Origin of the sequence: Ralstonia sp. GX3-BWBA (assembly GCF_003290055.1) — a bacterium.
GTDB lineage: Bacteria > Pseudomonadota > Gammaproteobacteria > Burkholderiales > Burkholderiaceae > Ralstonia > Ralstonia holmesii.
Genome location: NZ_QMKS01000006.1, coordinates 114,906 through 228,477, shown reverse-complemented (window position 1 = coordinate 228,477; position 113,572 = coordinate 114,906). Strand labels below are relative to the sequence as shown.

The window sequence follows — 113,572 nt, the reverse complement described above, 5'->3', positions numbered from 1 at the left end:
CGGCTGAAGTCGAGCTGCTGATCGGCAATCCCGCCAAGGCCCGCGAAGAACTGGGCTGGGAGCCCAAGACGACGCTTGAGCAACTGTGCCAGATGATGGTCGAGGCAGACGTCCGGCGCAATCAGGCAGGCTTCTCGTTCTAAGACATGGCAAAGGTCCTGATTACCGGCGTTCGCGGCTTCACCGGGCAGCACTTGCTCAAGGAGTTGCTGAATGCCGGTCACGAAGTCTGCGGCCTAGCACACACATCGGCGCCCGAGGCGTCGGTGCGTGTGCATGTGTGCGACCTGCTTGACCGCACGGCACTGACGGAGGTGCTCGCCCGAGAGCAGCCCGAGGCGGTGGTGCACCTCGCCGCCATTGCGTTTGTTGCCCATGGCGACGCCCGGGCAATCTACGAGACCAATGTGGTGGGCACCCGCAATCTGCTGGATGCCATCCATACGTCGGGCTGTCGGCCAAAATCCGTACTGCTGGCCAGCAGCGCCAACATCTACGGCAATGCAGACCGCGAGGTGATTGACGAGTCCACTCCCGCTGCGCCTGCCAATGACTACGCGGTCAGCAAGCTGGCCATGGAGTACATGGCCAGGCTGTGGGAAGACAAGCTGCCAATCACCATCGTGAGGCCGTTCAACTACACAGGTGTCGGACAGTCGCCCAACTTCCTGCTGCCGAAGATCGTCTCCCACTTCCGTGAGCGCAAGCCTGTCCTAGAACTGGGGAATCTGCACGTCGTCCGCGATTTCTCCGATGTGCGCAGCGTTGTGGCCGCCTATGGGCGCTTGCTCGACGAGCGATTCGCGGGCCAGACCTTCAATGTCTGTTCGGGTACTGGCTATGCATTGAAGGATGTGCTGGCCATGATGAGCGATCTCGCCGGATACCAGCCGGAGATCAAGGTGAACATGGCCTTTGTACGCGCCAACGAAGTGCACACGCTGATCGGTAGCAACGCCAAGTTGCGTGAGGCCATTGGCGCGCAGCCCACCATTGCGTTGCGCGACACACTGCAGTGGATGCTGGAAGCCGAAGAATGAAGCTGATCCTTGCGGTGGATGCGATCGTGCCACCATTGACGGGCATCGGTCGCTACACGTGGGAACTGGCCAGGCACTACACCCTGCCGCAAATCGGACTGGACCAGGCGCGCTTCTTCTTTGCCGGCCGCTGGGTGAAGGATCCTGCCTCGCTGCTACAGCCTGCCACAGCGCAGCCGCGTCGGCGCAAAGGCTTGCTGCCCCGCATGCCTGCCAGTTGGCGCCGCTGGAACATGCGGCGCCAAATGCGAAGCCATGTATTTCATTCGCCAAACTATTTCCTTCCCGATGCGGTGGATGGCGGCATCGTCACGGTGCACGACCTGTCCGTATTCAAGTACCCCGAGACCCATCCGGCGGAGCGCTTGCGGCATTTCGAGCAAGGCTTTGCTTCCACGCTGAAGCGGGCTGCACATCTGATCACCGATTCCGAGGCGGTTCGTGCAGAGGTGGTGGAATACTTTGGCTGGCCGCGTGACAAGGTCACCGCAATCAGGCTTGGGGTGCCGACCGAATTCGGGCCGCGTCCGCACGCAGAACTGCGTGCGGCGCTAGAGCAGTATGGCTTGGCGCCGGGAGCCTATGCGCTTTGCGTCTCAACACTGGAGCCGCGCAAGCGCGTCGACCGCCTGCTCACTGCCTACGGCACCCTGCCCTCGGCATTGCGCGAGAGCTGTCCGCTTGTGCTGGCAGGCAGCAAGGGCTGGCTGAGCGACGGTTTGCAGGAGCAGATTGCGCGCGGCCAGAGCGAGGGATGGCTGCACTACCTGGGCTTCGTGCCTGAGCCCGTCCTTCCCTTGCTGTACGCTGGTGCGCGGGCCTTCCTGTACCCTTCGGTGTATGAAGGCTTCGGCCTTCCCGTATTGGAAGCCCTTGCCAGTGGCGTACCGACGCTGACGTCCGATTGCTCGTCGCTGCCGGAGGTCGCCGACGGCGCCGCTTGGTTGGTGCAGCCGGATGATCACGCCGCGCTGTGTGAAGGGATCGCCAAGGTCTTGTCCGACGAAGCATGGCGCGCGCAGGCCGTGGAACGCGGACTGCAAGTGGCCCAGCAGCACAGTTGGGCCCGCTGTGCGGCGAGTACGCTGGAGGTGTGCCAGCAGTTCGCGTGATGGGTGGCGCGATGATGTACCGTGCGGGCGAGGTGTTATCGAACCGCCAGTGAAGTCCGTCTTATCTCATGCTCTTCGCCGAGCTCCTGCGTTTGCAGGGTCACACTGAGCCACTCAGCCAACGGAGCCGACTTTATATGATCAGTGATTTAGTTTCAGAAGATATCAGGGTTTCGATAGGTAAAGGCACCTATGCGTCCTCTCCGCCAATTATCCGCCCACATCATGCGAATAATCGAATAGTCATTGGCAACTATTGCTGCCTCGCGCACGACGTGACTATTTTTGCCGGCGGCAACCATCCCATGGGCTATCTGACAATGCATCCTCTGAAGCTCTATTTGGGTAAGGGATCATTTGAGGACTGGTCCGCCGATTGTGGCGATGACGCTGAAACAACGACAATTGGGAACGATGTATGGATCGGTCATGGTGCAACAATTTTGTCCGGAGTTAAGATTGGAGATGGCGCAGTCATCGGGGCCCGTACTGTTGTCGCGAGTGATGTGCCGCCTTACGCCATTGTTGCAGGTAACCCGGCAAAATTAATCAGAAAGCGCTTTAGCGAGCCGCAGATTGAACAACTATTGAAACTCGGCTGGTGGAATTGGCCACGAGAACACATTGAAGAAGCTGCAGAATATCTGTGTTCTGGCGATCTTGATGCACTCTTGGCCTTTGCAGGGGAAAAGCGAGGAGTATCAAGTCCTTGTTCATCCGTACACCAGCCTGCAACCTGACATTCATGTGCACGTTGGCGGCGCAAACCTGACCAACGACGGCGAGCTTATGCAGTGATGCAACGCATGTCGCTGCAGCCGAGAGAGATGCCGCTTTGTCCAAAGCCGAGACCATGCGAGCTTAACTCGCTTACCAGGGCAAGGTGGCCAGCAATTTTTTGAGCTGCATGGCACTTTCGGACCACGTGAGCCACGGCATGGACCGGCTATCGGGTGCACTACCCGCCTGTAGCTGATCGAGCCAGCGCGCGAGCACAGGAGCAAGTTCAGCACCTGTGCCGGCGGCAAAATAGCTGGCATGGGCGCCAGCTATTTCCCGAAATACTTCAATATCGCGCACAAGTAGCGGTATGCCATGTTGTGCAGCTTCCACCAGAGGCAGCCCAAAGCCCTCGGCCTCGGACGCCATCACCAGACCATTTGAACGGCAATAGAGGTGGCTCAACTCAGCATCGCCTGCCCGCTCTAGCCAAATCAGGCGTTTACCGGCCTCGGGGTGCTGCCGCAAGCGGGCAGCCATCGCCTCCATATGCCAGCCCGGCTTGCCAACAATGACCAGCTTCACATTCCCACCCTGCTCCCACAGGATGTCCAGCGCGTCCAGCACTTGCGCATGGCCTTTGCGCGGTTCGATCGTCCCCACCATCAAGATGACGGGGCCCGAGCCCTCTTCAAACTGCGCGTACCTGGGGTTTTTTCCCTGGTTGGACGGCGACTGGCTGGCGGCCAAATCGGCCCCTAGGTGAAACCACCGCGTTGGCAAAGTGGCCGGCGGCAAGCAGTATTGCCGGTGCAGCCAATCATCCGCCTGCTTTGCCACTAATGCCGAGATGCAAAACAATGCATCAGCATGCACAGCCAGCGTCGCCAGCCAGCGCGGGAAGGCCTTACGTGCAATCGGCGTAAACCAGTCAGGATGCAGTACCGGCAACAGGTCATACACCACGACGACCAGCTTGACGCCCTGCTGGCGCCAGCGCAGCAGTTCACTCTGCCGCCGGGGCAAAATGCGACTGGTCAGATCCAGCCCAAGGAACACGTCGCCTGCAGCGACCTGAACCACCTCACTATCTGAGGAGTCGGAGCGTGGTTGTCCGCTCAGCTTGACAAGATAGTTGTCGGCATAACGATAGCCCTGCTTGCGGGTAGCCTGCACCGGGCGCACTACAAACCCATCGGGAGGCGATTGGAGTACGCACAGCAGCAGTGCCCGCACTACACGCTGTATACCACTGCCTGCGTCATTGCGGGCGATGATGGATACATCCACCAGCAGTTGCCGTGGTCTACCGTCCGATGCTGGCGCTGCCTTGCTGGCGGTGCGAGACTGGACGGCAACCCGGGCGGCGTTCACCCACCGATGTGGCCACCATTGAGCCAATCGCAGCAACAGGTAGGTTTCAAGAAGGCTGCGACGGCGAATCATGGAGTCCTGTCTTACCGAAGAGAGAAAAAACACCAACTTAGCCGTAATGCCATTCACTTAAGCGGGTGATACCCCCTCTTCCAATCTCCTCTCCCGCTTGTGGGAGACAGTTGGGGAGGGAATAAAACAGCCAGAGTTTGTCTTAAGCGAATGGCGTGACCAGGCTAGCCAGCACTTTCCTGGTAAAAAGTATACGCGTCGTCGATCTGGTCGAAAGTATGCAGCTTACCTTGGAGCAGAACGGCTGCGCGATCACAGTGCTCGCGGATGTAGTTGGGATCGTGGCTGACGATGATCAGTGCGCGATCGCGGCGATGCTCGAACAGCTCCTGATGACACTTGGCGTGGAAGCGGCTGTCGCCCACCGCTACGATTTCATCGATCAGGAAACAATCGAACTCGATTGCCATCGAGATAGCGAAGGCCAAGCGAGCGCGCATACCCGCAGAATAACTTTTGACGGGCTCGCGCAGGTAGTAACCGAGTTCGGAGAACTCCTGGACAAAAGGCTCAGCCGCCTTAGCGTCTGCGCCATATACGCGGCAAATAAAGCGCAGATTGTCCATTCCTGTCAGGCTGCCCTGGAACGCGCCACCAAAGGCAAGCGGCCAAGAGACACTCATCTCGCGCACGACCTTGCCGGAGGTCGGCAATTCCGCGCCACTGATCATCCTGATCATGGTGGACTTGCCCGCTCCATTGCGGCCAAGGATACCGATCTTCTCGCCACGGGCCACGCTTAAGTTGATGCTATGTAACACGCGGCGGCGGCCCTGACGGGTGTGATAATCCTTGCAGACGTTTTGAAGCCGGATCATTCTGGTTCAACCCGCTTACTGGCATCACGGGTCAACAAGAGCCCAAGGAACAAGAGGACCAGATCCGCGATCACCATGAACTCAACGTCGTAGTGGGGTTTCACAAGTGATCCGAAGTAGCCGGCGCGGAGCATCTCGACGCCATGGACCATCGGCAGCAGCATGATCAACTTCTGAGCACCGGCCGGCAGCCATTCAACCATAAACAGTGCTCCCGACAACGGGAACAGAAGGTAAGCAATAGTGTGCCAAAGCCGATCGATTGCCTCGCTACGTTCGCTAAGCGCACCTATGATCAGACCCAAGCCACAGCCGAAGAAAGCGAGAAAGATCCAGCCGCCAAGCACCAGCGATAGATTCTGTGGCGCCTCCATCAGACCTACGATCACGAAGAAGGTCGTCAGAACCACCGCAGAAATCGTCGCACCTGAAATCTCAAGCAGCAGACGGGCAAAGAACAGATCGATCACCCGTACATTGCGGTGGTAGAGAAGGCTAAGATTGGGCGTGATTGCCAATGCACAGCGGTTTGCGCAGTTTCGCCAGAGCAACACTGACGAGTAGCCCGTTACCGCGAAAGCAGTGATTGGAAGATTCGAGCCATGGGTCGCCTTCGTCAACGTCCACAGCGTAGTCACACCAAGCGTGAACATCATCGGCTCGAAGAACACCCATAGGAAGCCAATATTGTGGCGACCATAACGGGTAATGATCTCCCGCATCAACAATGCGCCAACGACGCGCAACTGAATTTGCAGAGACCTCAAGAAAGGTGTTTCGTGATGGACTGCGCTCATCTCAGTCGTGATGCTCGCGCACACCTGTAACCAGCAGGCTCAGAACGCCCCACGCAATCATGCCGAGAGCGAATACCTCAAAAATCCGCTTCAACCGCCTTGGCTCGACGGCCACATCCGGCTGATTCGGCTGCACCAAACGCTCCAGGTACAGCTGCTTACGTTGCGCTTCAGCCCGAGCATTCTCCAGCGCCGCCATCGCCGATGCCAACTGTTTGTCGGCAAACTGCGAGTCGAGCTGAAGTCGGGTGTAGTTGGCGGCCTTGTCCGACAGCGACCCCTTGCCACCCGTCACACCGCCCGTTGCTTCCTGGATTTGTTTTTCTACTGCGGCAATATTGGTCTTCAGCACCGGAATCTGCGGATTCTGTGGCGCAATGGCTTGTAGCTGGGACAGCTGCGTCTGCGCACTGAACAGTTGCGCCTGCAGCGTAGTTACCTGCTGCAATTGCAAGGCCGACTGCCTGTCGGGGTCGAACACGGTGTTCGATTTACGATAGGTCGCCAGCGCTGCCGCCGCATCCTTGGCTTTGGCCGCAGCCGCGTCGACCTCGCCGCGCGCGAACTGCACCATGTCTTTCGCCGCGCGCTCGTTCATGCGGTTGATCAAGTGCTCACTCAGTTCCAGCAGAGACTCATTGATCTTGATCGCATCCTGCGAGGTGAACGAGCGCACCTGCAGCGTGGTGATCGCGGAGGTGGAGTCGAACTCCACCGTGACCACGCGCTTGTTGTAGTACTTCCAGAGCGCTTCAAAACTATCGTCGAACTGCCGCAGGAACCGGCTCAGGATGTCGCCGTGGTTGCCGTAGGCGTCGAGGATATAGTTGTTTCGGTTCAGCTCGCCCAGGGCATCGCGCGATTCGATGTAATCGATCACCGGATAGGTGTCATCCTGCGCCCGCGAGAAGCCGGTGCCCTGCAAGAGCGCACTCAGGCTGCCGCTCTGGCTCTGCCGCTGCGGGCTGCGCACCACAAAGCGCGACTCAGAAACGTAGATATCGGACGCAACAACGCCAAAGTAGAGCGTCGCGAGCGCGGTTGGCACAACAACAGTGCCGAGAAAGAGCCGGTTAACGCGTTTCAAACGCTGCCAAAGCCCACTTCTGCTTCTGGTCGCCTCAGCGGCCGTGTCTTCTCTCAGTACCGTATCCAACGTATTTTCCAATGCAGTGCATCCCGACGCAGTGCGCCAGGCCGGTACCCTGAAGCTGAGCACGCGCTCAACGCCGGGCGATCCATCAATAAACGCAGACTTATCTGCGCGTTACCACCTCAATATGACGGCCGCATGACGTGCTCGCAATTCCTCAATTGAGGGGAGTTGATTATAGCCAGGGCCTCATGACGGCGCTATTGCGCGCCGCCGCCAAACGCATCAGATTAACAACGCCTCCAAGGCATCCCCTTACGAGACATTGCCGCCTAGGGTATCCTCCTGCCCTGCTCGGACTGTCACCGAAGCGAGCTTTGCCTCGCCCTGCAGATCTGACTGCCTCACCCCTCTTCCCTGATACTTAGGCTGCTGCACGCCCCAACAGATGCGCCGATCGTTTCTCGCCCTGCAAGGCACGGCATCGCCTTTCTTCCGCCAACTGCTGTCCGCTCTGAGCGCACGCGGACACCATGTGCAGCGGGTGAACTTCTGCGGGGGCGATCTCGCCTATACCGGCATCGAGAGAGGGTGCAATTACACGGGTGAACTAAATGCCCTTTCTGGCTGGTATTCCGACCTACTCAAATCAGGTAGCTTTACCGACCTCCTACTCTTTGGGGATTGCAGGAAAATCCATCAGCCTGTATATCCGAGTGCCGAGCGAAATAATATTCGCGTGAACGTATTCGAAGAAGGTTATGTCCGGCCTCATTGGCTTACCATGGAAGTGCACGGCGTGAATGGTCGCTCGCGGTTGCCGCGCGACCCGGCGTGGTATCGCGAGCACCGCGCAGTAACGCCGCGTCACGCTCCTGGCCAAAACACCGGCTACAACCTCTACGAACGCGCTTACCACGACATCCGCTACCGCATGGCAAATGCCTTGTACGCCAGCCGTTTTCCGCACTACCAAAGCCATCGCCCCCATAACGGCTACCGCGAATACGCGGGGCTGGCCCGGCGCCTGCTTCAGGAGCGCCAGTATCGGGTTGAAGCGGAACGGCTGACGGAGCGCCTGCTCGCAAAGAAGCTGCCCTACTACTTGTTTCCGCTGCAACTGAATTCGGACTCCCAGATCCAGACCCACTCGCCGTTCGATGGCATCCGGCAGGCGATTGACCATGTGCTTGCCTCGTTCGCCGCGCATGCGCCTGCTGATGCGCTTCTGGTCATCAAGAATCATCCGCTTGACACAGGGCTGATCGAGTATCGCCACTACGCCAATAAAGCCGCAAAGTCGCTCGGCATGGCAGACCGCCTTGAGTTCATCGATGCCGGCCACCTGCCGACCTTGCTCGATCACGCGCGTGGCGTGGTGGTGGTCAACAGCACGGTCGGGCTGTCTGCCCTGCACCACCGCCGACCGCTCAAGGCATTGGGAACGGCGATCTACGACATGGAAGGCATGACCTGGCAGGGCACCCTGGATACGTTCTGGCGAGAAGCGGAAGAACCGGACATGGCCTTGTACCAGGTGTTCCTTGACTACCTAGTGCACCACACGCAAATCAACGGCGACTTTTACACACGCACCGGCATCGCCATGGCCACGGCCGGCGCGGTGAAGCGGTTGGAGGCTGTGGCCCATGACTGACCGCCGCCCCCATTGCATTGTCATCACCGGAGCCAGCGCAGGCATTGGCCAGGCGCTGGCTCGCGCATACGCGGCACCCGGCGTCACGCTCGGGCTGGTTGCGCGCGATGCAGTGCGGTTGGAAGCCTGCGCCGAGCAGTGCCGGCAGGCCGGCGCCACCGTGATCACTGCGCAATTGGACGTCCGTGACGCTGGGGCAGTGGCCGCATGGCTGACGGCATTCGACGATGCGCACCCGATCGACCTGCTGATCGCAAACGCTGGCGTAGCAAATACATTGTCTTCAGCTAGCGACTGGGAAGACCTTGCGCGCACACGCGAGGTCTTCGACACCAACTTCTATGGGGCGTTTCATACGCTGCTGCCTGTGCTTGCGCGCCTGCGTGCACGCAAGCGTGGCCATGTGGCGGTGATCAGCTCGCTGGCGGCCATTCGCGGCATGGCCATCTCGCCGGCTTATTGCGCGAGCAAGTCGGCAATCAAGGCTTATGGAGAATCGGTGCGACCGTTGCTGGCCGCAGACGGGGTGCTCCTGTCATTGGTCTTTCCCGGCTTCGTCAAGACGGCGATGAGCGACGTCTTCCCCGGCGATAAGCCTTTCCTGTGGTCAGCTGACAAGGCGGCTCGCCACATCCGCGCCAAGCTGGATGCGGGGCGAGCGGAGATTGCATTTCCGGCGCTGCTGGCGCTGGGTATGCGCCTGCTGCCACTGCTGCCTCCACGGCTGGGGGACCGCATCCTGGACCGGCTGTCCTACCTGCCCCGGGCAGAGCGTTAACGCAGCATGCCAGGCGCAGCCATTTTCCTGCTTGCCCTGGCGATGTCGTTCCTGCCGGACGCCATCGCCTTGCCGCGTTCCGCGCCGCCGTGGCGGCGCAACGCTGCGGCGCTTGCCACGCATGGTTTTTCGGTGGCGACGGTGTTCCTGCTGACGCTGGCGGTATCGGCACGCCCGGTGTTCGCGGGGTTCGTGGCCGTGTCGCTGACGGGATTGCTGGCCGTGGTCAGCAACGCCAAGTATGCGTCGCTGCGCGAACCACTGGTGTTCTCGGACTTAAGCCTGTTCAGCCAGTTGTTCCGGCATCCGCGCATGTACCTGCCGTTCCTCAGCTTTGCCAACGTGCTGGCGCTTGGCTTTGGTGTGGCGGTCTTCGTAGGGATGCTGGTGCTGAGCATGCCGCTGCAGGGCGCCTCGCGGGGGCTGCTGCTGGCCGGCGCGGCGGCTAGCTTCCTTTTGCACGCATGGGCCGTGCGAGAGCTTCGGCTGACAATGCAGCCCGATGCCGACCAGCGCCAGCATGGCTTCTACGCGGTGTTCGTGGCCTACTTGCTGAACGGCCTGCGCCCCACCACTGCGGCAGCGCTGCGCACAGCGATGAGCCATGGGCCGTTCTCACGCACGGCGGAACCAACGGTACGGCCGGACGTCATCGTCATCCAGAGCGAATCGTTTTTCGACGCGCGCCGGCTCGGTCTCGCCGTGCGCGCCGATCTGCTGCCGAACTTTGACGCAGCCTGCGCCGAAGCGGTGCAGTGCGGCCAACTGGAAGTGCCGGCCTGGGGCGCCAACACGATGCGCACGGAATTTGCCGTGCTCTCGGGGCTGGATTCTGGCGCGCAAGGCTACGCCAGGTTCTACCCATATGCTTATATACGCCAGCCGTGTACTTCGTTGGCGGGGTGGTTCCGGCGCGCGGACTACCGCACGGTGGCTATGCATCCGTACCACGGAGACTTCTTCGGCAGGCACCGCGTTCTGCCGCTAATGCATTTCGATCGCTTTCTCGATATCCGCCATTTCAACAAGGCGCAGCGCGCGGGTCCCTACGTGGCCGACCTTGCGGTGGCCGATGCCATTCAGGTCGAACTTGAGGCCGCCGGCGATTCGCCGGCGTTCGTCTTCGCGATGACCATCGAGAACCATGGGCCGCTGCACCTGGAACACGTGGCGCCCGGGGAGGCCGCTTCCTATCATGCGTTTGGCGAAGGCAAGCCTTGGAACGACCTGACCGCCTACCTGCGCCACCTCGCAAATGCGGACGCCATGATCGGGCAGTTGACGCGCTATCTGGCTACCCGCAAGCGTCCCGCGATCCTCTGCTTCTATGGCGACCACGTGCCGGCACTCCCGGCGGTTTATCGCCAGACCGACCATCTACCCATCCATAGCGACTATCTGTTGTGGCGCAGTGATGCCGCCTCGGCGCCACCAAGCCAGCAGAAGCGCATGCGGGTACATGCCGAATCGTTGGGCCAACTGCTGATCGATTGCATCAGCGCCCCGCTACCGGCATCGCAGGATGCCGGGGCATCAAGAACAAACGCGGCGAGCACTGAAAGCCAACAGCAGCAACAACAGTAGTCTCTGCCACCTTGGTGTGCCCAGAGATAGCAACGTGAAGCCGCAAGCAGCGCAGAAATCGAGCAGGTTAAGAAGATGAAAGATGCAATAGCTATTGTCGGAATGTCGTGTCGGTTTCCGGGCGGTGTTCACAGCCCGGAGGATTATTGGAAGCTCCTGGTTGCTGAAACCGATGCCGTGACCGAAGTGCCGGCGGACCGCTTCAGTACCGAGTTTTATCAACACCCCTCCAAGCGTGAGCCTGGCAAGAGCTATACTTTTGCGGCCGGCGTCATCGACAACGTCGCGGGCTTTGATGCCGATTTCTTTGGTATCTCGCCGCGCGAAGCGCAGCAGATGGATCCTCAGCAGCGCCTGCTCCTCGAACTGGCCTGGGAAGCCTTCGAACATGCAGGGCACCACCCCCAACAGATGGCCGGCCAGGACTGCGCAGTGTTCGTCGGGGTGGCGGCGCAGGACTATGGCGACCGGGGCGTCGACGACCTCAGCGTGGTGGACGCCTACTCCGCCACCGGCAATACGCTGAGCATCGCCTCCAACCGCATCTCGTATCTGTTCGACCTGCGCGGGCCGAGCATGTCGATCGACACCGCATGCTCGTCGTCGCTGGTGGCACTGCACCAGGCATGCAACGCGATCAGAGCCGGAGAGGTGGAAACGGCGTTGGCAGGCGGCGTCAATCTGCTGCTGCACCCGTTCCCCTTTGTCAGCTTCGCCAAAGCCTCGATGCTGTCGCCCACCGGCCGCTGCCGCGCTTTCGATGCTTCTGGCGACGGTTATGTGCGTGCCGAAGGCGGCGCGCTGGTGCTGCTCAAGTCGCTGTCCAAGGCGCTGGCCGACGGTGACACCATCCATGCCGTGATCGCGTCGTCGGGGGTCAACTCCGATGGCCACTCGCAAGGCGGCATCAATGTGCCGGCGTCGGCCACGCAAGCGGCGCTGCTGGAAAACGTGTACGCCCGCGCCGGGGTCGATCCGCGCGAAGTGGACTATCTGGAGGCGCACGGCACCGGCACCGCAGTCGGAGACCCGATCGAGACGCGCGCGCTGATCGACGTGATTGGCAAGCTGCGCAGCCCCGATGCGCCGTTGCTGATCGGCTCGGCCAAGACCAATGTCGGGCATCTGGAAACGGCGTCCGGCATGGCTGGTCTGATCAAGGCAATCCTGTGCCTGAAACATCGCGCGGTGCCAGCGTCGATCCACTTCCGCACGCCGAACCCCAATATCGACTTCACGGGTGGCAACCTGCGTGTGGTCGATCGCTACACACCGTTGGCGGCCAAGGACAAGCGCCTGCTTGTCGGCGTAAATTCGTTTGGTTTTGGCGGCACCAATGCGCACGTTCTGCTGCGCGAAGCCGCGCCGCCTTCCAAAGCAGCAAAAGCCGGCAAGGCGACCAGCGTTGCGCAAAACCGCCCCGCCCCGTTGATGCTCAGCGCGCGTTCGCAAGAAGCGCTGCAGGCGCTGGCCGCCGCCTATCGGGACCAACTCGGCGCAGGCACGTCCTGGCAGGCGCTGGCAGGCGCGACGGCTCATCGCCGACAGCCCTTACGCTACCGCGCCGTCATCGACCCATCTAACGCTGCAGACGTTGCCGCAGATGGCATCGCGGCGCTGGCTGCGCTGGCGCAAGGCGACACCTGCCCCGCTGTGGTGACGGGCGAGGCCGTCGCCAACGACGGCAAGCTGGCGCTGGTGTTCTCCGGCAATGGCTCTCAGTGGGCCGGCATGGGGCAGCGCCTGCTGCAGGAGGACAGTGTCTTCTGCGCAACCGTAAAGCAGATCGATGCCTTCTGGTGCGCCGACGGCAGCGCATCGCTGCTCGATGTGATGCGTGCAGGCGCCACCGCGGAGTGGCTGCAGCGCACGGAAAACGCGCAGCCACTGCTGTTTGCCATACAGGCGGGCATCGTGCAATCGCTGCTCGAGCAGGGCCTGCGCTTTGACGCATGCTATGGCCATAGCGTGGGCGAAGTCGCGGCGGCGTATGCCGCGGGCGCCTTGTCGATGGAGCAGGCCGTGCGCGTCATCAAGGTTCGCAGCCGCGCCCAGGCGCTCACCGCTGGCAAAGGCAAGATGGCCGCTGCAGGCGTGGGGGAAGGGGCCGCGCGCGAACTGATCGCCGCGTTGGGCCTTGACGACGTGTTGGAAGTCGCCGGCATCAACAGCCCCGGCGCCGTCACGCTGGCCGGCCCCCTCACGGCACTGGAAGCCGTGCAGGCGCATTTGGCGCAGGCAAATCAGTTCTTCCAGATGCTCGATCTAGACTACGCCTTCCACAGTCGGCAAATGGATGCCATCCATGATGTTGTGGTGGAAGGTCTGCGAGGCCTGCAACCGCGGGCAACGCACAGCACTTTTGTCTCAACGGTGACCGGCACGCCGCTGTCGGGCGCCGAACTGGACGCCAGCTATTGGTGGCGCAATATCCGCGAGCCTGTCCAGTTCGAGCCGGCCACGCGCCAGCTGATCGATGGCGGCATGCGGCTGTTCCTGGAAATCGGGCCCCACTCGATCCTGCGCGCCTACGTATCGCAATCGTTGGAGGCGGCTCGCGCGAACGGCAGCGCCCTACCAACGCTCAAGCGCAACCACGACCAGAGCAGCCATCTGCGCCACGCGTTCTGCACGGCGCTCGCACACGGCGCGCGGCTGGATCGCAATACCGTCTACCCCGACGCACACCGCGACGTCGTGCTGCCGACCTATCCGTGGCAGCGCACGCCCTACTGGGCACCCATCACCGCAGAAGGCTACGACCTGGTCCACCGCCACCGCCAGCACCCGCTGCTTGGCTACCGGCTGAAGGACTGCGCGGCAGCCTGGGAAAACCAGATCGACCCAGTCAAGCTCCCCATGCTCGCCAGCCACGTGGTGGACGGGGCTGTCACCTTTCCTGGGGCGGGTTACGCGGAGATGGCGCTGGCTGCGGCGCGCAGCTACTTCGGTACCGTGACTTGCGCGGTGGAGAATCTGGAGATTCGCACCCCGGTGGTATTCCAACCGCAGCAGGGCCGACTGTTCCGCTTTACGCTCGATCCGCGCACTGCGGGTTTCGTGATCGAAACGCGCCCACGCGTGAGCGACGATCCCTGGACCATCAATGTGGCCGGTCGCTTGCTGATCGGCGGCCCGTCGCAGACCGCGCCGGCCATCGAGCCGCAAAGCATGGCTGCGCTCGAAGAGCAGGCCCCCATTGCCGGCAGCACGCTGTACCAGGCGGCACTCGCGATCGGCTTGGAGTTTGGCGAGGCCTTCCGCTGGGTGCAAACGGTCCGCATCGACGGTGACGTTGCACTCGCTGAGCTTGCAGCGCCCGCCTCGCAGCAGGCTCATCTGGATCGCTACACGATGCATCCTGGCGCGCTCGACAGCGGCCTGCATCCGCTGCTGGCCCTGATGGCCGCCGGCAAGCCCAGTGCTGAGCAGGCCGCCTACGTACCGGTGCAGTTTGGCCGCATGGATTACTTTGGCGGCGTGCCGGCCCGCGTGGTGGCGCGGATCGAACGCCGCAGTCCGCATTCGTTGGTCGCCAATTTCCAATACCTGGATGCCGGCGGCAATACAGTGCTGAAGCTCTCCGCATGCCGCTTCCGCCGCGTAGATCTGATCCGCCGTCGCCACGGCAAACCTGGGCGCTATGTCTTTGCGCTGGAAGCCAAGCCGGCAACCGAAGCGATCGCTGCGGCTGCGACGCCTTCGCCGGCCAGCCTGTTGGCCACGGCAGCCACCATGGTCGCCGGCACCGAAGACGCCGCGCATCGCGACAGGCACCTCACCGAAGTCATGCCGCTGATCGACGTGCTGGCTGCGGCCTACGCGTTGCGTGCCGTCGAAGCGCTGCACGTCCGCGCCAAGGCCGAGCTGCCGGCCTGCGCGAATCCAGCACTGCTCGCACGGCTAGTCGACATGTTGCTGGAAGACGGCATCCTCGTGCGCCGCGACGGCGTGCTGGCACTGGGCGACGAAACGCTGCCGCCTATCGAAGAACTCTGGCGGAGCCTGCTATCCCTGTCGCCCAGCCATGTTGCCGAGCTGACGCTGCTGGCACATTGCGGCGCCTCGCTGCCGGCCATTCTGAACGGCGAGCTGGAAGCGGGCGCCGTGCTGCCCCCGGCGCGCAACAGCCTGCTGGACCATCTGTTCGAGGCCTCTCCGACGTGGTCGCATGTCAACGCAATGGCCAGTGCTAGCCTGGATGCGTGCATCGAGAGATGGACCCAGCGCCGCCCGATGCGGGTTCTGGAAATCGTCCCGCCGGAAGCCAATCTATTCGAGCCGATCGGCGCGCACCTGCAGGGCCGCTGCGAGTACACCATCGCCGGCAGCGCGGAGCAGCTCGGCGCCTTTGATACCGGCCGTCATCCGCTAATCCGCACGGCGACGCTACAACTGAGCGATCAGCCCGAGTTGACCGTCGAGCCGGGACGCAGCCACACGTTCGATGTGGTGGTGGTCAATAACCTGCTGCGCACATCTGGCAAGCCGAATCGATTGCTGGCGGCCGTGCGCACGTGGATGACGCCTGGGGCACTGCTGGTGCTTAGCGAGGCCCAGGCAAGCCGCTTCTCCGACATTGTGTTCGGTTTGTCGCCAGAATGGTGGTCCGCAGGTCGTGGGGATTTGCTCCCCGCCGAGTCCATCGAAGCCATGCTGCTTGCCGAGGGCTTCCAGTCACCAGCCCGCCACGTCGAGGCTGATCTCCAGATTGAAGGCGCACCGGCGCTGCTGCTGGCGCGCCGCCAGCTTGGACGTCAAGCTGATTCACGCGATATCGGCGAGATCGTCACAGAAGGAATTGACGGCAACGCCGAGCAATTGGGGGCGAACTGGCTGGTGGTCTGTCCTGGCACACCGGCCGAACTCGCCACCACGCTGGCTGCCGCGCTCGAAGAGGCCCTTGCTGGCGCAAGCCTGGCGAGCCGCAGCCCGCGCGTTGCGTTGGTGGAGTCCCCCGAAGCGGCGCTGGCGCATGCCGCACTGGACGAAGCGGGAGCACCGTGCCAGATCGTCTTCCTTGCTGCAGACGCGCCAAGGCTTGACGATAGCGCCGACGCGGGCACGCTGATGCAGGCGCAAGAGCCGACTTCAGTCGCGCTTGCACGTTTAGTGCGCGGCTTGAACGGCAAGCGCGCCAGCGCGCAACTGTCGATCGTCACCTGCGGCGGCGCGCCGCTGGCTGCGCCCGGCACGCCAGCAACGGCGCTGCAGCCGTCGCAGGCCACCCTGTGGGGTCTGGGCCGCGTGCTGATGAACGAGCACGCCGAACTGCATTGCAGGCTCATCGATATCGATCCACGCGAGACGCAGCCAGTACCGGCGCTCAGCCGTGAGCTGCTATGTGCCGATGCGGAAGATGAAGTCGTGCTCGGCCTCGAAGAACGCTACGTGCCGCGCATGCTGACCGCCGAAGTGAGCGAGCTGCGCGAACAGGCCACACGGGCCGCCGCAGGTGCATCGGCCATACCCGCTGTGCTCGGCTTTGAATCGCCGGGCTCACTGAGTCACCTGCAGTGGTTCCCGCTGCCCGAGTTCGAGCTGGAACCCGACGAAGTCGAAGTGGAGCCGATGGCCGCGGGCCTGAATTTCCGTGACGTGATGTACGCGATGGGCCTGTTGTCTGACGAAGCCGTCGAGAACGGTTTTGCCGGTCCGACCATCGGCATGGAGTTCTCCGGCCGCGTCACGCGTGTGGGCAGTGCGGTCGCAAATTTCGCCAGCGGCGATCTGGTGCTCGGTTTTGCCCCCGCGTGTTATGCGAGCCGGTTGCGTACCCGCGCGACGGCGCTGGCACACAAACCCGCGCGGCTGAGCTTTGAGGAAGCCGCCACGATCCCGACCACGTTCTTCACCGCCTATTACGGGCTAAACGAACTGGCGCGCATTCGCAAGGGCGAGCGCGTACTGGTGCATGGCGCGGCCGGCGGTGTCGGCATCGCTGCAATCCAGTTGGCACGCCACCTCGGTGCCGAAGTATTCGCCACCGCAAGTAGCAATGAAAAGCGCGAGTTTGTACGCCTGCTCGGCGCAAGCCGCGTGTTCGACTCACGCAGCCTGGCATTCGCCGACGAGATCCGGCGCGCGACCGGAGGCGAAGGTGTCGATGTCGTGCTCAACTCGCTCGCCGGCGAGGCGATGGTGCGCAGCATCGACGTGCTACGTCCGTTCGGTCGCTTCCTCGAGCTCGGCAAGCGCGATTTCTACGAGAACAGCCGTATCGGCCTGCGCCCGTTCCGCAACAACATCAGCTATTTCGGCATCGACGCCGACCAGTTGATGGATGCGTCGCCGCAGCTCACCGCATCCCTGTTCGCCCAGGTGATGGCGCTGCTCGATCAGGGCGTGCTCGATCCGCTGCCCTACCGCGCGTTCCCTGCCGCACGCATCGAGGAAGCCTTCCGCTACATGCAGCAGGCCCGCCAGATCGGCAAGATCGTGGTCACCTTCGCCGGCGGGGTGCCCGCACCGCAGGCCGCCAGCGCATCGCATCTCGCGCTGGATCCGTCGGCCGCCTATCTGGTTGCGGGCGGCACCGGCGGTCTGGGCTTCGCCACGGCACGCTGGCTGGTCGAGCGCGGCGCACGTCATCTGGTGCTGGCCAGCCGGCGCGGCACGCTCGCGCCCGAACTGGCCGAGGAAGCGGCGCACTGGCGCGACACGCTCCAGGTAGATACGGCGGTCGTGTCGTGCGACCTCAATAATGGCGCGGCGGTGCGCGCGCTGGTCGACGGACTGGGCCGCAGCGGCACGCCGCTGAAGGGGCTCGTGCATTCGGCAATGACCATTGCCGACGGCCTGATCGCCAACCTGGACGACGCCAAGATGCGCGACGTACTGGCGCCCAAGGTTGCCGGTGCCTGGAACCTGCATCAGGCCACGCGCGAACTCGCCCTGGACTTTTTCGTGGTGTATTCGTCGGCCACCACCTTCCTGGGCAACCCCGGGCAGTCCAACTACGTGGCCGCCAACGCCTTCCTTGAGGCGCTGATTCACCAGCGCCGCGCGCAAGGCCTGCCGGGCACCTACATGGCTTGGGGCCCACTCGAGGACGTGGGCTTCCTCGCCCGCAATGCCCAAACACTGGAGGCGTTGCAGGCCCGCATTGGCGGCCGCGCAATCACCTCTGCACAGGCGATGACCGCGCTCGAACAGGTGCTGCAGTGCGGCCATGCCGGCGAAGCGCTACTGTGGCTCGACTGGAAGTCCATCTCGCGCGTCATGCCAGCCGCACGCTCGCTGCGCTATCTCGACATGCGGGGCGGCATCGGACAGGAAACGCAGCGCGCCGATGGCGCCAGCATGCAAGCCGAGATCCGCGCGCTTGACTCCGCCGAAGCCGTGCAACTGGTGATCGAGACACTGCAGGCACAGATCGCTCGGATCCTCCACCTATCTGCCGCCAAGGTCGATCCTGATCGCTCAGTGACCGATCTGGGCATGGACTCGCTGATGGGCATGGAGCTCGGCATGGCAATTGAGGAGTGCTTCGAGGTCAAGCTGCCGGTGATGATGTTGGCCGAAGGTGCGACCGTGCGCTCGCTCGCGCAGAAGATAGCTGAATCGGTGCGCGCCGGCGCAACCGACGGCCAGGAAGCAGGCGCTGCAAGTGATGTCGAGCAGCAATTGGCCTCACTGTCGGCCATCCATGGCTCGGAAATCAGCAGCGACGAACTGCAACGCATGGCACGCGAAATGACCGCCAACCGAGCAGTCGCAGATGTCCTCACTGAGACGACCTCGTGATGACCGCGCCGGGCTGGGCAAGCAATCAGGGAACACTGGCGCGCGAGCTGCGGCTGTACGGCCGCGGGCTGCACACCGGCAAGCGCGTCAATGTCCGCGTGCATCCTGAGCGCGTCGGGCACGGCATCGTGTTCCGGCGCATGCGCGGCGGCCAGCAGCTTGCATTACTGCCCGCCTCTGCGGCGCTGCGCCTGGGGCAGCCGTTGTGCACGGCACTCCAGAATGCCGATGGCTGGCGCGTGCGCACCGTCGAACACCTGCTGGCAGCTTTGCTGGCATGCCAGATCGACCACGCCACCGTCGAGATCGATGCCGAAGAGGTGCCGATCCTGGATGGCAGCGCACAGCCCTGGCTGCAGGCGATCGAGGCCTGTGGACGCCTCCCGCTGGATGCACCCAAGCGCTTCCTGCGGATTCTCAAGACGGTTGCTGTGGAAGATGGCGGCATGCATCGCACGATCATCGAACCGGCCGACCACTATGCGATGTCCGTAACCAACGACCTCAAGGGGTTCGGCGAGATGAACTGGCAGGGCATCATCGACCCCGTTTCGTTCGCTTCCGACATCGCGCCATCGCGCTCATATGGCCGCCTGCGCTGGGCGGTGCCAGCCATCTTGTTTGGCTATCTGCGGGGCCAACCGATTCTGCGCGGCGCGAGGCCGTCATGCACCGCTACCATTGTCGGCTCCGGCGTGATCGGCGGCATGCGCCTGCCGATGGAGTTCGTGCGGCACCGCGTGCTTGATCTAATCGGCGACCTAGCTCTGCTGGGCGCGCCGCTGTTAGGCAAGGTCACAGCCTTGCGCCCCAGCCACGAAATGAATTACCGGCTTTGTGCCGCCCTGCTCGCCCGGCCCGATGCCTGGGAATGGGCATACCCCACACACTGACGAAGGAATCCGCAGTATGAGACTGGGCGACCAGTTGCGACAGCAGCTTGCTGCTAAGGCCCTGAAGCGGCAGCTTGATCGGGTCACGAAAGAAATGGAGACGGGAGCCGAACGGGCGGCAGTTGCGGCCCATACCGGTGAAGCGTCGGCAGCACAGCCGGTCAATCCGGCGGACTATGCGGCACTGTGCCGCTTCGACACGCTGCCTGCGTACCAGCAGGTCTCGATCATCCGCGAGGTAAGCGAGCGTTTGGGCATTGCGTCGCCGTTCTTCCGCGTCCACGAAGGCGTGGCCGGGGCCACCACGCAGATCAACGGCCAGTCCTATATCAACTTCGCCAACTACAATTATCTCGGCCTATCCGGGGATGCTGAGGTATCGGCCAGCGCCAAAGCCGCAGTCGACCAGTATGGCACCTCGGCGTCGGCAAGCCGCATGGTGGCCGGCGAGCGGCCGGTCCAGCGCGAGCTAGAGCGCGCGCTGGCAAGCGTCTACGAGGTCGACGACTGCGTCGCCTTCGTCAGCGGGCATGCCACCAACGTCACCGTGATCGGATGCCTGTTTGGCCCCGGCGACCTGATCGTGCATGACGCGTTGACGCACAACAGCATCGTGCAGGGGGCGCAGCTCAGCGGCGCCAAGCGGCTGAACTTCCCGCATAACGACTGGGCAGCGCTTGACGCCCTGCTCACGCGCGTGCGGCGCGACTACCGCCGTGTGCTGATCGCCGTGGAAGGCATCTACAGCATGGATGGAGACTTCCCCGAGCTGGAACGCTTCATCGACATCAAGCGCCGCCACGGTGCCTTCCTCATGGTCGACGAAGCGCACTCGTTCGGCGTGCTCGGTGCGACAGGCAAAGGCATCCGGGAGCATTTCGGGCTGGCCGGCCGCGACGTCGATATCTGGATGGGGACTTTCAGCAAGACGCTGGCGGGCTGCGGCGGGTACATCGCCGGCGAGCAGGCGCTGATCGACATCCTGCGCCACCTGGCACCCGGTTTCCTGTACAGCGTTGGATTGTCACCGGTGCTGGCCGCCACCTCGCTTACCGCTCTTCGGCGCATGCTGGATGAGCCGCAACGAGTCGCCAAGCTGCGCGAGCGCGGACGTCAGTTCCTGGACGCCGCACGTGAAGCGGGCCTCAACACGGGGCTGAGCGCCGGATACTCGGTCGTGCCAGTGATTATCGGCAGTTCGCTCAAGGCCGCGCAATGGGCCAATGCACTGTTCGAGAAAGGCATCAACACGCAGCCGATCTTTTATCCCGCGGTGGAGGAGAAAGCCGCGCGGCTGCGCTTCTTTATCTGCTCCACCCACACGCCGGAACAGATCGCTTATACGATAGCGTCCGTTGCGCAGCTGGCACGGCGTTAGCACTATGGACACGATGCTGCAGATGGATCAGTCATCGGGCTCGGCACTCACGTTCCGTCGCGCTGCGGCTAGCGATGCCGCTGCGCTGGCGCCGTTGGTGCTCGCCTCCGGCCGCCAGGAATTTGACTGGCTGCTGGGCGTGCCACCGGCCGCATGCGAGGCTTTCCTGCGCCGTGCCATCGCCACCCCAAGCGGGCGTTTCTCGTGGAAGCGCCATTTGGTCGCCACGATCGGCGGTCAGCCAATCGCTGCCCTTGCGATCCAGGACGGTCGGCACAACTGGCTGGATGATCTCTACGCAGTCCGCGACTTCCTGCAGCATTTTGGCCTGCGCCGCACGCCCAGCATCATCCGCCGCGGGCTGATTCTCGAAAGCGAGATTCCCGCTCCCACGCGGCGACAAACGCTGGTGGCCCACTGCGCCACGCGCCCCGATCTGCGCGGCCGGGGAATTTTCAGGGCCCTCTTCTCACACGCAATCAAGCAGCAACTGCTTCCTTCCACGGTCGGGCAGACGCTTGTGCTCGATGTGCTGGACACGAACCACCGTGCAGCGGCGCTTTACCGGGAACTCGGATTCGAACCAATGGAACGTGGCCGCCGCTCGGCTAGCTTGCCAACGCACCTGGCGGCCACTCGGATGCGGTATTGCGCTTGCAGCTGACTGGGCGAGTGTCGGCCCAGTAGGTGCAGACCCACCACGCGCTATTACCAGCAGACGGCTAGCATGCGGGCCGGGACTGATTGGACATCACGACCAACACAGTCCGCGACGGCCTATGGACCACTCTGTCAAGTTCCAACCCGGAAGTGCTCCGGGCTCTGGCCAGCATTGACCGCACGCTGCAGCCAATCCGGCATATCGCCCTCTCCATCCCACGTTTGACCCTCAGCACTACGATATCGTGCTTTCGATGAAGCGCGACGAAGCGGCGGAAAACACCCTGCGGCAGTGAGATCGGCATACGCCAGGCCATATCGTGCGATCTGCATGCGAACCCACGCGATAGCCTCAGCCCGTCGCCGCAACATCGCCGCAGGGCTGGACTCGATCATGGACAGATCAACACGATTCGGCATGTAGCGAAGTTTCTAGGAAAAGAAAGATGAGTATTCGGCTTTCGGCGTGGCAAGGTTTCCCGGTATCGCGTCATCAGCGATGAACGCGCTTCAACAGTGCTCCACCACTATCCCAATGGACATCCACATCGCGAAGCAGATGGCCGCTGAGAATGTAGTCATCGGATGCTGCGGCTATGGCTTCCAGCTTGACCAACTCACCAACCGGCAATGTATCTAGATTGAATGACAGAAAAGGTTCCGTTGGCGAAAGGTCAACTTGGCGCGATAGAGCCCAGCCACAAGCGGCTTCAATGATTGCACGGCAATGTTTTCCTGGCTACGAAACTCAACGCGAACCCTTGCTTTCTGGCCCATGTGGCGAAGCTCGACGGCATCCTGCCAACCCGTTTCGTAATCCGACTCAACAACTGCGATTCCGCTTGTGCCCAAAACTACGGCGCCAGCCCATCAACAAAATCGATGACCTTGACTCGCTGCGCCTTGGTCATACGATGAAACTTCACCAGTAGGTCAGCCTCGTCATCTTTGGTGGAGTAAAAATAGGCCGGCGGCACACTCAACGCGGCCGCAATCCGAACCACAGTACCAAAATCCGGGACATGCTTGCCCCGTTCATATTGGTTCATCCGCGCACTTGCGGACATCTCATCGATTCCAGCCAGCACACCGAGTCGCTCCTGCGATAAGCCAGCTAGCGTACGCGCCTCCTTGAGACGCTTTGCTACTACGTCCATGCTTAGCCTTCTCCCCAAAGGCTAAGATGTTCTTAGTGATCAAATTTGCGTACACTAAGACTTCCTTAGCTATCGAAGAGCGCGAAGCCACACGAAATCTGGTCTCCAAATCTACATACTCCCCGCCGCAAAGCCATCTACGACCACGGACGCTAGGCGGCGGTCTAAAGACTTCATTCACTCGAAAGAAATCGATTTGCATCGGATGAAGTCGGTCGCACGGAGATTGGTGCTGCCTTTGCGCACCCTCGACTCATATTCACTGACTCTGGCCAGGGAAGGAATGCTGTGCGCGAATTGCGTGTGGTTGGCCCGGCACGTCGAACGACCGTCTCACAGCCAATGGCCTTGACTTTCCGAAAGCGTCAGTACGGTAAGCAGAGTGATCCCGAAACGGTCACGGACCTCACAGCTAACAGGAATACCTCATGCAAAAAAACCTCTCGCTGCTCGCGATCGCCATTGCTTCCGTTCTCGCCTTGTCCGCCTGCGGCGGCGGTGATGGTGCTCCGCCGTCGACTGCCAGTAGTTCATCTGGCGGCGGATCGACGACGGCGTCACAGCCCGTGGCTGGCACGCTGGCCACGCCGCAATATGCCGCCGGTAGCTCTCAGATCGCAGCCTTCACCCTCTTGAATCAGTATCGGACACAGTGCGGCTTCCCGGCTCTGCAGGAGAACACGGTGCTGGATCAGGCGGCACAAGCGCACGCCGCATATATGAGTGCGAACGGCGTGATCTCAGATAGCGAAACATCGGGGAAGCCCGGATTCACCGGCGTGACCTATCAAGACCGTGCCGTTGCGGCCGGATTCCAGAACGTCTATGTGGGTGGTGCAAGCGGTGGCTACTACACGACTGCCACGCTGAGCGACACCCAGTATGGTCGGCAGCACGTGATCGACTGGCTGGCCGGTGTGTACCACATTGCGGTTGGCGTCTGGCCATCGAGCATTGTGGGGATTGGCGTATCGAAGACCACGTATGCCGGCTATCCCGATGTCCGTGCATCGATAAGCATCGACGCACCGAAATCAATGTCAGGCAACCTGCCGCTGACGTTCCCGTGTCAGAGCACCACGGGCGTTGCCTATCTGTCGAACGGCGAGATACCCGCGCCGCCCAACACGTCTGGGCCTTGGGGCACGCCGGTCGCGGTTGCCGGTAACCCGAGTGACACCGTTGTGCTTCAATCCGGCACGATGACGGACAACGCAGGGCACGCGATTGGCCTCCAGCTGCTTTCCTCGGCCAACGATCCGAACAAGCTGCTCCCAGCGTTCGTGGCCGTCGCCTACCCGGCTTCACCGCTGCAACCGAGCACACAGTATTCGGTGAGCCTCACCGGCACGATCAATGGCACGCCGTTCTCGCGCAGCTTCACGTTCACGACCGGCAACGTCGTCGGCTAAGCCAGTGCCGGTGCTGATGCGCCGGCACATTTTCCTCCTACTCGACTGATCCATCGAGGGATGCGCCCAGACCCGGGACTCCACCTCGCACCTGCTGTCCCCAGGTCTGGAACGATGCTTCCCCCTCACGCACTCGGTGGAACTCGATTTGCCTTGGATGAAGTCGCCCTCAGACTGGTCCTGTGACAAGACGCTCCAGCGCGAAAAGCAACGCGCCCCGCGCTGACAACGAAAACGCTGACTCCGAGGTCAACATGCGTTACCTAATTCTCTTCGCCGTGCAAGCCACGCGCGTTATCCTGGTGCTGTACTGGTTCTCGCTAATGCGAGCGAGTGTCCACGCAGGGTCGCTGCATATGCCAGCACCGGAGAGCGGTGCTCTTCTCGGCTACACCCTCATGGCTGCTGGCCTGATATGGCTACCGAGGCTCCGCAGTTGGAAGCATGCGCTGGCGGCGTTTGTGGTGCTGACCATCGGGGCTCTGCGCGTCGTGCTCGCCGGAAGCGATTTCAGGTCGCTTGGGCTAGCGATCTTGACCGCAGCGTTCTTCGGCCTGTGGCATCTGTACCATCAGCGCAGCCGTGACGCCTCGAATAGGTCCGCAGAATCCGGTACGCCCCGTGTTACCCCTCCTGCCCCACAACCGTCCGTCGCAAAAGCTAGCGTAGCCGACGCACCTTCGCAGCCGCCCACGCAACAGCAGCCCGCCGCGCCAGCATACGACTTCAACGAAAACATTCGCTACCCGCAGTACACATTTGCGAATGTCGTCGGGATGGCCGAAACTAAGAAGCGGCTGGAGGTGGCCGCACGGGAGATTCTCAAAGGACAAGGCAAGCCGCGCAACGGCATGATCCTGTTCGGCGATCCAGGCAATGGCAAGTCGATGTTTGCCGAGGCGCTCGCTGGCGAGCTTCAGGTGCCCTTCTTCTCGATCGCCTATGGTGACATGGCTTCCAAGTGGGTCAACGAAACACCACAGAAAGTGAAGGCTGCATTCCAGGCGGCGCGGAAGCGCGGGGCTGGCGTGTTTTTCATCGACGAGATCGACTCGTTCCTCAAGGCGCGTGATGGCAATGCGCACCATATGGATCAGGATCTCACGAACGTGCTCCTGACCGAGATCGTTGCGCTGCGAGGCTCCCAGGTCATCCTGGTCGCGGCCACAAACATGCTGGACCAGTTGGACGGAGCTGGGATCCGCGAAGGTCGCTTCGACTACAAGATCGAGATTCCTGCACCCGACTTGCAAGCTCGTCAGGCGATTCTGCGCCGCTCCATAGGAGATGAACTCGGCTTCGACTTGGTCGACAGCGAAGCCGTCAAGAAGCTGGCGGAACGGTGGGAAGGATTCAGCGCGAGCCGACTGTCTTCACTGGGTCCGCAACTGTATGAAATGTGGCGTGATGGTCAGTTCGCCAGCAAGGTTACGTTCGACGTGGGCATGCGAGCAATGCGTCTGCTGCAGGGGCGCCGCGGCAAACTGCCGGAGAACGTCAAGTCGATCGACGAGATCCTGATGCCCGAGGCGTCCCGCAACGCGCTGCGCGACCTGGCGTTCAAGATGGAGAACGTCGACAACCTAGAGAGAATCGGCGGTCGCCTGCCGCCGGGGGTCATCTTCATCGGGCCGCCGGGCACCGGCAAGACCCAGGCGGCGATGGCGCTAGCCAAAACGAGCGGCTGGGCGTTCCTTAAGATCACCGGTGCGGAAATCATCGCGAAGCCACAGGCTTGGGACGCCCTCTACCGCGAGGCTTGCGACATCCGTCCCGTGATCGTCTTCCTGGATGAGGCCGACGGCATCTTGTGCGACCGGCAATACTCAAACTACGGCATGGTTACGGAGAAGATCCTGACAACCATGGATGGTGCTGGCGGTCGGGTCAGGGACGTGCTTTTTGTTGCGGCAACGAATCACTATGATCGTATCGATTCTGCGGCCGTACGCGGAGGACGTTTCGAAGACAAGATCGTGTTCGATGTTCCCGGTGCACGAGACATGGCCGAGTACGTGGAAGCCGCTGTGGTCAGGTGGTCGGACACCTGGCAAATTCCCGAAGAAGTCAGGATGCTGTTGATCGACAAGGTGACGGGGCGCTCGATCGCCGATGCGGATGCGGTCATCCAGAAAACCATCGACGCCGCAGCAATGCGCCGCATGCGGGACGGGTCAACTGCACTGCGTCGGGACGACGTGGAACAAGGTGCACGCTCGGTGTTGGTGGATTAAACAAAACGGCAACTGGACCTGGAGGCGATCTCGCCATTCGAATGCGGGGGCCGCCGTGATCGACCTGGTCAGCCCCAGAATCCGTGACGGGACAGCGAGCGTCGTTTCTGTGCATAGCGCCGCTCGCTTCGCTCGACAAGACGAAAAGCGAGCGCGGAGAGGCCTAGCATCAGCGTCGCGGCAAGTGTCAGCGTGCGGTCCGACCATCCACCGAACCACTGGTCAAGAAAAGACGCCAGCCGGACATCTCGCCAGAACATGGCGAGAACCACTACGAGCGCGGCAACTGCAAGAAGCAAGGTGCCAAGCGCGCGAACCAGCCGGAAACACAGCATGGGGAGATCTTCGCCGTCGTCGCCATTCATCATGTCCAATCCTCCTGAAAGACGGTCTCACTGTATTGATTAGCCTACCCGACCGGCGCTGCTACGCAACTGCGGCTGTTGGACTACAGTGAAGTCAATCAGGTCGCAACAAAACCAAATATTCAATCGAATCATGAAGACATTTACCGCACCCAACGGCCGTGAGGTGTCCGAGACCGTCACCAACTCTGGTGTCACGGGCGTGATGGACACAACCATTCCGGGGGCGGCGCTCAAAGGCTGGCGTCAACAACTGCTGCGTCGAATGGCCAGCGACGCCGATGCGCAACACACTGAGGAAGTCGTCGAAATCGATCGGCTTCGCAAAACCTAACCCTTCTGCAGCGCGAGCGCGCTACAAGCTTCCTAACGTCGGCGTGCGCGCCTTGTGCGCGTCATCACCCCATCGCCGCAAACGCGTCCAGCCCTCCCGCGAGTCGACCTCTCATAGGGTGCGGTTGCATCGCCCGAACTCGACGTTACCCTGCAAAGGAGCCTGTGACATAGCGGCATCTGCTGCCGCAGCCAGCAGGCGCGATCATGTTAATGAACTCGATATTGGGTGACAGAAATGAAACGCGGCGAGAGCACTACTGACAAACTTTGGCCCATCATTGAGCCGGATGGGGATTGGCACCCTATCGCTTGGGCAATACTGAACACAGCTGCGCTGTTGGCGGTCGCAACACCTTTTCTGATGGCGCTGGCCTGCCTCTCAGGGGGACTCTGGGTGGCAAATGGAATTCAATCCATTCTGCTTGACTGGCTCACTTGGTCCCCGCGGTTCGTGACGACCTCCACTTACGCTGCAAAGTTTTGTATGGTGGTCTTTACGGGTCGCGTGCTTTGGATGATGGTGCCTTCCATTCCCCAGCTTGTCGAGAGCGCCCGTGCCGCAATACGGGACGAGACATAATTCACGCCCGCCCCTGCTCGGCAGCCAAAGCGATGTAGTCAAACGCGACGCGACAGTGGCGTTCCCATTGATCTCGCTGCTGGTTCGTCACGAACCACTACAGAGAACACTCCGTGCACCCCGCTGGCGACCTGCCAATTTGCCGTCTCCAGGGGCTTGCCGGGCCGGATGAACGTAAGCGCCCGGTGAACCCGTCTTGAAGGAAAACGAGAGCGCATCGTGTCCATCTAATTCTTGGTGGACACGTGAGCACTAGGTGCCTTTGTTTCATTTGCAACGCCGCCACTGCCTACGCAGACTCTAGTGCGTTGCATCGCCTTCATTCGCCTCCCCTGAAGTTCCCCAAAGCCAATGGGCCCGATTTCAAATCGCCCGAAAAAAATTTCCGGCTTTGGCCCGCTCCAGCGAATAAGAGACAACGGCCCTGCAATGGCGTGGCAATGCGCCTCCCAGCCATGCGTCCGGCGGCCGCCCAACCTGGAGAAACCCATGCGCCATCACGCCCCTTTGTATAGCGGAACTCAAATCAATCGAACGGATTAAACGGAACCGTTCAGCCGATGTTTGCACTGCCCCCGTCTATTGAGCGGAGGAATTCCCCTCTAACGGAGGGTGCTCACAATCGTTTGATTGCCGTATCAATCACCAGTCTTCGTGCGCAGCACGGAGCCCGATCTCCTATGAAAAAAAATACGAACACCATCCGTTTCACGTGTCTGGCATTCTGCGTGGCTCTCGCCGCTTGTGGCGGGGGCAATGACGGTTCCAGCAACGCCAGCGGCTCTACCAACACCAACCCGACCACGCCGCAAACCTCACAAGGTGTGTTTGTGGATGCGCCCGTTGGCGGCCTCCATTACGTGTCGGGCAACCTGAGCGGCACGACAGATGCCGCCGGTCACTTCAACTACGTGCCCGGCCAACCCGTCACCTTCTCGGTGGGCGGCGTCGCCATTGGCTCGGCCACCGGGCAGGCCGTGGTGACACCACTGGCACTCGTGCCCAACGCCGCCGATGTGACCAATGACACCGTGACCAACATCGGTGCGTTTCTGCAATCGCTCGACTCGGGCGGTAACCCGGGTGGCAGCATCCAGATCTCGGCGGCTTCGGTTGCTGCGCTGGCCAATACCCAGTTGAACTTTGCGCAAACGCCCGCCGCGTTTGCGGCGGACCCGGCCGTCGTCTCGGCCATCCACGCCGCCGCACCGCAGAAGACACTGGTATCGCCGGCCGTGGCGCAAGCGCACATGCAGAGCCAGAACATGTGCCAGTTTGCCGGTCAGTGGCAATTCACCCATGCCGACCGCGCCGACGACACCTTTGTGGTCAACATCAGCGAGGTGAACGGAAGCTTTGGCTCCGGCCTGATCACGCGCAGCGATGGCACCCAAGCGTACCTGAACGGCTCGGTGCTCTACGTACCGGCCATGCAGAAATGGACGTTCACGGCGTCGGCCACGCTGCGGGCCCCGAATGCGACTATCGGCACGGTCGACTTCCTCACTGGCACCTTCACCGGTGCGGACTGGAGTCAGGCAACGGGCACCTACGACGAAAGCAACCCCACCTCGCCATTCGGCCACCCCTGGACGGCCACGCGCCTGAGCCCGGCTCCGGCGTGCGCCGCTGCGGCCACCACGCCCATCGTCCCGCAAGGCGCGGTCGGCTACTCGGACTATCACTACAACGCGCAGAGTATGGCGCCCGCCATCGCCACCATCATCGACAACGGCGTGGGCGCGGCAGGCACGCTGAACCTCGGCTCGCTGACCATCACCGTTACCCCGCAGCCGGATGGCGGCTTCCTGTGGGGCAACCCGGTCCGGTACGGCATGAACTTCTCCAGCCTGGCCAGCGATCCGAACCTGCCTGCTGCCTCGATGGTCTGCATGGCGGCCAGTGTGGGCGACGGCACCGACGGGCTCAAGTCGACCGACGTGCTGATCGCGCAGACCGCCACCAAGGTGGCCTCAGCCACCGATCTTGCGGGCGTCACCTTCTCGCAATACTGGGAAGACTGCCGCCGTGACGGCGTGTCTGCCGCAACGCCTGCGCTGGTGCATTCGAGCATTGCGGTGGATGCATCGGGCAACGCCACCATCACCATTGCGGGCCAACCGACGATCACGCTGACAGCCGACAAGCTGACGACGCTGCTATCCGGCGTACCTGCTGCCGTTATCGGCTTGCCGGGCAACGCTTGGTTCCAGGCTTATCGCTTTGTCTCGGGAGGCCGCACGCGGTTTGCGATGGTCGAGCACGGCGTCTTTACCGGCAATCCCAACCGCGGTTATGTCGGAGCCTGGCTGCAATAGATCCGCGCTCGCCAGGGCGGCATTGCGCCGCCATGGTACAGCCTCCGCTTCACATAAAGCCAACCCATTTCTACCACCCCAAAAATCGAGGAAATGACATGCGTGCTCTGATGAAAATGATGTGGGTTCTGACCGGACTTTGGGCTGCCTTTCTCGGCTTCATTGGTTTGATCACGCTGTTTGTAGCCAAAAACCCTGGGATCGGATTGCTTGTCCTGATCGTTGCGGCTGTACCGGTCTTGCTGGTGTGGCGCTGGAGCAAGCGCCACCAAGCATCGGCAGAGAAGCAACTGCGCGAGATGATCGGATTAGCCGAAGGTTCGGGTTACCTGTTTGCTTCGGGCGTGGAATCGGCATGCGGCATTGCACTCAACCCGGCAACGCGCAAGATCGCTCTGATCGAAGCAGGCGCGCGCAAAGCGTATAGCTTCGACGACATCCGCGAGTGGCAGACGATTCACGAGACGGCCGGCGTGGTCGTCGGCGGTGGGTTGCAAGGCGCTATTGCCAATATCGGCGAATCCAGTGGGGCCGCTGCGCGCAGCGGCATGTTCATCACCGTGCGCGACATCGACCGTCCGAAATGGCGCATCGTCATGCCGCAAAAGGAACATGCACGCTGGATGGAAATCATGCGCCAGGTCGTGAACGAGCAATAAGCAACGATGCTCACCATTGCAGCATCGCCTGGCTTCTAGGGAACGCTGATCGCCAAGCGAGGCAAGAGATATCGTTTCTTGAATCGCTTGGCAAGAATCGACTGACCAATATGAAAACCGAGAAATACGTCGAAGTCGGCAAGTGGGTCACAGACCATATCGGCCCGATCAATGCGGTCATCACGATCTCCACGGCGACGCTCCTCCCGGTGCTGGATTTCCTGCGGCCCTACTTTCCCTACATCAGCTATGTGGCTGTTGGGGTGGTGATGCTGTTCCTCGTGCTGTTGGTCATGAAACTGTTGGGGCTTCCGAGGGGCGCGCAGTTGCATTCCAGCCTGCTGGTCTGCTCAGGGGTGTGCGCGACCGCGTTCAGTGTGGGGGCCATTGCCAGCGCCAGGCATGCAGACGCGGGCGGCCTGATCGCCTCGGCTTCCCCGCTTGCCGCACAAATCCAGCGCTTGCTGGTGGATACGCACCAGATCTCCGAAGGCGTCGACCAGCTCAACAGGAAACTGGATACGGTCAAGAAGGAAACCAGCACCAACCCGCGCAAGGAACTGGCGAACCGCGGGGTGATGTGGACCGACGCCGATTTTCTGCATGCCATCGACCACAATGATGCGGAGACCGTGGGCCTGTTCATGGACGGCGGGATGCCATGGGACACCGGACGCGCGCAGCGCGCGCTGCGAGACAACAAAAGCCGGGTTGTGGAGGTCTTGCTTCAACATCCGGAGCTGCTGGAACGCCGCGCGGGAGATTGCGCGCAAGTCATGAGCTCAGTCGTGCGAATCGAACCTCGCCAACCGGATGCGCCAACGGGCAGCCGTGATGACAAGGCGCATGTCCTGTCGGATATCGAGAAGCGCTTTCTGAAAAGCGTCTGCAGCACGCCGGAAGATGTCGCCCATGCGCAAAAGGAATATGAGAAGACTCGGAAGGAAGTCCAAGAGTCCCAGGACATGGTTGACAGGAGCCGGGCAGAGGCGGCTCCGGATAAGTGCGTCGGCCGGTTGATGGCCAATGATGCGCTTGCCCTCCGCTCGAACATCTATGCGATCAAGTACAACCCGATCCTTGTGGGCCATGTGGCTGAAGGCATACCAGGGCTCAACGAGGCATTTCGCTTGATCTATGAGGGGATGGAAGCCAAGCGCCAGGTGCCCACGGCGCGGCTTGCGCCCATTGTCGAGAAATACTGCCGGGATCAGGCGGCCTCGTATGAACCCAACATCGCCGTGATGAATTGGTTGCCTGCTGGCTGGAAGCAAGTCCTCGATACCGTAAGCGCGAAAGGCTGAGGCCGGCGACCAACGGTGACTCACATTCACATCGATCAATGCTTAGCGTCAATGCCCGCGCAGCCCCTGCTTCGACAGCTTACGAAGCTGCTCACCCGTACTGGCTAATGCAACAACACTCAACGTACACCCGAACAACGTCAGCACAAGTCAGTCTCCCCGAGATGTGCGTCGCATGAATAAAACAACCGCTCCACGCAGCACCACGATGGGTGCCCCTTTTTCCACCGGCGCTCGCCCCTCTGTGCGCCAACTGTTCATGGCGCTTGGCACAGCGGCGTTGCTGGCCGGTTGCGCCGTCAACCCGAACGGCCGCGGCGGCATGCAATTCGGCGTCGACACGGCCGAACTGTTTGGCACGGTGGTGGATACCTTCAAACTGCAAGACGGCTCGGACGGCACGCTGCGCAAGGACAACAGCGGCTATTCGCTCAAGCTGGCGCGCTACATGCGCGTGATCCCGCTGCAGAACGCCCTCACCGCCAAGGTGGCGCGCGTGGACAACATCGGTGAGCGCACCGTGCTGACCATCGAGACGCAGGAGCGCAACTGCCCGTACAAGTACGTGCTGCTGGCCGTGCAGCGCAGCGACGTGCTGCACTGGGAATTCGGTAATTGCAAGGATCGCCCGCGCGCCAACCTCGACTCCAGGAACAACGCGCTGACCTTCGACATGCCCGGCTATGGCCGCCTGGTGCGCTACACCTACGCCGACAACCGCATGCTGCAGTCCGCCGTGCCGGTGCCACCAGGCACGGACCTGAACGCCAAGCCGTTTGCCGATGCGTCGCTGCGCGCGCCGGAGGGTAGCGCCGGCAACGCCTCCGCTGGCGATGGCAACCGTTATGTGCCCGGGCTCCCGCAAACGACCGCCGGCACCAGCGCCCCGACCACCAGCACGCCGACCAGCCCGACCGTCAGTCCTGCCAGTACCAGCACCGTCAGCACCAGCCATCGCAAGCGCGGCGGCCCCAATACCGGCACGGGTGGCGGCACGCCCCCCATCGCACGCGGCCCGGCACCCATGTCCTTCCCCGCCGAGGAAATCAAACCGGTGCGAGTGGATCTGCTCAAATGACAACCCTGTCCGCTTCCCAACCGGTGGCCGCTGGCGCCGCCGGCAGTCCCTCCACGCGATCCGTCCTGCTCAAACAGGGCCTCTTCCTGATCTGCCTGACGCTGGTCTACCTGACCTTCGAGCTGGGGTTCAATGCGCGCCTGCTCGACGTGGTCGGCGGTGATACGACCATCGACGACGTTCACCATATCGAGATTTTCGGGCGCACCCTGTCGGGTATCGCCGCGGCGCTGGTCGTGCTCCAGCTCATGCTGACGCACCGTGCCAAAAAGGGTACCGGCAAGCCGAGTTACAAGGCCATCGCAGTGTGGTTTGGCGTGACCGTGCTGGTGGTCTACTTCACCATCAAGACGCTGGTGGACGGCGTCGTCTACACACGCGATGCGGAGTTCCGGCGCATTGCGGTTAACTCCGTGCTGCTGCAGCGGTCCTTGGTGCAGGGCCGGTTGAAGCTCGACGGGCTGGTGGAAGACGAGGCGCTGTTTGCGCGCCCTGAAGGCAAGGCGTTCCTCGCGCTGTTTCCCTTTCTGGCGGTGTCGGTGGACCGGCTCGACGAGAAGACCCGCACCGTGAAGGAAGCGCTCATCCGCGCAGCCGTGCGCCGTTCCAAGCCGACGCAGGCCTACTACAAGGATTACCAGGATGCGATGAAGGCGCTGAGCGACAAATGGCGCCAGTACGCCCGCATTCCGACCGCATCCGACGAAGGGTTGCGCAACCAGCAGGATCGCGCCTGGAACGACTACCGCAACCAGCTTGCGCGGCGCGGTTGGCAACCCTCCACGGTACCGGCCCGGGCGCGCGGCGCGGTCGTCAAGCACGTGCGGCGCAGCGTGCCGGTGCCCGCCAACTGGGACCCGGCAGACGAAGCCACGTTCCGCGCGGCAGTCGAACAGCGCTACCGCCAGCAGATGTCGGCCAGCGCCCGCAGCGTCAAGGTCGGCAATGAGCACATCCCACCTGGCCTGTCATACGAAGCCTTCGTTGCCCGCCCCGGCGTCCAGCAGGAACTGCGTCAGACGCTCAAGCTGCCGGCGCAGATTCGCGTTGCGACTTCCTATGGTTCGCCCGCCGAATTCACACCGGTGTACGACGCCTTCATCGATGGCCAGGTACGTCAGGAACTGGTCAAGTACGAGGCCTCGGCCAGCGACTTCGCCAGTGGTGGCAAGTATGAGCAAGCCGGGATCGACGCCACGCGCGCCGCAGTCGTGCCGGCCATCGCGCTGTTCTTCTCGCTGCTGGGCGCCATCGGCCACTTCTCCAAGCTGCTCTATCTGTTGGCCAAGACCCTGTTGCTGCTGCGCGCACCGGCCGACGGCCGGCTCACGCGCGGCGCCGCGCTCGTCGCAACCGCCGTGCTGCTGACCACACTGAGCGGCGTTTGGGTGTCGCTGTCCTATACGGACAACGCCGTCACGCGCAGTCCCCTGTTCACGCAGATGCTGCAGTGGGCGCGCGGTGCGAACGGCGCAGAGGGTGCACCAGCAAGCACCGGCCGCAGCGTACTCACTAACATCGCGCACGTGGTAGCGGTGGGGCAAGGCTACGGCTACCCGATCAACGAATCCATCCGCACCCGCGTGCTGCAAGGGCTTTCCTATGGCTATCAACCTGCGGGCTCCTAATCTCGCGCGCGTATGCACGGCACTAGGCGCCGCACTGGCGTGCGCACTGCCCGCCGCACCGGCGCTGGCCGAATGCCTGGGGATGAAGATCCACGCCCACCGGGGTTCGGCCGACTCGCCAGAGAACTCCGCCAGCGCGCTGCGCAGCGCCTACGCCGGCGACTGGGACGGCGTAGAGATCGACATGCAACAACTGGCCGACGGCACCTGGGTGCTGCACCACGACCTGACCACGGGCCGCGCCGTGCTCACCGGCGGCACGTTGCCGGTGGCCAAGTTGACCACAGCCGATTGGCGGCGCGCGCGCATGACGCTGCACGGCCGCGCCACCAACGAAGCGCCGCCCTTCCTGGCCGACGCCGCCGCCATTGCCGCAGCGTATCCGGGCAAGACCTTCAATGCCGAGATCAAGGAAGTGGTCGGCAACTGCCAGCCGGTGCAGGCCCTGGTCGCGCAACTGCACCAAGCCATTCCGCACGGCAACTGGTTCCTGACCTCCGGGTTGCGCACGCCGCTGCGTTGCGCGCGCGGCGCAGACCGCGAGGGCTATCTCGGCCTGATTGTCTTCGACGGGCGCAACGCAGAAGCCGCAGCCTCGAACCGATGGACGCGCCTAGTCGCGCAACACGCACATTCACCCCGTCTGACGCGCGCCTGGATGCAGGACGTGGTCGCCGAGCTGGGCAAGCCGGTGGGCGTTCATGTGGATGCCAAGACCATGGATGCCAACCCCATGCTGCTGGACGATGCCGCCGCCACCGGCCTGTCGGTGTTTGCCTATGCCGTGGATGGCGACACCGCGCTGGCCGGCGCGATCGGCCGCGCACATGCCCGCACGAACCGGCTGCCGAGCGGCGCCATCATCGACGGCCGCGCCGACAGCTTCTGCGCGCAGGTCAGGCAGGTGACACACCTGCACTAGTGCTGGGCAGGTGTGTCGCCGTTGTTCCGCCACACCCGTCCATGGAGCTCCAAAAATTTTCTTCCGGTTTTCTCCCCTCGCAACGAATGAAGGGTATCTGCCGACGCCATGGCGTACCGACCGCGCCACGGCACCCGGCAAGCATTCGCTCACCCAGGAGAACACCATGCGAGACCACGCCACGTACCTGCTCGACTACCTGCGCACCGAAGGCTATCCAGCCGAACTCGATGAAGACGGCGACATCCGCTTCAAGCGTGAAGGCATGAACTACGCATTGTGCTTCGACAACGATGACCCTGACTTCGCCAAACTGATCCTGCCCAACGTCTGGAGCATCGACTCCGAACTGGAGATGCAACAGGCACTGGCAGCGCTCGACGAAGTCAATCGCCGCATGAAGCTGGTCAAAGCGCATACACAGGCGGGCTCGGTGTGGTTCACCGTCGAGCTCTTGTTCGACGACCAGACCGCGTGGGAGCGCCGCTTGTCTCGCGCCGTGCGGACGATCATGCGTTCGGTCACGATGTTTGCCGATACCATGCAGCACGCACGTACTACTGGAGTGGCCAGTATCACCCTGAACTGAACAAGATTCATGCACCTCCACGTAGAGCCGGTTGCGCCTGCCCGACACGGACCGTCCTCGGACTGGGCTTGGAAGAACACCACGCGGGAACCTTGGGAATGATTCGCGACGATTTCGAAAACCAAGAGCTTGCACACTTGCTGCGCAAGTTCGGCGACTCCGGTGCCAATGGCCGTGCCGTAGAACGTGCGCAGCGGGAGTTCTATAACCGCATCTACAAGACTATCGACCTGTGCGCCCTCCAGACGGCAAAGTTCAACCAGGAAATCGCCATGGTCGCAGTCCAGGAAACGTGGCTGCAGATCCTGAACACCGCGCACAAGTACGACCCGAAGCGCGCCTCGGTCAAGACCTGGGTGCAAGGCATCACACGCTACTGCACGCTCACCGAACTGCGCAAGCACTACAAGGAAGTGCGCGTTCGCGATGCCCTGCGCAACGGCGGCACCACCGTCGATATCAGCGACGCCTCGGCCGATGAAGACCGCCCTAGCGACGTGCTCGGCAGCCTGGTGTGCCCGATGCTACCGCTTGATGAAGTGGCCGATGCCGTGTACCAGCAGCAAGTCGTTGCAGCGGCCCAGGCATGCCTGGAAACACTGCCGGCCGGCAACGACCCGAACTACCGGCTGGCGATGGAATTGGCGGTCGACACAGCCCTCACCTACGACGGCATGATGGCGGTGCTGCAGGCCCACATGCCCGAGGACAAGCTGCTCAACACCGAACGGGTGCGCAGTTGGGTGCGCGAAGCGGCCAAACGCATGCGCACGTGCCTGGGCCGCAAGCTTGGCATGGGAAAGGAGACCACCAAATGAACAGCGAAGACCTGGCGCGCTTTGAAGCGCAATCGTTCCTGTTCGCTTGCGGCAAGCTCGACGCCGCAGAGCAGGCCTGGATGACCAACATGATTGCCTCGCATCCGGAATTGGCCGAAACCGCCAATGCGGATCGCATGCTCGTCGAGCACACCCGTTCCGCCGTGCACGCCCGCGCCGCCGCACACACCGAACCGCTTGTACCGTTTGATGCGCTACCCAAGCTGCCGTCCACCAAGAACCGGCAGCGCGCACTCGCACAGCCCTGGTGGCAACGCATGATGGGCTGGTGGCAGCGGCCTGCCGCTGGTGCCTGGGCGTTCGCGTCCATCGTGGCACTCGCATTGCTGGCCGGCGTGCAAACCATGCGCCTAGAGCAGTTGCACACCGACGCCAATACGCCGGTCTTCCGTGGCACGGAAGGCAGCTCGGCGACCGCTTCCCCGCTCATCCAGGCCGTGTTTGCCGATGGCGTGACGTTGGGTGAACTACGCAAGACGCTGGCAGCGCTCAAGCTCGAGATCGTTCGAGGCCCCAATGACCAAGGCATGATTTGGATCTCGGTGCGCGAGGGTGATGCCCAGCAGGCAGTCGACAGACTCAAGGCAACAGGCATCGTGCTCGACGCGCACATCACCAGACCCCGGCCATGAACGGGCCGCACACACGCTCAAGCAGCGGTATGCGGCTTGCCGTCACGGCCATTGCGACCTGGCTGCTGTGTTCCGGCGCCGCGCCGGCGACTGCCGGCACACCGGCGCCGGTTGCATCCGCATCTACGCAAGCCGAATCCATCGACTATCGCGGCGCGCCCAAGTTTGCAGTGGTGATCGGCAACACACGCTACCCCGGCCGGTACGCATTGCACAACGCCGAGAACGACGCGCGCCTGATTGCCGCCCGCCTCAAGCAGGCCGGCTACGCCACCGAACTGCTCGTCAATGCCGATCGCGACACGCTTTATCAGGCGCTCGGCCGATTGGCAGAGCGCATGAAGGCCGGCGGCGCCGCTGCGTTCTACTACGCCGGCCATGGCATGCAGATCCGGGGGCGCAACTATCTGATTCCGGTCGGTGCGCCCCTGGAGCGTCCCGATGCGTTGTCGCAAACGGCCATGCCCGTTGACTACCTGATCACGCGCCTGAAAGACAGCGGCGCGCATCTGTCACTTGTGATGCTCGACGCCTGCCGGAACGACCCCGATGAGGGCAGCTTCAGCGGTACCTATCGCGGTGGTGGTGCGCCTGCCGGCTTCGTAGCGCAGAAGCCCGCCAACGGCATGCTGGTGGCTTACGCCACGCAACCCGGCGAGCGTGCGCTGGACGGGCGTGGCGCCAATGGCCCGTTCGCGCAGGCGTTGTCGAACTGGCTCACACGCCCCGGCATGCCAATCGAAGACGTCATGAAGCACGTCATGACCGACGTACGCGCCAACACGCGCGACGAGCAACGGCCGTGGATCGCCACCTCGCTGGTCGGCGACTTTGCACTCGTGCCGGCCCCCAACACACAGGCCCGTCTCATGCTCGCGCGCCCGGGACGCAACGTGGACGGCACGCCCGCGCGCGGCGCCGTGCCTGCATCCGGCGAAGCGGCACCCCTCAGCACAGCCGATGGCAAACCCCTGCTGCAGTGGTTCCAGACCGCCGGCCAGGACGAGCAGATGATGCTGACCCAGCAGATCGAGCGCGAGGCCAAAAGCGTCAATCGCGACGACCTGCCGCGCCTGGAGCGCCAGGCGCGCGGCGGCAATGTGGTAGCGGCCTCGGTACTGGGCACGGCCTACCGCAATGGCTTTGGCGCCGGTACACAGATCACACGCAGTAACACCATTGCAATGCGCTGGTTTCGACAGGCTGCCGCACAAGACATGCCCTATGCACTGAATGAACTCGGCGAAATGTTCTACCTCGGGCACGGCACCACGCGTGATGTGGCAAAAGCGCGCCGCTACTACGAGGCCGCTGCTGCGCAAGGGTACATGCCCGCTCGGCTCAACCTCTTCCAGATGCAGGCGGAAACCGGGCAAGTCACGCCGCAATCGCTGATGAACATGTTCAGCGCCGCCACCCGCAAGGCCCAGTAACAGCCCCCCGCCTTTTTCTGCGTCTCACACCTCGGCCCGGCACACGCCGCTGCCGAGCGTGTTCCCGTGTGCGCCCGCTCGGCTGCCTGCCTCAAAAATGTCTTCCGGTTTCGCGTCGTCGCTGCGAATAGAGGGCATCCACAGCGCGACTGCGCGATGCGCAACGCCCGTGGAAACACCACTTCACGGCAACCTCCAACAGGAAGAACACACCATGCAGCAACGCGGAAAGATCTTGCGCGATACGCGCACCGGCCCTGGCCTGGTCATCGTCGACGGCCGCCAATATCCGTTCACGCTGGAAGGCATCTGGCGCTCGAGTGAAGCGCCTGCCGTGAACATGACGGTCGATGCGCACTTTGACGAAGCCGGCGCGCTCACCGGGCTCTTGGCGGTGCCCGACGCCCAACTCGCACGCGAGAAAACCGACGAAGCCATGGCTGCGGTCAAGGCCCGCAGCGGCCAGCTGGCAGCGCGGGTGGGCACGGGCACGCTGGTGGGAACTGGCCTCCTGGCAGTGGCCTGGCTTGCGCTGAACACGGTCTCGGTGCAACTGACGCCGGGCATGAAGATGGGCATGAGCCTATGGAAACTGCTGGGCGTGCTCAATGCTTCCGGCGATGCCATGGCGGCGCTCAGCGGCAAGGGCGGCAGCGCCGGCATGTACGGCGTGCTGGCCGTCGTGGCGTTGGCGGGTCCCGCTGCTTCGTACTTCGTGCGGGATGCGCGCGCGCAGCTGGCCAATTGCCTGCCGCTGCTGTTCCTGCTTGGCATTGCCTTGGCCTTCTACTCGGGCATCAGCAGCAGCCTGTCGCAAGCGCAGGGCGCAGCCATGGCGTTTGGAGGCAACGGTGCGGCCGACGTCGTCGGTGCCATGACGCGCGAAGTCATGCGTGCGATCTCGATTGGCGCGGGCGGCTATCTCGGCGGCGCAGTGAGCCTGTATTTCGCGGCCACCGGCGTACTGAAGTTCCTCGCCAAGCGTGCCTGAACCCGACCTGGCGTTTCGTTTAACCCTGCTACCGACCCCCGGAACCCACCATGCTGACGATCCTCACCACCCGCCACATTGCCCGCGCCTGCGCGCTGCTGATTGCGCTGTCCGGCACCCTGAACCTGGCCGCCTGCAGCGACAAGGCGGCCGATGCCACAAAGGCACAGGCCACCGCCCTGACCACGCCCAATCTGGCGCAGGCCACCTCGCCGCAGGCCGTGCGCAACGCACAGACCGCCGCCGCGCGCGATGCGCTGCCCAAGGCCGACAAGGCCACGCCCGACAGCAGCTACATCACGCTCGACAGCGGCAACCAGCTCATGTACGCGTACCTGGCACTCACGGGCATACCGCCTGACTATGCGCAAGTCGCCAGCAGTGTCTCCAAGGACTATGCCCGTGCGACCGACGAGTTCCGCAAGCACGACCTGCTGGCTGCACTCACGCCCAAGATCGATGCCGAAATTTCTGCTGCAAAGTTGCGCCGCTATTTCAAGATGACGATCGCCAACCCCATCGGGAAATACAGCTTTGAACAGAAAGCCTTCCCGCTGGACAACTCACTGTGGGAGGCCGGCGCCTTCCGCTACTTCCTCGACAACGGCGAGTACAAGCTCGGCTTCAGCAACGGCGATGCATTCCGCTACCTGAACGTCGACAGCGAAGCTACCGCGCGTTCGATCGAGGCCCAGCGCGCCCGCTACGATGCGGTCAAGCTCACGGTGTATGGCTACTACCAGAACGCCGACACCGCTCAGAAGATCGTCACCGCGCAGATCGTCAAAGTGGCCCTGATCGACAAGCAAGGCAACGTGCTGGCCGCGCAGTAACGCGGCGCCCTTGGGGGAGCCGGACCCTCTACCGCGATCAGCAGCGGATGGTACGGCTCCCCTTCTCCCGCCAGGCAATCGCAGCGCCTCTGCTCATGACGACCGCAGCTTCGCCGCTAAATACCCTCTGGAAAACGCCACTGCGGTTCTTTCAAGACACTATCCCCGAGCCCTTCAAGAACGACAGCAATACGGACATCGACCACGTCTTCATTGTGCTGGTGTATCCGCACATCCTGATTTGGGACGGCCCCGGCCAATTGACAGTCGACTGCCGGCAGGATGGTTTTTCTGCGGAGCCTGACCGCTATCCGCTACTGGCGTTGCTAAAACCCAATGGCTCGCGGCTGGTGTCATGGCTCGCTTGAAGTTGTCTGCTGTGAACGCTGTGTCACGAATAGGCCCTCGCCAGTTTGGCCTTGCTCCATATGCCTTAGCGCGCAAACTCGCAAGTCCGTGGCGACTCTTATGCGCAAATTCAGGCGGGACACGGACGACGCAGTATCGCGGTCGCTCGAGTATGCGCCCCCGGGGCGTCCGTTCGCCTGCCGATGAGCCATCAGCACGAAGATGCTTGCTACGGTGGGCACTGAGGTATGCAAGCGCTGAGCGACGGCGCCTTCGGGATCAGCTCACCGGACCGAGCCCCTCTGGCCTCACAACTCAAGAAGCGCTAGCGAGAAAGCAGATTGACCGCCATCAGACACGACGAATCGCCCACCTGGCGGGACAGCGATGAAACGGGGGCCGCTCTATTCTTCGCCATTTGTAGGAGATCTGTCGGATCGCAAGACGCGTAATGTCAACCTAGACGCCGACTTCTCGGAGAATTGTGGGAGTTACGTCGTCCAACTCATTCCTAGACCAACAAAGGAGGTTCGTGAACGAACATTCTCAGGATGCCCACTTGTTGATTGGATCGGCACGCAATTGACCACTGGTATGCAAACGGCGGTCGAACTCGACGGGGTCCATATCACGCCGACTTCAAAATGGTGACGTTGTCCGCCACTCGGCCCGTAAGTAGATCGAGGCGGTCGCCGAGTTTGCGCCAGGCTTCGATCTGCTCCTCCTTTTTGACGGCCCGCTGGTAGATTCGCCTCATTCGATTTTCGTCGAGGTGGTTGAGGCATTTTTCGATCACGTCGGGACGCACCCCTAGTTCGCCCATGAGCGTAGCGCCAGTACGCCGCAAGTCGTGAGGCGTCCAAGGGCCACTGAGCAGCACCAGTGCTGTTGTGCGTTGGGTGCCGTTGGTCTTTGACTTACCGCGCTGCCGGTCGTGGAGTTGCTTCGTAATGGACTTTGGGGTGACCGCGCCTTCTGTTCGGCTCGACGGGAAGAGTCGCAAAGCATCATTCGACAGCGCGATCAGCGCTTGCATGTGCAGCTTCGCGAAATCACTCAGGTAGACGGTGTGGGGTTTTCCATTTTTTGTGTCACGGAGTTCCCAGGTGCCCGCAACTAAGTCGATGTCGGCCTTGACTGCCTCAACAAGCTCGCCGATTCGGCAGCAGGTTGAAAGCATGACCCATACCGCATGTTCGGTCGAGGCGAGCAGATTGGCTGCTGCGAGTCGCCCGGGCAGCATTCGGATTTCCGGCTCCGACAGCACGCGGTCGCGCTCGGTTTCCTTGCCGCCAACATCGCGTTTCTTGATTCCGTACGTTGGGTCTGTCGACACGATATCGCGCACGAGCGCAAAGCTAAACATTTGTCGTATCTCGGCGAGCAGGCGATTGGCCAGCCGATTGGCACCGCGTGCCTTGACGTTGTCGAGGATGTCCATCACATCCCGGCGCTTGATTTCTTCTGCGTAGCGCCCGCCAATCGCTGGCATCACGTCTTTTTCGATGCCTCGCCGTGTTTCTGCTCCTCCGTCTTTGCGACTTGAGAGGTCAAGCGTGTACCAACGTTCAAATAGATCGCGAACCGTTACACGGCCAGCAAGGACCGCCTGTGTTTCCTGCTCGGCCTGCCGAGTGCGCTCCGCGGCAGCACGCTCGTCTGAGAGCTGCCGCTGGAAATCGACCCCATTGCGTGCAAGCGCGCGAATTTGGGCGGCACGCTCTCGGGCGGATGCGAGCGAGCACTGGCCCTTGCCAAGCCCATATGGTTCAGGCAATCGGTACTCGCGCTCGCGGCCATCAATCATGTAAAGCACACACCAGATTGCACGTCCTCTGGGGGAGATGTGCAACCGCAATCCTCTGTCTGCAGTCAATTTCCGGGGTTTCGTCCCACTCGCGCGTTGGGTCGAAATTGCGGTTTCAATATCCCGAACAGTCAGCTTGCTCATACCCACTCCCTCCCCCCTTGTCGACGAGTGCTTGAAACACGCCTTACCCGAAATTTACCCGAAAAAAATCCGGCTCAAGCAGAACTGGCAGGAACCTTAGCGAACGTACTCAAGTCAAATTTCCATAAAAATCAACGACTTATATTGAATCACGAACGAACGCGAACGTCGCCGGAACGTAATATACCGTTATGGGGTGCAGGTGGTCGGAGGTTCAAATCCTCTCGCCCCGACCAAAACAAAAGCCCGCGTAACGGATCACGTTACGCGGGCTTTTTCGTTTCTATCTGCGCGCTTCCTGTCTGCAATATCGGCCTATCGCTTGTCGGTACGCAGCACTTCCAACACGGCCGACAGTTCACGCCGCAAGCTCTGAACATCAACCGAACCACTCGCAGCGGTGGAGATCGGCGCCGCAACAACCTCCATCTCCGGCTCGTCGGCCTCGGCCGGCGACGCGGCGGCCACGCCATGCCGCAACTCATCCAACCGGTTCCGCGCGCCATTGATCGTGAAACCCTGCTCGTACAGCAACTCGCGAATACGCCGGATCAGCAGCACTTCATGATGCTGGTAGTAGCGCCGATTGCCGCGTCGCTTGACGGGCTTGAGCTGCGTGAACTCCTGCTCCCAATAGCGCAGCACGTGCGGCTTGACAGCGCACAGGTCGCTCACCTCACCAATGGTGAAGTAGCGTTTGGCAGGAATCGGCGGCAGGTTGACCCGCTCCGTGTGTTTATCGGCGGCCATACAGGGCTGAACTACAGGGCTGGCGAAAGAAACGGATTGAACAGACGGCTGAACGAGATCACGCAGCAGAATTACGCGATGTCGACAGGCAGCGGCTCGACGCGCTCTTCAACGAGCGCCTTGAGCTTCTGACTGGCGTGGAACGTAACGACGCGACGCGCGGTGATGGGGATGATCTCCCCCGTCTTTGGATTTCGGCCCGGACGCTGCGGCTTGTCGCGCAACTGGAAGTTACCGAAGCCGGATAGCTTGACACTGTCGCCCTGTTCGAGCGCCTCGCGAATCACGTCGAAAAACGCCTCGACCATGTCCTTCGACTCACGCTTGTTCAAGCCGACCTGCTCGAACAGCATCTCGGCAAGCTCGGCTTTGGTAAGCGTCGGCACATCCTGACCGCGCGCATCACGTGCGTCGGCCAATGCTGCCGCAGAAGAACCGAGCGAGTCGCCCAAGGATGCCGCCAACGCTGGCGCGTGTTGATCGTTCATAGGATTCGCTTAGCGTATTCGATCCGAATGCGGAGGTTCGTTCGAGCGGTCTCTAGCGCAGTGCGGACGTCTGAGACGTCAGGCGCGCAGGCGCGCGCCGAATGCATCGCCGGCCGCTCGAATCAATTGCTGTGTGGCGGCCTCGACAATGTCGTCCTGAAGGGTGCTGTCAGTATCTTGCAACGTAATTCTGAAGGCAAGGCTTTTCTCCTGCGCCCCAATGGCAGCCGTGGCGGCCTTCGGACGGAATTCATCGAACAGCACAACGCCCTGCAGATAACGCTGCCACGGGGTACCGACAGCTGCTTTCTCAAACGTGTCGACCAGATCCTGCACCGCCACATCCTGGCGCACGACCAGTGCGATGTCGCGCGTCACGGCCGGCACACGCGGCACTTCACGATACTTCGGCAGACCCACCGCGGTGATGGCATCAAGCTCCACCTCCCACACCACCGGCGCAGTCGCCAAATCGTACTTCTGCAGCCAACGCGGATGCAGTTCACCGATCCAGCCGACGGCACGACCATTCAGCACCACGCGAGCCGAGCGACCCGGATGCAGCGCGGGATGCTCAGCGCGCTCGAAACGCGCCTGCAGCGGCCACAGCAGCGACTCAACGTCACCCTTCACATCGAAGAAATCAACCGGACGTGTCTGCACGCCCCACTGCTCTTCCTTGGACGGACCATACGCAATGCCGCCCGCCATCATCGGTTGTGCGTAGCCTGCGATCGACAGACCACCGTCGGCGACACTCGCATCGCGGTGGAACACGCGCCCCACCTCGAACATGCGCACGCGCGAAGCCTTGCGGTTCACGTTGTAGCGGACCTTGTCGAGCAAGCCGCCGATAAGCGTGCTGCGCATCACCGAGTACTGGCTGGCAATCGGGTTCAGCAGCGGAATCGGGTTGGTGTTGCCGGCAAAGTCGGCTTCCCACTCGCTTTCGACAAAAGCGAAGTTGACGACCTCGTGGTAGTCGCGCGCGGCCACGGCATGACGCACGTCGTGCATCGTGCGGCGTGCCTCGTCGGTCGGACGCATCGCGCTCTCGGCCACAGGCGGCTTGGCGGGAATCTGCTCGAAACCGTAGATACGAGCGACTTCTTCGATCAGGTCTTCCTCGATTTCCAGGTCGAAGCGGTACGACGGAGGTTCGACGACAAACACATCGCCGTCCACGCTGAACGTGAGGCCGAGGCGCTTGAACACGTCCGCCACAACGTCGTGCGACAGCGGAATACCGAGCACACGCGCGGCACGTGCAACACGCATGCGCACCGGCTCGCGCTTGGGCAGATTGACGATCTGATCGTCGATCGGGCCAGCCTGGCCGCCGCAGATTTCGAGGATCAGCGCGCTGATGCGTTCGATGTGTTCAACGGTGGTCGCGTAATCAACGCCGCGCTCGAAACGATGGCCTGCATCGGTCGAGAAGTTGTAGCGGCGTGCGCGACCCTGAATGGCGGCCGGCCACCAGAATGCAGCCTCGACGTAGATGTTCTGTGTATCGAGCGTGACGGCCGTCTTGTCGCCGCCCATGATGCCGGCGAGGCTTTCGATGGCCTGCTCGTCCGAGATCACGCCGACCTTCTCGTCGACGGTGATGGTGTCGCCGTTGAGCAGCTTCAGCGCTTCGCCGGCCTTGCCCCAGCGCACAGTCAGGCCGCCGTGAATCTTGTCCAGGTCGAACACGTGCGAGGGACGACCCAGTTCCAGCATCACGTAGTTCGAAATATCGACCAGCGCCGACACGCTGCGCATGCCCGCGCGCTCGATGCGCGAGACCATCCAGGCAGGCGTCTTCGCGTGGGCGTTCACGCCGCGGATGATGCGACCCGAAAAACGACCGCACAGGTCCGGCGCCTCAACCTTGACGGGCAGCTTGTCAGCCAGCGTCACCGCCACGGGTGCCATCGACGGCATGGTGATCGGCGCGCCCGTCAGCGCGGACACTTCACGTGCCACGCCGTGGATCGACAGGCAGTCCGCCTTGTTGGGCGTCAGCTTGATGATGAAGATCTGGTCGTCCAGATCGAGCACCTTGCGGATGTCTTCGCCCACCGGTGTGTCTTCCGGCAAGATCAGCAGGCCGCCATGGTCTTCCGACAGCTTCAGCTCGCGCGCCGAACACAGCATGCCGTAGCTCTCCACACCACGCAGCTTGCCGATCTTGATCTTGAACGGCTTGCCATCTTCGCCAGGTGGCAGCTCGGCGCCGACCATCGCGCACGGCACCTTGATGCCCGCCGACACGTTCGGCGCGCCGCAGACGATCTGCAGCAGTTCGCCCGTACCCGCATCGACCTTACACACGTTGAGGCGATCGGCGTCCGGGTGCTTGTTCACCTCGACCACATGGCCGACAACGATCTGCGAGAACGGCGGCGCAACGGGGTCGACCTCTTCCACCTCGAGGCCAGCCATCGTCAGACGATGGGAGAGCTCATCCGTCGTGATCGACGGATTGACGAAACTGCGAAGCCAGGATTCCGGAAATTGCATGGCGCGACAGGAAAGAAAATTCGATTAACGGGGCGATGAAGTACCAGTGCGAGCGCTCAACGCTTACGCGAACTGGCGCAGGAAACGCACATCGCCCTCGAAGAACAGGCGCAGGTCGTTGATGCCATAGCGCAGCATCGTCAGGCGCTCCAGGCCGGAGCCGAACGCAAAGCCGATGTAGCGCTCAGGGTCCAGGCCCATATTGCGCACCACGGTCGGGTGCACCTGGCCGGAACCGGAAATCTCCAGCCATTTGCCGTTGCCGAACGCCATGTCGATCTCGGCCGACGGCTCGGTGAACGGGAAATACGACGGACGGAAACGCACCTGGATGTCGTCCCGCTCAAAGAAGTTGCGCAGGAAGTCGGCATAGACGCCCTTCAGGTCGGCAAAGCTGATGTTGTCAGCAATCCAGAGGCCTTCGACCTGATGGAACATCGGCGAGTGCGTGGCGTCACTGTCCACGCGGTATGTGCGACCCGGAGCGATGACCTTGATCGGAGGGATGCGATCGAGGTGCTTGTACTTCTCGACGTGCATGCGGGCGTAACGCACCTGCATCGGGCTGGTGTGTGTGCGCAGCAGAAGGAGCTTGTCTTCGCTGTCGCGACCATCAATGTAGAACGTGTCCTGCATCGAGCGCGCCGGATGGTTGTCCGGGTTGTTCAGCGCCGTGAAGTTCATCCAATCCGATTCGATTTCGGGGCCGTCAGCCACATCGAAACCGATCGAACCGAAGATCTTGGCGACGCGCTCCCAGGTGTTCATCACCGGGTGCAGGCTGCCCTCGGCCACGTCGCGACCGGGCAGCGTGACGTCGATCGCCTCGGCGGCTAGGCGGGCGTTCATCAGCGCATCGGCCAGCGCTTGGCGGCGGGCGGTCAGCGCCTCTTCAACACGGCTCTTCGCCTGATTGATGCGCGCGCCTTCGGACTTGCGCGTCTCCGGATCGAGCTTGCCCAAGCCTTTGAGCAAGTCGGTCAGCACGCCGGACTTACCGAGAAAGCGTGCCTTCTCGTTTTCCAGCGAGGCGTTGTCCTCCACAGAGGCAAACGCGTTTTGGGCATCGACGACGACTTGATCCAGATCCAGTGACATGGGAAGACGAGCGAAAAAATTCGGGTGATTCGGGTCCGCGAAATGCGCGGAATAAAAAACGGGGCTCGGTGGGAGCCCCGTCAGGGTGATCAGCCGGCAAACTTACTGGGTAATCCCAGCGGCCTGCCCGGCCAATCCAATTCAGGCGACGTTGGCTTTCACCTGGTTCACGATGGCAGCAAAAGCCACCTTGTCGTGAATGGCCATGTCCGACAGCACCTTGCGGTCCAGCTCGATGGACGCCTTCTTCAGGCCGTTCATGAACTTGCTGTAGGTCAGACCATGCTCGCGTGCGCCAGCGTTGATACGTGCAATCCAGAGAGCGCGGAACACGCGCTTCTTGTTGCGACGATCGCGGTAAGCGTACTGGCCAGCACGCATGACCGCCTGCTTGGCGATGCGATAGACGTTATTGCGGCGGCCGCGGAAACCCTTGGCTGCGCTGATAACCTTCTTATGACGGGCCCGCGCTGTGACCCCACGTTTTACTCGAGGCATGAAATGCTCCTTTCGTAGTTAGTTAGGGTTAGGCGTACGGCATCATTGCGCGAACGGACTTCAGGTTCGTCTCATGGACGCCTTCGGTACCGCGCAGGTGACGCTTGTTCTTGGTGGTCTTCTTGGTCAGGATGTGACGCTTGAAGGCTTGGCCACGTTTGATCGTGCCACCAGGACGGGCAGTAAAGCGCTTCGACGCGCTTTTCTTCGTCTTCATCTTCGGCATGGAACAACTCCGCTTTTGACATGAAGCCAGGTGGACGGCTAGCGCCGACACTTGCAAGACCCGGGCTCACTTGTTGTATCGCGGCAGGCTTTAACACTTGCCGCGTTTTCCGACGTTTCCGTCTGGAACCTGCTCAGCGCAGCCGGAATCGTCCGGCCGCCACTGCATTACTTTTTCTTCTTGGGTGCCAACATCATCACTGCCTGGCGCCCCTCCATCTTCGGCATCTGCTCAACCTGGCCGAATTCCTCCAGGTCAGTCTTGATACGCTCCAGCACGCGCATGCCGATTTCCTGGTGAGCCATTTCGCGGCCGCGGAAACGCAAGGTGACCTTTACCCTGTCACCATCCTCCAGGAAGCGCGTCGCGTTGCGCAGCTTGACGCCGTAGTCGTTGTCGTCGGTGCCAGGGCGGAACTTGACTTCCTTCACCTGGATGACCTTCTGCTTCAACTTGGCGTCGTGGGCCTTCTTCTGTTCCTGATACTTGAACTTGCCATAGTCCATCAGGCGGCAGACGGGCGGCTGCGCGGTCGGAGCGATCTCGACCAGGTCGACGTCTTTCTCTTCTGCCAGACGCAGCGCGTCAAACAGTTTGACGATGCCGAGCGCTTCTCCCTCAACCCCGGTCAGCCGGAGTTCCGGTGCGCTGATCTCGCGGTTGATGCGGTGAGATTTCTCAGTAGCGATGTTGATGTCCTCAAAGAATCAAAAAAACAGGCCGTGTCCAGCTCATGACTTGTTAGCGAGATCGTTCTGCAGTCGCTCAACGAACGCCGACAGCGGCATGGAGCCTAGATCGACGTTGCCACGGGCACGCACGGCCACCTGATTTTCATCCCGCTCCTTGTCGCCAACCACAACCTGGTATGGGACCTTCTGCACGGAATGCTCGCGGATTTTATACCCAATCTTCTCATTCCGCAAATCGACGATCGCCCTAAATCCTTGTTTTTGCAGGGATTGCGCAACGGATTGGGCGTATTCGGCGTGCGAATCGGTGATGCTGAGCACCGCAATCTGCACCGGCGAAAGCCACGTCGGCAGCGCACCGGCGTATTGTTCGATCAAGATACCGATAAAGCGCTCCAGGCTACCAACGATGGCGCGGTGCAGCATGATGGGGCGATGGCGCGCACCATCCTCCCCAACAAACTCTGCGTCCAGGCGCTCCGGCAGGTTCGGGTCCACCTGGATCGTGCCGCATTGCCATTGACGTCCAAGCGCATCTTTAAGCACATATTCGATCTTGGGACCGTAGAACGCGCCTTCGCCCGGCAGGTATTCGAACTCACAGCCGGACGCACGCAAGCCTTCCGCCAACGCGGCTTCGGCGCGATCCCAGCTTTCTTCGGTGCCGATGCGCTTGTCCGGGCGCGTCGATAGCTTGTAGAGAATCTCGGTAAAGCCGAAATCTTTATAGACCTTCTGCAGCAAGGTCGTGAACGCCGTCACCTCGGCCTGGATCATGTCTTCCGTACAGAAGATGTGTCCATCGTCCTGCGTGAAGCCGCGTACGCGCATGATGCCGTGCAGGCCACCCGAAGGCTCGTTGCGGTGGCAGGCACCGAATTCACCGAAGCGAAGCGGGAGGTCGCGGTAGCTCTTGATGCCCTGCTTGTAGATGAGGATGTGGCCCGGGCAGTTCATCGGCTTGAGCGCGTATTCGCGCTTCTCCGATTCCGTGATGAACATGTTCTCGCGGTACTTGTCCCAGTGGCCGGTCTTCTCCCACAGCGACTTGTCGAGAATCTGCGGCCCCTTTACTTCCTGGTAGCCGTTCTCGCGGTACACGCGGCGCATGTACTGCTCGATCTCCTGCCACAGCGTCCAGCCCTTCGGGTGCCAGAACACCGTGCCGGGCGAGTACTCGTCGATATGAAAGAGGTCCAGCTCACGGCCGAGCTTGCGGTGGTCGCGCTTTTCAGCCTCTTCCAGCATGTGCAGGTAGGCTTCCTGGTCTTCCTTCTTGGCCCAGGCCGTGCCATAGATGCGCTGGAGCATCTCGTTGTTGTGGTCCCCACGCCAGTAGGCGCCAGCCACCTTCATCAGCTTGAAGACCTTGAGCTTGCCGGTGGACGGCACGTGCGGGCCGCGGCAGAGGTCAACGAAATTGCCTTCGCGGTACAGGCCGATTTCCTGATCCTCCGGAATGGAGGCAATGATCTCGGCCTTGTACTTTTCGCCCATGCCTTGGAACAGCTTGACGGCTTCGTCACGGCTCAGCACTTCACGCGTAATCTTCTCGTCTTTCTTGGCAAGTTCACCCATCTTCTTTTCGATCGCGACGAGATCTTCGGGCGTGAAGGGGCGCTTGTAGGCGAAGTCGTAGTAGAAGCCGTTCTCGATAACCGGACCGATGGTGACCTGCGCGTCCGGATACAACTCCTTGACTGCGTAAGCCAGCAAATGCGCCATGGAATGACGGATCACGTCGACGCCGTCGGCGTCCTTGTCTGTGATGATGGCGAGCTTCGCATCGCGGTCGATCGTGAAGCTTGTGTCGACCATCTGACCGTCTACGCGACCAGCCAGTGCAGCCTTGGCCAGCCCAGCTCCGATGCTCTGTGCCACTTCGGCCACCGTCACCGGGCCGGGAAACTCACGCCGGGAACCATCCGGCAACGTGATTGCGATCATGCTTGCTCCTGTGGAGTCACCGTCGCGCATTTCAGAGATGCGCAGCGGTCGTTATTCTGTCGTGCGCCGCGCCAAGTAGTCAGCGCGGCAGGTTGTCGAATCGAATGCTTCGAAGCGCTTTCAGCTTGATCGCCACGCGTGACACGAAACTGCGGACGAAAAAAAACGCGGCCAAGGCCGCGTTTTCATTTGCGCTATCCACCGCTTGGGCAGACCGCAAAGGGCGAAAAACGCACCTTGACTACTGTCGCTCCGAAGCGGTTGTAGTTCGCGGTGCCTGAATCATATTTCGCCTTGTGTTCAGTTGTATGGGACAAGCCCGGGAATTGCGAGGATGACGGCTTGGACACCCTACCCGACGCGTCCTGCTAAATGCGTTGGTAGGCTCGATTGGACTCGAACCAACGACCCCCACCATGTCAAGGTGGTGCTCTAACCAGCTGAGCTACGAGCCTGCCGAAGAACGAAACTATACCGTCACTTCCTTCGGGCTGTCAATACCCCCTGCACTTCTTCGATCAACGTCAGCGCGCGCTGCAGTTGTGTCGCCTCTGACACCTCCGCGGTGAACTGCATTTTCGCGACGCCCTTGCTCGACAGCGTGCGCACCCCGGTCACGTTGATCTTTTCGCGCGAAAGAATTTCCGAGATGTCGCGCAACAAGCCCTGTCGGTCCAGTGCCTCGACCTGGATGTCGATCGGGTAGACCGAATCGCTGCGCTGGCCCCACTCCGTCTGGATCACACGGCCCGGGGCGCGGGCGGCCAGCTGCTGAAACGTCGCACAGCTTTGTCGGTGGATCGATACGCCACGCCCACGTGTAACGAAGCCAACGATGGGGTCCGGCGGTGCCGGCTTGCAGCAGCGCGACATCTGCGTGAGGAGTGAGTCGACCCCCACCACCAGCACGCCGCTCTTGGCGCCACGGGCCACGCTGGTAGCGCGGCTCTTCTTGGTGATGGCCACTTCATCGTCAACCGGCGCGGGCGGCGGCGCCCCATCCGAGCGTAAGACAGCCTCGATGCGGCGCAGGCTCAGCTCGTCTTTGGCGACCACGGCATAGAGGTCGTCCGACGTCTTGTAGCCGAGCTTGGCGGCCAGCTCTTCCAGGTTGACTGCGGTCTTGCCCTCGCGCTGCAGCGTCTTGTCGATGAGCGCCCGGCCCTGCGCAAGCGTCTCCTCCAGCTCCATCGCGTTGAACCACGCACGCACTTTCGTGCGGGCACGCGGGCTGACGAGATAGTGCAACTCGGTGTTCAGCCAATCGCGCGACGGCCCGCCCTGCTTAACGGTGACGATCTCGACGGTCTGGCCGTTCTTGAGCGGCGTGTTCAGCGGCACCATCGTGCCGTCGACGCGTGCGCCGCGGCAGCGGTGGCCGAGATCACTGTGCAGGTAGTAGGCGAAGTCGACCGGTGTCGCGCCTTGCGGCAACGCGATCACGCGCGCCTGCGGCGTCAGCACGTAGATGTGGTCATCCAGCTCGGTGTGCTTGAGTTGCTCCCACGGTGAATCCTCGTGCGCGACGGTATGCTCGGCATCATCCTTCCAGGCGAGCAGTTGACGCAGCCAAGCGATTTTCTCGTCGTAGCGCTCGCTGGCGGAGAACTGGCCGGCGTAGCCCTTGTTGCCCGCCTCCTTGTAGCGCCAGTGCGCGGCCACGCCGTACTCGGCAAAGTGGTGCATCTCGCGCGTGCGGATCTGCACCTCCAGCGCACGGCCGTCGTCGCCGATCACCACCGTGTGCAGCGACATGTAGCCGTTGGCCTTCGGGCGCGAGATGTAGTCGTCGAACTCCTTCGGGATCGGCTGCCACATGTGGTGCACGAAACCGAGCACCGTGTAGCAATCCTTGATGTCGTCGACGATGACGCGGAAGGCGCGCACGTCGTACAGATCGGCAAAGTCGAGTTCCTTGCCGCGCATCTTTTTCCAGATGCTGTAGATGTGTTTGGGCCGGCCGCTTACCTCGGCCTGGATGCCGGCGTCGTGCAAGGTCTTTTGCAGTTGCGCGATGGCCTGGCCGATGAACTTCTCGCGCTCGATGCGCTTTTCATCCAGCAGGCGAGCGATGCGCTTGTAGGTATCGGGATCATCAAAGCGGAAGCCGAGATCTTCAAGCTCCCATTTGAGTTGCCAGATGCCCAGGCGGTTAGCCAGCGGCGCGTAGATATCCAGCGTTTCACGCGCCATGCCTTCCGGCGCCGGGCGTTTCGTCTGCGCGAGCCAGCGCAGCGACTGCAGCCGCGACGCCAGCCGGATCAACACCACACGAATGTCCTGCGCGAAAGCCAACAACATCTTGCGCAATGCTTCGACTTGCGCGCGGCGCGCTTCCGCTTCGTTCTTGCGCGTGATGCTGGCATCGGTCGGGCTGACGAGGCCGGCAATCGCGCCAATGCGCAAGAGTTGCCGCACGTCGTGCACGAGCTTGACAACCTCGGCACCGAATGCGGGCTCGAGCGCCTTTTCGTTGTCCATTGCCAGCGTAGGCAACAGAAACAGGGCGGCCGCCTGCAACGACGGCGTATCGACGCGCAACCCTTCAAGGATGGCGATCGTGCCGCGCGCGTGCGACTCCAGCGGCTCGCCGGTCAGCGTGACGCTGTCCGCGGCATTGGCCGCAAGATATTCGATCGCACGTGCGACCTGCTCTGCCGCCGATCCGGGCCCCTCGGCCGGCCGTTCGGTCTTGTTCTCCATGATGCGTCCTGCTTGCGTCTCGCCTGTTGGGCGACGGGCTCAGCTCTTCTGCGCGGCCGTCACGACGATTTCGATGCGGTATTTCGGATTGGCCAGCGCGGCTTCAACGGTGGCGCGCGGCGGCGAGTTCTTTGAATCGGCGGCAACCCACTGGTCCCACACCTTGTTCATCTCGCCAATCTCGCCGATGTCTTTCAGGAAGATCTGGCACATCAGGATGCGCGTCTTATCGCTGCCGTTGGCGGCCAGCACGCGGTCGATGATGGCGAGCACCTCTGCCGTCTGCTCGGCAATGCCGGCGTCCAGTGTGGTCTCTGGCACCTGGCCTGCCACATAGACGACACCGTTGTAGACGGCTGCGTCGGAATAGCGATGTTCGACGTTGTAACGTTTCAGTTCAGTGCTCATCTTGCAAATCGAATGGAGTCAAGCAATCGGTCATTGACCGAGAAAGAACTTGCGGGCGATCGCCACCTGATCCGGCTGGATGAAGGTCGGCGCATGGCCCACGTCGGGAATTTCCACCGTGTTCACATGCTGGCCGCGCTGCATCATGGCTTCAACGGTCTCTCGCGTCAGCAAATCGGAATGCGCGCCGCGCACCACCAGCACCTCGCCGGGAATCGCCTCGAACAGTTTCCACAGCGTGGCTTCGCCGGCGGCGATCATTTCTGGCGTGGTGTTCTTGAATGGCTCCGCCAGGCGCGGATCGTAATGCAGGATCCACTCGCCGCCCTGGGGTTTCAGGATCGCGGCATTCAGTTCACGCCATTGCTCCGGCGTGTGGGGGCCGAATGAAGCGCTGATCGTCTTGAGGTAAGCCAGCCCTTCATCGAAGGTCTTGAAGCGGACATTCAGACCGAGGTAAGCACCGATGCGCGTCAACGACGACTCCGTCACGCGCGGGCCCACATCGTTGAGCAACAACTTGCGAATCGGCGATTTCGGCAGGCCCGCTAAGCCGATGCCGATCAGGCCACCCATCGAGGTACCGAACCAGTCGACCGACTCGGCATTCACGCGGGCGAGCAGCGTGACCATGTCGGACGCGTATTGCGGCAGCACATAGCCCTTCGGATCGGCAAGCCAATCGGAGCGCCCACGGCCGACCACATCGGGGCAGATGACGCGATAGTCATTGCACAGCGCCTGCGCCAGTACGTCGAAATCGCGCCCCGTGCGCGAGAGGCCATGCACGCAAACCAGCACACGCGGATTCTGCGAATCGCCCCACTCGTGATACGCCATCCGGTGCAAGCCGGACGGGCTCAGGCACTGCACGAAGGCAAGGCGCGGCGAAACTGGCATGAACAACTCCTACACGTGAATGACGGAGACAGCGAAGCCTGATTGTACGCGGGCCGGCAAGCATGCGGCGGTGCAGCAGACGCCCACGCCGATCAAAAACAAAAAAGCCTCGCCGCGGCGAGGCTTCTTCTGACGCAGATCGGCTTACTGCGCGACCCAGCCACCATCCATGTTCCACGCCACGCCGCGCACCTGCTCAGCCGCATCGCTGCACAGGAAGACCGCCAGCGCACCGAGCTGATCGGGCGTAACGAACTCGCCCGAAGGCTGCTTTTCCATGAGCAGATCCTTCTTGGCCTCGAGCGCGGACAGGCCATCTTTCTCGGCACGCGCATCGATCTGCTTCTGCACGAGCGGCGTCAGCACCCAGCCCGGACAGATCGCGTTGGACGTGATGCCCGTCTGCGCCGTCTCCAGCGCCACCGATTTGGTGAAGCCGACGATACCGTGCTTGGCCGCCACATACGCCGATTTTTGCGCCGATGCCACCAAGCCATGCGCTGACGCGATATTGATGATGCGGCCCCAGTTCTTGCGTTTCATGCCAGGCACGGCAAGCCGCGTCGTGTGGAAAGCCGAGGTGAGGTTGATGGCGATGATGGCGTCCCAGCGCTCGGTCGGGAAATCTTCGACGTTGGCCACGTACTGGATACCGGCGTTGTTGACGAGGATGTCCACGCCACCAAATTCTGCGTCGGCATAGGCGAACATTGCCTCGATCTCGGCCGGCTTGCTCATGTCGGCGCCGTGGTATCCGATACGGATGGCGTTCTTGCCTGCCGCCGCGATCTGCGCCTTGGGCGCTTCCACATCGCCAAAGCCGTTCATGATGATGTTGGCGCCCTGCGCGGCCAGCGAGCAGGCGATACCTAGACCGATCCCGCTGGTCGAGCCCGTAACGAGGGCGGTTTTTCCTTGCAGCATTGCGGTCTCCGAATTACAGCAGGTTGACGCCAGTCTTGGCCTGGATCTCTTCGCGCGAAACGCCCGGCGCGGTTTCAACCAACTTCAGGCCCTGCTCGGTCACGTCGATCACGCCGAGGTCCGTAATGATGCGATCGACCACACCCACGCCCGTCAGCGGCAGCGTGCACTTGGGCAGCAGCTTCAGGTCTTCGGTGCCGTCCTTTTTCTTGGCGGTATGCTCCATCAGCACGATCACGCGCTTGACGCCGGCCACGAGGTCCATTGCGCCGCCCATGCCCTTGACCATCTTGCCGGGGATCATCCAGTTGGCAAGGTCGCCGGTCTCGCTCACCTGCATCGCCCCGAGAATCGACAGATTGATCTTGCCGCCGCGAATCATCGCAAAGCTCTGATCGCTGCCGAAGATTGCGCTGCCAGGCAGTGTGGTCACGGTCTGCTTGCCCGCGTTGATCAGGTCGGCGTCAACTTCGTCCTCCGTGGGGAACGGGCCGATGCCGAGCATGCCGTTTTCGCTTTGCAGCCAGACTTCCTTGTCGCCGGTGTGGTTGGCAACCAGCGTCGGAATGCCGATGCCGAGGTTGACGTAGAAGCCGTCTTGCAACTCCTGGGCAGCGCGCGCCGCCATTTGGTCTTGTGTCCAGGCCATGTCGGTCTCCTTAGTTGGCTGCTCGGATGGTGCGCTTTTCGATGCGCTTCTCGGGCGTGGCATTGAGCACCATGCGGTGCACGTAGATGCCCGGCAGATGAATGTCGTCCGGTGCCAAGTCGCCCACTTCAACGATCTCTTCGACTTCGACGATGCAGATCTTGCCGGCGGTGGCCGCAGCCGGATTGAAGTTGCGTGCGGTCAGGTTGAAACGCAGGTTGCCGGACTTGTCGGCCACCTGCGCCTTCACCAGCGCCACATCGGGTACCAGCGAGCGCTCCATGACGTACGTCTCACCGTCAAACTCGCGCAGCTCCTTGCCTTCGGCTACCAGCGTGCCGACGCCGGTCTTGGTGAAGAACGCCGGGATGCCGGCGCCGCCGGCGCGCAGTTTTTCGGCCAGCGTGCCTTGCGGCGTGAATTCCAGCTCGAGTTCGCCAGCCAGGTATTGGCGCTCGAACTCCTTGTTCTCGCCCACATAGGACGAAATCATTTTCTTGATCTGACGGGTTTCGAGCAGCAGGCCGAGGCCAAAGCCGTCAACGCCCGCGTTGTTGGAGATGCATGTAAGCCCCTTGACGCCCGAATCGCGCAGCGCGGCAATCAGCGCTTCCGGAATGCCGCACAGGCCGAAGCCGCCCACGGCGATGGTCTGGCCGTCCTTGACGACGCCCGCGAGCGCCTCGCTCGCGCTGGCGAAGATTTTGTTCATGCGTGCTCCTTCCTTGGTGGTCCAACAAATCCGGCAGGGTTTTGACCGATCACACAGTTGGGGTTTGTGCGATGCAGCGCCGGAAAATAGTAACGATACAATCTGGCGAGAATACGCAAGCGTCGCGCGACGCAGCAATACGTACGAATACATATGCCCGCCCTCGACTATCAAACTGCGTTCCAGCTTGCCCCTGTCGGCATGGTGATGTCCCGCGAGCGGGTGATGCTCGACGTCAACGACGAAGCCGCTCGCATCTTCGGCCACGCGCGCACGACGATGATCGGGCAGTCGTTCGAGCTGCTTTATCCGACGCACGACGAATACGAGCGCACCGGCGCGCGCATCATCCCCGTCATGAATGCGCGCGGCAGCTATTCCGACGAACGCATCATGAAGCGCGCCAATGGCGAACTGTTCTGGTGCCACGTCACGGGCCGGGCGCTAGACCGCGCCAAACCGCTGGGCGAAGGCATCTGGACGTTCGAAGACCTGTCTGCACATCGCCCAGTTACCGCAGCGCTCACGCCGCGCGAACGCGACATCGCCGCGCAACTGGTCGAGGGCAAGACCAGCAAGCAGATCGGCAAGCAGTTGGAGATCAGCCCGCGCACGGTGGAAATCTACCGCGCGCGGTTGATGAAGAAGTACGCCGCCAACACCTCGCTCGAACTTGTGCAGCGGCTGATGGGGCACTAAGCCCCCACGCTTTACACCATGCCGTCGTCGGCGTTGATGACGGCACCGTTGATGAAGTCCGACTGATCCGACGCCAGCAGCAGGATCAGCCCATCCAGGTCTTCCGGCTTGCCGACGCGCTTGCGCGGCAGCATCTGCACCAGCTTCTGACCGGGTTCGGTTTCCCAGTGATGATGATTGATTTCGGTATCGATATAGCCCGGGCAGATCGCGTTGGTATTGATGCCGTAACGACCCCACTCCAGCGCCATGGCCTTGGTCATGTGCACCACGGCCGCCTTGCTCATGCAATACACGCCGATCTGCGACAGCACCTTCAAACCCGCCACGGATGCAATGTTGACGATGCGCGACTGCGGCAGCGGCGAGCCGTTCTTCTCAGCGCCCTTGGCCCGCGCAATCATGCGCTTGGCCGTTTCCTGCGCCACAAAGAAGGCGCCGCGCGTGTTGGTGTCGAATACGAAATCGAAGTCGTCCGGCGTAACGTCCACCATGCGCTGCGTGGTCGATACACCCGAATTGTTGACCAGGATGTCGATCGTTCCGGCTTCGGTTTCAGCGTGGGCGATGGCCGATCGGATACTGTCCGGGTCAGTCACGTCCAGCCGGACGACGTGGGCGCTGCCGCCCTTCGATTCGATGTCGGCGCGCAGTTCTTTCAGTCGCTCGACGCGGCGCGAAGCCAGCACGACCTTTGCGCCGGCGGCCGCCAGCGTGTGCGCGAAACGCGCGCCCAGGCCGCTGGACGCGCCCGTGATCAGCGCGACCTTGCCTTCCAGATTGATCGACAAACCCATGATGCGTGTTCCCCGTGTGTTGGTTCGACATGCGCCGGGCTGCTCCAAAGCAACACCGGCATGTGATTTGAGCGCAGCTTAGCAAAAAATCGAACGATCGTTCAGAAATTCCCCTTGCTGCATCCGGGCGTGTCCCGGACAATGCGGAAAATTCTAATGCAGCAATCCGTCATACCAATAAGCAAACGCCCTACAAGCGAAGAGACACTTATGAACCAGCAGCAGCTCCTCGAACAATACGGCCCGCGAGAGTCCATGGAGTATGACGTCGTTGTCGTTGGCGGCGGCCCCGCCGGCTTGGCGACAGCGATTCGCATCAAGCAACTGGCTGCCGAGACGGGCAAGGATGTGTCCGTCGTCGTGCTGGAAAAGGGTTCCGAGCCGGGTGCACACATTCTTTCGGGCGCGGTGATGGACCCGCGTGCCATCAACGAACTTCTCCCTAACTGGAAGGCCGACGGCGCCCCGCTCAACCAGGCGGTCACCGGCGACGACGTGCTCTTCCTGAGCGAGACCGACGCCAAGCGTACGCCCGACTGGCTCGTGCCGCGTAACTTCCACAACCACGGCTGCTACGTGGTTTCGCTGTCGAACGTGGTCAAGTGGATGGCCGCGCAGGCCGAAGCGCTGGGCGTGGAGATCTTCCCCGGTTTTGCTGCCGCAGAAGTGCTTTACGACGACAAAGGTGCGGTGCGCGGCGTGGCCACCGGCAACATGGGCATCGGCAAAGACGGCGAGCCAACAGAGAACTTCCAGCTCGGCATGGAGTTGCTCGGCAAATACACCATCTTCGCGGAAGGCGCGCGTGGCCATCTCGGCCGCCAGCTGCTGGAAAAATTCAAGCTCAACGCCGGCAAGGACCCGCAGACCTTCGCCATCGGCATCAAGGAACTCTGGGAAATCGACCCGGCAAAGGCCAAACCTGGCCTCGTTGTGCACACTGCCGGCTGGCCGATGGAAGACGACACCTTCGGCGGCGGCTTCCTGTATCACCTGGAAGACAACAAGGTCACGCTCGGCTTCGTGATCGGGCTGGACTACAAGAACCCGTGGATGAGCCCATTCGAAGAAATGCAGCGCTGGAAGGCCCACCCGGCCATCCGCGCGCACATCGAGGGCGGCAAGCGCATCGGCTACGGAGCCCGCGCCATCAACAACGGCACGCCGCAAGCACTGCCGAAAACCGTGTTCCCCGGTGGCGCGCTGGTCGGTTGCGACGCCGGTTACCTGAACGCGGCACGCATCAAGGGCAGCCACGCGGCCATCAAGAGCGGCATGATGTGCGGTGAAGCCGTGTTCGAAGCCGTGACGGCCGGCCGTTCTGCTGACGAGCTGTCTGCCTACCCCGCAGCCTTCGAACAGAGCTGGCTGAAGGAAGAACTGGATCAGTCGCGCAACTTCAAGCTGTGGTTCAAGAAGAGCCCGACGCTGGGCAAGATCATGACCGGCATCGAACAGTGGCTGCTGCCCAAGATTGGCGTCAGCAATCCGCCTTGGACGCTGCACGGCACGAAGTCGGACAATCAGTCGCTCAAGCCGGCATCGGAATGCCCGAAGATCGAGTATCCGAAGCCGGACGGCAAGATCACGTTCGATCGCCTGTCGTCGGTGTTCATCTCGAACACGAACCACGAAGAGAACCAACCGGCTCACCTGACGCTGAAAGACCCAACCGTTCCGACGCGCATCAACCTGACGCAGTTTGCCGGCCCCGAGCAGCGCTATTGCCCGGCAGGCGTGTATGAGTTCGTCAAGAACGATGAGGGCACCGAGCGCCTGCAGATCAACGCGCAGAACTGCGTGCACTGCAAGACCTGTGATATCAAAGACCCGACGCAGAACATCGTGTGGGTCACGCCGGAAGGCGGCGGCGGTCCGAACTACGTCGGCATGTAAGTATCGGGCGACCGCCCAACAAAAAAGACGGCTTAAAGCCGTCTTTTTTTTTGCCTGAGCGAATCGATTCAGGAAGCTTTTGCCGCGATGGCCGGCGTCTGCACCGACACATCACCACATTGCGCGCGATGGCGCAGCGCGTGCTCGATCAGCACGAGTGCCAACAGCGCCTCGGCGATTGGCGTAGCACGAATGCCGACGCACGGGTCATGGCGACCGAACGTCTCGACCACAGCCGGATCACCCGCCTTGTCGATCGAACGGCGCGGCGTGCGAATGCTCGAGGTCGGCTTGATCGCCAGCGACACGGAGATGTCCTGCCCTGTCGAAATCCCACCCAGGATTCCGCCGGCGTTGTTGCCGACGAAGCCTTCCGGCGTCAGCTCATCGCCATGCTCGGAGCCGCGCTGGCTGACTGCGTGGAAACCAGCGCCAATCTCAACGCCCTTCACCGCGTTCAGGCCCATCATCGCATGTGCAATATCGGCATCCAGGCGATCGAACAGCGGTTCACCCCAGCCGACCGGCACGCCCGTGGCCACCACCTCAATGCGCGCGCCGACGGAATCGCCGTCCTTGCGCAGTGCATCCATGTAGGTTTCCAGCTCGGGAACGATCTCGGCATTGGGCGCGAAGAACGGGTTGTTCGGCACCTCGTTCCAGTCCATGAACGGGATGTGAATATCGCCCAGCTGCGACATGAAGCCGTGGATTTCGATGCCGAACTTTTCACGCAGCCACTTCTTGGCGACGGCCCCTGCCGCCACCGTCGGCGCCGTCAATCGTGCGGAAGAACGGCCGCCACCGCGCGGGTCCCGGATGCCGTATTTGTGCCAGTACGTGTAATCGGCATGGCCGGGACGGAAGGTCTCGGCGATGTTGCTGTAGTCCTTGCTGCGCTGATCGGTATTGCGGATCAGCAGGCAAATCGGGGTGCCCGTGGTCTTGCCTTCGTACACCCCGGAGAGAATCTCAACAAGGTCTTCTTCCTTGCGCTGCGTCACATGGCGCGAGGTGCCGGGCTTGCGACGGTCCAGATCGGGCTGGATGTCTTCTGCCGACAGCGTCATGCCCGGCGGGCAGCCGTCGATGACAGCGCCAATGGCCGGGCCATGCGACTCGCCGAAGGTGGTGACGGAAAACAGCAGGCCCAAGGTATTGCCAGACATGATCGTGCTCAGGAAGGCGCCGCGACTACCGCGGCGCGAAACATCGGGAAAACGGTATTGTAAGGCCGATCCACCGGCCGCCAGATCAGCTGCCGATACCCAGCAGCTCGACCTCAAAGTTCAGCGTCGAATTGGGCGGAATCGTGCCGGGTACGCCGCGTTCGCCGTAAGCGGTGGCTGCCGGGCACGTCAGCTTGGCTTTGCCGCCCACCTGGATCTTCTGCACGCCTTCGGTCCAGCACGGAATCACGCGATTCAGCGGGAACGAGATCGGCTGGCCGCGCTTGTAAGAGCTGTCGAACTCGGTACCGTTGGTGAGCGTGCCGCGGTAGTGCACCTTGACCGTGTCGCTGGCCTTGGGCGACGGGCCGGTGCCCTTGGTCAGCGTCTGGACGATCACACCGGAGGGCAGCGTCTCGGATGCCGGCGATGCGGCTTGCGCGGTAACGGCAGCCAGGGCAAGCAACGAAGCGCACAGCAGCGGGGAAACGTGTTTCATGGCAGGTAACGGGAGAGTTGGAGGTCAGAAAAAGCATCACGGCCGATTGCAGGCCAACCGGCAGTGTATCGAAGTCCGGACGCAGGCTAGGCGCTAGAGCAGCTCCCCGCGCAGCGCCAGTACGGCGGCCTGCATCGCCTCGGGCGACACGGCATGCGCCGGCACAGGCGTGCCGATACACAGCTCCAGCCTGTTGAGGAGACCGCGACGGAACGGGCGCGACATCGCCGCCCCGCCCTTGCGCGAGAAAAAGCTACCCCAGAGCCCGCGCAGCGCCATCGGCACCACCGGCACAGGTGTGCGCTCGATGATGCGGCGCATGCCTTCCTTGAACGGGTTCATCTCGCCCGTGGCGGTGATCTTGCCTTCGGGGAAGATGCAGACGACCTCGCCTTCCGCCAGTGCAGCCGCAATGGTGTCGTAGGCGCGCGTGAGCATCTCCGGGTCTTCGTGCATCGGCGCAATCGGAATCGCCTTGACCGTTCGGAAGAACCACGACAGCACTGGCACCTTGAAGATGCGGTGGTCCATCACAAAGCGAACGGGCCGACGCACGAACGCGCCCACCACCACGGCATCGACGAAGCTCACGTGGTTGCAGACCAGCAGGCATGGGCCTTCATCGGGAATCTGCTCGGAACCGTCCACCTTCACGCGGTAGACGGTATGGATCAGCAGCCACATCACAAAGCGGATCAGAAATTCCGGCACCAGCGTGTAGATGTAGATCGCCACCACGGCGTTGAGGATGCCGGTCACCAGGAACAACTGGGGGATCGTGAACCCGGCACGCGTGAGCACCATCGCCAGCACGGCTGAGGCGATCATGAACAGCGCGTTGAGGATGTTGTTGGCGGCAATGATGCGCGCGCGGTGCGTCGGTTCGCAGCGGCTCTGGATCAACGCATACAACGGCACGCTGTAGAAGCCGCCGAACATCGCCAGCAGGAACAGATCGGCCAGCACGCGCCAATGGCGGTGGTTCTGCAGGAAGCCGGAAATGCCCGTCAGCACGTCGTGCGCGACCAATGCCTCGGCATGCGAAGCAAAGTACAGATCCACAGCAAACACCGTCATGCCGATCGAGCCAAACGGCACCAAGCCGATTTCCACCCTGCGACCCGAGAGTTTTTCGCACAGCACCGACCCCAACCCGATGCCGACTGAAAACACGGCCAGCAGCAGCGTCACAACGTTCTGATCGCCGCCAAGCACGTTGCGCGCGAAGGCGAAAAACGACGTCAGGAACGTCGCGCCCACGAACCACAGCCACGAAATGCCCATCAGGCTCAGGAACACCGCGCGCTGGTTGCTCGCAAGCTTCAGGTTGCGCCAAGTCTCGGAGATGGGGTTCCAGTTGATGCGCAAGTCCGGCTGCGATGCCGGTGACACCGGCACACCACGCGCCGTCAACCAGCCGGCCACGGCAATGACAATACAGGCGATACCCGTGAACATCGGGCCGATCAGCTCGCCGTTGCGCGTGTAGTTGGCCAGCTCTCCGCCGCCGATGGTGCCGATGAGGATGGCGACGAAGGTGCCCATTTCCACCAGCCCGTTGCCGCCCACCAGTTCCGTCGATTGCAGATGCTGGGGCAGATATGCGTACTTGACCGGCCCGAACAGCGTCGAGTGCACGCCCATCAGGAACGTGCACAGGTACAGCAGCTCAACGTGGCGCAGCGCAAAACCCGCACAACCGATCGCCATGATGGCGATTTCCAACGTCTTGACCAGCCGGATGAGCCGCGCCTTGTCCATGCGATCGGCAATCTGCCCGCTGGTGGCCGACAGCAGCACAAACGGCGCAATGAAGATTGCAGAAATCAGGAACGCCGCCGACGCCGGGTCCGCATTGCCGAACAGCGCAGCGTGGTACGTGACCAACGAGGAAAACGCGACCTTGAAAACGTTGTCGTTCATGGCGCCCAGAAACTGGGTCCAGAAGAACGGTGCAAAGCGACGCTGCTTCAGCAGGGAAAACTGGCTCGATTGGCTCATCGGCTGGAGGCTATTGGTTCAACAAAAAACCCGCTCGCAACAGCGGGCGGGTTTTAGGAATGCGATAAAGAGATCTCGCAGATCAGTCTTCGTTGGCCTTTTCTTCGGGCCAGTCGCGAATGTACGCCTTGAGCATCTTGTTTTCGAAACTTTGGTCTTCCAGCACGGCCTTGGCCACGTCGTAGAAGGAAATCACGCCCATCAATGTGCGGCTGTCGAGCACCGGCAGGTAGCGCACATGGTGCTCCAGCATGATGCGACGCACTTCGTTGACCTCGGTTTCGGGCGTGCAGGTGACGGGATGGTCGTCCATCACCTTGCGGATGGTCGTGCCCTCGCCCACGGAACCGTGGTTCTTGGCAACAACCTTGATGATTTCCCGGAAGGTCAGCATGCCGACCAGCTCGCCGTACTCCATGACCACGAGCGAGCCGATGTCTTTTTCCGCCATCGTCTGCACGGCCACTTGGAGCTTGGTTTCAGGTGCCACGGTGTAGAGCGTGTTGCCCTTCACGTGGAGGATGTCGCTGACTTTCATGTTGCGTCTCCCAGAGTTCGGGGTGCCGGTCTGCCGGGGGAGCGACCGCGCGCGGGTTGTCGTTATGGTTGTGCTTCGATCCTAGCCCAAACCGGAGCGCTTCGACAAGCATGCAGCGCAGAAAAAACCTGTCAAAAACCGCGCCCGCTCGGCGTTTGCCCGGAATGCGCTGCAACAGGCAGCAGTGCTAGCATGCCCCGTCCAAACCCGCTCCCGCTCCCTTTCGGGGTGCTTGAATCCATGTCCAAAGCCCGCTTCGACACGCTGGCCCTGCATGCCGGTGCCGCGCCCGACCCGGCCACCGGCGCGCGCGCCACGCCCATTCACCTGAGCACGTCCTTTGTATTCCGCGACAGCGAACATGCGGCGTCATTGTTCAATATGGAACGCGCGGGGCACGTCTATTCGCGCATCTCCAACCCGACTGTTGCCGTGTTCGAGGAGCGCATGGCCGCGCTGGAAAACGGCGTAGGCGCCATCGCCACGGCTTCCGGCCAGGCGGCGCTGCATCTGGCCATCGTCACGCTGATGGGTGCCGGCTCGCATATCGTCGCGTCTTCGGCGCTGTATGGCGGCTCGCACAATCTGCTGCATTACACGCTGCGCCGCTTTGGCATCGAGACGACCTTCGTCAAGCCGGGCGACATCCACGGCTGGCGCGCTGCGATCCGCCCGAACACGCGGCTGCTGTTTGGCGAGACGCTCGGCAACCCAGGATTGGATGTGCTGGACATCCCAACCATTGCGTCGATTGCGCATGATGCGGGCGTGCCGCTGCTGGTCGATTCGACCTTCACCACGCCGTGGCTGCTGCAGCCGTTCGCGCATGGTGCAGACCTCGTCTACCACTCGGCTACCAAGTTCCTGGGTGGGCATGGCACGACCATCGGCGGCGTGCTGGTCGACGGCGGCACGTTCGACTACGTAGCCGCAGGCAAGCATCCCGAGCTGACCGAGCCCTACGCGGGTTTCCACGACATGGTGTTTGCCGAGGAAAGTACCGTCGCGCCCTTCCTGCTGCGCGCGCGCCGCGAGGGCCTGCGCGACTTCGGTGCCTGCATGAACCCGATGGCCGCGTGGCAACTGCTGCAAGGCATCGAGACACTGCCACTGCGCATGGCGCGGCATGTAGACAACGCCCGCCGGGTCGTCGCCTTCCTGGCGAGCCATCCGATGGTGGCGTCGGTCGCTTACCCTGAGCTGGAATCGCACCCCGATCACGCGCTGGCCAAGCGCCTGCTGCCGCGCGGCAGCGGTGCGGTGTTCAGCTTCGATCTGCGCGGCGACCGGCGTGCCGGCCAGCAGTTCATCGAGTCGCTCGGCCTGTTCTCGCACCTCGCCAACGTGGGCGACGCGCGCTCGCTGGTCATCCATCCTGCATCGACAACGCACTTCCGCATGGATGCCGACGCGCTGGCCGCAGCCGGTATCAGCGAGGGCACGATCCGCCTTTCCATCGGCCTGGAAGACGCCGACGACCTGATCGACGATCTCAAGCGCGGCCTGAAAGCTGCAGAGCGCGCGATGTCCGCCGCGCCGGGCAAAGCCGCTGCCAACGCACCGGGAGCCCGCTGATGGAATGGACCGTACAAAGCGAGCGCGCCTACGCCTACACCGGCGGCAAGCCGTTCAACGCCGAATTGCCGTGCGTCGTGTTCGTGCATGGCGCGCAGAACGATCATTCGGTCTGGGGACTGCAGACGCGCTGGTTTGCGCACCACGGCTTCAGCGTACTGGCGGTCGATCTGCCCGGACACGGCCGCAGCGCCGGCGCCCCGTTGCAGACGGTGGAAGCCATGGCCGATTGGGTGATGGCGCTGGTGCAGGCGGCTGGCGTCATGCAACCGGTCATCGTCGTCGGCCACAGCATGGGCTCGTTGATTGCACTGGAGTGCGCGTCACGGTACGCAAGTCGCGTGCGCCGCATCGCCCTGGTGGCGACGGCTTGGCCGATGAAGGTGTCGGATGCGCTGCTTGATGCGGCACTCAACAACACGGCCAGCGCCATTGACATGGTGAATACGTGGTCGCATTCCAGCCTCGCCAACAAGCCCTCGTCCCCTGGGCCGGGCTTCTGGATGCATGGCGGCAGCCAGCGGCTGATGGAGCGGATTGCGCGCGGTACCGAGGCGCCCGTCTTTCACACGGACTTTGCCGCCTGCAACGCCTATGCACGCGGCGCCGAAGCCATGGCGGCCGTGCAGTGTCCGTCACTCGTCATCGTCGGGGAGAAAGACCAGATGACCCCAGCGAAAGCCGGGCGTCAGGTTGCGGCAGGATTGGCCGGCAGCCGCGTGGTCGGCCTGCCAGGCGGGCACGCGATCATGGGAGAATGCCCCGACGGCACACTCGACACGCTGATCGCCTTTGCGCGTGAACGAGACCCGGTCGCCGCATAAGTCGCAGTCGCCTCCTGGAGACACATCATGGCCACCACCGACACCCAGAGCTTCGGCAGCTTCGCGGAGTTCTATCCGTACTACCTGAGCGAGCATCAAGACCGCACCTGCCGCCGCCTTCACTTTGCCGGTTCGACGGTGGCGCTGGTATGCCTGATCCTGCTTGTTTTCACGGGCAACCTGTGGTGGTTGCTGGGTGCGGCCGTGAGCGGTTACGCGTTTGCGTGGGTCGGGCACTTCGGGTTCGAGAAAAACCGGCCCGCCACGTTTCGCCATCCGTTTTACAGCCTGATGGGCGACTGGGTGATGTATCGCGACATCTGGACGGGCAAGATCCCGTTCTGAAACGTCAGGCGCTGGCGTTGGCAGCGGCGGGCATTGAAGAAGACGGCGTTGGTGCCGTAGCCGCCTGCGCGGCCGCCGCCACGCCGCGTTCGCCAGTCGTGAAAATGCTCTCCAACGTGGCATCGAGCGCAGGATTCTGCAGTTGGCTGACCAGCGCGTGCGTGTCCCCCAGATGGCGTGCCAGTGAGGTGCGCGGCAAGCGCGGCAGACTCAGCACCAGCCTTTCATAGAGCGGTCGCAGCGTGGTCGTGTGCGCATCGCAAAGCAGCGCCCAATGGGTCTCACCGCGATCCTGCTGCAGCTTGCCGATCAAATGCAGTGCCTTCAGCTTGGTCAGCAGGTCAGCTAGGTAATCGGCTTCCAATTGCAGGCGCCGGCCGATATCACGCTCGGCCACCGTACGTGGTGCCTGTTCGCGGGCGCGATACAACAGCAGCAGAACACCCAGCGCATCGAAGAACTCGCTGCCCGGAAACGTGCGCCGTTGCCAGTAGCCCTGGCGGATGATTGGCAGTGTCGACGCGATGGTCGCGCCGAGCAACGTCACCAGCCAGCTCACATAGATCCACGTTAGAAAGATCGGTAGCGTGGCAAACGCGCCGTAGACGGCTGTGTACGTCGGGATATGCGCAACGTAAGCGCCAAAGACACGCTTGGCAATTTCAAACGCCGCCGCGGCAATCAGCCCGGCAATGAAGGCGTCGCGCCGCTCCACATTGGTGTTCGGCACGAACACGTAGAGCATCGCAAACGCAATCGCCGAAAGCAGGATCGGGATCAGGCCCACGATCACACCCAGGCCGAACGGCAGCTTGTGCACATAACCCGCCGAGATCGACACGAGGTACGAACTGACCGACAGACTTGCGCCAATCAGCACCGGCGCGAATGTCATCAGTGCCCAGAACACCAGAACGCGCTGCGCGAGCGGCCGTCGATGGCGCACGCGCCAGATGGCGTTCAACGCATTCTCGATGGTGAGCATGGTCATCACCGACGTCACGACCAAGCCGATCAGGCCCGCTGCTGTCAGCCCTTTGGCGTTGCTTGAAAACTGGTTGAGATACGTCAGGATCGGCCGGCTGATGCTGCCCGGCACGAGATTGCTGAACATGTAGCCCTCGATGTCCGCCCGGAAGCTCTTGAACATCGGAAATGCCGTGAACAGCGCAAAGGCCACCGTCAGAATGGGAACCAGCGACAGCACCGTCGTGAATGTCAGGCTGCTGGCCACTTGCGGCAGGTGGTCTTCACCGGCGCGGCGCAAGGCGTAACGCGCCAGCGCACGCAGCTTGGCGGCATTCCATTGACGAAGCGCACGGGTGGCAAAAAGCATGAAAAATGAGGCTGGAGGCGGGGTTGGGGGGCGCAACTATAATACCGCGACGCTCTCAACGCTTTGTTATGAAAGATATCCTGGTCTTGTACTACAGCCGTCACGGCAGCACGCGCGCATTGGCCGAAGCCATTGCGCAAGGCATTGAAAGCGTCGACGGCGCCCAGGCGCGTGTGCGCACGGTGCCCGCCGTCTCCACCGTCTGCGAAGCCACGCAGCCCGACGTGCCCGACAGCGGGCCGCCCTACGTGGAAGTACGCGACCTCGAGGAATGCGTGGGCCTGGCACTGGGCTCGCCCACGCGCTTTGGCAACATGGCCGCCCCGCTCAAGTACTTCCTGGATGGCACCACACCGCAATGGCTGGCGGGCGCGCTGGCCGGCAAACCGGCATGTGTGTTCACCTCCACGGGCAGCATGCATGGCGGGCAGGAAACCACCCTGCTCTCGATGATGCTGCCGCTGCTGCACCATGGCATGGTCGTGCTCGGTCTGCCGTATCAGCACAGCGAACTGCTTTCCACCGATGCGGGCGGCACGCCATACGGACCGTCACACGTCGCACACCGCGGGGATACCGCACCGCTTACCACCCACGAACGCACGCTCGCCACGGCCATGGGCCGGAGGCTGGCGCAGACTGCTCTGAAGCTCGCCGCATGACTCTCGCCGACAACGCCGTCACCGAATCCCGGGCACTGGCTGCGCTGAGTGCAGGCAGCCTCATCGCATTGATCGTCCTGTGCGCCGCGTGGGAGTTGTGGCTCGCGCCCGTGCGCCCGGGCGGCTCGTGGCTAGCGCTGAAGGCGCTGCTGCTGGCGTGGCCGCTGCCAGGCGTGCTGCGCAAGAACCGCTACACGATGCAATGGGCGTCGATGTTCATCCTGCTGTTCTTTACCGAAGGCATTGTGCGGGCGACATCGGACATTGGACTTTCGCGCTCGCTGGCGTGGGGCGAGGTGGCGCTCAGCGTGGTGTTCTTCACCGCAACCGTCTTCTACCTGCGCCCGTTCAAACGTGCGGCAAAAGCCCGCGCCGGCCACAGCACCTGATACGCCATGACTCACGATGCCTTCCTGCAAGCCTGCGTTGATGCCATCGGCGCAACGCACGTCCTGACCGCGCCGGAAGACCAGGCGCCCTACCTCACCGATTGGCGCAAGCGTTTCTCCGGGCGCGCGCGCGCAGTGCTGCGCCCGGCCAGCCCCGACGAGGCGGCTGCACTCGTGCGCCTGTGCGGCGAGCACGGCGTGCCCATCGTCCCGCAAGGCGGCAACACCGGCCTGTGCGGCGGGGCCACGCCCGACATGGAAGGCAGCGCGGTGGTGATCTCATTGCAGCGCATGCAGCGCGTGCGCGCCGTCGACCCGATCAACAACACCATCACCGTGGATGCCGGCTGCATCCTGGCCAACGTGCAGCAGGCTGCCGCAGATGCAGACCGCCTCTTCCCGCTCAGCTTGGCGGCCGAAGGCAGTTGCACGATCGGTGGCAATCTTGCGACCAACGCGGGCGGCACCGCCGTCCTGCGCTACGGCAACGCGCGCGAGCTGTGCCTGGGCGTCGAAGCGGTCCTACCCAACGGCGAACTGTGGAATGGCCTGCGCGGCCTGCGCAAAGACAACACAGGCTATGACCTGCGCGACCTGCTGATCGGCGCGGAAGGCACGCTGGGCATCATCACAGGGGCGATGCTGAAGCTGTTTCCGCAACCACGTGCCAAGGTGACGGCGCTGGCGGCGCTGCAATCGCCGCGCCAGGCGCTGGAGTTTCTATCGCTGGCGCAAGGCCATGCAGGGACGCTGCTGACGGGCTTCGAGCTGATGTCGGCGTTTTGCCTGGAGCTGGTGCGCAAGCATTACCCGCAGCTGCGCGTGCCGTTTACGCAGGTATATCCGCAATACGTGCTGCTGGAATTGTCCGATATGGAAAGCGAAGCGCACGCGCGCACGCTGTTCGAATCGCTCATGGAAGACGCGCTCGCGCGCGGCGTGATCGACGATGCGGCAGTGGCGGAATCGGTGGCCCAGTCGCGCGACTTCTGGAGCCTGCGCGAACATATTCCGCTGGCGCAGGCCGATGAAGGCAAGAACATCAAGCACGATATTGGCGTGCCCATTTCGCGCATTGCAGACTTCATTGACGTGACCGACCGCGCGCTGGCCGCAGCCTATCCCAGCATCCGCATGGTGACGTTCGGCCACCTGGGCGACGGCAACCTGCACTACAACGTATCGCCGCCGGAAGGCCATGCGCACGACGCGTTCCTGGCCAATCAGGACGGCATCAACCGCATCGTGCACGACAGCGTGCATGCGCACGGCGGCTCGATCTCGGCCGAACACGGCATCGGCCAGCTCAAGCGCGAAGACAACGCGCGCTACAAGAGCCCCGTTGAACTGGCGGCCATGCGCGCGATCAAGCAGGCGCTGGACCCGCGCGGCCTGATGAATCCGGGGAAAGTGCTGTAAGGCGATCCGGCCTTGCTTCAGCCGAACAGCTTCAGCGTGTAGTTCGCCACCGCGAAGAGAACCGTCGCGGCCAGCAGCCACAACAGCATGCGCGGTACGCCGCTGGGCGGCAGACGATGATCATTCACGTTGGAACGATCGCCGATGCGCCCGCTCTGGGCGCTACGGATGTAAGTGCTACGTGACGACCCTGCCGGGCGTCGTGCATGACGTGTGCTCATTGTGGTTTCCTCCCTGCCCCATGGCTAGCGCCTCGCCCCCGGCTCCCTGCAGCCATGGCGAAACACAGCAGCCCCATGGATCGCTCCACGGCTGCCCAAACAAGACTCCCTCTTTTCCCGTCTGGTCCGAACCGAAAAGGCTTCGTCACGCCCGTTTGGCGTGCGTAGGCACGGTGTTCCGCGTCATTGCGCGGAATTTCGAATGAAACGTTATTGTTGTGTGGCACTACCCGACGCCACGGAATGTATCAAAAATCCCCCCAATTGGGGGGTACGTATTTTAGGTATCACCTTTTGGATGATGCGCAGGAACGACGCTTGCGGGCTCGATCAGGGCAAACCCGGAACTCGACCCATGTATGGAGGCAGCCCATGCCCGCTTTGCCCGATCTGACCAAGCGCGCCCACATCACGCCGCCGCAACCGCCCGAACAGCCCCCGCACCCGCCGCCGGAAATGCCGCCGCCCGATGAACCAGCCCATGACCCAGTGCACGACCCCGAACCCCAAACGCCCCCAATCGAACTGCCACCCGGGGACCTACCGCCGGAAATCCCGCCCCAGCACTAGCGCTGCGCAACATCCCATCTGTTAGAATCGCGGCCTCCCAGGCACCCGGAGGCCGCGCGTTTTTGGTATGCCTGGGCAGCCTGCACATCTGCATATCTGCCCATAGCTCAGTTGGATAGAGCATCGGCCTTCTAAGCCGACGGTCGGGGGTTCGAATCCCTCTGGGCAGGCCAACACCCGTACCCATTCACGGGTTAGCACTCGCAAACAATCCCGCATAGAAACCCATGCATGTAACCGCCCTGTAAGCGGATTCAATCAACTTCGCCCCTGCAGCGTGCAGCAACTATTCGAAGGCGGGTTGTGGCGTGCCCTGACCCGATTGAAGCCTGCGAGGCGATGCCTGCGGTGGGCGCTCGTCAACAGTGGCAACGTATCTTGACGAATCCGGGGCCCAATCAAAGCGAAGCCCAGCATCACGGCACTGAAGCTGGCGAGCTAGCTCTGGCGTGACTATCAGGGATTGCGACAGCAACAGCCTTTGTCGCTTGTCGCCAAGCAGGTGCGCAAACACGTCCACTCGATAGCACCCCTCCGCAAACAACGTCGCCCCGATGTCTGGCGACGGCAGGAAATGATGGTTCGCCTCGACGCCCGTTTCCCCGACGAATAGCCCACTACCTCTCACCAACTTTTCTCGCTCGCCGTACACCCAGACATTGAAGTTGTGCTGCGTTGCATTGCGGAAGTTGTACTGTGTTTCGTCCCGAGTGACTGTCACATACAAGCTTTCGACGATGCGCCCCCGCTTCGACGTTGCAAACAACAAAGTTCGCAGAAACACCTTTGGCGTAAATAGTTGGGCACGATGATCCGATGCCGTGATCCCGCGTCGTTGGGGTGGCGCAGACAACAATGCTTGCAGGCGCCTTCGCGTTGCCGCAGAAGCTTGCGGGAACCGGACCGCCATCGTGTCGGAACTGATCTCCTTGTGACGAACACGGAGGATCTCGCGGTTGAGCGCATCCAGGTCGAGCAGCAGGTCACGCAACGACTTTGTCATCTAAAGTTCAGGGGCATATTCCGCGCCCCAACACTGTTAGTCGCCGGCAGTGGTTGGGGCCACTCTGTCAGGAACAGAGGCACGTTGGCAATCAAGCACGATTTCCACACGCCGATTCAACGCCCTGCCCTCCGCAGTCTTGTTGTCGCCAACCTGCTCCTTTGCACCTCGGCCCATGGCTGACAAGCGAGTCTCCGCCACGCCATGCGCCTGCAAATTGCGCCCCACTGCCATAGCGCGGGCAGCCGACAGGGCCAGATTGGTCTCCGTGCGGCCGAGCGCACCGGGCGAATCGTCGGTATGCCCCACGATCGTCACCTTGCCATCGGTGGTGGTGAGTACGCCCGCGAGGCGTTCAAGCTGGCGCGCTAGCATCGGCGTAATGTCGGCGCTGCCAGCAGCAAAACTCATGTCGCTGCTGAAGACGATGTAAATGCGGTCGCCTTCGGTGCTCAAGCCAAACTGGCTGGCCCCGGTTTCCGAGGTCAATGCACGAGCGATGCGGTCTTCTAGGGGTTCCTGCCGCTTGGCGACCTGTGCCTCCTGCGCACTGACTTGGCTTGCCAGCGCCTGGTTGTCGAGATGCTGGCGATAGGTCACCCAGGCAAGGCCAAGAACAAGCGCCGTCACCACCACTGCTATCACGATCAGGCGCCATGGGCGCCGTAGTGGCAACTCTTGAGACGACGGTGCCTCTGGCACAGGTATGCCGACGGTGATCAACACATCCGATGGTTCCACTGCACCATTGCTAGGATTGTTAACGGCAACATGAATGCGCTGGTGCTCTGTCGCCGAATTGGCAATGGTCACGTGTCGACGCTGGGGAGTCGTCGCGGCTAACGGGATGACCTCCACGGGGCTCAATTGGTGCACAAGCTGGATTTTGGGAAGTGGCATGCCCCGCTCGTCCCGCAAGCCACGCCCCATGAGTTGCGCAATCACCTCCAGTGCATTTTCGCTGACGTTGGGTGTCTCCTGCAGCTTGGTGATCCAGGTGCGGCAGCGTTGACCAAAATCCTTCTCACCATAGAGCTGCATCAGCAAGCCGTGCTGAAGCCAGACACCGCGCAAGCCATCCGCGCGCCCACGCACGCGGCTACCCGCCTGATCCAACGCCGCACAGAAACAGTAGTGCACCGCCTCTACAGAATCCGCCTTGAGCGCGGCGGCCTGGGCTGCTTGTTTGAAGGCAGCCAGCCGCGTGCGCACTTCAGATTTGAGAGCATCCAGCCGGGCTGCTGACTCCAGCTCGGGCGACAGTTCGTCCAGCAGCCAGAACAAAGGCTGGGCAAGCCGGAGCAAGTGGTTCTTGGATTGCGGTTGACTAGCCATCAGCCAGACCTCCCGGGACACTGGAAGCCTTGCAGCAGTCCCGTCGTCCATGGATTCGCCAAGCTGCCTGTATTGATGTCGAGCTTGGCCTTGCGTCCATCAAAGTCATACTCGGCCACGAAATGGCTGTTCGACACGGAACTGGCAACTTTGCCCTTGGCAATCACGCGCATCATGGCCCACGGGCCATTCGCGGTAAGCGTGGAAGTCTCTGGCCGCACGCGCGGATTAGCCGTGATCTCCGCACCCTGCCCGCCTCGCGGCCCCGGCCATGTCACCTTGAGCGGACTCACCGGCCCGTGAACGTAGCGCTGGCTCTGGCCGTCGAAGTCCATGTTCAATTCAACTATTTCCGGGTCAAGCTCGACCACCTTTAGGTCTACCCTCCACGTCATCTTCTTTGCACCTGGGTCGCGGAAGAACACCTCACGAATTTCCTTGGCGCGCTGGAATGGAATAAGGCTTGGCCCTGCCACCGGCGGCACATCGGGGGCACTCAGCTTGTAGCGCCACGGCGAGACGGTTGTATCGACGTGGGGTGCCAGTACCTTCTGGAAGAAATCGTCCAGTACACCGCCGGTCGCAAACAGGCGCGCAAAGTCCTCCGTATCCACGTCCTGGGTAGCATTCGGCGTGAAGGGGTACTTGCCGTCGATAGCGCCACGGCAGCTCTCGCCAATCACGGCATTCATCTGGGCGACAAGGATGTCGCCAATCCCCTTATTGACGTCGCGCGTGCCCTGCACCACCAGGTCTGCCAACACCTCCTTGAGCGGAGCGGGCAGTTTGGCGGCTTCCATCTTCAACTGAGCGCCCGCCTCGGCGGGTGGCGGCAGATTACGGGTCTCCAGCGCATTGCTGGCAACCACCAACGATGTGTAGTAGGCGTTGACCATTCCCGCAATCGCGTCCAGTCGCGGTTTGCCGTTCGCGACTTGCGCGTTGGGGACCGCAACGTCGGCTTGGCCGGTCACGACTTCGCGCAGGGCTGCGAAGCGGTTGTCAACCAGCTCGCGCTCCTGTCGCGCTTCGGCGCGAGCTGCGAAGCCGCTGATCTTGTCGGACTTTCCGTCCAAGGCAGCCAGCGCCTTGTCGGCGAGCGATTTGTCTGTTGGTTCGGTCGGCTGGCTCAGTGTCGTCTCGCGAACCACCACGCGCCCCAGACGCGCCAATGGCGAATCGGGAGCAGCGAAGTTGCGCAGCACTTCCAGGTCAAAGGCGAGGTTGTTGCCGGTCAAGGCCCGGATGTCGGACAGAAATTCCGTCCAGCGCTGCGCGTATTCGGTCAGATACAAGCGGCGGATTTCCCGAGTCACCGGGTCGTCGCCAGCCAGCTTGCCTGCTGCGCTCTCAAGCGTTTTTTTTGAGCGCTGGCTCCTGCGCGGCCCATCACCCACGCATCGATTGCCTGCGCCTTGTTGACGAACTCGGGCAAACGGGCGTTGAACAGGTTGTGGTAACCCGCATAGGTGAACAGTCCTGGAATACCTCGCTCCAGCGGCTCGCCGCTAGCACGGGAGAACACCGTACCCACCCGCTCGCACACGGTCTGGAAGTCGTGCAACTCTTGTTCAAGCACGTCTTTCAGACGCGCGGCCTGATCGACGCGCAGTGTGCTCGGCATATCAGCCAGGGCGCGCAGCAAGGGCCGCGCGGCGGACAGCACCGGATTGACTGCCTGCTTGGCTTTCTCGACACGTTGCTCGATCGGCTTGCGCTTGACCTGCCGTGGCTCGTTGGCGGCCTGGGTGGAGGCGGCACGCATCTGCTCCGGATTCGGAGCGGGCGCATTTTGCCCTTGCACCAGGTGATTGAGCGCGTCGGTTGATGATGCTCCAGCCATTAGCGCACTCCCCACAGTTCAAGCCGCAGCTCGGGAAAGCTCCCCGCCACGTGCAGCGCCAGACCGCCGTAGCGCTGCACTTGCGCCCACAACGGGTGGTCTTGCGGCAGTTCGAAGTAGACCTGGCCAGCGTTGAAGGGAATCTGGCGCGGCGGTACGGGCATGGCCTGCAACGGAATACCGGGCAGGTGCGAGCGGATGAGTTCGGCCAACCGCTCGGCGGGGCCCACCTTGGCTTGCGCAGGGAATTGCTGCTGCAGCACGTCGCTGGGCAGTTGTGCGCCCACGGCCAGCACAAAGGTGTTGAAGCGCTCGAACTCTGCCGGGTCCAGCACCGCTAGGCGGATGCCGTGCTGCTGGTCGCGCAACTCGATGCGCTGGGCACCGCGCTCCAACACGACGTTGAGCAGAAAACGCAGGTCGTCCACCACGGGCTTGATGCAGGTGTGGGGCTCGTCATGGCGGTAAGCGGGGTAGTCCGGGTTCGGGCGGCGGGTGGTGGTGCGCACGAAGGTGGACAGCTCGCCGGCAAATGCGGTCAGTTGGACATACAGGGCTTCGGGCGAATCCGCCTTGGCGGCCAGCATGTGCTCCAGCACGGGCTCGAAGCGGTTGAACAGTTGCAGGATGAGGTATTCGGAAATCTCGGCAGCGTCTCCACCCCGCGTGCTGGAGGCCGTGAGGCGCTCGGCCATGGAGGTGGCGCGCAGGCGCAGCAGGCCGTGCACTTCGGCCAGCCACGTTTGCAACAAAGCGCTGGCGGTGTATACGTTGACGGGCGGGATTAGGCCAGCATCCAGTCGGGCGCTTCCGTCGGCACGGATCTCTGTGACCTTGGCCAGCGGCATGCCGAGCCAGGATTCGGTCAGCTCCTTCTCGGGCAGCAGGCGCAAACGCAGGTCCCCCAGTTGCACGAGCTTGGGGCCTTGGCCGATGGAGTTGGCGTCGAGCAAGTCTTCTTCGAAGCTGCGATAGCGTGCCAGCGAGTCTTGGGCATCTTCAAAGCTGGTTTCTTCCGCATTGGGCGTGCGGATGGGCACGGCCAGATAGATGATCTGGTTCAGGTGCTCATGGCGCAGCGCCAGCGGCGCGGGCAGCTTGGCGTGAGCTGGCGCGTCGAACGGTGTGCCGTCCTGATAAATGCCGGCGGCACCGGAGACGACCACTTTGCCCAGGGCCAGCGCTTCCGCGTCGATGGCAAGGTGGTGGAAGCCCCAGAAGAATGGGCTCAGTGCAGCGGCGCGCTTGTGGGCGAAATGCTCCAGGTAGCGCTCTTGCTGCTGGAAGAGTTGCGGGCGCAGGAACAGCCCTTCGCTCCAGACGACTTTGTTGTACCAGCTCATGAAAATCAATCAGGTTTGGATACGGTGATGGCTTGCTCGTCCAGGACGATCTGCAGCTTGACCTTGCGGGCGGGTATTGCGGCGCGGTACCAGGCGGCCTCTGGGGCGGGCGGCAGTTTGTAGACGGTGCGCCAGGTGGCCTTGCCAAGATCTCGATAGCCGACGAGCAGGCCGAGCGCTTGCGTGTCGGGGTTGAGCTTGCGTTCGATGTCGCGGAACTCGCCCGGGCGCAGGATGAATTCGTCGCGCGCAAGCAGGTCCGAGACGAGCATCGTGCGGTCGGTGGATTCGAGTGCGTAGTAGTCGGCGTTCTCAAAGGTGCTGGCGGTCTTGAGTTCGTACAGGCGCACGAGCACGGGGGACGCCCTGCCCTTGTCGTCGGGGTTGAGGGAGTCCTTGGCTTCGATTGCGAGGTCGAGCTTCATTTGCTCGGGCTGGGCGGGGGCGGTGGAACACCCAGAGAGCGCGAGCAAGACACCGAGCGCCAGTATCCACAATCGTTTGCTGCCCAGCGCGGAGAGTTGCTGAACGGGCTTCATGCGCGGGCGGGCTGGCTGCCCATCAGGACACAGCCGCATTCGGTGCCATCACCGGCGCGGGCCATGATCGTGCCGCCGACCTTGGATGTGCCCGACACGCGCACGATGTGGTTGATGCCGTGTGGGCGACCGTCGGGGTACTTAGCGGGGCAGTTGACGAGATCGCCCTGGCGAGCAATGGCGCGGCCACGGATCTTGCTGGTGGGCGAGCCGGTGATGACGACGGCGCCGTGCGTGCCGATTTCGCCTACGGTGATGATTTCTGCGGACATGTTGATTTCTGTACGAAAATTGGCCGATTGCTGGGCGTTACTGCTGCGGTTTGCCAAACCACGGCCAGTACGCCCGGCTCTCGCCCCTCGCGCGGTCCCACTGCGTGGTCGGCGGCGATGGCTTCCAGCCCGGCGGTGGGCCGATCAGCACGGCCCAGCTATCTTTTGCGTCAGCCACGCTGGTGACCACGGCGCTCTTGCCGCTCTGGTTGGCATAGGCTGCAGCAAAGGCAGTGTTGACAGCGAAGCTGGCGGCGCGGGCCGGGCCTTCCATCACCTGGGACACGCTGTAGAAGTTGCCGATCTGGTCCAGGTCGGGCCATTGCTGGTGGACGACGGCGTGCAGCGGCTTCATCAAGGTGGTGACGTTGGCCGTGTGCTTATGCACGTCGTGGTAGACGCGCTCAACGGGGTGGTCTTGCGCGGCCTGCTTCTGAACGGCCTCCATCAAGAGGCTCCACGCCCCGCCGGGGTTGGCCGCCTTGGCGTCGATGCCGCCTTCATGGTGCTGGGGCGTGTAGATGGAGGCCAGCGGCGTGTAGCCCCAGTCGGCGCTGGGATGGCCGAGGATCAGGAGGGCAGTGTTTTCGTTGGTTTGCTCGCCCATCGGGTAGTTGGGCGCATCCATGTTCCACACCCACGCCAGCTTGTTGGGATTCGCCGCCAAGAACTTGAGCGCTTCTTGCAGATCGTAGAAGCCCACGGTTTCATCACCGGCCTTGAGCACCACCTGCGGCAGCTTGCCGTTGGGGTTGAACATCATGCTCCGGGCCTCGGATTCTTGCGCTACCTTGCCATAGATCAAGCGCCGTGCCCCTTTCAAAGTCAGCGTTGACTCGCCAATGATCATTTCATCGGTCGCAGGTGCACCACGTACCGTTTCGCCTCGGTCATTCTTGTGCAAGTTGACAAAGTAATCGCGCATGCGCTCTTCGGCGTGCGCTGCGTCGTATGCTCCATAGCTGGGGGCGGGAATGCCAACGTTCTTTTGGTCGCGCAGCAACTCATCGATCCCACTGTCCTTGATCTCAAAGTCATAGTACGTCGGCGTATTAACCCACTCGCGCGGCATCCCGGCAAACACGATCGCGTCCATAAAGTCTGGGCGAGATGTGCCCGTGCGGATGGAGTAGAAGTAGTTCGGGTCGGCCGGATAGGCGCGGAAGCTTCTTAGTGGGGCAGTGACTAAGTCGTTGAAGGCCCCAACGAATCTGTCACGTTTGACCTGGGGGTAGTCCTCCAGCCGTTTGTTACGATCCATGCCACCGGTCAACTCCCCCACCGCATCCCCCAGCTTAAACTTTGGCGCCTGCAGATCATTCGCATTGGGCTGCGCAAGCCCCTGGGCCCACAGCAGGTTCCATTGGGTGACTTCGTCACCGAATGGGTCTTCAACCGCAATCCGCAAAACGGCGAAGCTGCGTGCACAGCCGAACAAGACTGCAAGGGCCGCGACACCCGCGCCCGCGCCTTCCTGTATTGCAGCCCGCATGATCGCGTCATCTCCGTGTCCACCGTGCAAGGCATGGGCTGGCTGGGGCTGGACAAAGCCGACTTCAACGCCGTTGGCGCCCAAGGCATGCTCTACCAACGCGTGTGGGCCGAAGTCAAACCGGGCATCGCCTACAAAGTGGGCGCCGCCCCTGGCACCGCATACCACTACTGGAACCACACCATCGGCGCCAACCCCGAGACCAACATCTTCTGGGACCCTGACTCCGAACGCGTGAGCGTGCAGTTCCGCAAGATTTGGGGCGACGATCGCAAAAGCTGGGGCGGCAAAGCACTGGGCAGCATCTTTGGTTTCTTTACGGGCACGGGTTCGCTGATCGCCAGCGTGTTTAGCAACATCAGCAAGGTCAACGGCGTGCCCCCCAAAGACTGGGTCGTGCACATCAACGCCCCCGAAGTCCCCAGCAAAGGCATCACCCCACGCGCGCGCCACGTGTCGCACGGCACAGGCGAGCTCAAAGCGGGCGAAACACGCAGCCCCGACGGCCACATCCTCGGCCCCTTCAACGTCCACTACGAATCCGCGCGCGACGCCCTCAACCGCAAGCGCGAGCTCCCCAAAGACAGCGACCCCTACGCCGCCCAACGCCCCACCGGGCACGGTAACGCGCAGAGCGAAGCCGCCATGCGCTACGACCAGAACGCTGGCCTGCGCCAGCGCGCCCGGCGCCACGCCTACGATGAAGAGGGCAAACTCAACAAGGACGCCCCCTTTAACGACCAGGACATCCAGAAGATGGATGCCGCCCGTCACCACGAACTGCGCGGCACCGCCCTGGGTAACTACATCGAATCCCAGCGCATCAAGCAGCTTGAGGAAGGCGACCGCCAGCAGCCGAGCAACCACTCCACCATCCTCACCAACCCCGAGCATGCCGAGCACGTGCTGGCCTATGACGTGAACGTGGGGGTGTGCTTGTTCGATGCGCAGGATATGGCCCAATTCCGGCGCATGGCGGATTGGCGCTGGTGTAAGCCTCGGCCGGAAGATGGCGACGAATACCCGGCGGACCGGGACCCTGCGAAGGACAACGAATACGAGTACTACCACTCCGAACAAGCCGCGCTCGAAGGGACACCACTGGAAGAGGACCCTCGCTTCGTCGAATCCAAAGGCGCCGTCGCCGCCATCCAGATCCCAGGCGAACGCTACGTTCGCCCGCCGATGCCCGAGCCGCCCTTGCACAGTGGAGGCTAAGCCCATGCACCCGAACCGACGTCAACGCACTCCCCTGGGCGCCAGCCTTCTGACCGCCGCCAGCCTGTTACTCACCGCCTGCCAATCTGGAATGTCGATGTCCGCCAACAACACCCGTATGCCCGTGGCGTGGCCGCGCATGTCAGCCGCCACCACGCAAGCCGATGCCAACGCCCCCGCCGCCGTGCTGCTGGGCGTGCAGTGGATCAACCCGCTGATGCGGCGCGGCTACCCCACCCAATGGAACCTGCTGTGGGCGCAGGGCCTGGCCCAGCCCAATGCGGATGACCTGCAAGCGAGCAAGTTCAAGCTCGGGGATGCGGTGGGGATGCTGACCGGGGGATTGTCGCGCGAGAAGCGGCTGGAGGATTACCCGCACGTCAAGCGCGACAGATTCTTGGGGGCATTCAGCGAGCTACTCACCGCCCCGCTGAATACCTTCACCTACTACCCCTCCGTCCAGAGCTATTTCTACTCCATCGCCCCGGGCAGCGACCGGCCCGACTACATGGACACCGTCGTGTTCGCGGGCATGCCGCACCAGTGGATCGGCACCCCCACGTACCTCAAGAGCTATGCGCCTGGCGACTGGGGCAGCCTGGATACGCTGCTCAAAGAGCAAGCGGCCATGGGCCTGCCCGCGCCCAGTTACCTGGCCTACGACGCCGCGCATGCCAAGGAGCGCATGCAGGACTACTGGGTCAAGCTGCACAAGAAGCCCGACACCGGCAAGACCGTGCGCGGCCTGCGTGTTCTTGAGGGCATGATCGTCGGCGAAACTACCCTCACGCTGGATGCCGCCTGGCGGCTGGTCTTCGACAAGGTTGCCTATGCTTCCTACGCCAAAAGCATGGAAGACAATCCCACCGGCAAGCTCCCCCAAGTGGTGCTCAAGGCTGGTGATGAAACCGTGGGCTTCTACGATCTGCAAGAAGCGCTGGCGTTCCTGGCCGAGCACCCCAACAAGCTGGTGTGGGTGTGGAACCTGGATGCCCCCAACTACCCCAGGGGCCAGCAGACCAACGAAAACACCGCCATCCTGATCCTGGGCCACCCCAGCGCCAACTGGGGTTACACGCCGCTGGCGTCCATCTACACACCGCAGCACCATGAAGGTGACATCGACGCCCACGCAGCCAACCCCGGCGGCGCCTGGAGCTCGATGATGCAGGCGCTCCAGGCGCAAGCCCCAGACAACCATCCGGTCGAGCGTCTGTATCACGACGTACACAAGCACAGCGCCAACATCAACACCCTCATGCGCCCCGTGCACGCCGCCGTGCACCAGCAATGGCCGGACCTGGACCAGATCGGCAACTTCTACAGCGTGTCGCAAGTGATGGAAGGCCCGGCGCGCGCGGCCAGCTTTGCGGTCAACGCCGCGTTTGCCGCGGCCTATGCCAACCAGAGCGGCAAGAGCGCCGTCGTCACCAGCGTGGTCGATGCCAAAGATAGCTGGGCCGTACTGATTGGCCCGCCGCCGGGCTGGCAGCCCTCGCCACCGGTCACGCAGTGGGATCGCGCACGGGGCGAGGGGCGGGCCTATTGGCCGTGGTTTGGGGAGCCTGTCGAGAAAAAATAACCCATATGTCTGAACATCGCCCCCCCATCCGCCCCAATGCACAACTGCTGCCGACACTCTTTGACCGGTTGCGGGACGATGCACCACAGCGGCAAACGGAAGCCGCTAACGAATACACGGTCACGCGCACGCAAATGCGCGAGATCCTCCAACGCGATCTGACTTACCTGCTCAACACCACCAATCGCGAAGACGAGATCGATCGGACACGCTACCCAGAGGCGGCAAGTTCCACCATCAACTACGGGGTACCGCCCGTGGCCGGCGGCTATCTGTCGGAACGCAAGTGGACCGACATCGTCAAGATCGTGCGCCGCGCGATTCTGGATTTCGAGCCACGGCTCATTCCTGGCTCCCTGGAGGTCAAGCCATTGCTCAAAGAAGGTGCGCCAACGCGCTACAACGTGCTGCTGTTCGAGATCAGTGGACTGATCCACATGGACCCGTACCCGATGGCATTTACCGCACAGAGCTCGCTTGATCTGGAAACTGGCCACATGAACGTCCGCTCACTTCACACCCACTGAGACCATGGACCCGCAACTGCTGGATTACTACAACCGGGAATTGGTCTACATGCGAGAGCTGGCCGGTGAATTCGCCCGGCGGCACCCGAAGGTGGCCAAGCGCCTTGGCATGCACGGCATCGAGGTGGCGGACCCTTATGTAGAGCGCCTGATCGAGGCGTTCTGTCTGCTGTCGGCGCGCACTCAAATCAAGCTGGATGCGGAATTCCCACGCTTCACGCAACGGTTGCTGGAGGTGGTCTACCCGAACTACGTAGCGCCGACGCCGGCCATTGCGGTAGCGCAGTTCTACCCTAGTCGCACGGAAGGCGATCTGGTGCGCGGGGTTTCGATACAGCGTGGCACAGCTTTGCTGGCAAAGGCACCATCTGGCGAATCCACCGAGTGCGAATTCCGCACCACCCAACCCCTGACGCTGTGGCCAATCGAGATTGCGGAAGCGCGGCTTACCGGCATTCCACCGGACATTCAGGGCATGGAGCGCTATCTGCCGGCGCATGTGAGCGTACAAGGCGCACTGCGCCTGCGGTTGCGGCTCACACACGATGTCAAGTTCAGCCAGTTGGCCTGCCTGGATCGCTTGCCCGTCTACCTGAGTGGCAATGATCAGATTGCCTCGCATTTGTTCGAGCTGCTTCACAGTGCTGGCTGCGCGACACTCATCGGCAAGCCTGGCGCCATGGATGAACGTCCAACCGCCGTCACGGACAACGCCGTCAGCCATGTCGGCATGGCACCCGACGAAAGCGCACTGCCGTTGGCCTGGAACAAATTCCACGGGCACAACTTGGTACATGAGTACTTCACATGCCCGCAGCGCTTTTACTTCTTCGGGCTCGATGGCCTTGCGCGGGGCCTCGCAAAGATCGACGGCCGCGAAGCGGAGCTTGTGGTGCTGCTCTCCAAGGCACCGAGTGCGCTGGTGAGCCAGGTCGATGCCAGCCAGTTCGCGCTGTTCTGCACACCGGTCGTCAACCTCTTCCCGATGCGCACCGATCGGATGGAGGTGAGCCCGGGCCGTACGGAATTCCACCTGGTGGCCGACCGGCGACGCCCGCTTGATTACGAGGTGTTCTCGGTACAGAAGCTCTCGGGCCAGGTGACCGAGCACAGTACGCCGATCGACTTCCGGCCGCTGTTTGCCACGCTCAACAGCGATGAGGGCAACCATGGCCGGTACTTTTCTGTGCGTCGGGAGCGGCGGTTGATCTCAGACCAGGCGCGTAAGTACGGCACCCGCACAGCCTACACAGGCACGGAGGTGTTTCTCTCGCTGGTAGACCAGAACGAAGCGCCCTACCCGAACGACCTGCGTTATCTGTCGGTCGAGGCGATGGTGACCAACCGGGATTTGGCGAATCTGGTGCCGCGCAATGGATTCAGTGATCTGACCTCACGCGATTCGATTCCGGCGGAAGGGGTTGGGTTGATCAGCCCGCCATCGGCACCGCATGCGCCGTTTGCCGAAGGCGAGATGGCCTGGCGGCTGATCCGCCAGTTGGGCTTCAACTACCTGTCGCTGATGGATCTCGACCATCGACAGGGTGGCCAGGGGCTGCGCGACATGCTTCGGCTGTTCGTGTCGGCCAACGATACCGCCCAACAGCGGCAGATCGAGAGCCTGATCGGTTCCAAGCTCAAGCCCGTGACACGGCGCATGCCGGGGGCGGGTCCGATTCTGTATGGCCGGGGCGTGCAGTGCCAATTGACGGTGGATGAGGCCGGTTTCTCGGGTGTCAGTCCGTACCTGTTTGGCGTGGTACTTGAACACTTCCTGGCGCGCCATGTGTCGGTCAACGCCTTCACGGAAACTGAGCTGCACGCGATGGAACGCGGACTGATCCACCGCTGGTCGCCCCGCATGGGTGGCCGTAATGTCATCTAGGGTCATTTAGCCATGTTCCACGGTCAAGATGATCTTGGGCCACCGCCCGCGCCAGCACGGCACGCCCAAAGCCACTACGCAGATCTGCAACCATGGAAGCTGAGCTTTCTTGGGCTATTGCGGGGGCTGTCTGCGCGCCATGCCTCGCTGCCACCTGCCGGCCGCGCACTCCGCCCGCAGGCGGAACCCTTCCGCATCGGGCAAATGGCTTCGCTCACCTTTGCGCCGCGCGAGATTGCAAAGCTGGAGCAGTGCGCCCATAGCCTGCGTATCCAATTGTTCGGCCTGGGCATGTTGGGTCCCAATGGTGCGCTACCGATCCACCTGACGGAAATCGTTCGGGAACGCACCGAGGCGCACCATGACAACACCACGGCCGCGTTCCTGGACATCTTCCACCATCGGGCGCTAACGCAGTTCTATCAGGCTTGGGCTGGCTCACAAGCGGCAGCTGGGTTGGACCGGCCTGACGAGGAGGTGTTTTCGCGCTACATCGGCTGGCTGGCGGGAGTTGAGACCGATGAAATTTCCGGCAGCGCGCTGCCGCCACATGCACGGCTGGCAGCCAGCGCCCACCATGTGCGCGAATCGCGTAGCCCAGACGGCGTCGTGGCGGCGCTATCGCACTTCTTTGGGGTGCCGGTGCAGTTGCAGGAGTTTGTGCTGCATTGGATTGCACTGGATGCTGCCGAGTGCAGCCACCTCGGCCGCCCGGGTGCAACCAGCGTGATGGGGCAAGGCGCCTTGCTCGGCGAGGCTGTGCCCGATCGCCAGCACAAGTTTCGGCTCATTATCGGACCGCTAGACCTGCAGCAGTATTTGAACTTCACCCCCAAGGGACGCGATCTGCCCGTGCTGGTGGAGTGGGTGCGCAGCTTTGTGGGCTTTGAGTTTGAGTGGGAAGTCGAGCTGCAAGTGCAACCACAATCTACCCCGCCGGCCGTGCTAGGCGCAGATGAGCGGCTGGGATGGTCGACCTGGCTTGGGCAGCCCGATACGAGCCGCGCCATTACGGGCATGGTTTTCCAACCTGAACACTATGTTGCTCAATAAGATTTTGACGGCTAAGGCTTCCAAGCCTGCATCCGAAGCCACGATCCGGTTTGCTGAGTTGGCGTTGCCCATCAGTGAGGATCAGCCATGTGGTCCGGACCTTGAATACGACACGGAGTTTGTGGTGCTGCAAGCCCGTGCAACCCCGCGCGAGGCGGCCCAGTATGGCGACTTTGTGGCGCCGACCGAGGCACTGAATTGGCCTGAGCTGGAGCGCGACTGCCAACGGCTGCTATTGCGCACCAAGGACATTCGGCTACTGACACTCTTTCTACGATGCCGCACTCGACTGGACCAGGCCGAGGGCCTGCGTGATGGACTCGCGCTACTGCATGCGGTGCTGACGGCCTTTCCCGAGCAAGTCCATCCTCAACTTGAGATCGATGGGGAGGTTGACCCTGGCGTTCGGGCAAACGCGCTCGCGACGCTAGTCGATCCACAAGGGTTGTTAGCCGACGTGCGCGAGATTGCTCTGGGCAGGAATGCCATCCGCCTTCAGGTGCGCGACATCGAGCGTGCGCTGGGCATGTCACGTCCAGCCGATGCGCTTGCACCGGAATCAGTGCATCAGCAACTGGAAGCATTCCGGGGCCAAGGACTACCTGAGATAGAGTCTATGCATGAAGCCTGCGCGCTCGCGCAGTCCATTCAGCTGTGGACCGAAGCTTCACTGCCCGACCACGCGCCAGATCTGAAGCCCTTGATATGGCTGCTGCAATTGGTCGGTCATCCTGGCCGGGCAAAGCCTGTGGCGGTTGAGTTTGCGCCGGCAACTGAAATTCCACCTGTTGCGGCAGCGGCGCCATCGTCGCTATCCACCAACGTTGCGCCGTTCGCACAGGCAGACGTGCAACCCGCCTCCACCGAGAATGTCGACGATATGCCAACCAGCCGCCACGCCGCTTTGACGCAAATCCGCCTCGCTCGCACTTGGTTTGAAGCGCATGAGCCAAGCAGTCCGGTCGCGCTGTTGCTTCGGCAGGCAGAGTCGATGGTGGGAAAGCCGTTTGCGAAGGTGTTTCAGGCGATTCCAGCAGATCTCGTGGAGCGGTGGGCGCAGAACGAATAATGGTGCCGTGTGCGGCATGCACGAGATCGAACAGTAATTGTGGGCCTCCCCCGCGTTCCCGCACACGTTGCGTCTCCTGTGACAACGCATTGCGAAAAAGAGCCTTAAGCGGCGCACCAATCTGCCGATAAAGAAAGGTTGTGGTGAATACTTCGTCGCACCGAAGCCTGGTCGCTCCAGAACACTTCCAGCGGCCGTGGGCGCAAGTCAGCCCATTCGGTTTGGGCTCGGTTGCCGAATGCGTGCTTGTCTTTCCCCATTCTTGTCACCAGTCCCGATCTCATGCTCAGCCCGCTCGCTCTGATAGGTATCGTGATGGTGTCCTGCTTGATGGGCGTCGCCATCCTTGGATCACTGCTTCGGACCGCCGTGCCGGGGATAGGCCGCTGGTGCGTGGCCCACGGGTTGCTGGCTGTGGCGGCGGCGTGTGTGCTGATCGCGGGCAGCCTGCAAGGGCGGTTCGTCACCCTCGCAGTTGCGCTCATCACGCTGACGGCCGTCCTGTTGCTCGTACAGGGGATGCGCCAGTTTTTTGGCAAGGCTTGGGCGGTGCCTCAAGAGACAGGGGCATTCGCCATCGCGTTCGTTGCGTTGGTGTACTTCACGCTCGTATCGCCGAACGTCAGCGCGAAGATTGGGATCGTGTCGGTGTTCTTTGCCTATGCTCGGATTGCGGTCGGGACATTGGCCCTGCGACACGCGCCGCACGATGGCGCCCGCTATCCCTATCGATTCGTTGCCGCGGCCGCATACCTGGGCGCACTGTTCCATGTCACGCGGGCGATCGCCGTTGCCTTCGGCCTGCCGCAAACGGCTTTTCCCGAGCCGTCAGCCTGGAACGTTCTTTTTCTCGGGCTGGCGATCGTCACGTTCCCGTGCATGTCGACAGGCATGGTGATGCTCGCGCACGATCAACTCGCCCGGAGGATGGAGCAGCTCGCGAATATTGACGAGCTCACAGGCGTACTGATGCGGCGTGCGTTCATGGCAAGGGCAAGCGTGTTGCTTCACGACGCGGTGGCAAGCGGAAAACCGTTGTCGATTGCCGTTCTGGACATCGATAAGTTCAAAGCCGTCAACGACAGCTTCGGCCATGCCGTCGGCGACCGCATCCTCAAGCATGTCACGTCGGTGGTATCCACGCGGCTCAGGCCGGGCGATCTTGTCGGCCGCCTCGGTGGTGAGGAATTTGCGATTGTCCTGGTCGATACGGGAAAGACCGCCGCAGCGGCTTTGACGGATGAACTCCGGCTCGCGGTCGAGCAGTCGCCAAGAGAAGGCGTGCGTTGCACCTTCAGCGCGGGGGTCGAATGTGTCATGCCCGGAGACACATTGGCGACCACCCTCGCTCGAGCGGATGCGGCGCTCTATATGGCGAAGGAAAAAGGGCGCAACCGGGTCATCATCGCCTCAGAGGCTCACGAACGCGGCGTCGAAACGCATGGAGCGACTGCCACGTCAAAACTGGTCTGCTGATGCTGGGTTGGCGAACTTCGATAGCTGAATAATTGGCCATTCCCTACGAGGCGGCTACGAAGCCCCCCTCCCCGCAGTTCAGGCGCAAATACATCCTCAATCTCCCTGCCCCACATCCCGCACCGGCAGCGCAGTCGAATACTTGATCTGCTCCATTGAAAACGATGAACTCACGTCCGACAGCGGCACGGACTTGATCAGGTGTTTGTACACGCGGTCGTAGTCTTCTATACCTGCGACCGCAACGCGCAGCAGATAGTCCATCTCGCCGCTCATCCGGTAGACCTCCACCACCTCGGGCATATCGCGCACCACCTGCGTGAAACGCTGCGCCCACTTCTCGGTGTGCTGATCGGTTCGTACGGCAACGAACACCGTGGTGCCGACGCCCAACTTGCGTGCGTCGCACAGCGCCACCTGGGCGCGGATGACGCCCGTGTCCTTGAGCCGCTGCACCCGCTTCCAGCACGGTGTTTGCGAAAGGTTCACGCGCTGCGCAAGCTCGGCGATGGGCAGCGTCGCATCGGCCTGCAACAGCCTCAGTAGTTCGCGGTCAATGGCGTCCATTTCTGCAGAAGAATTTAGTTCTATATACGACGAATTCTAGGGAATATTTTCCCCACCATGGAGGAATACACAGGAAACTTTGAATTATTTTTCCGGGCTGTCCGCCGTATCATTTTTCTGCCTCCACCGCAGCACAGAAAACGACATGAGCGACAGCAACACCCTCCATTACCTCGACTACGCTGCCACCACGCCGGCCGACCCTCGCGTGATTGCGGCCATGACCGCCTGCCTTGGCATGGAAGGCGCCTTCGGCAACCCTGCGTCGAGTTCACATGCGACGGGGCGCGTCGCGCGGAACAAGGTCGAACAGGCACGCGAGCAAGTTGCCGCGCTCATTGGTGCTGACGCCGACGAGATCATCTGGACGTCGGGCGCGACCGAATCCAACAACCTTGCGCTGAAGGGCTACGCCGACGCCGCCACGGGCAAGCGCCACCTCATCACCAGCCGCATCGAGCACAAGGCCATTCTGGACACGATGGCGAACCTGTCAGCGCGCGGCTGTTCAGTGACGTATCTCTCGCCAACACGCGACGGCGAAATTACCCCGGAAGCCGTGGCCGCTGCGATGACGCCGGACACCGGTCTCGTATCGCTCATGCTGGTGAACAACGAGCTGGGCACGCTGACCGATGTTCGCGCGATCGCCCAGATCGTGCACGCAGCGGGCGCGCTGTTCCATGTCGATGCCGCGCAGGCACTCGGCAAGACGCCGATTGATGTGCGCGCGCTCGGCATCGACATGCTGTCGATGTCCGCACACAAGGTGTATGGCCCCAAGGGGATCGGGGCGCTGTATGTGCGCCGCGAGATTGCCTCGCGCATTGCGCCGCAAATCCACGGTGGCGGACACGAACGCGGTCTGCGCTCGGGCACGCTGGCAACGCATCAGATCGTGGGCATGGGCGTGGCGTGCGAATTGGCGGCGGAAGAACTTGATCACGAGACCGCCCGCATTGCTGCATTGAGCCAGCGGCTGAAGGCGTCGGTGCTGGGCCTGGGCGATGTGGTGCAGAACGCCGACATGGGACGCCGCGTTCCCCACACGCTGAGCCTGACGGTGAACGCGCCCGGCTTCATGCCGATGATGCTGGGCGACGATCTTGCTGTGTCGTCAACGTCGGCGTGCAACTCCGCTGCGGGCACGCCCTCGCACGTGCTGACGGCCATTGGCCTGGATGCTGATGCTGCGGGCCGCACCGTGCGCATCAGCCTGGGCCGCTTTGCAACCGAGCAGGACGTCGACTTTGCCGCCGCATGTTTCCAGCGTGCGATTGAGCAATGCCGCGCCACGGCATCCAGCGGGTTGACGGCTTCGCGGCAGATCATGCCGGCGGATCTGAAGGCCATCCGCAATGCAGGTTTCCGCTCAGTGATCTGCAACCGCCCAGACGGCGAGAGCATCGACCAACCCGCCTTTGAGGACATTGCCGCTGCCGCCCGCGAGCTGGGCCTGGAAGCGCGCTACCTGCCGGTCGAGCCAAACGGCATTGGCGATGCAGACGTCGCGGCATTTGGCGAACTCGTCGACACGTTGCCCAAGCCCATCCTTGCGTATTGCAGAAGCGGCAACCGGGCCGGCATGCTCTGGAACCGCCTGATGGATCAACGCAAGAGCTGAGTCGCCCCCTCCCCCCCTAAGCCACCGGCAGCTCCGTCGTCGACAGCACCTGCTTGAGCACCATGAACGTCCGGATCTGCCGAACGCCCGGCAGATACAGCAACTGCTCGGCGTGGAGCCGGTTATAGCCTTCGTTGTCCTTGGTGCGCACGAGCATGAAGTAGTCGAACTCGCCGGTTACGACGTGACACTCCAGGCAACCTGGCACCTTCTGCACCGCCTTTTCAAATGCCGTGAACGATTCCGGCGTTGAGCGATCCAGCACGACGCCGATCATCACCAGCGACCCCAGATCCAGCGCACGCGGGTCTAGTAGCGCAACAATCCCCTTGATCAGACCCAGCTCCTTGAGCCGTTCCACGCGGCGCAGGCAGGCCGGCGGGCTGAGGTTCACCTTGGCTGCAAGCGCCACGTTTGAGATGGACGCATCGCGCTGCAGCGCCCTCAGAATTGCGCGATCAGTGCGATCCAAAGCGTGGCGCGCAGAAGCTGCCGATGCGTCGGACGACTCCTGCAATTTCGTTTCGTTCTTTTTCATTTCGACAGAATTAAAAATTAAGTAATATGATTTTCATCCGGATACGTTCCGGATGGTAGACGATCTTTGCAACCTCATTTCGCGGCGTTCTGCGTACCATTGGTTTCCGACATCCCGCCACTTGCGGCACTGAAGGAGCCACCTCATGAACCTGCAAAGATTCCCCCGCTATCCGCTGACGTTCGGGCCGACGCCCATCCAACCGCTGAAACGATTGAGCGCGCACCTGGGCGGCAAGGTGGAGCTGTTTGCCAAGCGCGAAGACTGCAACAGCGGCCTGGCCTTCGGCGGCAACAAGACCCGCAAGCTCGAATACCTGATCCCGGAAGCGCTGGAAGGCGGGTACGACACGCTGGTTTCCATTGGCGGCATTCAGTCGAACCAAACGCGCCAGGTTGCTGCCGTGGCCGCACACCTCGGCCTCAAGTGCGTGCTGGTGCAGGAAAACTGGGTCAACTACTCCGACGCCGTGTACGACCGCGTCGGCAATATCGAGATGTCGCGCATCATGGGCGCCGACGTGCGCCTCGATGCGGCAGGCTTCGACATCGGCATCCGGCCCAGTTGGGAACAGGCCATGGAAGACGTGCGCAAGCGCGGCGGCAAGCCGTTCCCGATTCCGGCCGGCTGCTCCGAACACCCGCTCGGCGGCCTGGGCTTTGTGGGCTTTGCCGAAGAAGTACGCCAGCAGGAAGCAGAACTGGGCTTCAAGTTCGACTACATCGTCGTGTGCTCGGTCACGGGCAGCACGCAAGCCGGCATGGTCGTCGGCTTTGCAGCAGATGGCCGGGCCGACAAGGTGATCGGCATCGATGCCTCGGCCAAGCCGGAGCAGACGCGCGCGCAGATCCTGCGCATTGCGCAGCACACCGCTGAGCTGGTCGACCTCGGCAGAAACATCACGGAGAAAGACGTGGTGCTCGACACGCGCTACGGCGGCCCGGAATACGGCCTGCCCAATGAGGGCACGCTCGAAGCCATTCGCCTGTGCGCGCGCCAGGAAGCCATGCTGACCGACCCCGTGTACGAGGGGAAATCCATGCACGGCATGATCGACATGGTGCGCAACGGCGAATTCCCTGAAGGCTCGCGCGTGCTCTACGCGCACCTGGGTGGCGTGCCGGCACTCAACGCATACAGCTTCATCTTCCGCAACGGTTGATGCGGACGCGCCCCAGCGGCGCATCCGGGTGCGGGCGTGCATCGCGTGATCACGGCCCGCCGTCCAATCCTTCCTCAAGGCAGGACCCGCCATGACGGATTTATCGACGGGGGCCGCGTCGATGCGCTCCCTCGCGCATCGCACCGAAGACAGCGACCCAGGGGAAACCGCCGAATGGCTCGACGCGCTGGATGCCGTCGTACAGCATGCCGGCACCTCGCGGGCGCAGTTCCTGTTCGACCGCTTGGCAGAACGCGCCTCAAAGCTTGGCGTTGGCACCGCCCTCGCCCGCGTCACGCCCTACGTCAACACGATCCCCGTTGAGGCGCAGCCGCCGTATCCCGGAGACATCGATACCGAAGAGCGACTGGCCGCCGCGCTGCGCTGGAATGCGCTCGCCATGGTGGTGCGCGCCAACCAGGCCTACGGAGAGCTGGGCGGCCACATTGCAAGCTACGCATCAGCAGCCGATCTCTTCGAAGTCGGCTTCAATCATTTCTTCCGGGCTGACAACGCGGCGCACGGCGGCGATCTGGTCTACTTCCAGCCGCACTCTTCGCCCGGCGTCTATGCGCGTGCGTATCTCGAAGGCTTCCTGGATGAAGCGCATCTCGAACACTATCGGCGTGAGATCACGGGCCCGGGGCTTTGCTCCTATCCGCATCCGTGGTTGATGCCGGAGTTCTGGCAGTTCCCGACCGGATCAATGGGCATCGGGCCGATCAACGCGATCTACCAGGCGCGCTTCATGCGCTACCTGCAAAACCGCGGCCTCTTGCAGACATCCGATCGCAAGGTGTGGGGCTTCTTCGGCGATGGCGAAATGGACGAGCCGGAATCGATCGGCGCCCTCTCGCTGGCGGCGCGCGAGCGGCTCGACAACATCGTATTCGTCATCAACTGCAACCTGCAGCGGCTCGACGGGCCCGTGCGCGGCAACAGCCGCATCGTGGACGAACTCGAAGCACAGTTCACCGGCGCCGGGTGGAACGTCATCAAGGTGCTGTGGGGCTCGGACTGGGATGCTCTCTTCGCCCGCGACCGTTCCGGCGCCTTGCTGCGGGCATTTGCGCAGACCGTGGACGGCCAGTTCCAGACCTTCTCTGCCAACGACGGCGCCTACAACCGCGAGCGCTTCTTCGGCCAGAACCCCGAGCTTGCCGCGCTTGTCTCGCACTTCAGCAACGAAGACATCGACCGCCTGCGCCGCGGCGGCCACGACGTGCGCAAGCTCCACGCCGCCTATGCAAAGGCGCTGCAGCACAAGGGCCAGCCCACGGTGATCCTCGCCAAGACGATGAAGGGCTTCGGCATGGGCAGCGTTGGGCAAGGCCGGATGACGACGCACCAGCAGAAGAAGCTCGATGTCGATCAGCTCAAGGCGTTTCGCGATCGCTTCCGCCTGCCGCTGTCCGACAGCGACGTCGAGCAGTTGAAGTTTTACAAGCCAGCGCCAAACAGCCCGGAGATGCAATACCTGCATGCGCGCCGGGCTGCCCTGGGGGGCTATCTGCCTAGAAGGCGGAAGGCGGCAACACAGGCGCTGACCGTGCCTGCGTTGCCATCCTGGGGGCAATTCGCGCTGCAAGCCGAAGGCCGCGAGATGTCGACCACGATGGCCATCGTGCGCATGTTCGGCAACCTGCTGAAGGACGGTGCCCTCGGCCCGCGCATGGTGCCGGTGGTGGCGGATGAGGCCCGCACGTTTGGCATGGCCAGCATGTTCCGCCAGGTCGGCATCTACTCGCCGCTGGGTCAACAGTACGAGCCGGAAGATCTGGGTTCGATGCTGTATTACCGCGAAGAAACCGGTGGGCAGATCCTGGAGGAAGGCATATCCGAAGCCGGCGCCATCTCGTCGTGGATTGCCGCGGCCACGGCCTACAGCACGCACGATCTGCCGATGCTGCCGTTCTACATCTACTACTCGATGTTCGGCTTCCAGCGCATTGGCGATCTCATCTGGGCGGCGGCGGACCAGCGGGCGCGCGGCTTCCTGATCGGCGCGACGGCGGGCAAGACAACGCTCGGCGGTGAAGGCCTCCAGCACCAGGACGGCACGAGCCACCTTGCCGCATCCACGGTGCCCAACTGCCGCGCGTGGGACCCGGCATTTGCCTACGAGATTGCCGTCATCGTTGATGAAGGCATGCGCGCGATGCTGGAGCGTCAGGAAGACACGTTCTACTACCTGACGGTGACGAACGAGAACTACGCGCAGCCCTCCATGCCGGACAGCGACCTGCGTGCGGGCATCCTCAAAGGCATGTATCCGCTGGCACCGCAAAGCCTGTCGACCGCGCGCGTGCAGTTGCTGGGCTCGGGCGCCATCCTGGGCGAAGTCATGGCCGCCGCGCAGATGCTCAAGGAAGACTGGAACATCGACGCCACCACCTGGAGCGTGACGAGCTTCTCAGAGCTGCACCGCGAGGCCATCGCCGCAGAGCGCATCGCCCGCCTCGGCGGTGAAGCCGCGCCTTCGTATGTGGAGGCCGTCTTGCGCGAATCGCACGGGCCCGTCATCGCCGCCACCGACTACGTGCGGGCCGTACCCGAACTGATCCGGGCACACGTACCGCGCCGCTATGTCACGCTGGGCACCGACGGCTTTGGCCGCAGCGACTCGCGCCGGGCGTTGCGTGAGTTCTTCGAGGTGGACCGCGCGTCCATCGTCATCGCCGCGTTGAAGGCGCTGGCAGACGACGGTGAACTGGATCGCACCGTGGTGCGCGAAGCGGCTGAGCGATACGGCAAACACGCGACGGCCACGGACGCGCCCTGGATGCGATGAAAGGCCTTTGACACAGGGGCGCAGCGAGCCCGTGACCGCCCGACCCCATGCCTCGCGGCGTGCTGGTGCAGGGCCTTTGGTCACGCCCGCTTTTTCGTTTCCAAATGTTACGGGGTGCACTGAGGGCGACTTCGGCCAACGCACGCAGCGCAGCCGTGCAGTACAGTCCATGCCATGAAAAAAGCCCTGACCTGCCCGTCTCTCGTCCTGCTGGCCTTGCTTGGTGCGTGCGCATCGCACCCGCAACAGCAGCCCGCCGATTCGACCAGCGCCGCCGCGGCGGCCACTGACGCCAGCGCAGACAACGGCTGGCAGGTGCTGCGCGCCAACTACATGGCGTGCGTTCAGCGCCAGGCCGATAGCGGCGTGCCGGGCACCACGCAGACGAAAGCCGTGGTCGCCTCCGCGCTCGATGCCTGCGAAGGCGACCTGCGCACCATGCACGACGGTTTCCGCGATCACCTTAGTGCGTCGATGTCATCGTCCGGCGCACGCAAGGCGGCCGACCGCGTCACCAAAGACACCCGCGACAAAGCCCGCGTCTACCTGATGGGCTACGTCGATCACGAGCGCTACGTGGCAAAGTCGCGCTGAGCGGTTACAGCATCTCCAGGGCGCGCGGCCCCTTAGGCGGCGGAAAGATGCTGTCCAGGGTCGCGAGCTGCTCTGCGGTGAGCGTGTGCGCCAGCGCGCCGATGTTTTCGCGCAACCGCTCGCGATGGCCTGTCTTGGGAATGGCGATGATGCCGTCGCGCGCCAGCAACCACGCCAGCGCGACCTGTGCCGGCGTCATGCCGCATTCCTGCGCGAAGCGCACCAGCTTTGGATGTCGAACCAGCCGGGCCTGCTCGATGGGCGAATACGCCATCACCGGCACGTGGCGCTCGTGCAGCCAGGGCAGCAAGTCCCACTCGATGCCGCGCCGGCTGAGGTTGTACAGCAGCTGGTTGACGGCAATCTGATTGCCGCCCGGCGCGTCCCACCATTCCTCCATATCGGACAGGTCAAGATTGCTCACGCCGTAATAGCGGATCTTGCCTTCGCGCTGCAGGGCCTGCAGGCCTTCCAAGGTCTCTTCGAACGGCACATCGCCGCGCCAGTGCAGCAGGTACAGATCGAGGCGATCAGTGCCGAGCCGGCGCAAGCTGCGCTCGCATGCCGCAGCAATGCCGCGCCGGCTGGCGTTGTGCGGGTAGACCTTGCTGACCAGAAAAACGTCATCGCGCCGCCCGGCGATAGCCTCGCCGATCAACGATTCGGATAGGCCTTCACCGTACATCTCGGCCGTGTCGATCAGGCGCAAACCCAGATCGAGGCCCAGACGCAACGTGGCGATTTCTTCATCGCGCGTGGCGCGGTCGTCGCCCATGTTCCAGGTGCCCATGCCGAGTGCAGGGACGCGTTCGCCGTTGGGCAGAGTGACTTGTTTCATGTCGTGCTTTCCGAATCGGGGAGGCAAAACATGAATCTACAAGAGACGCGGCGCATCGGTAAGGCTGCGCCGGTCCGCTCAGAAAATACGCCCTAGCGCGCCTGGCGTTGCGCTGTCCATCGACGATAGCGCCGCGACTGGCACGCTGCGGCCAGTTGCTGTTGAATCAGCGCCCGCAGGGGCGACACACGCGGGTCTGTCGTGCGCCCCTCGCTCAGCCGGTTGAGCTGAAACTTGACGACTGCCATGTTGGCCAGTGCGCCGAGCGCCTTGTTCTTCCACGTGATGGGCTGCAGCGCCGGCGCGTTGTTCTTGCCGCCAGCCCAGTCGCGCGGCAGGTTCGGATCGATGGACAGCGCGGTCGCAATGCCCACCATATCGACGCCGCTGTCGACCACCTGCTCCGCCACCACCCGGCGCCGGATGCCGCCCGTGACCATCAGCGGCATGCGGGCAATAGCGGCAATGTCGCGCGCGAATTCCAGGAAATACGCCTCGCGGGCAAGCGTACGGCCATCACGCGAGTGCCCTTGCATGGCCGGGACTTCATAGCTGCCGCCGGACAGCTCCACCAGATCGACACCCAGCGGATTGAGCAGCTCGACCACCTGCTTGGCATCGTCAGGGCTGAAGCCACCGCGCTGGAAATCGGCCGAGTTCAACTTGACCGACACCACGAACTGCGGCGACACAGCGGCGCGCACGCTGCGCACGATATCGAGCAGCAGGCGCGCGCGGTTCTCGATCGGGCCGCTCCACTGGTCCTGCCGCCGGTTGGAAATGGGCGAGAGAAACTGGCTCAGCAGATAGCCATGGGCGGCGTGGATCTGCACACCGGTAAAACCGCTCTGCTCGGCCAGTTGTGCGCTGCGGGTAAAGCGCTGCTGGACTTCGCGGATGTCCGCCTCGGTCATCTCACGCGGCACCGGAAACTGTTTGGACAACGCACCGAGCGCCAGCGGCACCGCTGAAGGCGCCAGCGTCGGTTGCCCGAGCGACGCTGGCATCTGCCGACCCGGATGGTTGATCTGGACCCAAGCATGCGCGCCATGCGCCCGCGCGACCTGCGCCCAGCGGCGAAAGCGTTCCAGATGCGCGCCGTCTTCGAGCACGACGCCCTTCGGGCCCGTCATGGCTCGGTGGTCGATCATCACGTTGCCGGTCAGGATCAAGCCGGCGCCGCCTGCGGCCCACGCTTCATACAGGCGTAGCAACGCGTCGGACGGCGCGTGATCGGCATCGGCCATGTTCTCTTCCATGGCGGCTTTGGCAAGGCGATTGGGAATCACCGCGCCGTTGGGCAGAACGAGGGGCGTGAAGAGCTTCATGGGTGGCATCCGCGTTGGGGGATTTGACATTTGACGACACCTGAACCCTAAGCTTAAAGTCAACTTGAATGTCAAGCCTGCGGAGCACGCACATGAAGATTGGTGAACTGGCCCGCCTGAGCGGCGTGGCCGCCTCCCGCATCCGGTTCTATGAAGCCAGCGGCCTGTTACAGCCTGCTGAGCGGCAGTCCAATGGGTATCGGGAATACGCGCCGGAATCGGTCACGCGGCTGGAGATCATCCTGCGCGCGCAAAGTGCGGGGTTCTCACTGGAAGAAATTCGCGCCCTGCTGCCCGGACATCTGGGCGAATGGCCGCGCGAAGAATTGCTGCTGGCGCTACGCCGCAAAGTGGCGGAAATCGATGTGCTTGAGCAGCACCTGGCGCAAAACAAGCGCGACTTGCTTGCGCTCATCCGCGAAATCGACCACGAGGCCGACGGCGAAGACTGCGCCGACCGCGCCCGCCGCATGTTCGACAAGATGAACCTGCGGCCGCTCAAGCAGCCCGCTGCAGAACCTCCGGCGCGCCCGGCAAGAAAGCGCGGCTGAGGCGTGTCGCCGCAAGGGCATGCGTTGTTGAAATCGCTGGGAGTGCTCCGCGTGCGCAAGGGCATGCAGACGGCGGCGGCGTTACGGTAGCGGAATCGAATCGACTCAAAACCCGCCCAGCGCGTGACGCAGCAGCAAGGCAGACAGCACCAGCATCGTCACGCCAATCAAGCCATCCAACACCTGCCACGCTCTCGGCCGGCCAAACCATGGCGCGAGCCAACGCGCACCAAACCCCAGCGTCACGAACCAGAACAGGCTGGCCGACCCCGCACCCGCCACAAACCAGCCGCGCAACGCCACGGCCTGCTGAGCACCAATGCTGCCCACCAGCAACACCGTATCCAGATAGACGTGCGGATTGAGCAGCGTAAAGGCCGCCGCCTGCGCCAGCGCCGCGCCGCGGCTGAGGCCATCGCCACCTGCGGCTGCCCGTAAGTGGCTGGAATGCCGGGCGCGCCCTAGTGCCTGCACGCCATACAGCAGCAAGAATGCGGCGCCCGCCAACGCAAGAAAACGCGCGAGATTGGGCCGTTCTCCCAATGCTTGCGCCATGCCAAGTACGCCCGCCAGAATCAGCAGCGCATCTGCCATCGCACAGAACAGCACCACACTGCCCACGTGTTCACGGCGCAGCCCCTGACGCAGCACGAAAGCGTTCTGCGCGCCAATGGCCACGATCAGCCCCAGGCTCAGAGCCAAGCCCTGCAGGAATACGGAAGAGGAAGTCGCAATCGAGGTTGTCATGCGCGCAGCTTGCCGGGCCGGCTTGATGAAGACAAACTATCTTTTCTTCATCCAATTCAGTTTTTCTAACTTTCGTGCTCGACTATTCCGCGTTGGCCGCTTTGGCAGCCGTCATCCGAGAAGGCAGCTTCGAGCGGGCTGCCCGCACACTTCACGTCACGCCATCTGCCATTTCGCAGCGGATCCGGCTGCTGGAGGAACGCGTTGGCTGCGCGCTGGTGGTGCGTGATCAGCCGTGCCGCCCGACTGAAACCGGCCGGCGGCTTTGCCAGCACGTAGACCGCGTTCGCCTGCTCGAACAGGAACTGCAAGGCGCGCTGCCAACGCTGGCGCCAGAAGGCGTCGCCCGCGTTGCGCTGCCGATTGCCGTGAACGCCGACAGCCTGGCGACCTGGCTCGCGCCAGCGATCGCCACCTTCGCAGCAGCACATCCGGTGTTGATGGAGGTGGCGGTGGATGACCAGGATCACACCGGGGAGTGGCTGCGCAGCGGTGCCGTGCTGGCTGCCGTTACGGCCACCGCGCGGCCGGCCACGGGCTGCAACAGCCGCCCGCTCGGGGCCATGCGTTATCTGGCTGCAGCCAGCCCGGCATTCGTGCAGCAACATTTCGCAGACGGCGTCGGTGCAGGTGCGTTGGCGCAGGCGCCCTGCCTCGTGTTCAACACGAAAGATGCGTTGCAGGCAACCTGGGCAAGGCGCCTGTGCCATCGGCATGTGGAACTGCCACGCCATCTGTTGCCGTCGTCACAGGCATTTGTGACCGCGGCCGTGGCCGGCATGGGCTGGGGGCTGCATCCACATGCGCTGATTGCGCAGCATCTCGAAGACGGTTTGTTGGTCGAGCTGGTGCCGGACACACCGTTAGACGTCCCGCTGCATTGGCAGCACGCGCGTGCGGCATCGGCGCTGCTCGACACACTCAGCCGCGAGGTGCTGAGCGCCGCGCGCGCCGCGCTGCTCCCGCCCTAAGCGGTTACAGCGCGTTCAGCGGGATCTTGAGGTACTGCACGCCGTTCGGCTCGGCCGGGGGCAACATGCCCGCACGAATGTTCACCTGAATGGCCGGCAGCATCAGCGTTGGCATGCCGAGCGTGGCGTCGCGCCTCGTGCGCATCTGCACGAACTCAGCCTCGGTCACGCCATCGCGCACATGGATGTTGGCGCTGCGCTGCTCGGCCACCGTTGTGTGGCAGATGGCTTCGCGACCGGCGGGCGGATAGTCGTGGCACATGTAGAGCCGCGTGTCCGGCGGCAGATCCAGCAGGCGGCGGATCGACTGATACAGCGTGCCCGCATTCCCACCCGGAAAATCGCAGCGCGCAGTGCCCACGTCCGGCATGAACAGCGTGTCGCCCACAAACACCGCATCGCCCACCTGATAGGCCATGTCTGCCGGCGTGTGGCCCGGCACGGCCAGCGCCTTTGCTTCCAGATTGCCGATATGAAACACCTCGTCCGGCGCGAACAGGTGGTCGAACTGCGAGCCATCGAGCAGGAATGAGGGCTCCAGATTGAAGATCGGCTTGAACACGCCCTGCACCACGCAAATACGCTCGCCGATGGCGATGCGCCCGCCGAAACGCCCACGCAGATACGGCGCGGCCGACAGGTGATCGGCATGCGCGTGGGTCTCCAGCAGCCATTCAACGCGCAAGTCCTGCGCTTCGATGAACGCGGCAACGCGCTCGGCCGATCGGGTCGTCGTGCGGCCCGATTTCGGGTCGTAGTCGAGTACCGAGTCGATCACGGCACACGGTGTGCCGGGGCCTGCGTGCACCACGTAGGTCATGGTGCAGGTATCGGCGTCGAAAAAGGATTCGATCTGGGCGTGCATGGTGAACTTTCCCGAACAATCTATATTTTTATAGAATATCGTCTGACATTCTGTCTGCCAATAGTGCAAACAGCGCGAATAGAACCCTGCGCCACGCCCCATGAGCCACTCCACAGCCAGTCCCGATGTTGTGCCGCTGCCCGAGGCGGCCATTTCCATGCTGCGCGCCTCTGCGTCTCAGGCGTGCGCCGTGCTCAAGGCCATGGCCCACGAAGACCGCCTGCTGCTGCTCTGCCAACTTACGCAAGGCGAGCGCAACGTCGGCGAACTGGAGGCGCTGGTGGGTCTGCACCAGCCCAGCCTGTCGCAGCAACTGGGCGTGCTGCGCGACGAGGGCCTTGTCACCACGCGGCGCGAAGGCAAATACATCTATTACCGGCTCGCCAGCTTCGAGGTCATCCAGATCATGCAGACACTCTCTGAGCTGTACTGCGGCAAGGTCTTGAAGAAGATGGCGGGACACTGATCATGTCGCCCATGGAAGCGGGTTGGATCATCAGCGCGGGGCTGGGCTCTGTGGTGGGGCTCATTCTGGCGCTCACAGGCGCGGGCGGGGCCATCGTCGCGGTGCCGCTGCTGATTTTCGGATTGCATCTGTCGGTGCCACAAGCTGCGCCGATTGCACTGCTGGCGGTAGGGCTGTCCGCCGGGCTGGGCGCAATGCTCGGCTTGCGGGAAGGCAAGGTCCGCTACAAGGCCGCTGGGCTCATGGCGCTGTGCGGCGTGGTGATCTCGCCGTTCGGCATCTGGGTTGCGCACCGCGTGCCAAACACGCCGCTCACGCTGCTATTTGCAGTGGTGCTCGCCTACGTGGCGCTGCGCATGTTTCGGCAAGCTCGCGCGGCGCCGTCAACCGAGCCCCAGCCAAGGCGGACGGCACCGCCCTGTCACCTTGACACCACCACAGCCAAGCTGGTCTGGACGTTGCCGTGTGCGCGTGCATTGGCCGCGTCGGGCGTGGGCGCGGGCTTCCTGTCCGGATTGCTTGGCGTGGGCGGCGGTTTTGTCATCGTGCCCGCATTGCGCCGAGCGACCGATCTGCCGATGCAAACCATCGTCGCCACCTCGTTAGCGGTGATCGCGCTGGTGTCCATGGGCGGTGTGGTCGCCTCGGCCATTGGCGGGCATGTCGATTGGCATATCGCGCTGCCGTTTGCCGCCGGCGCCTTGACCGGCATGCTGGCGGGCCGGCGCTTTGCGAGGCATTTGGCGGGGCCAGCGCTGCAGCAAGGATTCGCCGCATTCGCGGGCGTCGTGGCGTTGGGCATGATCGCCAGAACACTGATTTGACCGGCGTGTTGCGGAAGCGGTACAATCGCGTTCTTCGGGGCGTAGCGTAGTCTGGTAACGCGTCCGGTTTGGGACCGGAAGACCGCGGGTTCAAATCCTGCCGCCCCGACCAGAATTGAGCAGCAAACAAAACGGCTTACGTTCACTACGTAAGCCGTTTTGCTTTGGAGCGGCGCGTTACGGCTCGTGGCGTCATCTGGCGATGCTATAAAGACAGCATCCGCATCAAAGCAATGCCGCTCACTTTCCCCATGAACCTCATCCTGTGGCGCCACGCTGAAGCCGAAGACGTGGCCGCATCACTGCGCATCCAGCGCAACACCGATCTGCAGCGGGAACTCACCAAGCGTGGTCACAAGCAGGCCGAGAAGATGGCCGATTGGCTGCGCCCTCGCCTGCCAGAAGACACACTCGTACTTGCGAGCCCCGCTGTACGCACGCAGCAGACCGCACGCGCCCTCACAGAACATTTCCAGACGCTGGCCGCACTTGCGCCCGGCGCGGATGTCAGCGCGATCCTCGATGCATTGGATTGGCCGTCGAATACGAACCTGCTGCTGGTCGGCCATCAGCCGTGGCTGGGCCGTCTCGCCAGCTTGCTCATCGCGGGCGTGGAAATGGACTGGAGCGTGAAGAAAGCCGGCGTGTGGTGGCTCAGCCGCCGCATGCGCGAAGACGAAGCGCAGACCGTGCTGCGCGCGGTGGTCAATCCCGATCTCGTGTGACACATCGCCCTCGTCACAGCATCGCCACGCAAAATTCACGCAATAGTCACGATTGACACGCTTTTGTCGCGGATCTGTCACGCAGCGTCTCTAGAATCGCCCCGAAATCCACCCTTGGGGATGCACGAATGCGAGACCTGCCGACGCCCACCCAGCCGTTGATCGACGCACTGCCGAGCCTGAATCTGGGCAACGCACGGAGGGGCCTTCCTCGCTCACCCGACGCTGTTCCAGCGCGTGACAAGCCTGTTCTGGCCGTTTCGTGGGCGCGCCATCAGGATGAAGTGACCGAAGCGCAGCGCCTGCGCTACAAGGTGTTTGCCGAAGAAATGGGCGCCCGCCTGCCTTCGGCCCACACCGAACTGGACGTCGACATGTTCGACGCCGTGTGCGACCACCTGATCGTGCGCGACCAGAAGACGCTGCGCGTGGTCGGCACTTACCGCGTGCTGCGCCCGGACGCTGCCAAGCAGATCGGTTGCCTGTATTCCGAATCCGAATTCGACCTCGTGCGCCTGGCGCACCTGCGCCCGAAGATGGTTGAGCTAGGCCGCTCGTGCGTGCACCGCGACTACCGGTCGGGCAGCGTCATCATGGCGCTGTGGGCCGGTCTGGGCGAATACATGCAGCGCTACGGCTTCGAGTCGATGCTGGGCTGCGCAAGCGTGTCGATGGGCGACGGCGGGCACTTTGCTGCAAGCCTGTATCGCAGCTTCGTTGACGATGGCTCACTCGCACCGATCGAGTACCACGCCTTCCCGCGCGTGGCACTGCCGGTAGACGAACTGAACCAGGATCTCGAAGTCGAGCCGCCTGCGCTCGTGAAGGGTTACCTGCGTCTGGGCGCACGCATCTGCGGCGCACCGGCCTGGGACCCTGACTTCAACGTCGCCGATTTCCTCACGCTGCTGCGTCTGTCGGACATCAACCCGCGGTACGCACGCCACTTCCTGCGCGGCTGATCTCGCTCCGAACAGCACCACGCAAAACAAAACGGCCCGGGTAACTCCGGGCCGTTTTGCTTGGGATGCAGCGAGATGCCTTACACGTACACCACCTTGTAGCGGCGACCGATGCGCTGCCACTCATCGGCTTCTTTCGCCAGGCTGTATTCCACCAGCGGATTCTGCTCGATCCAGCTCTTGGGCAGTTCGACCTCGAAACCACCTTCATTCAGTTCGCCTTCGCTGTGGCGCACGCGCAGGCCGGGCAGTTGGATCGCTCCCCGACGACGGCACAGCACAAACGCCAGACGCAGGCTGAACAGCATCCGCCAATCGAGGAACTTGCCACCGCCCGAGAGTTTGCCAAGCTTGCCTGCATGGCCCAGCAGCAGCGTCGCGAGCCGCGCCTGATCGGTCCTGGAGAAGCCCGGCATATCGGCATGGCTGGCGATGTACGCCGAGTGCTTGTGATACCCGCTGTGCGAGATGCTCATGCCGATCTCGTGCAGGTTTGCCGCCCACCCCAGCAGCGCGAGATTGTCTTCGCGGCGCTCATCGGGCGGGTCGGGAAACTGCGACAAGAGCGCCGTCGCCGCATCGCGAACGCGGCTCGCCTGCGCGCGGTCGACGCTGTAGCGGCGCATGAACTGCTCGATCGTCACCGTGCGCATGTCTTCGTGATGCGTACGGCCGAGCAGGTCATACAGCACACCCAGGCGCAAGGCGCCATCGGTCACGTCCATGCGGTCGACGTCGAGCTCTGCAAACACGCCCAGCATGATCGACAGCCCGCCCGGCAGCACCGGAATCCGGTCCGACTTCAAGCCGTTGAGCTTCAAGCGGTTGGTATTCTCCGACTTGACGAGCGCGCGTTTCAGGCGCTCCAGCCCTTCGCGTGTGATGCCGTGTTCGTTGCTCTTGTCGTTGAAACCGTTCAGCTCGATCAGCTCAGCCAGGGCGCGTGCCGTACCCGATGATCCGACGGCCTGGTTCCAGCCCGCCGTGCGGTACTGCTGCACGAGTACCTGGATCTCGCGACGCGCGGCCAACTCGGCCTGCTTCATCGCGTATTCATCAACGTTGCCGTTCGGGAAGAAATGCCGACTGTGCGAAACGCAACCGATGTACAGCGACTCCATCAGCTTGGGCTTGTAGCCATTGCCGATAATGAACTCCGTCGAGCCGCCGCCGATGTCGACGACGAGCCGATTGCCTTGGCACGCTGGTGCGTCATGCGATGCACCGAGATAGATCAGCCGTGCCTCTTCGCGGCCTGCAATCACCTCGATGGGAAACCCCAACGCGGCTTCCGCCTCGATCAGGAATTCCTGCGCATTCTTGGCCACGCGCAAGGTGTTGGTGGCCACGGCACGTACATGTTCCGGCGAGAAATCACGCAGGCGGTCGCCAAAGCGGCGCAAGGCGTCGACACCGCGGCGGCGCGCAGGCTGATCCAGGTATTTATCTTGCGTAAGCCCGGCGGCCAAACGCACGGGTTCGCGCAGCGCATCGACCTGGAATATCTGGGTACCACCAGGGGTTTCGTCGACACGGCCGATCATCAGCCGGAAGCTGTTGGAGCCCATGTCGACAGCAGCCAGCAGACGGGGGGTGGGACTCATGAATGAAAACGGTTGAGGAGCAGAATCAGGGGCGCGGAGTATTGTTGTTCGAAACAATGCGCAACAAAATATGTCTTTATTGTGTCCCGAACATGACAACTTCAATGTGTCACAAATTTGACACCGAACTATGAAAAAGTGGCCGGATCGTCATCCGTCTGAACACAACATGTCGACATTGCCCGCGGGCGATCTGCTCAATCGCGAACTGGGCATCCTGGAATTCAATGCCCGTGTGCTCGCCCAGGCCGCTGACCCGGGTGTGCCGCTGATGGAGCGGCTGAAATTCATCTGCATCGTGTCGAGCAATCTCGATGAGTTCTTTGAAATCCGCATTGCCGGATTGAAGGAGCAGATGCGCGACAACCCTTCGTCGGTCACGCCCGACGGGCTGTCGGTGCAGCAGGCATTTGGCGTGGTTTCGGAGCGAGTGCGGCAACTGGTCGCGCAACAGTATGCCATGTTGCAGGACGACATCCTGCCCCTGCTGGAGAAGGAAGGCGTCTTCTTCCACATGACGACCAACTGGAATGAAGCCCAGCGCGCCTGGTGCCGCAGTTTCTTCCAGCGCGAACTGGTGCCCATCCTGACGCCAATGGCACTGGACCCGGCGCACCCCTTCCCGCGCGTGTTGAACAAGAGCTTGAACTTCATCATCGAGCTGTCGGGCAAGGATGCTTTCGGCCGCGAAGCTGAACTGGCCATCGTGCAGGCGCCGCGCGCCCTGCCCCGGCTTGTGCAGATGCCGCCGGAACTGTCGGGCTACCAGTACGGGTTCGTGCTGCTCTCGTCGTTCATGCAGGGCTTTGTGCACGAACTGTTTCCGCAGATCGACGTACACGGCTGCTACCAATTCCGCGTAACACGCAATTCCGACCTGTTCGTGTCGGAAGATGAAATCACGGACTTGCGCGAAGCGCTTCAGGGCGAACTATCCACGCGCCATTTTGGCGACGCGGTGCGGCTGGAACTCGCGCACGATACCTCACCGGCACTGGTGGTGCGCCTGCTGCAGGAGTTCGGCCTGACCGACGCAGACTGCTACCGCGTCAAGGGCCCTGTGAACCTGGTGCGCCTGCTGCAAGTGCCCGACATGGTCGACAAGCCGGTGCTGAAGTACCCGCCGCATGTGCCAGCAACGGTCAAACAGGTGGCCAACAGCTCGAACGTGTTCGACGCCATCCGCCAGGGCGACATCCTGCTGCACCACCCGTACGAAAGCTTCACGCCCGTGCTGGAACTGCTGCAGCAAGCTGCGCGCGACCCTGACGTGGTCGCCATCAAGCAGACCGTCTACCGTACCGGCAACGAATCCACGGTAATGGAAGCGCTCATCAAAGCGGCGCACAACGGCAAGGAGGTGACCGTTGTCGTCGAACTGCTCGCGCGCTTTGACGAAGAGACGAACATCAACTGGGCGGACCAGCTTGAATCGGCCGGCGCACATGTCGTGTATGGCGTGGTTGGCCACAAGTGCCACGCAAAGATGCTGCTGGTGGTGCGCCGCGAGGTGTCTGGCAAGGGCAAGACGGTCAAGCTGCGCCGCTACGCGCACCTGGGCACGGGCAACTACCACCCCAAGACCGCCCGCCTCTACACCGACTTCGGCCTGATGACCGCCAACGAGCAAATCTGCGAAGACGTGCATCACGTGTTCCAGTTGCTGACAGGCACGGGCGCGCAGGTCAAGCTGCATCATCTGTGGCACTCGCCGTTCACGATGCACGACAACCTGATCGAGCACATCCGAGCCGAAGCACGTGCCGCTCGCGCAGGCAAACGTGCGCGCATCATCGGCAAAATGAATGCGCTACTGGAGCCGGCCATCATCGACGAGTTGTACAAGGCGTCACGGGCGGGCGTGAAAGTCGACTTGATCGTGCGCGGAGTATGTGCGCTCAAGCCGGGCGTGCCGGGGCTATCGGAGAACATCAGCGTGCGCTCCATCGTCGGGCGTTTCCTGGAGCACCACCGCGTCTATTACTTCCATGCCGGCGGCGAGGAAGTCGTCTATCTCTCCAGCGCCGACTGGATGGACCGCAACCTGTTCCGCCGCGTGGAGGTGGCATTCCCCGTGCTGGACCGCAAGCTCAAGGCACGCGTCATCAGGGAAAGCCTGCAGGTGCATCTGCGCGACAACGCGTCGGCGTGGGTCATGCAGCAGGATGGCCGCTACGTGCAGCGTCAGACGCGGGGCAAGCACGTGCGCGTCAGCCAGTTGGAACTGCTGAACCACTTCTCGCCGCAGGCCGCTGCAGCGGCGGAGACGGCTGCCGCAGTGGCGGCGGCAACGGCTGCGGAACCGACGGTGCGTGCACCGGTGGAGATCTCCGCAGGCTGATCGCCAGCGGCGACTGCAAACGAAAACGCACGCTCAACAGCGTGCGTTTTTCATTCGCTCACTGGATGGAGAAAACTGGTGATCAGGCGACGCGCTCATCGGCAACGCTGGCGCTGCGCACCACCGTGCGCTCCGGCGGGAACACGGCGCGGAAGGTGCTGCCCTTGCCGTGCTCGCTGGTCACCTGCAGTTCTCCACCGTGGCGTGATAGCACGTGTTTGACAATGGCCAAGCCCAGCCCGGTACCGCCGGTGTCGCGTGAACGGCTGCGGTCCACGCGATAAAAACGCTCGGTCAGACGCGGAATATGTTCGGGCGCAATACCAATCCCAGTGTCGGTGACGGAGTACACCGCGTGCCCATCGCGCACGCCCCAATCGAGGCGGATCGTGCCGCCATCGGGCGTATAGCGCACCGCGTTGGACGCCAGGTTGCTGAATGCGGAAAGTAGTTCAAGCTCGGCGCCGCACACGCTCACGGCGGGATCGCACGTCATGCTGACGGTGTGCCGGCCCGCAGACAGCGCTTCGATATCGTGCTGCAGCTGCAGCATCATGCGTTGCATGGGCACGGGCGCCAGCGACGGTGGTTCGGAGTTGCCCTCCAGCGTGGCGAGCGCCAACAAGTCTTCCACCAGATGCTGCATGCGCATGGCTTGCGTATGCATCATGTCCAGGTAGCGCTTCTTGTCTTCTTCCGGCAGCGGAAGGTCGCGCACCGTTTCCAGAAAACCCGAGAGCACGGTCAGCGGCGTCTTCAGCTCGTGCGAGACGTTGGCCACGAAATCGCGGCGCATCGCTTCGGTGTTCTCCAGCTTGGTGATGTCCTGCGACACCAGCAGCTTGCGGTCTTCGCCATACGGCAAGATTTGGGCAGAGATGATGCTTTGCTTGTGCGGGCCCACGTCATGCATGGTGAGCGGCTCCTCGAACTCGCCGCGCGCAAGGTAGCGCACGAACTCCGGTCGGCGGATCAGGTGGGTAATGCGTTGGCGCAGGTCACGCCTGGCAGAGAGACCGAAGTGCTCTTCAGCGACCGCGTTGCACCATTCGATCTGGTCTTCGCCGTCAAGCATGAGCACGCCGTTGGGCGACGCTTGAATGGCCTGGATGAACCGGCTGTGCTGTTGTTCAACCTGCAGCACCTGGGTGCGCCAGCCCTTCATCAACCGATGCAGGCGGTAGTAGACCTCGCCCCACAGACCCAACGCGCTGGGAATCTCGCCATAGGCCGGCGAGTCCAGCACACGCCACAGGCGTTGGATCTGATAGACGTAATACAGGAGCATCGCCAACAGCATTGCACTGAGAACGGCCAGCGCAACGACATGGTCGACGAAGAGATACAGGCATGCCGTGACGATGCCCATGAGGGCGGCAAAGACGGCAAAGCGGGTCCAGAAGACGTTCATGAAGGCATTTTAAGCGCTGGACCGCGACGGACGTGTGAACGCGCGATTGGAAACCCCGGCTCGCGCGTTCGTCTGACTGATACGTTATTGCCCCGGATTGCGCGCCAGGCGGTAGCCGCTGCCGCGCACGGTTTCGATCATGTTGCTGTAGCCGCCCGGCGCGAGCGCTGCACGCAGACGCTTGATGTGCACGTCCACCGTGCGCTCTTCCACGAACACGTGGTCGCCCCACACTTGGTCGAGCAGCTGCGAGCGGCTGTGCACGCGCTCCGGATGCGTCATCAGGAAATGCAGCAGACGGAACTCCGTCGGGCCGAGGTCCAGCTTGATCGGATTCTCTGCTTCGATGTTCGTGGCCGTTACGCGGTGCGTGGCCGGATCCAGCTTCAGGCCGTTGATCGCCACCACGTCGTCGGTCAGCTGCGGCGCGCGGCGGCGCAGCACGGCCTTGATGCGAGCCAGCAGTTCCTTGGGCGAGAACGGCTTGGTGACGTAATCGTCCGCGCCGCTGTCCAAGCCCATGACCTTGTCCTGCTCTTCGCTGCGGGCCGTCAGCATGATGATCGGGATTTGGCGCGTGCGCTCGTTGGCGCGCAGCTCCTTGGCGAACATCACGCCCGACTTGCCCGGCAGCATCCAATCGAGCAGAACGAGGTCGGGCAGCACATCGCTCATCAGCGACAGTGCCTGCTCGGCGTTGTACGCGCGGATCGGGTAGTGCCCCGCGTGCTGCAGGTTGACGGCGATCAGTTCAGCGATCGCCGGTTCGTCTTCTACGACGAGAATACTGCTCGGCATGCTCACGTCTCCAGTCCTGCCCTTTATTCGCCCTCGCCGAGGATCTCGCGTGCCAGCGTCTCGCGTGAAGCGTGCCGGACGTCGGTGCCCTTGACGATGTAGATAATAAACTCGGCGATGTTCTTGGCGTGATCGCCAATACGCTCAATGGCCTTGGCAATGAACAGCAGATCCAGCGCTACCGAAATCGTGCGCGGGTTCTCCATCATGTACGTGATGAGTTCGCGCATGAAGCCGCGGAATTCCTCATCGATGGCCTTGTCTTCCTGCAGGATCGACAAGGCAGCAGCGGTGTCCAGGCGTGCGAAGGCGTCCAGCGCGTGACGCAGGATGGTCGCGGCCATCTCGCCCGAGCGCTCCACACCAGCGTAGTTCAACGCATGTGCCGACGGGTCCTGCATGATGCGCTTGGTGCGCTTGGCGATCTTCTCAGCTTCGTCGCCGGCACGCTCAAGGTTCGTGATGGTCTTCGAGATGGCCATCACCAAACGCAGGTCGCGAGCGGTCGGCTGGCGGCGCGCGATGATGTTGTTGCAGTCGCCGTCGATCTCGATCTCGAGCGCGTTGATTTCCAGCTCCACGGCCAAGACTTGATCGCACATGGCGGTGTCGAAATTGGCCAGCGCGCGCATGGCGCGTGCAATCTGCGCTTCCACCAGGCCACCCATCTGCAGCACCTTGGTGCTGATGGAGGTCAGGTCGGTGTCAAACTGCGATGACAGATGCTTCTCAGACATCGGTTTCTCCTTGTCGCTTCAGCTTCAGCGTTGTTGCAGGTCAGCCGAAGCGGCCGGTAATGTAGTCTTCGGTTTCTTTGCGCTGCGGCTTGATGAAGATCTTTTCGGTGTCGCCGAACTCGATCAGCTCGCCCAGATACATGTACGCCGTGAAGTCGGAGCAACGCGCCGCCTGCTGCATGTTATGCGTGACGATGACGACCGTGTAGTCATCCTTCAGTTCGGCGATCAGCTCTTCGATCTTGCCCGTGGAAATCGGGTCCAGCGCCGAGCACGGCTCATCCAGCAGCAGCACTTCGGGGCGGATGGCAATGCCGCGCGCGATACACAGACGCTGCTGCTGACCGCCCGACAGGCCGTAGCCTGACTGGTTGAGCTTGTCCTTCACTTCGTTCCACAGCGCGGCCTTGGTCAGTGCCCATTCCACGCGATCGTCCATTTCAGAGCGCGACAGACGCTCGAACAGCTTCACACCGAAAGCGATGTTGTCGTAGATCGACATCGGGAACGGCGTCGGCTTCTGAAACACCATGCCGACCTTGGCACGCAGCAGGGCAATGTCCATGCGCGAGGTCAGCAGGTTCTCGCCGTCCATGTTGATCTGGCCTTCGGCACGCTGCTCCGGATACAGCGCGTACATCTTGTTGAACGTACGCAGCAGAGTCGACTTGCCGCAGCCCGACGGGCCAATGAAGGCCGTCACCTGCTTCTCGGGAATCTGCATCGAGATGTTCTTCAGCGCGTGGAACTTGCCATAGTAGAAGTTCAGGTCGCGAACATCGATCTTCGGGCTTTGCGTGCGCACTTCGAGGGACGTAGCAGTCATGGTCATTTCTTGGTGAACAAGGCACGCGCGAGGACGTTCAGCCCCAGCACACCCAACGTAATCAGGAACACCCCGGCCCAGGCCAATTGCTGCCACTCGGGAAACGGGCTCATCGCAAACTTGAAGATCACGGTCGGCAGCGTGGCCACCGGCTGATTCAGATCCAGACTCCAGAACTGGTTGTTCAGGGCGGTAAAGAGCAGCGGCGCGGTTTCGCCGGCAATGCGAGCGACGGCCAGCAGCACACCCGTAATCACGCCGGCATACGACGCCTTGAGCGTAATCGACAGGATCATCTTCCACTTGGGCGTGCCAAGCGCCATGGCGGCTTCACGCATCGCGTTGGGCACCAGGTTCAGCATGTTCTCGGTGGTGCGCACCACGATCGGAATCTGGAGCAGCGCCAGCGCAAGCACGCCGGCAATACCCGAGAAGTGCTGCACGCGGGCCACCACGACGGCATACACGAACAGGCCGATCACGATGGACGGTGCCGACAGCAGGATGTCATTGATGAAGCGCGTGGCGCTGGCCAGCATCGACGTCTTGCCGTACTCGGCTAGATAGATGCCCGCCATGATGCCCAGCGGCGTGCCGATCAGCGTGGCCATGCCCACCAGCAGGAACGATCCTGCGATGGCGTTGGCGAGGCCGCCTCCCGGCGTATTGGGCGCCGGCGTCATCTCCGTGAAGAGCGACATCGACAGGCCGCCCACACCCAGCGAGAGCGTGGTCCACAGAATCCATGCCAGCCACACCAGGCCGAAGGCCATGGCGGCGAGTGACAGCGCCAGCGCAATCCCGTTGACGTTGCGGCGGCGGGCCTGCAGGCGTGCCTTGATCTTTTCAGAGTCGGCGCGGACGGCAGGAATGGAAGACATACGCATGGTA

General features: G+C 62.5%; 102 protein-coding genes, 3 tRNA genes and 1 pseudogene (1 of these 106 running past the window's edge). 55 read left to right on the top strand and 51 right to left on the bottom strand.

The genetic code is table 11. The features are described 5' to 3' along the window. The 4 genes from gmd to DOD19_RS06085 all read left to right on the top strand — a co-directional run. Positions 1 to 143, top strand: partial view of a GDP-mannose 4,6-dehydratase gene (gene gmd / locus DOD19_RS06100; protein WP_112184599.1) — the 3' portion only. The gene continues 892 nt to the left of window position 1, outside the view; 143 of the gene's 1,035 nt are visible here — the last part of the coding sequence; the start codon falls outside the window, past its left edge; its stop codon occupies positions 141 to 143. A 3-nt stretch (positions 144 to 146) separates the two neighbouring features. Next, entirely contained in the window at positions 147 to 1,040 is an 894-nt protein-coding gene (locus DOD19_RS06095; protein WP_112184597.1) for an NAD-dependent epimerase/dehydratase family protein, read from the top strand. Next, on the top strand, positions 1,037 to 2,152 hold the full coding sequence (locus tag DOD19_RS06090) for a glycosyltransferase family 1 protein (RefSeq protein WP_112184595.1): 1,116 nt from the start codon (positions 1,037 to 1,039) through the stop codon (positions 2,150 to 2,152). Before DOD19_RS06095 ends, DOD19_RS06090 begins: the two co-directional genes overlap by 4 nt. 137 nt (positions 2,153 to 2,289) lie before the next feature. Further along, a complete protein-coding gene (locus DOD19_RS06085) occupies positions 2,290 to 2,892 on the top strand; it encodes a CatB-related O-acetyltransferase (RefSeq protein ID WP_275426881.1) in 603 nt (200 codons plus the stop codon). Positions 2,893 to 3,022: 130 nt separating this feature from the next. Here DOD19_RS06085 and DOD19_RS06080 read toward each other — a convergent pair whose 3' ends face one another. From DOD19_RS06080 to DOD19_RS06065, 4 genes are all read right to left on the bottom strand, one after another. Next, a complete protein-coding gene (locus DOD19_RS06080) occupies positions 3,023 to 4,318 on the bottom strand; it encodes a glycosyltransferase family 1 protein (protein ID WP_112184661.1) in 1,296 nt (431 codons plus the stop codon). Positions 4,319 to 4,482: 164 nt separating this feature from the next. Beyond that, complete coding sequence (locus tag DOD19_RS06075) at positions 4,483 to 5,136, bottom strand: ABC transporter ATP-binding protein (protein WP_112184591.1); 654 nt, start codon at positions 5,134 to 5,136, stop codon at positions 4,483 to 4,485. Further along, positions 5,133 to 5,933, bottom strand: a complete 801-nt coding sequence (locus tag DOD19_RS06070) for an ABC transporter permease (RefSeq protein ID WP_112184589.1) — start codon at positions 5,931 to 5,933, stop codon at positions 5,133 to 5,135. The genes DOD19_RS06075 and DOD19_RS06070 overlap by 4 nt, the downstream gene beginning before the upstream one ends. A 1-nt stretch (position 5,934) precedes the next feature. Continuing rightward, positions 5,935 to 7,101, bottom strand: a complete 1,167-nt coding sequence (locus tag DOD19_RS06065) for a hypothetical protein (protein ID WP_112184587.1) — start codon at positions 7,099 to 7,101, stop codon at positions 5,935 to 5,937. 373 nt (positions 7,102 to 7,474) lie between these two features. Between DOD19_RS06065 and DOD19_RS06060 the strand changes: the two genes are divergently transcribed. From DOD19_RS06060 to DOD19_RS06030, 7 genes are all read left to right on the top strand, one after another. Beyond that, positions 7,475 to 8,683: a capsular biosynthesis protein gene (locus tag DOD19_RS06060; protein WP_112184586.1), complete on the top strand. Its 1,209-nt coding sequence runs from the start codon at positions 7,475 to 7,477 to the stop codon at positions 8,681 to 8,683. Continuing rightward, positions 8,676 to 9,461 carry an SDR family NAD(P)-dependent oxidoreductase gene (locus DOD19_RS06055; RefSeq protein ID WP_112184584.1) on the top strand — a complete coding sequence of 262 codons (786 nt, stop codon included), beginning with the start codon at positions 8,676 to 8,678 and terminating at the stop codon, positions 9,459 to 9,461. The genes DOD19_RS06060 and DOD19_RS06055 overlap by 8 nt, the downstream gene beginning before the upstream one ends. A gap of 6 nt (positions 9,462 to 9,467) precedes the next feature. Next, the gene (locus DOD19_RS06050; RefSeq protein WP_112184582.1) at positions 9,468 to 11,045 is read left to right on the top strand and encodes an LTA synthase family protein; all 1,578 of its coding nucleotides are present in this window, start codon (positions 9,468 to 9,470) and stop codon (positions 11,043 to 11,045) included. A gap of 75 nt (positions 11,046 to 11,120) precedes the next feature. Then, a complete protein-coding gene (locus DOD19_RS06045; protein WP_112184579.1) occupies positions 11,121 to 18,791 on the top strand; it encodes a type I polyketide synthase in 7,671 nt (2,556 codons plus the stop codon). After that, the gene (locus DOD19_RS06040) at positions 18,791 to 19,684 is read left to right on the top strand and encodes a UDP-3-O-acyl N-acetylglycosamine deacetylase (protein WP_009240836.1); all 894 of its coding nucleotides are present in this window, start codon (positions 18,791 to 18,793) and stop codon (positions 19,682 to 19,684) included. Before DOD19_RS06045 ends, DOD19_RS06040 begins: the two co-directional genes overlap by 1 nt. Before the next feature lie 16 nt (positions 19,685 to 19,700). Continuing rightward, on the top strand, positions 19,701 to 21,062 hold the full coding sequence (locus DOD19_RS06035) for an aminotransferase class I/II-fold pyridoxal phosphate-dependent enzyme (protein ID WP_112184577.1): 1,362 nt from the start codon (positions 19,701 to 19,703) through the stop codon (positions 21,060 to 21,062). Between the two features lie 4 nt (positions 21,063 to 21,066). Further along, a complete protein-coding gene (locus DOD19_RS06030) occupies positions 21,067 to 21,726 on the top strand; it encodes a GNAT family N-acetyltransferase (RefSeq protein ID WP_112184575.1) in 660 nt (219 codons plus the stop codon). 128 nt (positions 21,727 to 21,854) lie between these two features. Here the strand turns inward: DOD19_RS06030 and DOD19_RS06025 are convergent, their stop codons facing one another. The 3 genes and pseudogenes from DOD19_RS06025 to DOD19_RS06015 all read right to left on the bottom strand — a co-directional run bounded on the left by DOD19_RS06025 (position 21,855) and on the right by DOD19_RS06015 (position 22,879). Continuing rightward, entirely contained in the window at positions 21,855 to 22,142 is a 288-nt protein-coding gene (locus DOD19_RS06025; RefSeq protein WP_012435369.1) for an H-NS family nucleoid-associated regulatory protein, read from the bottom strand. A 73-nt stretch (positions 22,143 to 22,215) separates the two neighbouring features. After that, positions 22,216 to 22,574, bottom strand: a pseudogene (locus DOD19_RS27860) (PHA-granule associated protein 4). 2 nt (positions 22,575 to 22,576) lie between these two features. Continuing rightward, on the bottom strand, positions 22,577 to 22,879 hold the full coding sequence (locus DOD19_RS06015; protein ID WP_112184573.1) for a helix-turn-helix transcriptional regulator: 303 nt from the start codon (positions 22,877 to 22,879) through the stop codon (positions 22,577 to 22,579). Positions 22,880 to 23,307: 428 nt separating this feature from the next. On the opposite strand from DOD19_RS06015, the gene DOD19_RS06010 reads away from it, so the two are divergent. Then, positions 23,308 to 24,291 (top strand): CAP domain-containing protein, encoded by a 984-nt coding sequence (locus DOD19_RS06010; protein WP_112184571.1) that lies wholly within the window; start codon positions 23,308 to 23,310, stop codon positions 24,289 to 24,291. A gap of 254 nt (positions 24,292 to 24,545) precedes the next feature. Continuing rightward, positions 24,546 to 26,525 carry an AAA family ATPase gene (locus tag DOD19_RS06005; protein WP_112184569.1) on the top strand — a complete coding sequence of 660 codons (1,980 nt, stop codon included), beginning with the start codon at positions 24,546 to 24,548 and terminating at the stop codon, positions 26,523 to 26,525. A gap of 68 nt (positions 26,526 to 26,593) precedes the next feature. On the opposite strand, the gene DOD19_RS06000 is transcribed toward DOD19_RS06005, so the two are convergent. Then, a complete protein-coding gene (locus tag DOD19_RS06000; RefSeq protein WP_112184567.1) occupies positions 26,594 to 26,893 on the bottom strand; it encodes a hypothetical protein in 300 nt (99 codons plus the stop codon). Between the two features lie 130 nt (positions 26,894 to 27,023). Between DOD19_RS06000 and DOD19_RS05995 the strand changes: the two genes are divergently transcribed. From DOD19_RS05995 to DOD19_RS05925, 14 genes are all read left to right on the top strand, one after another. Further along, positions 27,024 to 27,224: a hypothetical protein gene (locus DOD19_RS05995; RefSeq protein ID WP_112184565.1), complete on the top strand. Its 201-nt coding sequence runs from the start codon at positions 27,024 to 27,026 to the stop codon at positions 27,222 to 27,224. A 1,262-nt stretch (positions 27,225 to 28,486) separates the two neighbouring features. Further along, positions 28,487 to 30,124 (top strand): hypothetical protein, encoded by a 1,638-nt coding sequence (locus DOD19_RS05985; RefSeq protein ID WP_112184561.1) that lies wholly within the window; start codon positions 28,487 to 28,489, stop codon positions 30,122 to 30,124. Positions 30,125 to 30,156: 32 nt separating this feature from the next. After that, complete coding sequence (locus DOD19_RS05980; RefSeq protein ID WP_112184559.1) at positions 30,157 to 30,783, top strand: DUF4755 domain-containing protein; 627 nt, start codon at positions 30,157 to 30,159, stop codon at positions 30,781 to 30,783. Positions 30,784 to 30,893: 110 nt separating this feature from the next. Then, entirely contained in the window at positions 30,894 to 32,087 is a 1,194-nt protein-coding gene (locus tag DOD19_RS05975; protein ID WP_112184557.1) for a hypothetical protein, read from the top strand. 175 nt (positions 32,088 to 32,262) lie between these two features. Beyond that, positions 32,263 to 33,165: a hypothetical protein gene (locus tag DOD19_RS05970; RefSeq protein ID WP_162634351.1), complete on the top strand. Its 903-nt coding sequence runs from the start codon at positions 32,263 to 32,265 to the stop codon at positions 33,163 to 33,165. Further along, complete coding sequence (locus DOD19_RS05965; protein WP_239497972.1) at positions 33,162 to 34,793, top strand: hypothetical protein; 1,632 nt, start codon at positions 33,162 to 33,164, stop codon at positions 34,791 to 34,793. Before DOD19_RS05970 ends, DOD19_RS05965 begins: the two co-directional genes overlap by 4 nt. Further along, positions 34,768 to 35,715, top strand: coding sequence for a glycerophosphodiester phosphodiesterase (locus DOD19_RS05960; protein ID WP_112184553.1), 948 nt, complete (start codon positions 34,768 to 34,770; stop codon positions 35,713 to 35,715). The genes DOD19_RS05965 and DOD19_RS05960 overlap by 26 nt, the downstream gene beginning before the upstream one ends. A gap of 166 nt (positions 35,716 to 35,881) precedes the next feature. Continuing rightward, a complete protein-coding gene (locus DOD19_RS05955; RefSeq protein WP_112184551.1) occupies positions 35,882 to 36,304 on the top strand; it encodes a YbjN domain-containing protein in 423 nt (140 codons plus the stop codon). A 98-nt stretch (positions 36,305 to 36,402) separates the two neighbouring features. Next, entirely contained in the window at positions 36,403 to 37,122 is a 720-nt protein-coding gene (locus DOD19_RS05950) for a sigma factor (RefSeq protein WP_112184549.1), read from the top strand. Continuing rightward, on the top strand, positions 37,119 to 37,775 hold the full coding sequence (locus tag DOD19_RS05945; protein WP_112184547.1) for a hypothetical protein: 657 nt from the start codon (positions 37,119 to 37,121) through the stop codon (positions 37,773 to 37,775). The genes DOD19_RS05950 and DOD19_RS05945 overlap by 4 nt, the downstream gene beginning before the upstream one ends. Continuing rightward, positions 37,772 to 39,208, top strand: coding sequence for a caspase family protein (locus tag DOD19_RS05940; protein WP_112184545.1), 1,437 nt, complete (start codon positions 37,772 to 37,774; stop codon positions 39,206 to 39,208). The genes DOD19_RS05945 and DOD19_RS05940 overlap by 4 nt, the downstream gene beginning before the upstream one ends. Before the next feature lie 169 nt (positions 39,209 to 39,377). Further along, positions 39,378 to 40,199: a hypothetical protein gene (locus DOD19_RS05935; RefSeq protein ID WP_162634350.1), complete on the top strand. Its 822-nt coding sequence runs from the start codon at positions 39,378 to 39,380 to the stop codon at positions 40,197 to 40,199. A 50-nt stretch (positions 40,200 to 40,249) separates the two neighbouring features. Beyond that, positions 40,250 to 41,032: a DUF4852 domain-containing protein gene (locus DOD19_RS05930; protein ID WP_112184541.1), complete on the top strand. Its 783-nt coding sequence runs from the start codon at positions 40,250 to 40,252 to the stop codon at positions 41,030 to 41,032. 95 nt (positions 41,033 to 41,127) lie between these two features. After that, positions 41,128 to 41,400, top strand: coding sequence for a hypothetical protein (locus DOD19_RS05925; protein ID WP_162634349.1), 273 nt, complete (start codon positions 41,128 to 41,130; stop codon positions 41,398 to 41,400). Positions 41,401 to 42,008: 608 nt separating this feature from the next. Here the strand turns inward: DOD19_RS05925 and DOD19_RS05920 are convergent. From DOD19_RS05920 to DOD19_RS05845, 16 genes are all read right to left on the bottom strand, one after another. Continuing rightward, on the bottom strand, positions 42,009 to 43,331 hold the full coding sequence (locus DOD19_RS05920; RefSeq protein ID WP_112184537.1) for a site-specific integrase: 1,323 nt from the start codon (positions 43,329 to 43,331) through the stop codon (positions 42,009 to 42,011). A gap of 315 nt (positions 43,332 to 43,646) precedes the next feature. Continuing rightward, complete coding sequence (locus tag DOD19_RS05915; RefSeq protein WP_112184534.1) at positions 43,647 to 44,081, bottom strand: MerR family transcriptional regulator; 435 nt, start codon at positions 44,079 to 44,081, stop codon at positions 43,647 to 43,649. 71 nt (positions 44,082 to 44,152) lie between these two features. Beyond that, a complete protein-coding gene (locus tag DOD19_RS05910; protein ID WP_024975506.1) occupies positions 44,153 to 44,569 on the bottom strand; it encodes an integration host factor subunit alpha in 417 nt (138 codons plus the stop codon). A 78-nt stretch (positions 44,570 to 44,647) separates the two neighbouring features. Next, on the bottom strand, positions 44,648 to 47,077 hold the full coding sequence (pheT, locus tag DOD19_RS05905) for a phenylalanine--tRNA ligase subunit beta (protein ID WP_112184532.1): 2,430 nt from the start codon (positions 47,075 to 47,077) through the stop codon (positions 44,648 to 44,650). A 63-nt stretch (positions 47,078 to 47,140) separates the two neighbouring features. Beyond that, positions 47,141 to 48,169, bottom strand: a complete 1,029-nt coding sequence (gene pheS / locus DOD19_RS05900) for a phenylalanine--tRNA ligase subunit alpha (protein ID WP_024975504.1) — start codon at positions 48,167 to 48,169, stop codon at positions 47,141 to 47,143. Between the two features lie 147 nt (positions 48,170 to 48,316). Further along, positions 48,317 to 48,673, bottom strand: a complete 357-nt coding sequence (rplT, locus tag DOD19_RS05895) for a 50S ribosomal protein L20 (RefSeq protein WP_004636001.1) — start codon at positions 48,671 to 48,673, stop codon at positions 48,317 to 48,319. A gap of 28 nt (positions 48,674 to 48,701) precedes the next feature. Beyond that, positions 48,702 to 48,899, bottom strand: coding sequence for a 50S ribosomal protein L35 (gene rpmI / locus DOD19_RS05890; RefSeq protein WP_004636003.1), 198 nt, complete (start codon positions 48,897 to 48,899; stop codon positions 48,702 to 48,704). Positions 48,900 to 49,066: 167 nt separating this feature from the next. Continuing rightward, positions 49,067 to 49,594: a translation initiation factor IF-3 gene (gene infC / locus DOD19_RS05885; protein ID WP_080693645.1), complete on the bottom strand. Its 528-nt coding sequence runs from the start codon at positions 49,592 to 49,594 to the stop codon at positions 49,067 to 49,069. Between the two features lie 36 nt (positions 49,595 to 49,630). Then, positions 49,631 to 51,538, bottom strand: coding sequence for a threonine--tRNA ligase (thrS, locus tag DOD19_RS05880; protein ID WP_112184530.1), 1,908 nt, complete (start codon positions 51,536 to 51,538; stop codon positions 49,631 to 49,633). A gap of 378 nt (positions 51,539 to 51,916) precedes the next feature. Then, positions 51,917 to 51,993: transfer RNA gene (locus DOD19_RS05875), tRNA-Val, on the bottom strand. Between the two features lie 22 nt (positions 51,994 to 52,015). After that, entirely contained in the window at positions 52,016 to 54,241 is a 2,226-nt protein-coding gene (locus DOD19_RS05870; protein ID WP_024975501.1) for a bifunctional (p)ppGpp synthetase/guanosine-3',5'-bis(diphosphate) 3'-pyrophosphohydrolase, read from the bottom strand. Between the two features lie 39 nt (positions 54,242 to 54,280). Continuing rightward, a complete protein-coding gene (locus DOD19_RS05865) occupies positions 54,281 to 54,649 on the bottom strand; it encodes a RidA family protein (RefSeq protein ID WP_012435924.1) in 369 nt (122 codons plus the stop codon). Between the two features lie 30 nt (positions 54,650 to 54,679). Next, positions 54,680 to 55,549, bottom strand: a complete 870-nt coding sequence (locus DOD19_RS05860; protein WP_024975500.1) for an alpha/beta hydrolase — start codon at positions 55,547 to 55,549, stop codon at positions 54,680 to 54,682. A 144-nt stretch (positions 55,550 to 55,693) separates the two neighbouring features. Further along, positions 55,694 to 56,473 carry a 3-hydroxybutyrate dehydrogenase gene (locus tag DOD19_RS05855; protein ID WP_065856452.1) on the bottom strand — a complete coding sequence of 260 codons (780 nt, stop codon included), beginning with the start codon at positions 56,471 to 56,473 and terminating at the stop codon, positions 55,694 to 55,696. A 13-nt stretch (positions 56,474 to 56,486) separates the two neighbouring features. Further along, complete coding sequence (locus DOD19_RS05850) at positions 56,487 to 57,122, bottom strand: 3-oxoacid CoA-transferase subunit B (protein WP_024975498.1); 636 nt, start codon at positions 57,120 to 57,122, stop codon at positions 56,487 to 56,489. A gap of 10 nt (positions 57,123 to 57,132) precedes the next feature. Then, the gene (locus DOD19_RS05845) at positions 57,133 to 57,834 is read right to left on the bottom strand and encodes a CoA transferase subunit A (protein WP_024975497.1); all 702 of its coding nucleotides are present in this window, start codon (positions 57,832 to 57,834) and stop codon (positions 57,133 to 57,135) included. A 153-nt stretch (positions 57,835 to 57,987) separates the two neighbouring features. Here DOD19_RS05845 and DOD19_RS05840 point away from each other — a divergent pair, with 153 nt between their 5' ends. Then, the gene (locus tag DOD19_RS05840; protein ID WP_004636022.1) at positions 57,988 to 58,533 is read left to right on the top strand and encodes a LuxR C-terminal-related transcriptional regulator; all 546 of its coding nucleotides are present in this window, start codon (positions 57,988 to 57,990) and stop codon (positions 58,531 to 58,533) included. Between the two features lie 11 nt (positions 58,534 to 58,544). Here the strand turns inward: DOD19_RS05840 and DOD19_RS05835 are convergent, their stop codons facing one another. Beyond that, positions 58,545 to 59,330, bottom strand: a complete 786-nt coding sequence (locus DOD19_RS05835; RefSeq protein ID WP_004636023.1) for an SDR family oxidoreductase — start codon at positions 59,328 to 59,330, stop codon at positions 58,545 to 58,547. Between the two features lie 210 nt (positions 59,331 to 59,540). Here DOD19_RS05835 and DOD19_RS05830 point away from each other — a divergent pair, with 210 nt between their 5' ends. Beyond that, positions 59,541 to 61,226 (top strand): electron transfer flavoprotein-ubiquinone oxidoreductase, encoded by a 1,686-nt coding sequence (locus DOD19_RS05830; RefSeq protein WP_024975496.1) that lies wholly within the window; start codon positions 59,541 to 59,543, stop codon positions 61,224 to 61,226. Between the two features lie 68 nt (positions 61,227 to 61,294). On the opposite strand, the gene aroC is transcribed toward DOD19_RS05830, so the two are convergent. The 4 genes from aroC to DOD19_RS05810 form a co-directional block, all read right to left on the bottom strand. Continuing rightward, positions 61,295 to 62,395: a chorismate synthase gene (gene aroC / locus DOD19_RS05825; protein ID WP_112184528.1), complete on the bottom strand. Its 1,101-nt coding sequence runs from the start codon at positions 62,393 to 62,395 to the stop codon at positions 61,295 to 61,297. Between the two features lie 85 nt (positions 62,396 to 62,480). Continuing rightward, on the bottom strand, positions 62,481 to 62,894 hold the full coding sequence (locus DOD19_RS05820; RefSeq protein WP_024975494.1) for an FKBP-type peptidyl-prolyl cis-trans isomerase: 414 nt from the start codon (positions 62,892 to 62,894) through the stop codon (positions 62,481 to 62,483). 93 nt (positions 62,895 to 62,987) lie between these two features. Further along, the gene (locus DOD19_RS05815) at positions 62,988 to 64,895 is read right to left on the bottom strand and encodes an MFS transporter (protein ID WP_112184526.1); all 1,908 of its coding nucleotides are present in this window, start codon (positions 64,893 to 64,895) and stop codon (positions 62,988 to 62,990) included. An 82-nt stretch (positions 64,896 to 64,977) separates the two neighbouring features. Continuing rightward, positions 64,978 to 65,433 (bottom strand): CBS domain-containing protein, encoded by a 456-nt coding sequence (locus DOD19_RS05810; protein WP_004634176.1) that lies wholly within the window; start codon positions 65,431 to 65,433, stop codon positions 64,978 to 64,980. Between the two features lie 240 nt (positions 65,434 to 65,673). Here DOD19_RS05810 and DOD19_RS05805 point away from each other — a divergent pair, with 240 nt between their 5' ends. Genes DOD19_RS05805 through DOD19_RS05795 form a run of 3 tightly spaced genes read left to right on the top strand, consistent with a single transcriptional unit; the run spans position 65,674 to position 68,177 of the window. After that, positions 65,674 to 67,008, top strand: a complete 1,335-nt coding sequence (locus DOD19_RS05805) for an O-acetylhomoserine aminocarboxypropyltransferase (protein WP_112184524.1) — start codon at positions 65,674 to 65,676, stop codon at positions 67,006 to 67,008. After that, positions 67,008 to 67,832, top strand: a complete 825-nt coding sequence (locus DOD19_RS05800; RefSeq protein WP_112184522.1) for an alpha/beta hydrolase — start codon at positions 67,008 to 67,010, stop codon at positions 67,830 to 67,832. The genes DOD19_RS05805 and DOD19_RS05800 overlap by 1 nt, the downstream gene beginning before the upstream one ends. A gap of 27 nt (positions 67,833 to 67,859) precedes the next feature. Continuing rightward, the gene (locus DOD19_RS05795) at positions 67,860 to 68,177 is read left to right on the top strand and encodes an Mpo1-like protein (protein ID WP_024975490.1); all 318 of its coding nucleotides are present in this window, start codon (positions 67,860 to 67,862) and stop codon (positions 68,175 to 68,177) included. A 4-nt stretch (positions 68,178 to 68,181) separates the two neighbouring features. Here DOD19_RS05795 and DOD19_RS05790 read toward each other — a convergent pair whose 3' ends face one another. Continuing rightward, positions 68,182 to 69,513: a YihY family inner membrane protein gene (locus DOD19_RS05790; RefSeq protein ID WP_024975489.1), complete on the bottom strand. Its 1,332-nt coding sequence runs from the start codon at positions 69,511 to 69,513 to the stop codon at positions 68,182 to 68,184. Between the two features lie 68 nt (positions 69,514 to 69,581). Between DOD19_RS05790 and wrbA the strand changes: the two genes are divergently transcribed. Genes wrbA through DOD19_RS05775 form a run of 3 tightly spaced genes read left to right on the top strand, consistent with a single transcriptional unit; the run spans position 69,582 to position 71,983 of the window. Beyond that, a complete protein-coding gene (gene wrbA, locus DOD19_RS05785) occupies positions 69,582 to 70,175 on the top strand; it encodes an NAD(P)H:quinone oxidoreductase (protein WP_024975488.1) in 594 nt (197 codons plus the stop codon). Next, a complete protein-coding gene (locus DOD19_RS05780) occupies positions 70,172 to 70,564 on the top strand; it encodes a DUF2069 domain-containing protein (RefSeq protein ID WP_112184520.1) in 393 nt (130 codons plus the stop codon). Before wrbA ends, DOD19_RS05780 begins: the two co-directional genes overlap by 4 nt. 6 nt (positions 70,565 to 70,570) lie before the next feature. Then, positions 70,571 to 71,983 carry an FAD-binding oxidoreductase gene (locus DOD19_RS05775; RefSeq protein ID WP_112184518.1) on the top strand — a complete coding sequence of 471 codons (1,413 nt, stop codon included), beginning with the start codon at positions 70,571 to 70,573 and terminating at the stop codon, positions 71,981 to 71,983. Positions 71,984 to 72,000: 17 nt separating this feature from the next. Here the strand turns inward: DOD19_RS05775 and DOD19_RS05770 are convergent, their stop codons facing one another. Then, the gene (locus DOD19_RS05770; RefSeq protein ID WP_024975485.1) at positions 72,001 to 72,204 is read right to left on the bottom strand and encodes a hypothetical protein; all 204 of its coding nucleotides are present in this window, start codon (positions 72,202 to 72,204) and stop codon (positions 72,001 to 72,003) included. Between the two features lie 666 nt (positions 72,205 to 72,870). Between DOD19_RS05770 and DOD19_RS05760 the strand changes: the two genes are divergently transcribed. Then, positions 72,871 to 72,947 (top strand) — tRNA-Arg (locus DOD19_RS05760). A 113-nt stretch (positions 72,948 to 73,060) separates the two neighbouring features. On the opposite strand, the gene DOD19_RS05755 is transcribed toward DOD19_RS05760, so the two are convergent. From DOD19_RS05755 to DOD19_RS05720, 8 genes are read right to left on the bottom strand one after another with little or no spacing between them, the layout of a single operon-like run. After that, entirely contained in the window at positions 73,061 to 73,777 is a 717-nt protein-coding gene (locus DOD19_RS05755; RefSeq protein WP_112184516.1) for a hypothetical protein, read from the bottom strand. Between the two features lie 36 nt (positions 73,778 to 73,813). After that, a complete protein-coding gene (locus tag DOD19_RS27855) occupies positions 73,814 to 75,163 on the bottom strand; it encodes a DotU family type IV/VI secretion system protein (RefSeq protein ID WP_112184515.1) in 1,350 nt (449 codons plus the stop codon). Next, entirely contained in the window at positions 75,112 to 76,428 is a 1,317-nt protein-coding gene (locus tag DOD19_RS28140) for a type VI secretion IcmF C-terminal domain-containing protein (protein WP_275426880.1), read from the bottom strand. The genes DOD19_RS27855 and DOD19_RS28140 overlap by 52 nt, the downstream gene beginning before the upstream one ends. Continuing rightward, positions 76,425 to 76,955: an ImcF-related family protein gene (locus tag DOD19_RS27845; RefSeq protein WP_275426879.1), complete on the bottom strand. Its 531-nt coding sequence runs from the start codon at positions 76,953 to 76,955 to the stop codon at positions 76,425 to 76,427. The genes DOD19_RS28140 and DOD19_RS27845 overlap by 4 nt, the downstream gene beginning before the upstream one ends. Beyond that, positions 76,955 to 78,298, bottom strand: coding sequence for a type VI secretion system baseplate subunit TssK (tssK, locus tag DOD19_RS05735; RefSeq protein ID WP_112184512.1), 1,344 nt, complete (start codon positions 78,296 to 78,298; stop codon positions 76,955 to 76,957). The genes DOD19_RS27845 and tssK overlap by 1 nt, the downstream gene beginning before the upstream one ends. Before the next feature lie 5 nt (positions 78,299 to 78,303). Beyond that, positions 78,304 to 78,837, bottom strand: a complete 534-nt coding sequence (tssJ, locus tag DOD19_RS05730; protein WP_112184510.1) for a type VI secretion system lipoprotein TssJ — start codon at positions 78,835 to 78,837, stop codon at positions 78,304 to 78,306. Continuing rightward, positions 78,834 to 79,109, bottom strand: coding sequence for a PAAR domain-containing protein (locus DOD19_RS05725; protein ID WP_112184657.1), 276 nt, complete (start codon positions 79,107 to 79,109; stop codon positions 78,834 to 78,836). The genes tssJ and DOD19_RS05725 overlap by 4 nt, the downstream gene beginning before the upstream one ends. A gap of 37 nt (positions 79,110 to 79,146) precedes the next feature. Then, the gene (locus tag DOD19_RS05720) at positions 79,147 to 80,601 is read right to left on the bottom strand and encodes a hypothetical protein (protein WP_239497971.1); all 1,455 of its coding nucleotides are present in this window, start codon (positions 80,599 to 80,601) and stop codon (positions 79,147 to 79,149) included. Positions 80,602 to 80,616: 15 nt separating this feature from the next. Between DOD19_RS05720 and DOD19_RS05715 the strand changes: the two genes are divergently transcribed. The 7 genes from DOD19_RS05715 (at position 80,617) to DOD19_RS05685 (ending at position 89,411) form a co-directional block, all read left to right on the top strand. Further along, positions 80,617 to 81,819: a DUF3274 domain-containing protein gene (locus tag DOD19_RS05715; RefSeq protein WP_239497970.1), complete on the top strand. Its 1,203-nt coding sequence runs from the start codon at positions 80,617 to 80,619 to the stop codon at positions 81,817 to 81,819. 97 nt (positions 81,820 to 81,916) lie between these two features. Next, positions 81,917 to 83,401, top strand: coding sequence for a hypothetical protein (locus DOD19_RS05710; protein WP_239497969.1), 1,485 nt, complete (start codon positions 81,917 to 81,919; stop codon positions 83,399 to 83,401). A 5-nt stretch (positions 83,402 to 83,406) separates the two neighbouring features. Further along, complete coding sequence (tssE, locus tag DOD19_RS05705; RefSeq protein WP_112184506.1) at positions 83,407 to 83,928, top strand: type VI secretion system baseplate subunit TssE; 522 nt, start codon at positions 83,407 to 83,409, stop codon at positions 83,926 to 83,928. 4 nt (positions 83,929 to 83,932) lie between these two features. After that, positions 83,933 to 85,813 carry a type VI secretion system baseplate subunit TssF gene (gene tssF / locus DOD19_RS05700; RefSeq protein WP_112184504.1) on the top strand — a complete coding sequence of 627 codons (1,881 nt, stop codon included), beginning with the start codon at positions 83,933 to 83,935 and terminating at the stop codon, positions 85,811 to 85,813. Positions 85,814 to 85,825: 12 nt separating this feature from the next. Beyond that, positions 85,826 to 86,866 (top strand): type VI secretion system baseplate subunit TssG, encoded by a 1,041-nt coding sequence (gene tssG, locus DOD19_RS05695; protein WP_112184502.1) that lies wholly within the window; start codon positions 85,826 to 85,828, stop codon positions 86,864 to 86,866. Beyond that, on the top strand, positions 86,853 to 87,935 hold the full coding sequence (tssA, locus tag DOD19_RS05690; protein WP_112184500.1) for a type VI secretion system protein TssA: 1,083 nt from the start codon (positions 86,853 to 86,855) through the stop codon (positions 87,933 to 87,935). The genes tssG and tssA overlap by 14 nt, the downstream gene beginning before the upstream one ends. Before the next feature lie 282 nt (positions 87,936 to 88,217). After that, positions 88,218 to 89,411, top strand: coding sequence for a GGDEF domain-containing protein (locus DOD19_RS05685; protein ID WP_112184653.1), 1,194 nt, complete (start codon positions 88,218 to 88,220; stop codon positions 89,409 to 89,411). 96 nt (positions 89,412 to 89,507) lie between these two features. On the opposite strand, the gene DOD19_RS05680 is transcribed toward DOD19_RS05685, so the two are convergent. Next, positions 89,508 to 89,978, bottom strand: coding sequence for an Lrp/AsnC family transcriptional regulator (locus DOD19_RS05680; RefSeq protein ID WP_024975461.1), 471 nt, complete (start codon positions 89,976 to 89,978; stop codon positions 89,508 to 89,510). A 145-nt stretch (positions 89,979 to 90,123) separates the two neighbouring features. Between DOD19_RS05680 and DOD19_RS05675 the strand changes: the two genes are divergently transcribed. Continuing rightward, complete coding sequence (locus DOD19_RS05675) at positions 90,124 to 91,602, top strand: aminotransferase class V-fold PLP-dependent enzyme (RefSeq protein ID WP_112184498.1); 1,479 nt, start codon at positions 90,124 to 90,126, stop codon at positions 91,600 to 91,602. A 16-nt stretch (positions 91,603 to 91,618) separates the two neighbouring features. On the opposite strand, the gene DOD19_RS05670 is transcribed toward DOD19_RS05675, so the two are convergent. Next, positions 91,619 to 92,140, bottom strand: coding sequence for an Lrp/AsnC family transcriptional regulator (locus DOD19_RS05670; RefSeq protein ID WP_112184496.1), 522 nt, complete (start codon positions 92,138 to 92,140; stop codon positions 91,619 to 91,621). Positions 92,141 to 92,285: 145 nt separating this feature from the next. Between DOD19_RS05670 and DOD19_RS05665 the strand changes: the two genes are divergently transcribed. The 3 genes from DOD19_RS05665 (at position 92,286) to DOD19_RS05655 (ending at position 96,687) form a co-directional block, all read left to right on the top strand. Then, on the top strand, positions 92,286 to 93,302 hold the full coding sequence (locus DOD19_RS05665) for a 1-aminocyclopropane-1-carboxylate deaminase (RefSeq protein ID WP_024975458.1): 1,017 nt from the start codon (positions 92,286 to 92,288) through the stop codon (positions 93,300 to 93,302). A gap of 91 nt (positions 93,303 to 93,393) precedes the next feature. Next, complete coding sequence (gene mdeB, locus DOD19_RS05660) at positions 93,394 to 96,093, top strand: alpha-ketoglutarate dehydrogenase (protein ID WP_112184494.1); 2,700 nt, start codon at positions 93,394 to 93,396, stop codon at positions 96,091 to 96,093. 174 nt (positions 96,094 to 96,267) lie between these two features. Further along, positions 96,268 to 96,687: a hypothetical protein gene (locus DOD19_RS05655; protein ID WP_112184492.1), complete on the top strand. Its 420-nt coding sequence runs from the start codon at positions 96,268 to 96,270 to the stop codon at positions 96,685 to 96,687. Positions 96,688 to 96,691: 4 nt separating this feature from the next. On the opposite strand, the gene DOD19_RS05650 is transcribed toward DOD19_RS05655, so the two are convergent. Next, the gene (locus tag DOD19_RS05650) at positions 96,692 to 97,525 is read right to left on the bottom strand and encodes an aldo/keto reductase (protein ID WP_112184490.1); all 834 of its coding nucleotides are present in this window, start codon (positions 97,523 to 97,525) and stop codon (positions 96,692 to 96,694) included. Positions 97,526 to 97,617: 92 nt separating this feature from the next. Then, on the bottom strand, positions 97,618 to 98,853 hold the full coding sequence (locus DOD19_RS05645; RefSeq protein ID WP_112184488.1) for an NADH:flavin oxidoreductase/NADH oxidase family protein: 1,236 nt from the start codon (positions 98,851 to 98,853) through the stop codon (positions 97,618 to 97,620). Positions 98,854 to 98,945: 92 nt separating this feature from the next. Here DOD19_RS05645 and DOD19_RS05640 point away from each other — a divergent pair, with 92 nt between their 5' ends. Continuing rightward, on the top strand, positions 98,946 to 99,404 hold the full coding sequence (locus DOD19_RS05640; protein ID WP_112184486.1) for a MerR family transcriptional regulator: 459 nt from the start codon (positions 98,946 to 98,948) through the stop codon (positions 99,402 to 99,404). Positions 99,405 to 99,509: 105 nt separating this feature from the next. Here the strand turns inward: DOD19_RS05640 and DOD19_RS05635 are convergent, their stop codons facing one another. Further along, the gene (locus DOD19_RS05635) at positions 99,510 to 100,151 is read right to left on the bottom strand and encodes a LysE family transporter (RefSeq protein ID WP_112184484.1); all 642 of its coding nucleotides are present in this window, start codon (positions 100,149 to 100,151) and stop codon (positions 99,510 to 99,512) included. Positions 100,152 to 100,225: 74 nt separating this feature from the next. Between DOD19_RS05635 and DOD19_RS05630 the strand changes: the two genes are divergently transcribed. Continuing rightward, positions 100,226 to 101,122: a LysR family transcriptional regulator ArgP gene (locus tag DOD19_RS05630; RefSeq protein WP_024975451.1), complete on the top strand. Its 897-nt coding sequence runs from the start codon at positions 100,226 to 100,228 to the stop codon at positions 101,120 to 101,122. A 4-nt stretch (positions 101,123 to 101,126) separates the two neighbouring features. Here DOD19_RS05630 and DOD19_RS05625 read toward each other — a convergent pair whose 3' ends face one another. After that, positions 101,127 to 101,987: an MBL fold metallo-hydrolase gene (locus DOD19_RS05625; RefSeq protein ID WP_024975450.1), complete on the bottom strand. Its 861-nt coding sequence runs from the start codon at positions 101,985 to 101,987 to the stop codon at positions 101,127 to 101,129. A gap of 100 nt (positions 101,988 to 102,087) precedes the next feature. On the opposite strand from DOD19_RS05625, the gene DOD19_RS05620 reads away from it, so the two are divergent. The 5 genes from DOD19_RS05620 to DOD19_RS05600 all read left to right on the top strand — a co-directional run bounded on the left by DOD19_RS05620 (position 102,088) and on the right by DOD19_RS05600 (position 104,964). Then, positions 102,088 to 102,453, top strand: a complete 366-nt coding sequence (locus DOD19_RS05620) for a metalloregulator ArsR/SmtB family transcription factor (protein WP_037031548.1) — start codon at positions 102,088 to 102,090, stop codon at positions 102,451 to 102,453. Positions 102,454 to 102,455: 2 nt separating this feature from the next. Further along, a complete protein-coding gene (locus DOD19_RS05615) occupies positions 102,456 to 103,277 on the top strand; it encodes a sulfite exporter TauE/SafE family protein (protein ID WP_112184482.1) in 822 nt (273 codons plus the stop codon). Positions 103,278 to 103,312: 35 nt separating this feature from the next. Further along, positions 103,313 to 103,389, top strand: a tRNA-Pro gene (locus tag DOD19_RS05610). Positions 103,390 to 103,528: 139 nt separating this feature from the next. Beyond that, the gene (gene sixA, locus DOD19_RS05605) at positions 103,529 to 104,002 is read left to right on the top strand and encodes a phosphohistidine phosphatase SixA (protein WP_024975447.1); all 474 of its coding nucleotides are present in this window, start codon (positions 103,529 to 103,531) and stop codon (positions 104,000 to 104,002) included. A 128-nt stretch (positions 104,003 to 104,130) separates the two neighbouring features. Next, the gene (locus DOD19_RS05600; protein ID WP_004634231.1) at positions 104,131 to 104,964 is read left to right on the top strand and encodes a GNAT family N-acetyltransferase; all 834 of its coding nucleotides are present in this window, start codon (positions 104,131 to 104,133) and stop codon (positions 104,962 to 104,964) included. 80 nt (positions 104,965 to 105,044) lie between these two features. Here the strand turns inward: DOD19_RS05600 and ppx are convergent, their stop codons facing one another. Next, on the bottom strand, positions 105,045 to 106,568 hold the full coding sequence (gene ppx, locus DOD19_RS05595) for an exopolyphosphatase (RefSeq protein ID WP_024975446.1): 1,524 nt from the start codon (positions 106,566 to 106,568) through the stop codon (positions 105,045 to 105,047). A 169-nt stretch (positions 106,569 to 106,737) separates the two neighbouring features. Between ppx and ppk1 the strand changes: the two genes are divergently transcribed. After that, on the top strand, positions 106,738 to 108,909 hold the full coding sequence (gene ppk1 / locus DOD19_RS05590; protein ID WP_024975445.1) for a polyphosphate kinase 1: 2,172 nt from the start codon (positions 106,738 to 106,740) through the stop codon (positions 108,907 to 108,909). A gap of 82 nt (positions 108,910 to 108,991) precedes the next feature. Here the strand turns inward: ppk1 and phoR are convergent, their stop codons facing one another. From phoR to pstA, 5 genes are all read right to left on the bottom strand, one after another. Continuing rightward, positions 108,992 to 110,320 carry a phosphate regulon sensor histidine kinase PhoR gene (phoR, locus tag DOD19_RS05585; RefSeq protein WP_024975444.1) on the bottom strand — a complete coding sequence of 443 codons (1,329 nt, stop codon included), beginning with the start codon at positions 110,318 to 110,320 and terminating at the stop codon, positions 108,992 to 108,994. Between the two features lie 84 nt (positions 110,321 to 110,404). After that, positions 110,405 to 111,118, bottom strand: a complete 714-nt coding sequence (phoB, locus tag DOD19_RS05580; RefSeq protein ID WP_112184480.1) for a phosphate regulon transcriptional regulator PhoB — start codon at positions 111,116 to 111,118, stop codon at positions 110,405 to 110,407. A gap of 23 nt (positions 111,119 to 111,141) precedes the next feature. Beyond that, entirely contained in the window at positions 111,142 to 111,855 is a 714-nt protein-coding gene (phoU, locus tag DOD19_RS05575; protein ID WP_024975442.1) for a phosphate signaling complex protein PhoU, read from the bottom strand. Positions 111,856 to 111,895: 40 nt separating this feature from the next. Then, positions 111,896 to 112,681 carry a phosphate ABC transporter ATP-binding protein PstB gene (pstB, locus tag DOD19_RS05570; protein ID WP_024975441.1) on the bottom strand — a complete coding sequence of 262 codons (786 nt, stop codon included), beginning with the start codon at positions 112,679 to 112,681 and terminating at the stop codon, positions 111,896 to 111,898. Between the two features lie 2 nt (positions 112,682 to 112,683). Beyond that, complete coding sequence (gene pstA / locus DOD19_RS05565; protein ID WP_024975440.1) at positions 112,684 to 113,568, bottom strand: phosphate ABC transporter permease PstA; 885 nt, start codon at positions 113,566 to 113,568, stop codon at positions 112,684 to 112,686. Between the last annotated feature and the right edge of the window lie 4 nt (positions 113,569 to 113,572).

What these genes read in the sequence shown, in the direction of transcription:
- rplT (WP_004636001.1), bottom strand. Translation starts at nt 48,673, where the DNA reads ATGCCTCGAGTAAAACGTGGGGTCACAGCGCGGGCCCGTCATAAGAAG.
- DOD19_RS06035 (WP_112184577.1), top strand. Translation starts at nt 19,701, where the DNA reads ATGAGACTGGGCGACCAGTTGCGACAGCAGCTTGCTGCTAAGGCCCTG.
- tssA (WP_112184500.1), top strand. Translation starts at nt 86,853, where the DNA reads ATGTTGCTCAATAAGATTTTGACGGCTAAGGCTTCCAAGCCTGCATCC.
- DOD19_RS06060 (WP_112184586.1), top strand. Translation starts at nt 7,475, where the DNA reads ATGCGCCGATCGTTTCTCGCCCTGCAAGGCACGGCATCGCCTTTCTTC.
- DOD19_RS05970 (WP_162634351.1), top strand. Translation starts at nt 32,263, where the DNA reads ATGAATAAAACAACCGCTCCACGCAGCACCACGATGGGTGCCCCTTTT.
- DOD19_RS05870 (WP_024975501.1), bottom strand. Translation starts at nt 54,241, where the DNA reads ATGGAGAACAAGACCGAACGGCCGGCCGAGGGGCCCGGATCGGCGGCA.
- DOD19_RS05780 (WP_112184520.1), top strand. Translation starts at nt 70,172, where the DNA reads ATGACTCTCGCCGACAACGCCGTCACCGAATCCCGGGCACTGGCTGCG.
- DOD19_RS05615 (WP_112184482.1), top strand. Translation starts at nt 102,456, where the DNA reads ATGTCGCCCATGGAAGCGGGTTGGATCATCAGCGCGGGGCTGGGCTCT.
- DOD19_RS06055 (WP_112184584.1), top strand. Translation starts at nt 8,676, where the DNA reads ATGACTGACCGCCGCCCCCATTGCATTGTCATCACCGGAGCCAGCGCA.
- DOD19_RS05810 (WP_004634176.1), bottom strand. Translation starts at nt 65,433, where the DNA reads ATGAAAGTCAGCGACATCCTCCACGTGAAGGGCAACACGCTCTACACC.
- phoU (WP_024975442.1), bottom strand. Translation starts at nt 111,855, where the DNA reads ATGTCTGAGAAGCATCTGTCATCGCAGTTTGACACCGACCTGACCTCC.
- DOD19_RS05815 (WP_112184526.1), bottom strand. Translation starts at nt 64,895, where the DNA reads ATGAGCCAATCGAGCCAGTTTTCCCTGCTGAAGCAGCGTCGCTTTGCA.
- sixA (WP_024975447.1), top strand. Translation starts at nt 103,529, where the DNA reads ATGAACCTCATCCTGTGGCGCCACGCTGAAGCCGAAGACGTGGCCGCA.
- DOD19_RS05820 (WP_024975494.1), bottom strand. Translation starts at nt 62,894, where the DNA reads ATGAAACACGTTTCCCCGCTGCTGTGCGCTTCGTTGCTTGCCCTGGCT.
- DOD19_RS05930 (WP_112184541.1), top strand. Translation starts at nt 40,250, where the DNA reads ATGCTGACGATCCTCACCACCCGCCACATTGCCCGCGCCTGCGCGCTG.
- DOD19_RS05995 (WP_112184565.1), top strand. Translation starts at nt 27,024, where the DNA reads ATGAAGACATTTACCGCACCCAACGGCCGTGAGGTGTCCGAGACCGTC.
- DOD19_RS06080 (WP_112184661.1), bottom strand. Translation starts at nt 4,318, where the DNA reads ATGATTCGCCGTCGCAGCCTTCTTGAAACCTACCTGTTGCTGCGATTG.
- DOD19_RS05675 (WP_112184498.1), top strand. Translation starts at nt 90,124, where the DNA reads ATGAGCGACAGCAACACCCTCCATTACCTCGACTACGCTGCCACCACG.
- DOD19_RS05830 (WP_024975496.1), top strand. Translation starts at nt 59,541, where the DNA reads ATGAACCAGCAGCAGCTCCTCGAACAATACGGCCCGCGAGAGTCCATG.
- DOD19_RS06070 (WP_112184589.1), bottom strand. Translation starts at nt 5,933, where the DNA reads ATGAGCGCAGTCCATCACGAAACACCTTTCTTGAGGTCTCTGCAAATT.
- DOD19_RS06015 (WP_112184573.1), bottom strand. Translation starts at nt 22,879, where the DNA reads ATGGACGTAGTAGCAAAGCGTCTCAAGGAGGCGCGTACGCTAGCTGGC.
- DOD19_RS05960 (WP_112184553.1), top strand. Translation starts at nt 34,768, where the DNA reads ATGGCTATCAACCTGCGGGCTCCTAATCTCGCGCGCGTATGCACGGCA.
- DOD19_RS05925 (WP_162634349.1), top strand. Translation starts at nt 41,128, where the DNA reads ATGACGACCGCAGCTTCGCCGCTAAATACCCTCTGGAAAACGCCACTG.
- DOD19_RS05645 (WP_112184488.1), bottom strand. Translation starts at nt 98,853, where the DNA reads ATGAAGCTCTTCACGCCCCTCGTTCTGCCCAACGGCGCGGTGATTCCC.
- DOD19_RS05845 (WP_024975497.1), bottom strand. Translation starts at nt 57,834, where the DNA reads ATGAACAAAATCTTCGCCAGCGCGAGCGAGGCGCTCGCGGGCGTCGTC.
- DOD19_RS06025 (WP_012435369.1), bottom strand. Translation starts at nt 22,142, where the DNA reads ATGCCGAATCGTGTTGATCTGTCCATGATCGAGTCCAGCCCTGCGGCG.
- phoB (WP_112184480.1), bottom strand. Translation starts at nt 111,118, where the DNA reads ATGCCGAGCAGTATTCTCGTCGTAGAAGACGAACCGGCGATCGCTGAA.
- DOD19_RS05720 (WP_239497971.1), bottom strand. Translation starts at nt 80,601, where the DNA reads ATGCGGGCTGCAATACAGGAAGGCGCGGGCGCGGGTGTCGCGGCCCTT.
- DOD19_RS05980 (WP_112184559.1), top strand. Translation starts at nt 30,157, where the DNA reads ATGGTACAGCCTCCGCTTCACATAAAGCCAACCCATTTCTACCACCCC.
- DOD19_RS05650 (WP_112184490.1), bottom strand. Translation starts at nt 97,525, where the DNA reads ATGAAACAAGTCACTCTGCCCAACGGCGAACGCGTCCCTGCACTCGGC.
- ppx (WP_024975446.1), bottom strand. Translation starts at nt 106,568, where the DNA reads ATGAGTCCCACCCCCCGTCTGCTGGCTGCTGTCGACATGGGCTCCAAC.
- DOD19_RS05940 (WP_112184545.1), top strand. Translation starts at nt 37,772, where the DNA reads ATGAACGGGCCGCACACACGCTCAAGCAGCGGTATGCGGCTTGCCGTC.
- DOD19_RS05770 (WP_024975485.1), bottom strand. Translation starts at nt 72,204, where the DNA reads ATGAGCACACGTCATGCACGACGCCCGGCAGGGTCGTCACGTAGCACT.
- DOD19_RS05600 (WP_004634231.1), top strand. Translation starts at nt 104,131, where the DNA reads ATGCGAGACCTGCCGACGCCCACCCAGCCGTTGATCGACGCACTGCCG.
- DOD19_RS05620 (WP_037031548.1), top strand. Translation starts at nt 102,088, where the DNA reads ATGAGCCACTCCACAGCCAGTCCCGATGTTGTGCCGCTGCCCGAGGCG.
- DOD19_RS27855 (WP_112184515.1), bottom strand. Translation starts at nt 75,163, where the DNA reads ATGGACGACGGGACTGCTGCAAGGCTTCCAGTGTCCCGGGAGGTCTGG.
- DOD19_RS05625 (WP_024975450.1), bottom strand. Translation starts at nt 101,987, where the DNA reads ATGCACGCCCAGATCGAATCCTTTTTCGACGCCGATACCTGCACCATG.
- mdeB (WP_112184494.1), top strand. Translation starts at nt 93,394, where the DNA reads ATGACGGATTTATCGACGGGGGCCGCGTCGATGCGCTCCCTCGCGCAT.
- DOD19_RS05910 (WP_024975506.1), bottom strand. Translation starts at nt 44,569, where the DNA reads ATGAACGATCAACACGCGCCAGCGTTGGCGGCATCCTTGGGCGACTCG.
- phoR (WP_024975444.1), bottom strand. Translation starts at nt 110,320, where the DNA reads ATGAACGTCTTCTGGACCCGCTTTGCCGTCTTTGCCGCCCTCATGGGC.
- pstB (WP_024975441.1), bottom strand. Translation starts at nt 112,681, where the DNA reads ATGACTGCTACGTCCCTCGAAGTGCGCACGCAAAGCCCGAAGATCGAT.
- DOD19_RS05800 (WP_112184522.1), top strand. Translation starts at nt 67,008, where the DNA reads ATGGAATGGACCGTACAAAGCGAGCGCGCCTACGCCTACACCGGCGGC.
- DOD19_RS05775 (WP_112184518.1), top strand. Translation starts at nt 70,571, where the DNA reads ATGACTCACGATGCCTTCCTGCAAGCCTGCGTTGATGCCATCGGCGCA.
- DOD19_RS06030 (WP_112184575.1), top strand. Translation starts at nt 21,067, where the DNA reads ATGGACACGATGCTGCAGATGGATCAGTCATCGGGCTCGGCACTCACG.
- DOD19_RS06045 (WP_112184579.1), top strand. Translation starts at nt 11,121, where the DNA reads ATGAAAGATGCAATAGCTATTGTCGGAATGTCGTGTCGGTTTCCGGGC.
- DOD19_RS05635 (WP_112184484.1), bottom strand. Translation starts at nt 100,151, where the DNA reads ATGACAACCTCGATTGCGACTTCCTCTTCCGTATTCCTGCAGGGCTTG.
- DOD19_RS06050 (WP_112184582.1), top strand. Translation starts at nt 9,468, where the DNA reads ATGCCAGGCGCAGCCATTTTCCTGCTTGCCCTGGCGATGTCGTTCCTG.
- DOD19_RS06075 (WP_112184591.1), bottom strand. Translation starts at nt 5,136, where the DNA reads ATGATCCGGCTTCAAAACGTCTGCAAGGATTATCACACCCGTCAGGGC.
- DOD19_RS05850 (WP_024975498.1), bottom strand. Translation starts at nt 57,122, where the DNA reads ATGGCCTGGACACAAGACCAAATGGCGGCGCGCGCTGCCCAGGAGTTG.
- tssG (WP_112184502.1), top strand. Translation starts at nt 85,826, where the DNA reads ATGTTCCACGGTCAAGATGATCTTGGGCCACCGCCCGCGCCAGCACGG.
- DOD19_RS06095 (WP_112184597.1), top strand. Translation starts at nt 147, where the DNA reads ATGGCAAAGGTCCTGATTACCGGCGTTCGCGGCTTCACCGGGCAGCAC.
- DOD19_RS05795 (WP_024975490.1), top strand. Translation starts at nt 67,860, where the DNA reads ATGGCCACCACCGACACCCAGAGCTTCGGCAGCTTCGCGGAGTTCTAT.
- DOD19_RS05680 (WP_024975461.1), bottom strand. Translation starts at nt 89,978, where the DNA reads ATGGACGCCATTGACCGCGAACTACTGAGGCTGTTGCAGGCCGATGCG.
- tssK (WP_112184512.1), bottom strand. Translation starts at nt 78,298, where the DNA reads ATGAGCTGGTACAACAAAGTCGTCTGGAGCGAAGGGCTGTTCCTGCGC.
- DOD19_RS05755 (WP_112184516.1), bottom strand. Translation starts at nt 73,777, where the DNA reads ATGACAAAGTCGTTGCGTGACCTGCTGCTCGACCTGGATGCGCTCAAC.
- DOD19_RS06040 (WP_009240836.1), top strand. Translation starts at nt 18,791, where the DNA reads ATGACCGCGCCGGGCTGGGCAAGCAATCAGGGAACACTGGCGCGCGAG.
- wrbA (WP_024975488.1), top strand. Translation starts at nt 69,582, where the DNA reads ATGAAAGATATCCTGGTCTTGTACTACAGCCGTCACGGCAGCACGCGC.
- DOD19_RS05920 (WP_112184537.1), bottom strand. Translation starts at nt 43,331, where the DNA reads ATGAGCAAGCTGACTGTTCGGGATATTGAAACCGCAATTTCGACCCAA.
- DOD19_RS05965 (WP_239497972.1), top strand. Translation starts at nt 33,162, where the DNA reads ATGACAACCCTGTCCGCTTCCCAACCGGTGGCCGCTGGCGCCGCCGGC.
- DOD19_RS05655 (WP_112184492.1), top strand. Translation starts at nt 96,268, where the DNA reads ATGAAAAAAGCCCTGACCTGCCCGTCTCTCGTCCTGCTGGCCTTGCTT.
- DOD19_RS06090 (WP_112184595.1), top strand. Translation starts at nt 1,037, where the DNA reads ATGAAGCTGATCCTTGCGGTGGATGCGATCGTGCCACCATTGACGGGC.
- DOD19_RS06005 (WP_112184569.1), top strand. Translation starts at nt 24,546, where the DNA reads ATGCGTTACCTAATTCTCTTCGCCGTGCAAGCCACGCGCGTTATCCTG.
- DOD19_RS05835 (WP_004636023.1), bottom strand. Translation starts at nt 59,330, where the DNA reads ATGGGTTTGTCGATCAATCTGGAAGGCAAGGTCGCGCTGATCACGGGC.
- pstA (WP_024975440.1), bottom strand. Translation starts at nt 113,568, where the DNA reads ATGCGTATGTCTTCCATTCCTGCCGTCCGCGCCGACTCTGAAAAGATC.
- tssJ (WP_112184510.1), bottom strand. Translation starts at nt 78,837, where the DNA reads ATGAAGCCCGTTCAGCAACTCTCCGCGCTGGGCAGCAAACGATTGTGG.
- DOD19_RS05855 (WP_065856452.1), bottom strand. Translation starts at nt 56,473, where the DNA reads ATGCTGCAAGGAAAAACCGCCCTCGTTACGGGCTCGACCAGCGGGATC.
- DOD19_RS05710 (WP_239497969.1), top strand. Translation starts at nt 81,917, where the DNA reads ATGTCCGCCAACAACACCCGTATGCCCGTGGCGTGGCCGCGCATGTCA.
- DOD19_RS06000 (WP_112184567.1), bottom strand. Translation starts at nt 26,893, where the DNA reads ATGATGAATGGCGACGACGGCGAAGATCTCCCCATGCTGTGTTTCCGG.
- DOD19_RS05975 (WP_112184557.1), top strand. Translation starts at nt 30,894, where the DNA reads ATGAAAACCGAGAAATACGTCGAAGTCGGCAAGTGGGTCACAGACCAT.
- DOD19_RS05685 (WP_112184653.1), top strand. Translation starts at nt 88,218, where the DNA reads ATGCTCAGCCCGCTCGCTCTGATAGGTATCGTGATGGTGTCCTGCTTG.
- DOD19_RS05865 (WP_012435924.1), bottom strand. Translation starts at nt 54,649, where the DNA reads ATGAGCACTGAACTGAAACGTTACAACGTCGAACATCGCTATTCCGAC.
- DOD19_RS05640 (WP_112184486.1), top strand. Translation starts at nt 98,946, where the DNA reads ATGAAGATTGGTGAACTGGCCCGCCTGAGCGGCGTGGCCGCCTCCCGC.
- DOD19_RS05860 (WP_024975500.1), bottom strand. Translation starts at nt 55,549, where the DNA reads ATGCCAGTTTCGCCGCGCCTTGCCTTCGTGCAGTGCCTGAGCCCGTCC.
- DOD19_RS05805 (WP_112184524.1), top strand. Translation starts at nt 65,674, where the DNA reads ATGTCCAAAGCCCGCTTCGACACGCTGGCCCTGCATGCCGGTGCCGCG.
- DOD19_RS05950 (WP_112184549.1), top strand. Translation starts at nt 36,403, where the DNA reads ATGATTCGCGACGATTTCGAAAACCAAGAGCTTGCACACTTGCTGCGC.
- DOD19_RS27845 (WP_275426879.1), bottom strand. Translation starts at nt 76,955, where the DNA reads ATGGCTGGAGCATCATCAACCGACGCGCTCAATCACCTGGTGCAAGGG.
- DOD19_RS05955 (WP_112184551.1), top strand. Translation starts at nt 35,882, where the DNA reads ATGCGAGACCACGCCACGTACCTGCTCGACTACCTGCGCACCGAAGGC.
- DOD19_RS05945 (WP_112184547.1), top strand. Translation starts at nt 37,119, where the DNA reads ATGAACAGCGAAGACCTGGCGCGCTTTGAAGCGCAATCGTTCCTGTTC.
- DOD19_RS05725 (WP_112184657.1), bottom strand. Translation starts at nt 79,109, where the DNA reads ATGTCCGCAGAAATCATCACCGTAGGCGAAATCGGCACGCACGGCGCC.
- aroC (WP_112184528.1), bottom strand. Translation starts at nt 62,395, where the DNA reads ATGTCTGGCAATACCTTGGGCCTGCTGTTTTCCGTCACCACCTTCGGC.
- DOD19_RS06010 (WP_112184571.1), top strand. Translation starts at nt 23,308, where the DNA reads ATGCAAAAAAACCTCTCGCTGCTCGCGATCGCCATTGCTTCCGTTCTC.
- ppk1 (WP_024975445.1), top strand. Translation starts at nt 106,738, where the DNA reads ATGTCGACATTGCCCGCGGGCGATCTGCTCAATCGCGAACTGGGCATC.
- DOD19_RS06085 (WP_275426881.1), top strand. Translation starts at nt 2,290, where the DNA reads ATGATCAGTGATTTAGTTTCAGAAGATATCAGGGTTTCGATAGGTAAA.
- tssF (WP_112184504.1), top strand. Translation starts at nt 83,933, where the DNA reads ATGGACCCGCAACTGCTGGATTACTACAACCGGGAATTGGTCTACATG.
- thrS (WP_112184530.1), bottom strand. Translation starts at nt 51,538, where the DNA reads ATGATCGCAATCACGTTGCCGGATGGTTCCCGGCGTGAGTTTCCCGGC.
- DOD19_RS05985 (WP_112184561.1), top strand. Translation starts at nt 28,487, where the DNA reads ATGAAAAAAAATACGAACACCATCCGTTTCACGTGTCTGGCATTCTGC.
- DOD19_RS05790 (WP_024975489.1), bottom strand. Translation starts at nt 69,513, where the DNA reads ATGCTTTTTGCCACCCGTGCGCTTCGTCAATGGAATGCCGCCAAGCTG.
- DOD19_RS05665 (WP_024975458.1), top strand. Translation starts at nt 92,286, where the DNA reads ATGAACCTGCAAAGATTCCCCCGCTATCCGCTGACGTTCGGGCCGACG.
- DOD19_RS05915 (WP_112184534.1), bottom strand. Translation starts at nt 44,081, where the DNA reads ATGGCCGCCGATAAACACACGGAGCGGGTCAACCTGCCGCCGATTCCT.
- rpmI (WP_004636003.1), bottom strand. Translation starts at nt 48,899, where the DNA reads ATGCCGAAGATGAAGACGAAGAAAAGCGCGTCGAAGCGCTTTACTGCC.
- pheT (WP_112184532.1), bottom strand. Translation starts at nt 47,077, where the DNA reads ATGCAATTTCCGGAATCCTGGCTTCGCAGTTTCGTCAATCCGTCGATC.
- DOD19_RS05840 (WP_004636022.1), top strand. Translation starts at nt 57,988, where the DNA reads ATGCCCGCCCTCGACTATCAAACTGCGTTCCAGCTTGCCCCTGTCGGC.
- tssE (WP_112184506.1), top strand. Translation starts at nt 83,407, where the DNA reads ATGTCTGAACATCGCCCCCCCATCCGCCCCAATGCACAACTGCTGCCG.
- DOD19_RS05670 (WP_112184496.1), bottom strand. Translation starts at nt 92,140, where the DNA reads ATGAAAAAGAACGAAACGAAATTGCAGGAGTCGTCCGACGCATCGGCA.